Raw genomic sequence first — 104,904 nt, 5'->3', positions numbered from 1 at the left:
GGGAAGTCGGCCCGGCCGACTTCCCACTCCTCCTCCTTGCCCCGGGCAGCGGACGCGGACGGCTCAGGCGGGGCGGTCGCAGACCGCCGCGACGCCCTTCGCGGGCGGGCGGGTGGTGCCCCGGTAGCCGCCCGCGCGGAGGATCCCGTCGATCCCGGCGTTGACCGATTCCGCGCAGCGGCGGGCCGCGGTCAGGTCGCCGAGGGCGTTCTTCAGGCCGTCGAAGTCGTGTGCGGTCAGGGCCTGTGCGCAGCGGCGGCTGCCGTTGTCCGCCCGGGTGGCCACCGCGTGCCAGTCGGCCCGTAGGCGCGGGTCGGCGGGCACGCGGAACCAGATCGTCTCGAACCAGGCGGCGCTCCCCCAGCGGGCGCAGGCCGGCCGGAGGCGTCGGTCCAGCGCGGCCCAGTCGTCCTTGGCGGCCTGGGCCTCCCGGATCGCGGCGTTCAGGCGGCTGTCGTACGAGACCGCGAGGTCGATGAGATCGTCGCCGCTGAGGCGGTACCAGGCCCGGATCTGCCGCAGGCGGGTGGCCTCGGACAACTGTGGGTCCGGGAGCCCCCAGTACTGCACCAGGGAGCGCTGGGACGTGACCTGGTCGAAGGTGAAGCCCAGCCGGTACCTCCACCGGGCGCCGTCCGCCGCGGTGCCCGCGACCGCCACGGCGCACAGCAGGATCACCGCGAGGCGGCGTGCGCGCCGTCCACGGGCCCCCGGTCCGCCGGTCCGGACGTCGGGGCGGACGGACGGGCGTGTGTCAGGCCGCCGTCCACGCCGGACGGCCGTCACGGCGACCGTGCTGAGCGCGGCGACGACGGCGATGAGCCCGGAGAGGACGAGGGCGTTGTTCAGCACGAACGTGAACGGGAACAACGGCCTCGACCAGGCCGGACGCCAGGCACAGCCGTCCGAGAGGACGTCGAGCGGGGTGACGCAACCGTCCACGGAGACGAGGAGCGTCACCGTGGCGAGCCCCAGCAGGGCTGCCGTCTCGGCGGCGATCAGGGCGCCCAGCAGCCGGTAGCGCCGGTCGGCGGTGCTCGCCACGGCGGCGGCCAGGCCCGCGGGCAGGCACAGCGCCGCCAGCAGGAGGCTCGCGTACCGCAGGGCGTAGAGCCCGCCCCGCGCGTCCGGTACCGGCTGCCCGGTGTGGATCCAGGCCTGGACGCCGACGACGGCCAGACCCGCCAGCACCCCACCCGCCAGCCCCGGCAGCAGGACCTTGCGCAGTGGCGCCACGGGGCCGTCCGGCCGGGGCAGGTCCGGCAGCCAACGCGGGGGCCGGCCCGCCGTACCGGACGCCCAGGCGAGCAGCGGCACGGCCCACAGGACGATGACGGCCAGTGAACCCATCGGCGTGTCGGTGATGTTCGCCAACTGCGGGTACGCCGTGGCGAGGCCGGGAATCCTGGTCAGGTCCCCGGTCGGGGCGGCCGAGGGAAGCCACTGCAGGATGGACTGGGCGACGGCCTTCGCGCTCGGATCGTCCCTGTTCAGGGCCATGGCCCCGGCGAGCATCCACCAGGTGAGCCATGACGTCATGGCGAGGCAGCCGGCGGCCAGGCAGAGCGTGAGCGCGGGGCGCGGGGTCCGGCCCCGCGAGGTGCGGGTCCACAGGTGCGCGCACTGGGTGGTCCACCAGCCGAAGGCCGCTCCCACCGCCACCGGTACCAGCAGGACCGCCGGTCGCTGCGGTTGCCAGGCCCAGCCCGCGCCCCAGCCGCTGAGGACCAGGCCGGCCGACATCCCGGCGCCCAGCCACCCTCCGGCCCACGCCCCGGAGGGCACGCGGCGCCCGGTCAGGACGGCGTACACCACGGCCCGCCACAGGGCGACGACGATCACGCCGGTCACCAGGGCACCGGGAACGACGACGAGCACCGTCATCAGGTTGTTGGTGAAGTTCGCGCGGTACAGCGCGATCTGCCGGAGCACCTGCTGCACGGCCAGGACGGGCACGGTGCCGATGAGGAAGAGCGGCAGGACGGCGGTGCGGAACAGCGGCGCGGGATCGGTCAGCGCGCCCTGGCGCAGGCCCCAGCGTGGATGGGTGCGCCACAGTTCGAGGAAGGCGTCGACCGCGCGGCGCACCGCGCTCCCGGGCGGCGCGGCGGTCATGGTCCAGCCGTGCGGGTCCGCGCCCCAGCGCACCGCGGCCAGGTCGGCGTAGATCTCCCGGCTGCGCAGCGCGTCGGAGCGGGCGAGGTACAGCAGCACGACCATCACGACGGCCAGCGCCACGGCCCGGTTCAGCTGCGGCACGCGGCCGTCCGCCACCACGCCGTAGATCACGTAGCCCAGGCAGAGCACGTACGGCAGCAGCACCAGCGCGAGGAAGACCCGCCACAGGGCGACCGTGAGGTACGTCAGGGTGACGTCCCGGTTGGCGATGTGGGCGAGCTCGTGCAGCAGCACCGCCCGGAACCGCTGCGGATCGCGGTGCCGGACGGCGAGCAGGCCGCCGTGCAGGCAGACGACCGGGCGGCGGGTGCGGCCGAAGACCACCGCGCTGACCGAGGCGGCCGCGGGATCGACCACCACCCGGGGTGTCGGCGCCACGCCCGCCGTCGTGCACAGTTCGGTGAGCAGGGCGAGGAGTTCGCCGTCCGGATCGACCGCGGCCAGCGGGAGGACGCGGCTGCGCCGGGTCCTCCAGCGCGGCAGCGCGGCGAAGAGCAGGGCGGCCACCACCAGCAGGAGCAGCGGCCAGGCGGCCACCTGCCACCACGGCGGCGCGGGCGCCCAGAGGGAGAGGCAGAAGCGGGAGGCGGTGGCCTGGCCGGTGATGCTGAGTGACGTGTTCCAGTAGCTGCCGTCGGCGGGGTCCACACCTGCGGCGAGCGTGCACCCGGTCTCGTCCCCGTCGGCCATGACCCTGACCACTTCGAGGATCATGGCGCCGCCGGCGGTGAGCATCAGGAGCAACAGGACGACGAACCGGGGGCCGGTGCCCGCGCCGAGGACCCGCTCGTCGATCCGCGGCCGCCCGGGCGGTGCTCCGGCGGCCTCCACCTAGTCCTGCCCGGTGCCGGAGGGGTCGGTGGGGCCGGCGGGCGGCTCCGGTTCCCGCGGATCGGGGGCTTCCAGTGCGCGGGACAGGGCCAGCCGGGCCACGACCGCGTCGGCGATCTCCTCGGCGCGTTCGGGCACCAGACCGCGCTGCTCACCCGCCGTCAGGACCATGGTCCGCACCTCGACCAGCTGCTCCCGGGTCAGCGGCCGGAGCTCGGCCGCGGGGGCCCGCCGCCGGAACACCCGCCGCACCAGGCCCGTCGCCCCCCGTGAGGCGCGGTCCACCGTCGTGGCCACCATCCGCTGCGCCACCTCGTCGAGCACCAGCCACACGACGGGCGTCACCAGGGCGGCGACCTCCCCGATGCCGAACCCCAGCGGCTCGCGCCGGCCTCCGCCGCGGCTCAACCGCCGCACCACCGTGGCGTCGTCGAAGCGGCGGAGCCCCTCCACCAGGAACAGTTCGTCCGGTGCGAGGGCCTCCACGACCGACCGCACCACGTCACGCACCAGTACGGTCGGCCGGCCGTCGCCGGTCGTGTCCGTTTCGGATCCCACGCGTCCCCCAGAGCTCCGAGAGTCCATCCGGCCCGCACGGGCTCGGCGCGCCGGACCGTCCACTGTGGCACGGAATGTGACGGACCGACAGGACTTTTCCCGAGCCTGTGCCATCCGCTCACGGGGCCTCCCGGGGGCCCGGTCGAGCGGGCGTTCCGGGAGTCACGGGCCCGCGAACCGGGTCCGCGAACCGGGCCCGCAACTCCCGGAGGTCACCGGGGGTGTTCACCGCGCACCAGAAGCCGTCGGCGCGGAAGCCGGCCAGCTGCCCCAGGCGCACCAGCCGGGGCAGGGTGGTGTCCGCGTGGTCCCCGTCCTCCGGCAGCAGGGGGACGACCCCGGGCGCGAAGGCGTACACGCCGCCGTTGACCGTACAGGTGGGCGGGGGCGGCGCGGCGAGCTCGGCGACCCTCCCCGAGGCGTCGCAGACGACCGTGCCCTTCGGCAGCCGGGGCGGGACCAGGGCGACCGTGGCCAGGGCCCCGCACCGCACGTGGTGCGCGCCCAGCGCGGCGAGGGGGAACTCGGCCCAGATGTCGCCGTAGACGGCGAACCACGGCTCCTGCGGCGCCGGAAGCGCGCGGGCCGCGAGTTTCAGCCCGCCGCCCCGCCCCAGCGGCGCGTCCTCCACGACCACGGTGGTGCGGACCGGGGGGCGTGCCGCGCGCAGGTAGTCGGTGATCACCCGCGCGCGGTAGCCCGCCGAGACGACCACCGACTCCACGCCCGCGTCGGCGAACCGGTCGAGCTGGTGGCGCAGCAGCGGTGTGCCGTTCACCTCGACCATCACCTTGGGGTGGAGGTCCGTGTACGGGGCGAGGCGCGTGCCGCGTCCGCCGGCGAGGATCACGGCCTGACGGACCGGGGGAGCGGCCTCCGGTGAGCACATTCCCGACCTCCCGGGAGCGACGGCGACGCGGGTGGCCCGTGACGCACCGTGGACAGCTACCCGACCCGTTCGCCGAGGAACCACCTCCCCGGCACTCCGGCCGGGGAGCGGAGGTTCTGCCGCACGGGAAGTCGGCCCGGCCGACTTCCCGCTCCACGCCTCCGGGGGAACCCTGACGCAAGATCAGGGCGGCCTCCCGAGGGGGTGCCGAGAGCACGCGCTGGCGCCGGAGTCGCCCGTCTCGGCTCCCACTCGCCCTGGTGCGACCGCTACGGCACCTGAGCCCCGGGACCTCTCACCACTCCGCCACCCGGTAGTCCTTGAGGAACACGCCCGACACCGGATCCCCGGCCTCGCCGCGGACGATCGGGTCGTAGACCCGGGCCGCGCCGTCCACGATGTCCAGCGGGGTGCGGAACCCCCGGGCGGCGATCCGGGCCTTCGTGGGGGCCGGGTTCTCGTCGGTGATCCAGCCGGTGTCGACGGCGCACATGTGCACGCCCCGGGTGGCGAGTTCGGCCGCGCTGGTGCGGGTGAGCATGTTGAGCGCGGCCTTCGCCATGTTGGTGTGCGGGTGCCGGGCCGTCTTGTTGCGGGCCGCGAACCGGCCCTCCACCGCGGTGACGTTGACGATGTAGCGGGCGGGGCGCGGCGAGGCCAGCAGCAGGGGCAGCAGCCGGTCGCAGAGCAGGGCCGGGGCCAGCGCGTTGACCAGCTGGGTCTCCAGGACCTCCGCCGGGTCGAGCGAACCGAGCGTGGCGGTCCAGGAGTTGGCGGGGGCGAGGTCGGGCAGCAGCCCGGCCTCGTCGGTGAGGTCCAGCAACGACCCGACGCCGGACGGGAGTCGGGCGGGGCCGCCGGCCGGGCGGAACCCGGGGGCGTGCTCGATCGCCCGGCGGTCGGCCGCGGGCAGGGCGTCCCGCTCGCCCGCGGCCAGCAGCGCGTACGACTCGGGCGGGCGGCGCAGCGTCTGCGCGGCGTTGTTGACCAGGATGTCGAGCGGGCGCCCCTCGGTGCACAGCCGCTCGGTCAGGCCGAGCACCTGGCGCGGGTCGCGGAGGTCGATGCCGACCACCGTCAGCCGGTCCCACCACCGCGCGCTGCCCTCGGCGGCGCGGAAGCGGCGGACGGTGTCCTGCGGGAAGCGGCTGGTGACGATCAGCTCGGCGCCGTCGCGCAGCATCATCAGGGCGAGCTGGAAGCCGATCTTCACCCGCCCGCCGGTGAGCAGCGCCCGGCGCCCCCGCAGGTCGGTCCGCAGGTCGCGGCGGGCGGTGTTGTCGGCCGCGCAGTCCGCGCAGAGCATGTGGTAGAAGCCGTCGACCCGGCGGTAGGCCTGCTTGCAGACGTAGCACTTGCGCGGCACCAGCAGCTCGCCGACCGGTCCGCCCGCGGCGGCCAGCGGCGCGTCCTCGCGGCGGGTCCGGCTGCCGGTCGCGGTGGTGGCGAGCAGGTCGGCGTCGGCCTGCCGCATGGCGTGCCGGGCCTCCTGGCGGCGGCGCTTGCGGCTCTCCATCACGAAGGAGCTGAGCTGCCGCTCGGCGTGCAGCCGGGTGCGGTCGTGGGCGGGCAGGTCCCGCAGCCGGCCGAGGGTGCGGCTGAACGCGGCGAGCTCCTCGGCGCTGACGCCCTCGGCGCTGACCTCGGCCGTGCTGACCTGCGCCGCGCTGACGTCCTCCGTGCTGACGCCCTCCGCGCTGACCTCGGCCGCCCATGCGGCGTCGTCGCAGGTCGCAGTGGTCGTGCTCAGCTGGATGTGGTCGTCCCGGACCGTCATGTCCGCCCCCTCGTGCCGTACAGGTGGGAGGGACTGTAATCGACGGTCCGGGACGATGAGATGCCAATTTCCGCCGGTCCGGGGCTCGGCCCGGAGGCTCCTGCCCGGGCTCAGCCCGCGTACTGTCCGAGGAGCTTCGCGAACTCGTACGGCTGCTGCGGGATGTTGGTGCACTTGGACAGCGAGCCGCCGGTGCAGGCGTTGGCGTCCCGGGTGGCGTCCCAGAAGGAGAGCATCCCGAGGTGGTTCTGCCGGGCGAAGGCCACCAACTGCTGGGCGTCGGCCTGGTTGTAGACCTGGTGGTCGTCGTTCTCGCCGATCATCGGCGTGACGCCGACCATCGCCCACAGCTGGGCGTCGGTCTTCGCCGGGTGGAGCGCCTTGAGCTGGCCGAACAGCGACTGCGCGGCCTGGACGGCGGCGTCGCCGTAGTCGGCCCCGCTCCGGTAGTAGTCCATCGCCATGATGTTGACCAGGTCGACGGTCACCCCGGCGTCCCGGGCGGACTTGACGATGGCGACGCCCTCGGCGGTCAGGCCCTCCGGCAGGACGGGCAGGGTGAAGGACACCTTGAGGCCCGGGTGGGCCTTCTGGAGCTTGGCGAGTGCGGCCGAGCGGCGGTCGTTGGCGGCGGTGTCGGCGATGGCCGCGCCCTCGATGTCGAAGTCGACGTAGCGCAGGTCGTAGGCGCTCACCACGGCGTCGTACTCGGCGAACAGCGAGTCCACCGTGGTGCAGGCGGCGGCGAGTTCGGTGCCGGCGGCGCCGCCGAAGGAGACCTTGACGTCGCCGCCGGCCGCGCGCAGCGCGTCCACCTGGTCCTTGGCCCAGGCGGTGCGCGGGTCGTAGGCGTTGAACCAGCTGGCCTTGCAGCCGACGCCGGTGACGAAGCCCATCGTGTAGCCCTTGAGGCCGCCGGCCTTGGCCAGGTCGGGCATCGAGGGGGTGGGCCAGGCGCCCATGTCGATGTACGGGGCGACCGGGAGCGCGACGTTCGGCGCCGGGGTGGTCGGGCCGCCGGTGGGGCCGCCGGTGGGGGTACCGGTCGGGCTCGGCGGGGTCGAACTCGGCGGCGGGGTGGACGGGTTGCCGCCGCCCGGCCCGGTCAGGGCGATGTCGTCGGCGAGGTAGCCGCCCTGCCCGTACCAGCCGTGCAGGTACACGTTGACGCTGGTGGTGGCCGGTCCGGTGGTGAAACTGGTGGACAGCTGCTGCCAGCCGGGGCCGCCGGCCGTCCAGGTGGCCGGGTCGGTGACGCCGCTGCCGGTCGCGCCGAGGTAGACGTACTGGCCCTGCACCCAGGCGCTGAGGGTGTACTTGGTGTTGGGCTGGACGCTGACGCTCTGGCCGCACTGCGCGGTGTCGCTCGCGCTCACCGCCCCCTTGAGTGCGTACGTCCCGCCGTGCGCACCGGAGTCGACCACGCTCCCGGTGCCGGCGGAGCAGCTCCAGGGGCTGACCGCGCCGCTCTCCAGACCGCCGTTGGCGAGCAGGTTGCCGTCGGCGGCACCGGCGTTCCCGGCGAGGACGGCCAGGCCGCCGGCGGCGAGCGCGGTGGCGGCGGCGAGGCTCAGCAGGGTGGTCCGGCCGGCGGGGCGGCGGTGCGTGGGGGCGTGCAGGGGCGCGCTGGGCATGGGGGTGCCTCTCGGGACGTGGAGGCCGCCCGCGCCGCGAGGGGGGAGGCACGGGGCGGGCGGCGGCCTTGGGGTGGGCCGGTGCGGGGGAGCGCGGTGCTGAGCATCAAACTGGACTAGACCAGCTGTGCACGTCAAGCACTTCCCGGTCCCGGGCGGCCCACCGGCGCAGGTTTTAGGAACGGTTAAGAGAGCTCTGCGACGGGCCCGTGGAGATCTCGGCACGCCCTTGCGGCCGCTGTGACGGGCCGTTACGACCCGTGCGGAAGGCCGAGGGTGGGGCGGATCCCGCCCGGGCAGGACAGTCGGCCGGAGCTCGGGTCGGCGGTGCAGACGGTCGCGGGAGCCCGATGGCGCAGAACAGGATGCCGACGGCAGTTCCGCCCTGGGACATGTCCACCCCCGTGGATCGTTCTGTCGAACGCGTGAGCCATCGTCAGGAGGACGGCGATCACCGCCGTCCGGTTCCCCGGCGAATCCTCCGCGCGGGCCGGACGGAATGCACTTGACCTCGAGTGCGCTCCAAGGTGAATGCTGAAGGCGTTGATCACGCACCACCACGCACGACCACGGATCACGCACCACCACGCGAACCACGAGGGAGCACCGTCATGCGCAACGCCCCGTTCGGTACCAACGGCCCGGAGATCGGCGTCATCGGTCTCGGCTGCATGGGGATGACCTGGGCCTACGGCGTGCAGAACCGGGACGACGAGAATTCCGTCCGGGTGATCCGGCAGGCGCTGGACCTCGGCGTCGGCCTGATCGACACCGCCGACATGTACGGCCCGTACACCAACGAGGAGGTGGTCGGCGCCGCGCTGGCCGGCCCGTACCGGGAGCGCGCCTTCCTGGCCACCAAGGTGGGCATCGTGCCGGGCGGCGCGGGCCAGCAGGAGCGCAACGGCCGGCCCGAGCACGTGCGCCGCTCGATCGACGAGAGCCTGCGCCGGCTGGGCACCGACCACGTCGACCTCTACCAGCTGCACCGGGTCGACCCGGACGTCCCGATCGAGGAGACCTGGGGCGCCTTCGCCGAGGTCGTCGCGGCGGGCAAGGCCCGGAGCATCGGGCTCTCCGAGGCGACGGTCGAGGAGATCAAGCGGGCGCAGTCCGTGCACCCGGTGGCCTCGGTGCAGTCCGAACTGTCGCTGTGGACCCGGGACGTGCTGGCCGACGTGCTGCCGTACACCGAGGAGCAGGGCATCGCCTTCCTGCCGTTCTCCCCGCTCGGCCGGGGCTTCCTCACCGGCGGCATCACGTCCTTCGACGAGCTGCCCGCCGACGACTTCCGCCGCCGGCTGCCGCGCTTCCAGCAGGACGCGCTGAAGGCCAACCTGGAGTTGGTCAAGGCGGTGCGGGCGGTCGCCGAGCGGATCGGCGCCAGCCCCGCGCAGGTGGCGCTGGCCTGGGTGCTGGCGCAGGGCCGGTACGTCTTCCCGATCCCGGGCACCCGGACGCCGCGCTACCTGGTGGACAACGTGGGCGCGGCCGGGATCGAGCTCTCGGCGGCGGACCTGGCCGAGCTGGACGCGCTGCCGGCGGCCACCGGCTCGCGCTACTGAGCGCTGTCGGGGGGCTGCCGAGGGCGCTGCCCGCGCCGGAACGCCGGTCTCAGCGCTCCATCACCCAGACCAGCTGCCGTCCGGTCTCGCCCGGAGCCCGGACGGCGGTCTCGGCGACCCGGTCCAGCCGGTAGCCGAGCTTGCGCGGGACGGCCGCGCTGGCGCCGTTCGCCTGGTCGCAGCGGATCTCCACCCGGGTGATCCCGGGCAGTGCCAGCGCGGCCTCGGTCAGCGCCCCGGCCGCGGCGGTGGCGATGCCGCGGCCGACGTGCCCGGCGGCCACCCAGTAGCCGATCTCCAGCGCGCCCGGGCCGATCCGCCCGTGCAGGCCGAAGGCGCCGATCACGCCGCCGGGTTCGGCGTCCAGGCCGGCCAGGTACATGAAGTCGGTGCCGGCCTCCCAGGCGGCCGCGCCGGCCCTGGTCAGCTCGGCGGTCTGCGCCCGGGAGGGGGCCTCGGCCGCCCACTCCATCCAGGGCCGCAGGTGGTCCAGGTTGGCGCGGACGGCCCGGTTCAGCGCCGCCGCGTGGGTGCTGCGGCGGCGGCGCAGCCAGAGGCCGCCGGGCAGCCGCAGCCGCTCCGGCGGCCGCCCGGCGGTCACCTCCACGACCGGCCGGGCGAGGCCACAGGACCGTGACTGTGCTGGGCTCATGACGGCGATTATGTCCTTGGCCGGGACCTGTCACCATTCGAGTCCCTCCGGTGGCGGGCGTGTCCGGCCGCGCCCCGGCGCGTCAGAGCCGGACCATCACCTCGTCGAGCTCCTTGCGCCGCAGGTCCGGCACGCGCGCCCCCTCGGCCGGGTAGCCGACCGGGATCACGTACGCCGCGCGCTCCTCCGCCGGGCGGTCGCACACCTCGTTGAGGAACCTCATCGGGCTCGGGGTGTGGGTCAGCGTGGCCAGCCCGGCCTGGTGCAGCGTGGCCAGCAGCAGCCCGACCGCGATCCCCACCGACTCCTTGGTGTAGTACGGACGCGGCGAGTCGGGGCCCTTGTGCACCTCGAACACCACGATCACGGCCGGCGCGTCCTCCAGGAACGGCTTGCGCCAGTCGGTGCCGATCGGGGCGAGCGCGGCCAGCCACTCCTCCGACGCCCGGTGGCCGTAGAACTCCCGTTCCTCGGCCTCGGCCGCCTCCCGTAGCCGCCGCTTGCGCTCCGGGTCGGTGATCACCACGAACCGCCAGGGCTGGACGTGCGCGCCGCTGGGCGCGGTGCTCGCCGTCCGGACCGCCCACTCGAGCACCCCGTCCGGGATCGGGCGGGTGGAGTAGTCGCGGACGGTCCGGCGCCGGGCCATCACGTCGTGGAAGGACCTGCTGCGGGCCTCGGCCTCGTGGGCGGGCACCGTCATGGGGGTGAGCGGGACGGTCGGGTGGGACGTTCCCGCCACGGCGCTGTCTGTGCTGTCAACCATGGCGGACAGCACAGCACATGACGGCCCCTCCGGGAAGAGGTACAGACCGGGAGGTAGAGACCAATTGCCGGGTCAGCGCCGATCCGGCAACGACCCGGCAACGACCCGGCGTCGGCTCAGAGCTCGTGCACCCGCCCGTCCCGGACCTCGATCCGGCGGTTCACCGACACCGTGTCCAGCATCCGCCGGTCGTGGGTGACCAGCAGCAGGGTGCCGGTGTACGAGCCGAGCGCGGACTCCAGCTGCTCGATCGCGGGCAGGTCCAGGTGGTTGGTGGGCTCGTCCAGCACCAGCAGGTTGACCCCGCGGGCCTGCAGCAGCGCCAGCGCGGCCCGGGTGCGCTCGCCGGGGGAGAGGGTGCCGGCCGGGCGCAGCACGTGCACCGCCTTGAGGCCGAACTTGGCCAGCAGGGTGCGCACGTCCTCCGGCGAGAGCTCCGGCACGGCGGCGGCGAAGGCCTCCGCCAGCGGCTCCCCGCCCAGGAACAGCCCGCGCGCCTGGTCCACCTCGCCGACCACCACGCCGGAGCCCAACGAGGCGCTGCCGCCGTCGAGTTCGAGCCGGCCGAGCAGGGCGGCCAGCAGCGTGGACTTGCCCGCGCCGTTGGCGCCGGTGATGGCGACCCGGTCGGCCCAGTCGATCTGCAGGTCCACCGGGCCGAAGGCGAAGTCCCCGCGCCGGGCGGTCGCCCCGCGCAGGGTGGCGACCACCGAGCCGGAGCGCGGCGCGGTGGCGATCTCCATCCGCAGCTCCCACTCCTTGCGCGGCTCGTCGACCACCTCCAGCCGCTCGATCATCCGCTGGGTCTGGCGGGCCTTGGAGGCCTGCTTCTCGGTGGACTCGGCGCGGGTGGCGCGGGCCTTCTTGTCGTTGTCGCTGCCCTTGCGGCGGGCGTTGCGGACGCCGTGCTCCATCCAGTTGCGCTGCATCTGCGCCCGGGCCTCCAGCGAGGCCTTGGTGTCGGCGTACTCCTCGTACTCCTCGCGGGCGTGCCGACGGGCCACCGCCCGCTCCTCCAGGTACGCCTCGTAGCCGCCGCCGTACAGGTTGATCTGCTGCTGGTGCAGGTCCAGCTCCAGCACCTTGGTCACGGTGCGGGCCAGGAACTCGCGGTCGTGGCTGATCAGCACGGTGCCCGCGCGCAGGCCCTTGACGAAGGACTCCAGGCGCTCCAGACCGTCCAGGTCGAGGTCGTTGGTGGGCTCGTCGAGCAGGAAGACGTCGTAGCGGGAGAGCAGCAGCGAGGCGAGGCCGGCCCGGGCGGCCTGGCCGCCGGACAGGGCGGTCATCGGCAGGTCCAGCGAGACCTTCAGCCCGAGCGAGTCGGCGACCTCCTCGGCGCGCTCCTCCAGGTCGGCGCCGCCGAGGTCCAGCCAGCGCTCCAGGCTCGCCGCGTACGCGTCGTCGGCCCCCGCCCGGCCCTCGACCAGGCCCTCGGTGGCCTCGTCCAGGGCGGCCTGCGCGGCCGCCACGCCGGTGCGGCGGGCCAGGAAGTCGCGCACCGACTCGCCCTCGCGCCGCTCCGGCTCCTGCGGCAGGTGGCCGACGTTGGCGCTCGCCGGGCTCAGCCGCAGCGAGCCGCCCTCGGGAGTGTCCAGGCCGGCCAGCAGCCGCAGCAGGGTCGACTTGCCGGCACCGTTCACGCCGACCAGGCCGATCACGTCGCCGGGGGCGATGACCAGGTCCAGGCCGGAGAAGAGGGTGCGTTCGCCGTGGCCGGCGGTGAGGTCCTTGACTACGAGTGTCGCGCTCATGATGGGGCCGATTGTAGGAGGAGCGACCCGGGCGGCGGAAAAAGCGGGGGCCGCGGCTGTGGCAGCCGCGGCCCCCGGACCACCGCTCGGCGGATCACTCGGCCTTGATCACCCGGCCTCGGTCACTCGCCCGTGGCCACTGGCCACTGGCCACTGGGCCCGGGGCCCTGGCCGTTCGGCTTCGATCACTCGGCCTTGATCGCTCGGCCTCGGTTACTTGGCCTTCTTCGAGAAGTACTCGAACATGTGCTGGGCCACGTCCTCCAGGTACGGACCGGCCTCGTAGGTGTTCGCGCCGTTGCCGATGGAGGTGTCGCTGACCAGGGCCGGCTTTCCGTCCTTGGTCGCGTACCAGCCGCCGCCGCTGCTGCCGCCGGTCATGTTGCAGCCGATCAGCAGCATCGCCGGGCGGCTCGGGTCGCCGGTCTTCTTGGACGGCTTGCCGCCGTCGCAGTGCTCCAGCTCCACGCCGTCGAAGGGCTTGCCCTCCGGGAAGCCGTAGTTGCTGACGGCGCCGACCTGGTCACGCGGGGCGTTGAACCAGAGCGGGACGGAACCGCCGACGGTCTCCTCCAGCGACTTGCCGCCCGGGTTGGGGTTGGCGACCTTGATGATGCCGAAGTCGTACTGGCTCCACGGGCCGCCCTTCTCCGGGTCGGCCTCGGCGGTCCACTGCGGCGAGACCATGCCGGAGGTGGCGGTCCACTCGCCGTACGGCTCGGCGTCCTCCAGCTTGGCCTGCTTGTTGCCGTTGCTCAGCACGCCGTTGCTGTTGAAGGCCGGGGCGAAGGTGATGTCGGTGTAGTACTTGTTGCCCTTGCCGCCGTGCAGGCAGTGGCTGGCGGTCCACACCAGGTTGCTCTTGCCCGGGTTGGCCGGGTCGGAGACGACGGTGCCGGAGCAGACGTAGTCCTCGTTGCCGTCCTTGAAGAAGATCTTCCCGTTGACGTGCATGTTCTTCGGGAACGGGTGCGCCACGGGCTTGGCCGGGACCACGGCGGGCAGCTGGTCCGAGCCGCCGCCGGGCTGGGCCGCGGTGGGCTGGGCGGTCGGCTGGGCGGTGGACGCGCTGGTGGCCGGCGCGGCACCGGTGGGCTGCGCGGGCGGCTGGGTCGCCTCCGGGGCGGGCTGCGGCAGCGGCTTCGGCTTGGCCTCCAGCAGCTTCTGCAGGGTCCAGTAGCCCTTGACCGCCGGGGTGATCACGTTCGCCTGGGCCCACTTGTCCCAGTCGTCGAGCTTCCAGGTCTTCAGCTCTTCGAGCGTCGGAAGCTTGATCGGAGCCGCGCCCGGAGTGCCGGCGGCGGTGGCCGCGCCACTGGGAGCCGCGGTCACGGCCGGGTCGGCGTTGTCGGGGCCGCACGCGGTGGCGACCACCATGGTCAGCGCGACGACGGAGGCGCCCAGGACGGCACGGCCCGGCCGGGATATCGGTGACATGAGTTCAAATCCCCCTGTTGACTACCGCCATGCGGCCCGTTCCCCGGGTGCGGCCCCACTCGGCCGCAGGCATGGCAGGGGAGGAGTCTGCCATGCGGCCGGGGAACTCCTGACATCCGCCCCGGGCCGGTCCGGGGCCGTCACGGGACCAGGACGAGGTTGTCACCGGTTGGGCACGGGATCGGCACCCGGCCTCCGCCGGGGCCGCGGTCGGGCCCCCGCCGGGGTCCTCCGTCGGGGCCCGCTCCGACCTCGCGGCCGTCCGGCCGCCGGTAAACCGGTTGCGGGCGGCGTGCGGGCTGCCTACCGTGGTCCGGGTCATCAGCCAGACAAGGAGAAGGCCGTTGCTCTACTGAGGTCCCGGGACACCGCCCCCGCCGCGCAGGCACTGCTGCCGTCGCGCGGTGCGCGAGTGTGCGACCTCAGTCACGGCCCGTGGCGCTCCTCTGCGTGACGCCACCCCTTCGTCTCCTCCGGCCGTCCCCGGTTCCGCACCCGCGGTGTCTCCCCGTGTTGCTCACCACCCCTTCGGCAACCACCCCGGGAGGCCTGTATGGCACACCACCCCACCACCACCGCCGTCCTCTGCACCGAGCTCTCGTTCGAGTGGCCCGACGGCAAGCCCGTCCTGGACGGCTTCCAGCTCGCCGTCGGCCCCGGCCGCACCGGCCTGATCGGGCTCAACGGCGCCGGCAAGTCCACCCTGATGCGGCTGATCGCCGGCGAGCTCACGCCCACCGGCGGCACCGTCCGGATCGACGGCGAACTCGGCTACCTGCCCCAGGGATTGACGCTCGACACCACAGTGAGGGTGGACGAGGCGCTCGGCATCCGCGGCGCCCGCGAGGCCCTGCACGCCATCGAGTCCGGCGACACCGACCAGCGCCACTTCGACGCGATCGGCGACGACTGGGACGTCGAGGAGCGCGCCCGCGCCACCCTCGACCGGCTCGGCCTGCACCGCCTCGCCCTCGACCGCACCACCGGCGAACTCTCCGGCGGAGAGGCGGTGCTGCTGCGGCTGGCCGCCCTGCTGATGGCCCGCCCCGACGTCCTGCTGCTCGACGAGCCCACCAACAACCTCGACCGGGCCGCCCGCGAGCGGCTCTACGAGGCGGTGGCGGGCTGGAACGGCGTGATGCTGATCGTCAGCCACGACCGCGAACTGCTCCGGTACGTCGACCAGATCGCCGACCTTCGGGACGGCGAAGTCACCTGGTACGGCGGCAACTTCGAGGAATACGAACGCACCCTCGCGGCCCAGCAGGAGACGGCCGAGCGGCTGCTGCGCAACGCCGAGGCCGACGTCCAGCGCCAGAAGCGGGACTTGGCGGAGGCCCGCGTCCGGCTGGACCGCAGCGCCGCGTACGGCAAGAAGCGCTCGGTCACCCGCAACGACCCGCACATCTTCGCCGGGATGCTCAAGCGCAAGGGCCAGGAGACGGCCGGCCGTCTCCAGGGCATGCACACCGAGCGCCTGGAGGAGGCCAGGGCCCGGCTCGGCGCGGCCGAGGAGGCGGTGCGGGACGACGCCGAGATCCGGATCGACCTGCCGCGCACCGCCGTCCCGGCCGGCCGTACCGTGCTCACCCTGGACAAGGTCCGGCTGCCCTACGGCACCACCGCCGACCTCGACCTGCGCGGGCCCGAGCGGATCGCCCTGGTCGGCCGCAACGGCGCCGGCAAGTCCACCCTGCTGCGCACCATCGCCGGCGAACTCGCCCCGCTGGAAGGGGAGGTCATCACCCCGGTGCCGCTGCGGCACCTCCCGCAGCGGCTCGACCTGCTGGACGACGAGCGCTCGGTCGTGGAGAACGTCAAACTGTTCGCGCCCGCCGCCGGGGACAACGCGGTCCGTGCCCGGCTCGCCCGCTTCCTGTTCCGGGGCGCCCGGGCCGACCAGCCCGCCGCCACGCTCTCGGGCGGCGAGCGGTTCCGCGCCACGCTGGCCGCCCTGCTGCTGGCCGACCCGCCGCCGCAGCTGCTGCTGCTCGACGAGCCGACCAACAACCTGGACCTCGCCAGCGTCCGCCAGCTCACCCAGGCACTGGCCGCCTACCGGGGCGCGCTGATCGTGGCCAGCCACGACCTGCCGTTCCTGCGCGGCCTGGGGCTCACCCGGTGGCTGGAGCTGGACGGCGCACTGCGGGCGGTGGAGCCGATGTAGCGCTCACGGCTGCTGGTCCTGTCACTGCTCCTGGTTGTCCTGGACATCCTCGGCGAGCATCCGGCGGGCCGTACTCAGGGCCGAGTCCCTGAGTGCGGCCAGCTCGTCCGCGGTGAACACCGGGGTGCGGACGTTCGGCGGGATGCCCGGTCCGTCGAAGGTGCCGCCGTCCCGGGTGAGGTACTTCTCGTTCGGCAGGACGACGATGAAGTCCGGCGAGAGCGTCTTGACCAGCACGTCGGAGAAGACGCCCTGGGTGTTCTCGCCGACCCGGAGCACCTTGGGGGAGCGGCCCATCATGGCCTGGGTGAAGGTCTCCGCCGCGCTGGTGGAGATCGAGGAGGTGAGCACCGCCACCGGACCGTTGAAGCGCGCGCCCGCCGAGGGCCGCACGGTGATCGGCTCGGGCCGGGTGAACTTCGTCGGGTCGGCCGGATCGTTGCGCGCGACCTTCCGGTAGGCGACGTACGGGCGATCGGTGAGCCGGGCGGCGATGTGCAGCCCGAGCGCGTCCGAGCCGCCGCCGTTCAGCCGCACGTCGACGACCAGCCCGGCGAGGCGGTCGGGGCCGGCCAGCACGGCGTCCAGCGCCCGGTCCAGCTCGTCGAGCTGGCTCTGGTGGCCGCCGTCGGCGTACCTGCTGAAGCTGCTCACCCGGAGGTAGCCGATGCCGTCGGGAAGCCGGCCCACGCCGAGCCGGCCGTCGGCGAAGAGCCGCTCCGAGCCGGTGAGCTGGGCGGCCGACGCCTGCCGGGCGCGGGCGGCCAGCTCATCGGTCTCGACCGTCGACCCGGGCCGCTGCCCGCTGAAGACGCCCTCGGGCTGCCCGTCGACCACCCGGGCCAGTGCGGTGTGCGCGTCACCGAGCGGGCGGAGCATGTCCACGAAGACGGCCTGCAGCTCGTCGGCGGTCGTCGCCGGGGTGATCGTGCGCCGCTTCTCGTCCCGGACGGCGTGCCAGTCGATGCCCTTGGCGGCGAAGAAGGGGTAGTTCTCCTCGAAGTTCTCCCAGAACCGGTCGAAGACCGCGAGCGGGTCGTTCGGAGCCGGCGTGGTGCACAGCGACGGCAGGGCGTCCAGCCGGGTGAGCGTCTTGCTGCCGACCCCGCCCTCCTCGCGTTCCACGGCCCGGTTCCGGCCCTTGGGGGTGAGGGTCAGGGCGAGGTCGTCCATGGCGTAGCGGGTGGTGCCGTCCGGGCCGGGCGCCGCGGTCCGCGTCCCGGTCACCCAGCCGGGCACGCAACTGTGCGCCGTCACGTCGTAGGTGGTGAGGCGGTCCCCGGAGACCGCCATCAGCAGACCGTAACCCTCCATCCGCCAGGCCCCCTCCAGCGGGTTCGCCCGGCCTCCCTCGGCCGCTGCCGCCCCCGGCGCCGCCAGCCCCACCGCCGTCGCGAGCGCCACCGCCGCGACCGCCGCCCTGCCCGTGCTCCTGCGTGTCATCTCCGGCCTCCGCCGAACCCCGGTCTCCCCCGCGGAACCCCTCCGCCACCGCTCCCGTCCGACGCTACGGCGGGCCCCACCGGCCGCGCGTCATCCGACGAGCCGCGGCCGCTTCCTCCTCCGGGCCCATCCGCTTCCTCCTCCAGGAGCATCCGGAGCCGGGCGGAATGGTCCCCGGCGGTCTCGACAGCCGGTCGGTTCGCCGTCGGGCGGGCTTTCTGGCGACAGGCGGAGCGTCAGTTCTGCGGCGTCAGACGCGTGGTGGCAGGACTTAGGTGTCAGGAGTCCGCGTCAGGAGTGCGGCGTCGGGAGCGCTCGTCAGGCCTGGGGCGCCGGTCGCAGCCGGACCGCGATCCGCGTCCCGAGCCGGTCCAGCCCGACGACGAGGGCGGCCAGCACCACGAACTCGACGGTCAGCAGGGCGATCTGGCCCCAGACGTAGCCGTAGCCCTTGGTGGTCGGGTCGAAGAAGAAGTAGGGGTAGGGCATCGGGTAGTCGTCGAACAGCGCGTTGCGGGTGAGCACGATCGCCGCGTAGCCGAGCGGGAAGCACAGCCAGAGCGGTATGTCCTTCCACGCCGCGGCGTTGCGCGGCTTCAGCACCAGCCAGTCGACGATCACCATCACCGGCGTCACGTAGTGCAGGAAGAACGACGACCAGTGCGCCAGCCTGTCCGGCCCGCTCACCAGCCCGGGCAGCGGGTTGGCGCCGTGTTCGAGCAGGATGTGCGAGACCAGCCCGGTGATCAGGATGTACAGCGTGGCGGCGCCGCGCAGCCGGGGCGCGGGCGCGTCCACGGTGCCGCGCTTGAGCATCCAGTACACCGCGCCGACGAAGTAGCCGAACACGATCACGTTGCTCTGCACGGTGAAGTAGACCAGCGGCGCGGTTCCGAGGATCAGGCCGAGGCCCGCCGAGAGCACGATGCCCATGCGCCACCAGAGCGCGGGTCGGGTTCGGACTGTCATGCGGCCACCAGTTCGTTCCAGGCGATACGGGACGTATCGGAAGTTTGCGGGGGAAAGCCGCACTCTACTCGCTGGTGACGATCGGACGGAATCCGTGTTCGACGCTCCCGGGGCACAGGGGGCCGCGGCAGGACCAGCCGAGGCCCTGGCGGGACCGGCACGTGACTGAACCGGCGTCAGCCCGGCAGCACGAAGCCCGACTCGTACGCCGCGATGACCGCCTGGGTGCGGTCCCGCGCGCCCAGCTTGGCCAGCACGCTGCCGACGTGCGTCTTCACCGTCTCCTGGCTCACCACCAGCTGCCGGGCGATCTCGCCGTTGTTGAGCCCGGTGGCCATCAGCCGCAGCACCTGGCCCTCCCGCTCGGTCAGCCGCCCGATCGGCCCCCGCCCCGCCCGGTCCGCCCGCTCGGCCTCCCGGCGTCGGTCCGCGCCGTGGCGCAGCGCCAGTTCGCGGACGGCCGCCGGGAACAGCAGCGAGTCGCCGCGCGCGACCAGTCGCACCGCCTGCACCATCTCCTCCGCCCGGGCCCGCTTCAGCAGGAACCCGGTGGCGCCCGCGCGCAGCGCGTCGTACACGTGGTCGTCGTGCTCGAAGGTGGTGACCACCAGGATGCGCGGCGGCACGGCCATTCCGTTGACCAGCTGTTCGGTGGCCCGGATGCCGTCGATGCCGGGCATTCGGACGTCCATCAGCACCACGTCCGGGCGCAGTTCGCGCACCAGCGGGACGACCTCGGCGCCGTCGGCGGCCTCGCCGACCACGGTGAGGCCCGGTTCGCTGTCGATCACCACCCGCAGGCCCAGGCGGACCAGTCGCTCGTCGTCCGCGATCACCACCCGGATGTCGTCGGCGCCCCGGCCCATGCCGTCGCCCCCGCCCCCGCCCCCGCCCCCGCCCCCGCCCCCGCCTTCGACCGCGTCCGTGCCCTCGTCGCCTCCGTCGCCTCCGTCGCCTCCGTTGCCTCCGTTGCGTCCGTCGCCTTCATGGCGTTCTTTCCCGTTCACGTCGTCCCTCCCACCGGCAGCCAGACGGCCAGCCGCCACGTCGTTCCGTCCTCGCCCGGCCCCGCGGTGCTGCCGCCGTGCAGGGCCGCCGCCCGTTCCGCGATCCCGCGCAGCCCGCGTCCGCCGCCGGGGCGGCTCGGCCGGCCGGAGCCGAGGGGGTTGGTCAGTTCGATCCCGAGTCGGCCGTCGGCCAGGTCGACCCGCAGCCCGGCCGGGGCGGGCCCGGCGTGCCGCAGCACATTGGTCAGGCCCTCCTGCACGATCCGGTACGCCTCGCGGGAGACCGCCTCGGGCAGCCCGGACAGCCCGGGCGCCAGCTCGGCGTCCACCGCGACCCCGGCACGGCCGAGCTGGCGCAGCAGGTCGTCCAGCCCGGCGAGGGTGGGCCCGGACGGCCCGGCGGCCGCCTGGTCCTCCTCGCGCAACAGCCCGAGCACGGTGTCGAGTTCGGCGACGGCGGCGCGGGCGGTCTCCTCGATCGCCGCGAGCGCCTCGGCGGCGAAGTCCGGGTTGCTGCGCAGCACCCGGGCGGCGGCCGAGGCCTGGATGCCGACGGCGCTGAGCGCGTGCCCGACCGAGTCGTGCAGTTCGCGGGCCAGCCGGTTGCGCTGGGCGAGCACGGTGGCCCGGCGCTCGGCGGCGGCCACCCGCTCCTCCGGCGTCGGGCCCAGTAGGGCGGGCGCCCAGCGGGCCAGCAGCGCGCCGCAGACGGCGTTGGTGCCGACGATCAGCAGCAGCACGCCGAGGCCGAGGGCCGGGCCGGTGACCAGCCAGCCGGGGAAGTGCCGCTCCCACGCCCGGACGAACTCCCTCGTCCCCGCGAAGCCGCAGACCAGCACCACCGCGAAGGGGGTGCCGGCCAGTGTCATCCCGGCGACGACCCCGCCGAACAGGACGTGCAGCACGTACCAGAGCGCGGTGCGCCGGCGGGCGGTCCAGGAGCGGGCAGGTCCGGTGGCGAGTTCCTCCGGCCGGGCCACCGCGCACAGCGCCCGCGCGGCCGCGCCCTCCAGCCCGCGCACCGTCGGCACCAGCGCGGTGACGGCGGCCATCGGCAGCGAGGTGAGCAACGACAGGGCGTACAGCAGCAGTTGGCGGGCGGGCGACTGGTTCGGGTTGAGCGCCCCGAACAGCACCACCGACAGCATCCAGTACGGCATCAGCAGCGCGCCGCCCAGGACCAGGTGCACCCAGCGCAGCCGGGCCCGCCGCCCGAACGCGGCCCCCGCCGTACGCCGCAACCGGCTGTCCACCCCCGTGATCACCCGCGCGACTCTACGGCAGCGGCGCGCCGGCGGGCGCCCCGTTCGGTCAACGCCGTCGCCCCGACCGTCAGGACCAGCACCGCGGCCACCACCTGGGCGGTCTGCACCAGGGGCATCAGCCCGGGGACGGCGCTCCGCAGCTCGGTCACCCGGGTCGTCGTCGCCCCGAAGGCCACCAGCTGCCAGCCGCCCCAGCCGAACAGCGAGCCGGCCGCCGTCCACACCACCAGCAGCGGCCCGAGCAGCCGGCGCCCCGGCCGGATCCGGAAGACGAGGACCAGCAGCGCCACCGCCGCGGCCACCGCCATCACCGCGGCCACCCCGTCCATCACCGCCACGCCCCGGTTCCGCTCCTCCACCATGCTCTGCGGCAGTCCGGCGGTGCCGCCGAGCGCCCAGTAGGCCCGGCCCACCGCGACGCCCGCGGCGAGCAGCGCGGCGACGCAGGCGAGGGCGCGCTGCACGGTCAGGGTGGGGGAGTCGGGCAGGTCGCCGATCCGCTCCCGCAGCAGCCCGGGCCAGCGCCGGCGGGCGTACAGGGCGAAGGCGGTGAGCAGGGAGAGGCCCTGGACGCAGAAGCCGCCGTACACGACGAGGAAGACCCAGTCGCCGACGCCCTTGTCGTCCGGGGCGGCGCGCTCCGGCCCGAGCACCAGGAGGCTCAGCAGGTACAGCGGCAACGCGACCAGGATCGTGCCGAGCAGCCCGGTCGCCGCCCACATCGGGAACGCGACCAGCCCGGCCGGCGCCCGCCGCCCCCACGGCCGGACGAACGCCAGCGCCAGGGCCACGGCGATCGCGTCCATGCCGAAGGTCAGCAGGTTCACCAGCCACAGCCGGTCCATCGCGCCGGGGTTGTCCGCCCCCACCGGATGCCCGGTCAGCCAGAGCAGCTTCAGCGTCAGGTACGGCCCGGTCGCCGCCACCGCCGTCCACGCCGCCCCGGCACGCACCACGTGCTCGTTGATCCTCATGCCCCCACCGTCCCGCCGGGCCCCGCCCCGCGGCCTCCGCCCGGGGCGCGATCCCGCTCCCCCTGGCGGGGGATCTCCGGCTCAGGCCGGTGCGACGGCCGGGGCCATCCGGTGGATCACCCGGTCCTCCTCGTCGGTGCGACCGTCCGGGTCGGCGACCAGCCCGAGCCGCTCGGCGAGCCGACGCGAGGGCAGGTTGTCGGCGTGGATCAGGGCGACCACCGGGATGCCGGGGAAGCGCGGCAGCGCCTCGGCCATCGCCGCCCGGGCCGCCTCCGCCGCGAACCCCAGGCCCCAGGCGGACGGCCGGAACCGGTAGTAGAGGTTGAACACCCGCTTCCCGTCCAGCGTGTGCAGGTACAGCCCGGCGAACCCGATCACCGTCCCCGGGTCCTCCCCGGTGGCGACGGCGCAGTACCCCACGCCGTCCCGCACCCAGTCGGCGACGAACCCGTCCAGCATCTCCCGGCTCTCCGCCCGGTCCCGCTGCGGTCCGTTCGGGTTGTACCGGTTGGTCTCCGGATCCCCGTGGATCGCGAACACCGCCTCCAGGTCCCCCTCCTGCGGCCGGGTCAGCACCAGCCGCTCGGAGACGGCGACGACCGTGCGGGCGGCGGTCGGATCGGTGGTGGTGGTCATGGCGCTCCCCGTGTGTCATGTAATGGCTACATGGCAAGATAGACTATTACCTCGGCCTGCGCCCACCCATTTCCGCCCGCCCGCTGTTCGCTACAGGATCGGCTCGCAGTCGATCGCCTTGCCCCCGGCGGTGAGGAACTGCCGCCATGCCTCGGCGGTGTCGGGGAAGGGCCCCTGGAGGGAGATGTCGGAGTCCATCCGGAGTCCGGTCGGAGGCGAGACGAAGGGGGATCCGCGGGGGATCCGAGCGGGAGTCGCGGGGGCATCGGCGGGGGGATCGGCGACGCGGCGTGCCGGAGGAGGTCTTGTTACCGGCGAGTCGCTTGCCTATCATCCCGAGTGTTACAGCTTTACTGTCAAACCCATCGGGAAGGGTTCAGCAGCCAGTGGGTGACACGAGCAGTGCGCCGGCGGCCGGGGGGCCGCTGGCGGGTGTGCGGGTGGTGGAGCTCGCCGGGATCGGGCCGGGGCCGTTCGCGGCGATGCTGTTGGGGGACCTTGGGGCGGACGTGGTGCGGGTGGACCGCCCGGAGCCCTCACCGCTCGGCACCGACCCGGCCTTCGACCTCAGCAACCGCAACAAGCGCTCCGTGCTGATCGACCTGAAGTCCCCCGAAGGTCCCGGGCAGGTGCTGGACCTGGTCGAGCGGGCGGACCTTCTGATCGAGGGCTACCGGCCGGGCGTCGCGGAGCGCCTCGGGGTCGGGCCCGAGGACTGCCTGGCGCGCAACCCGGCGCTGGTGTACGGCCGGATGACCGGCTGGGGGCAGCGCGGCCCGCGGGCGGCGACCGCCGGGCACGACCTCGGGTACGCGGCGGTCGCCGGGGTGCTCGGCATGGTGGCGGCGCCGGGCGGTGCCGACGAGGCCCCCGGCATCCCGGCGAACCTGCTGGGTGACTACGCGGGCGGCTCGCTCTACCTGGTCGTCGGCCTGCTCGCCGGGCTGCACCACGCCCGGGCCACCGGCGCCGGGCAGGTGGTCGACGCCGCGATCGTGGACGGCGCGGCCCACCTCGGCAGCATGCTGTGGGGCCTGCTCGCGGCCGGCCACTGGCAGGACCGCCGGGGCGTCAACCTGCTGGACGGCGGCGCGCCGTTCTACGCCCTCTATCGGGCGTCCGACGGCGGGCACCTGGCCGTCGGTGCCCTGGAGCCGCGCTTCTACGCCGAGTTCGCCCGGCTGCTGGAGCTGGGCCCCGACGCGCCCGGCCAGTACGACCCGGCCCGCTGGCCCGAGCTGCGGTCCCTGATCGCCGCCCGCTTCGCCACCCGGACCAGGGCCGAGTGGGAGGCCGTCTTCGCGGGCTCCGACGCCTGCGTGGAACCGGTACTGACGATGCGTCAGGCCGCCGCCGACGGCCATCTGTCGACGCGCGGGACGTACGTCGAGGTGGACGGAGTCACCCAGCCCGCCCCCGCCCCGCGCTTCTCCGCGACCCCCGGCGCCCTGCGCCGCCCGCCGGCCCGGCCGGGCGCGGACACCGGCGAGGTGGCCCGCGACTGGGGCGTGCCCTCCCTCGGCCCGGTCGTCCCCTCCGGCGGCCTCGGCGTCCCCTCCCGCGACCCGGGTGGCGCCTCCACCGGCTCCGGCAGTACCTCCACCGGGCCAGGCGTCCCCTCCCCCAACCCCTCGGCAGAGCAAGGAGAGTAGCGTTGCAGCGCGAGATCTTCACCGAGCAGCACGACGACTTCCGGGCCACCGTGCGGGCCTTCCTGGCCAAGGAGGTGCTGCCGCACTACGACCGCTGGGAGAAGGCCGGCATCGTCGACCGCTCCGCCTGGCTCGCGGCCGGCCGCCAGGGCCTGCTCGGCCTCGCCGTCCCCGAGGAGTACGGCGGTGGCGGCACCCCCGACTTCCGCTACGCCGCCGTGCTGGCCGAGGAGTTCGCCCGGGCCGGTGCCTCCGGGCTGGCGATCGGCCTGCACAACGACATCATCGGCCCGTACCTCACCTCGCTCGCCACCGAGGAGCAGAAGCGCCGCTGGCTGCCCGGCTTCTGCTCGGGCGAGCTGATCACCGCGATCGCGATGACCGAGCCCGGCACCGGCTCCGACCTCCAGGGCATCCGCACCCAGGCGGTCGACCGGGGAGACCACTACCTGCTCAACGGCGCCAAGACCTTCATCTCCAACGGCATCCTCGCCGACCTGGTGATCGTGGTCGCCCGCACCACCCCCGAGGGCGGCGCGCACGGGCTGAGCCTGCTGGCCGTCGAGCGCGGAACGCCCGGTTTCGAGCGCGGCCGCAACCTCGACAAGATCGGCCAGAAGGCCCAGGACACCGCCGAGTTGTTCTTCGAGGACGTCCGGGTGCCGAAGGAGAACCTGATCGGCGAGCTCAACGGCGGCTTCGTCCACCTGATGCAGAACCTCGCCCAGGAACGGCTCACCATCGCCGCCGCGGCGATCGCCGGGGCCGAGTACCTGGTCGAGATCACCACCGACTACGTCAAGCAGCGCGAGGCCTTCGGCCGTCCGCTCGCCAAGCTCCAGCACGTCCGCTTCGAGATCGCCGAACTGGCCACCGAGTGCGCCGTCACCCGGGCCTTCGTGGACCGCTGCATCACCGAGCACAACCGCTGGGCGCTCACCCCGGTGGACGCCTCGATGGCCAAGTGGTGGGCCACCGAGCTGCAGAAGCGCACCGCCGACCGCTGCCTCCAACTGCACGGCGGCTACGGCTACATGAGTGAGTTCCCGGTCGCCCGGGCGTTCACCGACGGCCGCATCCAGACCATCTACGGCGGCACCACCGAGATCATGAAGGAGATCGTCGGCCGTTCCATCCTCGGCTGACCGCTCCGCGCTCGGGTCTCCGAACGTTCCCCGCTGACCTCCTGCTCCGCAGACCCCTGCTCCGCAGGCCCCTTGACCCCCAGACCCCTGCCCCGAAAACCCGCTGAAAGGCGTTCCCACCGTGACCACCGAAGCGTACGTCTACGACGCGATCCGCACCCCGCGCGGCCGGGGCAAGGCCTCCGGCTCGCTGCACGGCACCAAGCCGATCGACCTGGTCGTCGGACTGATCCACGAACTGCGCCACCGCTTCCCCGGGTTGGACCCGGCCGCGATCGACGACATCGTGCTCGGCGTGGTCAGCCCGGTCGGCGACCAGGGCTCCGACATCGCCCGGATCGCCGCCGTCGCGGCCGGCCTGCCCGACACCGTCGCGGGCGTCCAGGAGAACCGCTTCTGCGCCTCCGGCCTGGAAGCCGTCAACCTGGCCGCCGCCAAGGTCCGTTCCGGCTGGGAGGACCTGGTCCTGGCCGGCGGCGTGGAGTCGATGTCCCGGGTGAAGATGGCCTCCGACGGCGGCGCCTGGTTCGCCGACCCGATGACCGCGTACGAGACCAACTTCGCCCCGCAGGGCATCGGCGCCGACCTCATCGCCACCATCGAGGGCTTCTCCCGCACCGACGTGGACGCCTTCGCCGCCGAGTCCCAGGCCCGTGCCGCCAAGGCCCAGGCGGACGGCCTGTTCGACCGCTCGGTCGTCCCGGTGCGCGACCGCAACGGCCTGGTCGTGCTGGAGCGCGACGAGTTCATCCGCCCCGGCACCACCGTCGAGACCCTGGCCGGCCTCAAGCCCTCCTTCGCCGCCATCGGCGAGGCCGGCGGCTTCGACGCCGTCGCCCTCCAGAAGTACCACTGGGTCGAGGCCATCGACCACGTCCACCACGCGGGCAACTCCTCCGGCATCGTGGACGGTGCCGCGCTGGTGGCCATCGGCAACCGCGAGGTCGGCGAGCGGTACGGGCTGCGCCCGCGCGCCCGGATCGTCTCCGCCGCCGTCTCCGGCTCCGAGCCGACCATCATGCTCACCGGGCCCGCCCCGGCCACCCACAAGGCGCTCGCCAAGGCGGGGCTCACCGCCGCCGACATCGACCTGGTCGAGATCAACGAGGCCTTCGCCGCGGTCGCGCTCCGCTTCATCCGCGAACTCGGCTTCCGCCACGACCAGGTGAACGTCAACGGCGGCGCGATCGCGCTCGGCCACCCGCTCGGCGCCACCGGCGCGATGCTGCTCGGCACCGTGATCGACGAACTGGAGCGGCGCGACCTGCGCTACGGCCTGATCACCCTCTGCGTGGGCGGCGGCATGGGCATCGCCACCATCGTCGAGCGCATCTGACCTCCCCCAGCAGACCGGTAGATCTGGAGACCGTGAACCCATGAGCGACACCACCACCATCCGCTGGGAGCAGGACCAGGACGGCGTGGTCACCCTCGTCCTCGACGACCCCACCCAGTCCGTCAACACCATGAACGAGGCCTTCTCCGCCGACTTCGAGACCGTCGTCGAGCGCCTGGCGGGCCTGGCCGCCTCGGACGCGCTGCGCGGCGTGGTGATCACCTCCGGCAAGAAGACCTTCTTCGCCGGGGGAGACCTGCGGATGCTCTCCGCCGCCCGCCCCGAGGACGCCGAGTCCGTGTTCGAGAAGTCGATGCGGATCAAGCGCTCGCTGCGCAAGCTGGAGACCCTCGGCAAGCCGGTCGTCGCCGCCGTCAACGGCAGCGCGCTCGGCGGCGGCCTGGAGATCGCCCTCGCCTGCCACCACCGGATCGCGCTGAACAGCCCCGCCAGCCGGCTCGGCCTGCCCGAGGTGACCCTCGGTCTGCTGCCGGGCGGCGGCGGAGTGGTCCGGACGGTCCGGCTGTTCGGCATCACCGACGCCCTGCTGAAGTTCCTGCTCCAGGGCCGCCAGTACCGTCCGGCGCAGGCGCTGGAGCACGGACTGGTGCACGAACTGGTCGACACCCCCGAGGAACTGGCCGCCCGGGCGCGAGCCTGGATCGACGCCAACCCGACCGCCGTCCAGCCCTGGGACGTCAAGGGCCACAAGATCCCCGGCGGCACCCCGGCCACCCCGGCCTTCGCGGCCAACCTCCCCGCCTTCCCGGCCAACCTGCGCAAGCAGCTGAACGGCGCGCCCTACCCGGCTCCGCGCAACATCCTGGCCGCCGCCGTCGAGAGCGCCCAGGTGGACGTCGACACCGCGATGACCATCGAGGCCCGCTACTTCACCGAGCTGGTCTGCGGGCAGACCAGCAAGAACATGATCCAGTCGCTGTTCTTCGACATGCAGGCGGTCAACTCCGGTGCCGGGCGCCCGAAGGACGTCGAGAAGCGGCCGGTCCGCAAGGTCGCGGTGCTCGGCGCCGGGATGATGGGCGCGGGCATCGCCTACACCTGCGCCAAGGCCGGCATCGAGGTGGTGCTCAAGGACGTCAGCGTCGAGGCCGCCGAGCGCGGAAAGGCCTACTCCGAGGGGCTGCTGAACAAGGCCATCGCGCGCGGGCGCTCCACCGAGGCCAAGCGCGACGAGCTGCTGGCCCGGATCACCCCCACCGCCGAGGCCGCCGACCTGGCCGGCTGCGACGCGGTGATCGAGGCCGTGTTCGAGAACACCGAGCTCAAGCACAAGGTGTTCCAGGAGATCGAGGGCGTGGTCGACGCCGACGCGCTGCTCTGCTCCAACACCTCCACCCTGCCGATCGGCGTGCTCGCGGAAGGCGTCGAGCGCCGGAGCGACTTCATCGGGCTGCACTTCTTCTCGCCGGTCGACAAGATGCGGCTGGTCGAGATCATCCGCGGCCCGCAGACCGGGGACGAGGCGCTGGCCCGTGCCTTCGACCTGGTCCGGCAGATCGACCGGACCCCGATCGTGGTCAACGACTCGCGCGGCTTCTTCACCTCGCGGGTGATCGGCCAGTTCATCAACGAGGGCGTCGCCATGGTCGGCGAGGGCGTCCACCCGTCCAGCATCGAGCAGGCCGCCGCCCAGGCCGGCTACCCCGCCAAGGTGCTCTCCCTGATGGACGAGCTCACCCTCACCCTGCCGCGCAAGATCCGCGACGAGTACCGGCGCGCGGCGGAGGCGGCCGGCGGCACCTGGACGCCGCACCCGGCGGACACGGTCGTCGACCGGATGGTCGACGAGTTCGGCCGCCCCGGACGCAGCGGCGGCGCGGGCTTCTACGAGTACGGCGAGGACGGCAAGCGCGGGCGGCTCTGGCCCGGGCTGCTGGAGCACTTCGGCGGCGGTGCCACCGAGGTGCCCTTCGAGGACCTCAAGGAGCGGATGCTGTTCAGCGAGGCGCTGGACTCGGTGCGCTGCCTGGAGGAGGGCGTGCTGACCTCGGTCGCCGACGCCAACGTCGGCTCGATCCTCGGCATCGGCTTCCCGGCCTGGACGGGCGGCGTGTTCCAGTACATCAACGGCTACGAGGGCGGCCCGACCGGCTTCCTGGCCCGCGCCCGCGAACTCGCCGCCGCGTACGGCGAGCGGTTCGCGCCGCCGGCGCTGCTGGAGCGGGTGGCCGCCGAGGGCCGGACCTTCACGGACTGACCCGCCGACCCGTCCGGGCTCCGGTGGGGCCGTGCACCGCACGGCCCCACCGGGCCTCTGCTACCGCTGCTCCTTCTCCTCCCCGCGCTCCTCCTCGTGCTCTTCCTCCTGGCGCAGTTCCTCGCCCAGTTCCTCCCGCAGGTACCGCTGGAAGGCGGTGACCAGCGCCTGCGCCACCATCGGCTGGATGTGGTCCGTCAGCGCCCGCATCCGGGTCAGTTCCTCCGGCCCGGGCTCGCTCTCCCGGTACGGCTTCCACACCGTCTCGCGGAACAGCCGCTGCAACTCCCGCGCCGTCGCCCGGCTGTGCTCCAGCACCACCGCCCGGGCGGCCAGCAACGTCTCCAGCGGGATCGGCACGTCCAGGATCCGCACGCCCAGCGGCAGCAGCCCGGGATCCACCCGGAACACCTCCGGGTCCCCCGTCCGCTCCAGCGCCCCCATCGCGGCGAGCCGCTCGACCTGCTCCTCCGTCAGCCCCCGCCCGGCCCGCCGCTCCAGCTGCGCCCTGGTGGCCGCCTCCGGGGCCTCCGGCGTCCAGGACGCGACCAGCGCACGATGGATCGCCAGGTCCAGCGGCGTGCTGTCCTGCGGCAGCCGCGCAAGGTACCGCTCGATCGCCGCCAGCGTCAGCCCCTGCCGCTGCAACTCCTCGATCAGCTCCAGCCGGTCCAGGTGCGCCGCCCCGTACAACCCCACCCGCCGCGGCCCCAGCTCGGGCGGCGGCAGCAGCCCCTTCGTCCCGTAGAACCGCACCGTCCGCACCGTCACCCCGGCCCGCGCCGCCAGCTCGTCCACGGTCAGCCGCAGTCCGACCCCCACCCCGCCGTGCTCCCCCATCCGCCGCCTCCCACGCTGGCACACTCCTGCTGTGACAGCAGCAGTGTGACAGTGCCCGCCGCCCCGGGTCCATCTTGTCCAGCGGGCCCATGTGGTCCATGCGGTCCGTCCGGGCCTCGGGTTCATCTGGTCCATGCGGTCCGTCCGGACCGGCGGAGGAACAGCCCTGCGCCGATCACCGGCTACGGCGCCGGGCAGATCGGGTCGGCCGGCTCCGTGCCGTGGCGGATCGAGGCTGGGCGTGGGGCTGGGCGTGGGGGCTGGGCGTGGGGGCGGCGGGCGTCGCCGGTCAGGCGAGGGCGGCGTGGTGGCGGCGGGTGACTTCGGGGTGGGCCCTGGTGTAGCCCTTCCACTCGTTGAGGCCGAAGTCGGCGAAGAGCGGGTTGGCCGGGTCCTCGGTGGCGCCGGGGGCGTGGTGGGCGAGCGGGAAGTCGAGCGGCTCGATGTGGGCGTCGAGGCGGGGGTTGTAGAAGAACGGCACCGAGAAGCGCTCGCGGGCGCCGGGCGGGCTGACCACGCGGTGGCTGGTGGCCTTGAGGTAACCGTCCGTGGCCACCTCCAGCAGCTCGCCGAGGTTGACGACGAAGGCGCCGTCGAGCGGCGGGACGTCCAGGAAGGTGCCGTCCGCGCGCTCGACCTGGAGGCCGCCGACGGTGTCCTGCAGCAGCAGGGTGATGAACCCGTAGTCCTTGTGGGTGCCGACTCCCTGGCCGGTGCCGTCCGGGGCGCTGCCGGGGTAGCGGACCAGCTTGAGGCGCAGGTGGGGATGGCCCGCGAAGGCCTCGTCGTAGTAGTCGGGTCGGGCGCCGATGGCGGCGAGGAGCTCGTGCAGCAGGCGGCGGGCGACCGCGCCGAGGTGGTCGACCCAGCCGAGCGCGGCGGTGCGCAGCTCGGGGAGCGCCTCGGGCCACTGGTTGGGCCCCTCCAGCCACCAGTACGGGGGCTCGCCGGTGCCGGGGACGTGCGGGGGCAGCTCGGCGCCGATGTCGAGCTGGTCGCGCCAGTCCTGGCTGCCGCCGGTGCGCTCGTCGCCGATGCGGGTGTAGCCCCGGTAGTGGGGGGAGTTGAGGTTGCTCACGGCGAGCCGGTCGGCCTCGGGGAGGGCGAAGAAGGCCCGCGTGGCCCGGGCGAGCGCGGCGGTCTCATCCGGGGTGACGCCGTGGCCGACGAGCTGGAAGAAACCGACGCCGGTGGCCGCGGCGCGGAGCTCGTCGTGCAGGCGGCGGCGGTCCTCCGGGCTGCCGTCGGCGAGCGAGAGGTCGATCACCGGGAGGGCGTCCGCCGGGGCGGAGCCGGTGCCGGTCCCGGATATGGGCGTGTACTGCTGCGTCATGTGTGACATCCGCTGGGTCTCGTCCCGGCTGGTCCCGGTGGTCGACCGGGGAGGGCCGGAGCAGCGCCTGGTGCGGCGGATGCTCGGGAGCCGGGAGGTGGCGGCGGCCGGGCAGGGGCCGCCGTGAGGGTGGGTGGCGCGAGGGTGGGTGGCGCGAGGTTCAGCCGGAGCGTCGACAGGACATGGTCGTCACGCGGAGCAGGTCCACGTGACGGCGGCGAACAAGGATGAGCACCTCACCAGCGTAATTGACCCGTTCTGCGGCGGGCGAGCCCCGTACGGCGGAGGGCCGCTCACCACTTGTCGGTGATCTATCAAGTTGTGTGCCGGTGGTACCTGAGTGGGGCCGGTGGTACCTGAGTGGGGCCGGTGGCGCCGGGGCGGGGCCGGGGGTGTCGAAGTGCGGGCGACGGCGGCGCCTCTCGGCTTAGCTCAGGAGTTGTTGAGGTAGGCCAGGACGGCCAGGACCCGGCGGTTGTCGTCATCGGAGGGCTGGAGGGCGAGCCGTACGAAGATCGACGCGGTGTGCTTGGCGACCGCCCGCTCGGTGATCACCAGCTGCTGGGCGATCGCCGCGTTGGACCGGCCCTCCGCCATCAGCGCCAGCACCTGGCGCTCGCGCGGCGAGAGGGTGGAGACCGGACCGGCCGAGGAGTTGTGGGTGAGCAGCCGGGTGATCACCTCCGGATCCATCGCGGTGCCGCCCTGGGCGACCCGCCGGACGGCGTCGATGAACTGGGTGCCGTCCATCACCCGGTCCTTGAGCAGGTAGCCGATCCCGCCGGTGCTGCCGGCGAGCAGCTCGCGCGCGTACAGCTGCTCCACGAACTGCGACAGCACCAGGACGGGCAGACCCGGATGGGCCCGGCGAGCCGCCAGCGCGGCCCGCAGACCCTCGTCGGTGAAGCCCGGCGGCAGCCGGACGTCGACCACGGCGATGTCGGGACGGTCCGCGGCGATCGCGGCGAGCAGCTGCTCGCCGTCCTCCACCGCCGCGGTGACCTTCATGCCGTTGGCCTCCAGCAGCCGGGTCAGGCCGTCCCTGAGGAGGAAGAGGTCTTCGGCGATGACAACGCGCACGGGATCTCCAGGTTCACGATGGTCGGCCCGCCGGACGGGCTGCTGATCGCGAGCACCCCGTCGAAGGCGGCCAGTCGGCGTTCGGTTCCGCTGAGGCCGGTTCCCCGGGACGGGGCGGCGCCGCCGCGCCCGTCGTCGGTGACCGATATCCGCAACAGCCCGCCACTGTGCCCTATCTCGATCCACACCTGCGAGGCCCCCGCGTGCTTCACCACGTTGGCCAGCAGCTCCGTCACCGCGAAGTAGGCCGCCGACTCCACCGGGGCCGGAGCCCGGCCGGGCAGGCCGCCGCTGAAGCCGACCGGCAGCGGCATGTCCAGCGCCGTCGCCCGAATCGCGTCGGCCAGGCCGCGGTCGGCGAGCACCGGGGGGTGGATGCCGCGGACCAGGTCCCGCAGCTCGCCCAGCGCCTTCACCGAGGACAGCCGGGCCTCGGCCAGCAGCGGTCCGAGGGCGTCCGGGTCGTCCTTCAGCTGCTCGGCCACGGTCAGCAGCATGCCCAGCGCCACCAGCCGGGCCTGCGCCCCGTCGTGCAGGTCCCGCTCGATCCGGCGCAGCTCGGCCGCGCCGGCATCGATGGTGTCCGCCCTGGTCCGCGCGAGATGGCTGACCTGGCGGGCGAGCTCGGTCCGCCGGGAGGGCCCGAGCAGGGCCCGGGCGGCCTTCTCGTGGATCCGCAGGGCGGGTGGGGCGGCCCACAGGACGGCCAGCGGAGCGACGGTCAGGCCCATCGAGTAGACGACGCCGAGGGCGAAGAACCGGCCGTCCCGGCCGAAGACCTCCAGGGCGACCGGGGTCAGCACGACGATCGCGGCGGTGAGCAGCACGGCGGCGCCGGTGAGCAGCGTCCAGGCGAAGTCCCGCCACGTCGCCGGGTCGGTGAGCCAGCCGCCGACCCGCAGCCGCCGCCAGGGCCCCGCCCCGACCGGCCGGCGGTACGGCACCGGGATCGGCCGCCCGCTCCACTTCCCGACCGTCCGCCTGCTCTCCGTCGCGATCCAACGGGCCCCGAACAGCCCGAGCACCAGCAGCGAGGGCGCCAGCCAGAACGAGCCGGACCGGCCGCCGGGCGCGGCACCGCCGTAGAGGTGCGTCGCCATCAGCGCTATCGCCCCCGGGGCGAACAGCGCGGCGCCGACCGCCCGGCCGCCGCCCCCGGTGGCCCAGCAGAGCGCCCACAGGGCGACCGGCGCCATCGGCACTGCCAGGATCAGCGGCCCGCCTGGGTGGAAGTCCCGGGGCTCGTCCGGGCCGAACAGCGCGGCTGCCAGCAGGACCGGCCCCGCCAGCAGCGCGAGGAGGCCCGTCACGGCCAGTGTCGCCGTGTACCAGGCGCGCACCCCGTCCGCGCACGCCCGGCCGACCCTCAGGGCCAGTCCGTTCAGCACTCCCGCGTTCATGACGCGCCCCCCTTTCCCTTTTCGCGGCCCCCGTCCGGGGACCTCGAAGCCGCAGACCCCCGAGGCCGCGGACCGAGGCCGCGGACCCGATGACGTCGTTCCGAAGCCCCGTGGGCCCCGGTTCCGATCTTTCGATGGGTCAGTCTGCCCGTCCGGGTCGCCCGGCGCTCTAGGCCTGAACACCCAGTTCGGGGTGTATCTGGATACACCCCGTAGAGGCCGTCCAGACGGCTGTCGGCAGCCCGCCTCGGATTCGTAGCGTCATGTCCCGTCAGCCGGCCCGGGGTTCCCGGTGCCGGACCCCGAACCGTGGAGGGCCCGTGAACGCGCCGATCATCCGGATCCGCGGCGTCAGCAAGACGTACGACCGATCCGACGCCGCCCGCCCCGCCCTGGCCGGGCTCGACCTGGAGGTCCGGGCCGGCGAGGCGCTGGCCGTGCTCGGCCGCTCGGGCAGCGGCAAGTCCACCCTGCTGAACCTGATCGCCGGCCTGGACCGCCCGAGCGAGGGCGAGGTGGAGGTGGACGGCGTCGCCGTGCACCGGCTCGGCGAGGCCGCGCTGGCCGAGTACCGGCGGGCCCGGATCGGCATGGTGTTCCAGTTCTTCAACCTGCTGGACGACCTGAACGCGGAGGACAACGTGCTGCTCCCGGCCCAGCTGGCGGGGATGCGGCGGGAGCAGGCCCGGGCCCGGGCCGGGGAGCTGCTGGAGCGGCTGGGGGTGGCCCGGCACGCCAAGGCCTTCCCCGGCCGGCTCTCCGGCGGCGAGCGCCAGCGGGTCGCGGTGGCCCGGGCGCTGATGAACCGTCCGCCGCTGCTGCTGGCCGACGAGCCCACCGGGGCACTGGACACCGCCTCGGCCGCCGACGTCCGCGACCTGCTGCGCGGGCTCAACGCGGAGGGCCAGACGATCCTGCTGGTCACCCATGACACCGCGCTCGCCGAGGCCTGTGCCGAGCGGACGATCGAACTGCTCGACGGCCGGCTGGTCCGGGACACGGCGGCCGCGGCCGCACCGGGCGGTGGCCGATGAGTGCGCTCGGCAAGGTGGTGCGCGCCGGGGTGGGCCGCCGGCGGGTGCAGACGCTGGTGATGGTGCTCACCACGATGGTGTCCGTGACGGCGTGCATCCTCGCGCTCGGCCTGCTGGTCGCCGCCCAGGGCCCCTACCAGCGCTCCTTCGCGGACCAGCGCGGCGCCCACCTCAACGTGCTGTACGACCGGGCGAAGGCGAGCCCCGCCCAGCTCGCCGCGACGGCCCACGCCCCCGGCGTGACGGCCACGGCCGGCCCCTACCAGGCGGTGACCGTCCAGCCGCGCTCCGGTCCCGGCACCCGGATCCCGCCGGCCGGGAGCCCGCTGCCGCCGATGACGCTGGTCGGCCGCGCCCAGGACGGTGCGCTGGACGGCCTGCGGATCACCGACGGCCGCTGGATCGCGGGCCCCGGCGAGGTGGTGTTCCTGGACGGGCACTCCCCGCTGGCGGTCGGCGACAGCATGGAGTTCCCGGATCTGCCGGCCCACCCGACGCTCAAGGTCGTCGGCCTGGCGGCCTCGGTCTCCTGGAGCGCGGACGGCTGGGTCGCCCCGGAGCAGGTGGCCGGGCTGACGGCGCCCGGCACGGCGCCCGCCGTCCAGTACCTCTACCGCTTCGCCCACGCCGACGGCGACGCCGAGGTGGCGGCCGACCGCGCCGCGCTGGCCGCCGCCCTTCCGGGCGAGGCGATCGCCGGGGCCACCTCCTACCGGCCGGCCCGGGAGGAGGCGAACCGAACGGCCTCGACCTTCGTCCCGTTCGTCACGGCCTTCGGGGTGCTCGGGCTGGCCATGTCGGTGCTGATCATCGGCGTCGTGGTCAGCGGTGCCGTCAACGCCGCCACCCGGCGGATCGGCATCCTCAAGTCCCTGGGCTTCACCCCCGCCCAGGTGGCACGCGCCTACGTCGGTCAGGCGCTGATCCCCGCCGGGCTCGGCACGGCGCTCGGCGTGCTCCTCGGAAACCTGCTGTCCGTGCCGGTCCTCGGGCTGGCCCACAAGGCCCTGCGCGGTGGGTTGCTCGGCATCCCGACCTGGGTGGACGCCGTGGTCGCGGTGGCGGCGCTGGCGGCCGTGGCGGGCACCGCTCTGGTACCGGCCCTGCGGGCCGGGCGGCTGCGGACGGTGGAGGCGCTCGCGGTCGGCCGGACGGCTCCGGGTGCCAAGCGGGCGGCCGCCCGCCGCGCGGCCGGCCAGGCGGGGGCGGCGGGCCCGCTGTCCCGGGCGCAGGACCTGATCGGCCGGCTGCCGGTGCCACGTGCCTTCAGCCTCGGGCTGGCCTCCCCGCTCAACCGGCCGGGCCGCTCGGCGACCACCGGCGCCGCCGTGGTGCTCGGTACGGTCGGGGTCACCCTCTGCGTCGGCCTGACGCTCTCGCTGGGCTCCCTCCAGGAGGGCCTGACGGCCGACCGCGCGGGCAAGGTGGTGGTCCAGGCCCCGATCGAGGGCACCGCGCAGCCCGTCGACCACGTGGACGAGGCGGCGGTGGCCAGGGCCATCGAGTCCCGACCGGGCACCCGCGCCTGGTACAGCACCGCCCCGGCCCCGGCCGCCCTGGCCGGGAACACCGGGCGCTCCGAGGTGGTCGCGTTCAGCGGCGACGCCTCCTGGAGCGGCTTCCAACTGATCTCCGGTCGCTGGTTCCACGGCCCCGGCGAGGTCGTGGTGGCCGCGGCCTACCTGCGGGCCAACCAGGCGAAGGTCGGTGACACCGTCACCCTCACCGACCACGGCCGTACCACCCCGGCGAAGATCACCGGCGAGGTCCTGTCCACCAACGACGTGGTGTTCACGGACCGGGCCACGCTGGCACCGCTCGGCGGCGCGATCCACGCCGAGGCGCTCACCTTCCACATCGACCTCACCCCGGGCAGCGACGTGCAGGCCTACACCGACGGGCTCGACCAGGCGGTGAAGCCGCTGGGCCTGAGCGCCGATCCCGGCGGGGAGCACGTCAACATCGTGGTGCTGGCGATGAACACCCTGGCAGGCGTGCTCACGCTGCTGCTCTCCGCGGTGGCGGGGCTCGGGGTGCTCAACACCGTGCTGCTGGACACCAGGGAGCGGGTGCACGACCTCGGGGTGTTCAAGGCACTGGGGATGTCGCCCCGGCAGACGGTCGGCATGGTGCTCACCTCGGTCTGCGGCAGCGGGCTGGCAGCCGGGTTGATCGGGGTCCCGATCGGTGTCCTGGTGCACCACCAGGTGATGCCCGCGATGGCCCGGGCCGCCGGGATCGGGGTGCCGGACGCCGACCTCGCCGTGTTCTCCCCGGCGGTCTCGGGGCCGCTGATACTCGGCGGCCTGGTGCTGGCCCTGCTCGGCGCCGCCCTCCCGGCCACCTGGGCGGCCCGCACCCGGACGGTCACGGCGCTGCGGACGGAGTGACACCGGGGGAGGAGCGGGCGCGGAGCCGCCCGGCGTCCGGCCCGGTCTGGCCCGGAAGCCCTCGCAGGACTTCCAGGCCAGGCCACGTCAGGCCAGACCAAGCCAGGGCAGACCGGACCGGACCAGGTCCTCCGACCGGGGTGGCTCAGGACAGCCGCGCCGCCGCGTACGCCTCCATGGCGGCACGCTGGTACGCGGCCAGGCCGGGGGCGATGGCCTCGTACGCGGCGCTCCACTGTTCGTTCTCGGTGCAGGACCGGGCGATCGCCAGGAACTCGCCGGTCGCGACCGAACGGATGGTGCGGAGCAGCTGGTACTCCTCGTCGATCGTGCTCTGCACGGGCTCGGCGTCGGCCGGGTGGCCGGCCGCCATCAGCTCAGCCAGGTGGATCATGCGGGCGGTCCGCTCGCGCTGTCCGGCCTCGATCTCGGCCGGAGACATCGCGGCGGTCGCACGCCGGGCCGCCTCGGCGTGCTCGGGGAACTCGCGCAGGCTCGCGTCGATGTCGTCGGGCTGGATGCCCTCGAACAGGTTCTCGGGGCGGTTGATGGTCATGGGCGTGCCGTCCTTCCGGGAGTGTTCCAGGTCGGCGATCGTGCGGGAAACGGTGGTGGCCAGGGCGTCGAGCCGGTCGCGCTCGGCGAGCAGCCGTCGGCGGTGGCCCCGCAGGGCCTCCAGCTCGTCCACCTGATCGCCCAGGATCCGGGCGATCTCGGTCAGCCCCACGCCCAGTGCCCGCAGTACCAGGATCTGTTGCAGCTGGAGCAACTGCCGTTCCTCGTAGTAGCGGTGGCCGTTGGAGCCGATCCAGGCCGGGGGCAGCAGCCCGATCTCGTCGTAGTGCCGCAAGGTCCTGGCGGTCACACGGGACATCCGGGCCACTTCGGCGATGGGCCAAGCCATGGCCGCCTCCCTCGTTCTCCACGTCCCCACGTTCGCGTGGACCGGGGCCGGTTCTCCGGCCCTGGTCACGACGGTAGAAGCTGCCGCTGCGGCAGCTTCAAGCCCGAGGCTCCCGCCGCCCGCACGCCCTGCATGCCGCCTACGCCCCGCACGCCGCCTACGCCTCGCCGAACCAGTCCAGGGACTGCCCGTGCGGCCCGGTGAAGGCCACCGGCCGCTCGTCCAGCGCGAGCGCGAACAGCCCGGAGACGGCCGGGGTCTGGCGGGGGAGGCGTCGGGTGACGGTCGGCAGCACGGAAACCGCCTCGTTGGAGATCCAGTGCCCGGGCAACTCGCGCATCGTCGCCGCGAACTCCTCCCGCTCCTCCGGCGGCAGGTACGCGAGCACCGCGCTGTGGAACACCACCGGCGTCGCCCCGGCCGGGGCCCGCGCCACCAACTCCTCCACCGTCGCGTTGAGATCGCCGCGCACCAGCAGCGGCGGTTCGGCCCGGGCGACCCGGACGGCGCCGCGCAGCCGGTCCAGCCGGTGGGTCTGCTCGGGCCAGACCAGCGACTCCAGCCAGCGCACGTCCTCCTCGGCCCGTACGTCCAGCGGATTGAGGTCGACCCCGGCCCGCCACACCACCTCGGGCAGCCGTTCCAACAGGGAGCCGGGGAGCGGCACCGGCCCGCTCACCACGCAGTCCAGCGTCACCGGGCTCGCCTCGGCGCCGAACTCCGCGACCGGGACACCGGCCCCGCTGCCGCTGCCACTGCCGCTGCCGCCGCCGCTACGGCCCCCACTCCCGCGCCCGACCCCGGACAGGTATCGGTACCGATACCTGTCCGGGTACAGGCAGAGCCCGGCCGAGGCGCCGACCTCGATCAGGGCGAGCGGCTGCGGCAGGGTGGCCAACAGTGGCAACAGGGTGGCGCAGCGGCCCGCCTCGTTGGTCTGGGTCCGCCGCTCCAGCATCGTCGCCGAGACCTCGGTCCAGCGCTCCACCGCCCAACCACGGAAGGCCGACCAGCCCTCGGTCACCGGCCCGCCCAGGTGCCGGACCGCGCCGAACAGCAGGTTCGGCTGCCGCTTGGCGGTGGGCAACCCGTCCAGCAGCGCGCACAACCGCCCGTCCTCGGCGACGTGTTCGGCCAGCTCCCGATAGATCGGCGAGTTGCCGTGCGCCTCCCTCTCCGCGAACGCCCGGTAGAGCTCCCCCGTGTCGCTGCGCATCCCTCGCAGGTCCCTTCGACGCCTTCTCGAGTGATCGAATCGGCTCAGCCTACGCCTGGCCCGGAACCCTCCCGCCAGGCCGCAGTTCGCTGACCGACCGACCGACCGACCTACCCCGACCGACCCCGGGCGTTGAGCCCCGGGTGTCGAGTACTGCGCGCCCGCCCCGCTGACCCCAAGACCCAGCCGGGGAACGGTTCCCCAGGACCGGCCGCTCCGAAGCCCCGGCACGGTGGCACGCCCGATGCCCGCGCCGTCCACCGCACCGGCCCGGCCGCCGCTATCACCAGGGCCAGCGTCAGAACCAGAACCAGAGCCAGAACCAGAACCAGCGTCAGAACAAGAATCAGGGCCAGAGCTGCCGTCAGAACCAAGCCGGCCGAAGCGCTCAGCCGAGCAGGCCGCCCATGTGCCCGTCCTCGGCGAGCAGCCGCCAGGAGCAGCCCGGCGAGGCGAAGGCCTCCGGGTCGACGGCCTCCACCAGCCGGTCCACCACCGCGCTCAGCAGTGCCTGCGGATCGAACACCGCCCAGGTGTCCCGGGCCCGGCCGTAGTCCCAGCGGTCCCACTCGGCACGCAGCCGCTCGTAGGTCCAGAGGGCGTAGAGCAGGGCGGACAGGTCGCGGTTCAGGTAGGCCTCGGGGTGGCCGTCGTCGTACCAGTCCGGCAGCTCCAGCCGGCCGGTGGTCCCGTCCAGGGCGATCGTGAGGTCGGTCGGCCAGTCCCCGAGGGCGAGGAAGTCTCGCTGGTACGGCCGCTCCTCCTCGCCGTCGAAGTACTCCGGGTACGCCTCGCCCATGGTGGCCAGCGGCTCCTCGCACACCCCGAACATCGCCCCGCCCAGCGGTAGGCCGATCTCGGTCAGCAGCTGCCGGGTCGGCTCGTGCACCAGGGCGGCGGGCAGTTCCTCGGGCCGGAACCGGTGCACCCGACCCGGGCCGCCGTCCTGGTCCGTCAGCGCCGCCAGCTCCGCCACCAGCTCCGGGGCCAGCTCGTACGCGGGTCCGCCCGGCGCGCCCGGCAGCGCACCCCAACCCAGCGCCCGCACCAGCAGCGCGGTGCCCCAGTGCGGGGGCGGCGCGGACCCGTCGCCGAACAGTCCGGGATCGATCTCCCGCATCCGCCGCTCGGCCCCCGCCAGCACCTCGGCGACCACGGTGGGCCCGCGCAGCCCGTTCAGCGCCTCCGGCCGCCGTGCCTCCTCGGCCACCGCGTCCACCTCGCGCACCAGGCCGGCCAGTGCGGCCACGTCGGAGGCCAGCAGGTCGCGCCGCGGGCCTCCGTTGTCCAGGAACACCTCGCCGGTCAGCCCGTCCAGCAGCACCAGGCTGCCGCCGGTGGCGAACGGGGTGCAGTACTCCGTCTCCCCGAGGACGAACAACCGCTCCGCCTCCGCCGGGAACGCCGTCAGCTCCCCGTCCTCGAGCGCCTCGAAGTCCAGGAACGCCCCGGCCGCCGGCAGTCCCTCCCGCACCAGGAACTCCCGACTCCCCGTGTGCACCACCCCACCCGGCAGCTCCGCCACCCGCGCAAACCCCACGTGTCCAACCCTTTCCCTGCCTGCCCCGTGACCCACAGACCCTAGCGGCCCGGCCCGACAACACCGAGGCAGTTCCGTGCGGGAGGAGGGGTGCGGCGGCTCCGGCAGGAGGCGTCCGGTGCCACGCGGTACAGGGCAGCCTCGCGGTACCGGGCAGCTGCGGTACCGGCCACCCGCGCGGCTCAGAGTGGTGCGGTGCCGTCGACGTTCCGGTGCCGGGGCAGGTTCGTGTCGCAGAAGGCGCAGGCGTAGTGCTCCTCGCGGACGAGGTTGCAGCGGTCGCACCGTGGGCAGCGGCGGAAGACCATCGCGTGGGTGAAGCCGCCGGGGTGCGGCAGCTCGATGCAGGTGACGGCGGCGGTGACGGCGGCGGTGACAGCGGGCCAGGAGGCGGTGTCGGGGCAGTAGTCGGTGGAGTGGTTGCTGACCGTCTCGACCTCCCAACCGTCCCGCGACCGCCGGAACCCGATCTCCCCGGCGCTCATCACCAACTCCCCACCCGCGCACGCCACATGTTCGCTACGGCGCGGAGCGAGCCGCAGCGCGCCGTCCAGGTCGACCACGAAGGTGAACGGTTCCGCGAGCTCCTCCGCCGTCCGGTCGGCCGTCCAGGTGGCGAACTCGCCCGCTGTCCGTACCGGTCGGCCACCCGGGCCGCCGACCCCCGCCCGTAGTTCCGGTGGCCCCACGTACCGGTACGCCCGCCCGAAGCCGGCCGTCACCTCCGCCGCGACCCCGTTCGGCCAGCAGTGCCCGCCGGCGCGCCATCTCGACGAGCGTCCCGCTCAGGCCGAAGTCCCGTAGCCGGTCGAGGAGCTCCCGTGCCTGTCGGATCGGGATCCCCGAGCCCTCGCGGAGCGCCCGGAGCGCGGCCACCGGATCGGTGAGCGGCCCGGCGAGCCGGAGGCGGGCCGGGCCGTGCGTGGTCAGCCGCGCCTCGCGGACCGCCCTCCCCACCTCAGGCGGGGCCGCCGGCCTGCCGGGCCGCCTGCTCCACGCGGTCGTGGTGGGCCCGCCACCAGTCGGCGTCGCCGGGGGCGGTGTTGGCGCCGTCGGAGCGCTGGCCGGTGGCGCCGTCCACGAGTTCGCGGACCAGGTCGGCGTGTCCGACGTGGCGGTGGGTCTCGGCGATCATGTGGACGAGTACGCGGTGCAGGGTCTGTTCGTGGCGGGCGCCGAACGGGACCTTGCCGACGGCGTCCAGCGGCAGGGCCTCGATGGTGGCGTCGGAGTGCGCCCAGACCCGCCGGTAGCGCCCGACGATCTCCTCGGTGCTCTCGTCCGCCCGTGCCCACATGTCGCCGTTCGGCTCGGTCCCGCCGGTGATCCACACGGGGGCCGGTTCGGGGAAGGGGCGGCCGAAGGTGTCGCCGAAGTACAGGGCCTCGGCGCCGGTGACGTGCTTGACCAGACCCAGCAGGTTGGTTCCGGTGGGGGTGAGCGGGCGGCGCAGGTCGTACTCGGAGAGGCCTTCGAGCTTCCAGAGCAGGGCGTCGCGGGCGTCCTGGACGTAGATCCGGAGATCGGTCTTCTCATCTGTCACGGTCATGGGCTCAGTCTGGTGATCGCAGAGTCCCTGTCCATCGACTTCCCCTCCCGCCCACCCTCGATCCGAGGTCAACTCATGCCATGATCGGGCCCGTTCACCCGAGGACGGTTCCCGAAGGAGCAGCCATGGCCGACGACTCCTGGTCCTGGGACGAGACGCTGTTCGCCGGAACGGCCGCCCACTACACCCGCGGCCGGCTCCCGTACGCCCCCGGCCTGGCGCAGGCGCTGGCCGAGGCGCTGGGGCTCGACGGGCGGGGGCGGCTGCTCGACGTGGGGTGCGGGCCGGGCACGCTGGCACTGGCCCTGGCGCACCTGTTCGGCGAGGTCGTCGGGGTGGACCCGGACGCCGGGATGATCGCCGAGGCGCGCCGGGTCGGCGCCGGGGAGCCCAAGGCCGCCTGGGTGCGGGCCCGGGCCGAGGGACTGCCGCCGGGCCTCGGCACCTTCACGCTGGCGACCTTCGGCCAGTCCTTCCACTGGATGGACCGTGACCTGGTGGCGGCGACCGTACGGCGCATGCTGCGGCCCGGCGGCGCCCTGGCGCACATCTCGGACCTGAAGGGCGAGCCCCGGCCCACCGGGGGACTGCCGCACCCGCCGGTCCCGTACGGCGCGATCGGCGAGCTGGTCCGGCACTACCTCGGCCCGGTCCGCCGCGCCGGGCGGGGGCTGTTGCCGCACGGCACGCCGGACGGCGAGGCCGCCGTCCTCGCCCGGGCGGGCTTCACCGGCCCGCAGCGGATCGTCGTCCCGGGCGGGCGACCGCTGGAACGTACGGCCGACGACGTGGTCGCGGGCGTCTTCGCGCTCTCCTCCTCGGCCCCGCCCCTCTTCGCCGAGCGCCGCCCGGCCTTCGAGTCGGACCTGCGCCGCCTCCTCACCCGGACCTCGCCGTCGGGGCTCTTCTCGGAACGGCAACCGAGCAGCGAGGTGTTCATCTGGCGCACGGCGGAGGAGCGTTGACGAAGGGGTGGGGAACCGGGAGGGAGGCCGGGGCGCAGCGGGGAACGGTCAGCGGACCACGTCGAGGACCTGCTTCTGGAGGCCGTTCCCGTACACCTCGTGCTCGACCAGCTTCAGCTTCTGGGTGTCCTTGTCCGTCGTGCTGAACAGGCGCTTGCCGGCGCCGAGCAGCAGCGGGAAGACGAGCAGGTGGTAGCGGTCGATCAGACCGGCGTCCGAGAGGGCGTGGTTCAGGGTGGCGCTGCCGTGGACGATGATCGGGCCGCCCTCGGTCTCCTTCAGCGCGGCGACCTCGTCGAGCGAACGCAGGATGGTGGTCTCGCCCCAGTTCGGCACCAGGTCGTCCTCGGTGAGGGTGGTGGAGACGACGTACTTCGGCAGTGCCTTGTAGTGGGCGAACTCCGGCATGTCCGGCCACACCGGGCTGAACGCCTGGTAGCTGACCCGGCCGAGCAGCATCGCGGTGGCCTCCTCCTGCTCCCGCCCCTTGATCTCGAACGCCTCGGGGAGGAACTCGATGTCCTTGAAGGTCCAGCCGGAGTTGCGGTAGCCGGGTTCGCCGCCGGGGCCCTCGACGACGCCGTCGAGCGAGATGAAAGCGGTGCTGATCAGGGTGCGCATGGGTGGTTCCTTGGTTCTCGTGCGGATCTGGGACTATCAGGTAGGTCAGGTCGGAACGTCGGACGGTTCAGGCAGGCCGGGCCCCCGCCCCGGTCCCGGCCGGTTCCGCCGGCGCCCCGACCTCGGCCGGTTCCGGCCCCGCCGCCCCCGCTCCGGCCCCGGGCTGTGCGGCGGGGATCCGGTGAACTCCGACGACCACCCGGTGGTTGCGGCCCCCGGGAGCGGATTCGTCGTGGTAGCGGCCGACGAGGGCGGCCACGGACTGGGCCAGCTCCTCGGCGAAGGCGGCCCGGTCGGCCGCGGAGGCGAACCGCACCTGTGCGTCGATGCCGAAGGCGGCGGCCCGCTGCCGGGCCCGGGAGGCGCCGGTCAGCAGGGACCCGACCTCCTGCACCAGCCGGGAGCCGAGCGCCAGCAGCCAGCGGGCGGAGAGCTGGTCGGGGGAGTGGGCGGGGTCCGGGCTCACGGCGGCCAGGACGCCGGGGGAGATCACGTAGGTGGCCGCGGTGGCGCGGTACACCCGTTCGGTGACGCTGCCCTTGCGGCGCTCCTCGGCGAGTTCGACGAGGCCGTGCCGCTCCAGTTCCTTCAGGTGATAGTTGACCCTCTGCCGGGGCAGCCCCAGCCGGGTGGCCAGCATGGCGGCCGAGCCGGGCTCGGCCAGGGCGGCGAGGAGACGTGACCGCATGGGGTCCAGCGAGGCCTGGGCCGCGGCGGGTTCTTCGATCACGGCGACTTCCAGCACCGGTTCAGCATCCGGCCGACAAAAAAATTAGTCAAGGAAAAAACGCCTGTCGGTAGCCCGGCCGGACGAACCCCGCCCCACGGGCGACGCCCCTGCCCGGCCCCACGGGCGACGCCCCTGCCCCGCCCCCCGCGCGGGGCAGGGCCGTCGCCCGTGCCGGGAGCGACGGCGCCGGTGCCGTCGCTCCCGGTGCCGTCGCTCCGGAACGGAGTCCCCGGCGCGAAGCCGCCGACCGACCCGCGGTCAGAAGGGGCCCTGTTCACCGCGCTTGTCGTGTCCGGCGACGGTCAGCCTGCACTGGCCGTCCTCGCAGGAGCGCTGGAGGCGGCCCCGCGAGACGGTCTGCATCAGGCCGATCGCCCAGCACATCGGGCAGCCGCGCAGGGCGAACAGACCGATCGGCAGCAGGACCAGACTGACCGGTCCGACCAGCGGGATGAGGGCGACCGATCCGATCAGCGAGCCGAAGCCCACCACGCCGCGCGCGATGTGCTCGGGCAGGGACTTGCTGGCGAAGTCGGGGCCTTCGGGGCCGGCGCCGGCCCCGGCCTCATGCTTCGGTGCGGTCGTCGTTGCGGCCATCGTTCCCTCCGGGGACCGGTTCGAGGGGGGCCCGCAGAGTCCGTTGTACCGCCGAACGGGCCCGGTGCAGGCGGGACTTCATCGCGGCCGTGCTGAGGCCCAGGGCGTCGGCGACCATCCGGCCGCTGTAGCCCTGGACGTCCCGCATGATCAGCACCCGGCGCTGGTCGGACGGCAGGGCGGCGACCGCGGCCGCCACCCGCTCCGCTTCCAGACGTCGCAGGACCGCCTCCTCGGCCGAGTCCACGGAGGCGTCCCGCTGCAACGGCGTAGCGTGGTCCCGCAGTCGGGTCCGCGCGCGCCGGAGGCACTCGTTGCGGACGATGCGGAACATCCAGGAGGCCAGGGCGCCGGAGGCCCGCAGCATCCCGATCTTGCGGTACAGGATGATCAGGGCCTCCTGCGCCGCGTCCTCCGCGTCCTCCGGGGAGGCGCAGAGGGAGCGGGCGAACCGCTGCACATTGGGGTGCGAGCCCGACACCAGCGCGGTGATCGAGTCGACGTCACCGCCCTGCGCGGCGGCGATCAACTGCTCGCCGGGCCAGGTCGATTCAGCCACGCCCGGCTCGCTTGCGCTTCACGACCAGCATGCAGGTGCAGAGCAGCACCAGGGCGACGGCGATGCCGATTCCAATGACCATCACTACCTCCGGATTCCGTGTCCGACGGTTGTCGGAACGTTGATAAGAGGCGTGGGGCGCCACAAAGGATTCGGCTCGGCAGAGGATTCGGCTCGCGGCGCGGAAAAGTCGTCCGGGGTCCAGGCCTGGACGGGCGGTCAGATCCGGTCGGCGCCGAACAGGGGGTCGAGCGGTTCGTCCTCGTACCCGAGGACGAGGCACTCCGTGGCGACCGGCCCCTGGGAGAGCTCTGCGAGTCGAGCGAGGGCCGTGGCCTCGGACGGAAGCGCGGCGGGGTCGAGGCCGAGCGCCCGGGTCGCGCGGTGGCGCCGCTCGTCGAGGTCGGGGACGTCCTCCCGGTAACCGTCGGCGACGGCCCGGAGTTCTTCGGCCGTCCGTCCGGGGGCGTCCCGCCACCACGGCGCCACGAGGCACAGCTCCAGCAGCTCGGGCAGTCCGAGGGCGAGCGGGCCGGCCTCGCCGTCGAGGCTCACGTACACCACCGGGCGTTCCTCGCCGCCCTCGCCGACGAAGCAGAAGGCGTCTCCTGTGCCCGCCCGCGCGAACTGCTCCAGCCGGGCCCCGGAGGCGAGACGGACTCCGTCCTCCAGCTCGTGGTCCGCCGGGCTCGTCGCATCGAGGTCGGCGACCCCGGTGAAGAACGCGACGACGTCCTCGTCGCCGGCCAGGAGGGGCAACAGCGCGCCGGGCCGGGGCGGGCCGCCGGTGTCGGCCCGTCCCGTGCAGTCGATCTGTTCACCCCGCAACCGTAGCCGAGGTCCCGTCGCCGATCGTGACTCCGGACGGCAACCGTGGTTGCGCGGTCCCACCGGGGAAGCCGAGGTCAAACCCCGCTGGGACACGCCGGACTTCGCGCTTCGGTATACGGAGAGTGACGGGTGGGGTGGACGAGGTGGACTTGAATCTTTGCGAACGAATGTTCGATCCTGGGGTTGTGCCCGTTTTCGAATCTGTTTTCGAATCCACCGCCGAGCAGCCTGCACGCCCCGTGCTCCGCCCGGTGGCGTCTCCGGCTGCCGTGCCGGGGGAGCGGGGGGAACGAGAAGGGTGGGCGACGCCGGACGCCGGGCGGACGGCGGAGCCCCGGGGGCTGCTGCCGGTGCCGTCCGCGCTGCGGGAGGTGCTGCCCGACGCCGGGCTGCGCCGGGGGACGGCGGTGTCGGTGGCGGGCGGGGACACCGGGCTGCTGCTGGCGCTCGCCGCCGGGGTGAAGGAGACCGAGGGCGGCTGGGCCGCGGCGGTCGGACTGCCGGACCTGGGGCTGGCCGCCGCCGAGGGGTACGGGCTGGACCTGCGGCGGCTGCTGGTCGCGGACGATCCGGGGCCGCACTGGGCCGAAGTGGTCTCGGTGCTGGCCGGCGCGGTCGAGCTGATCATGCTGCGCCCGGACGGGCCGGTGCCGCCGAAGCTGGCCGCCCGGCTGGCGGCGGTGCTCCGGCGCAGCGGCTGCGTGCTGCTGGTCGCCGGGCCGTGGCCGGGCGCGGCACTGCGGCTGGGGGTGCGCTCCGGGCGCTGGTTCGGGCTGGGCGACGGCCACGGGCAGCTCGTCGGTCGGCAGGTCGAGGTGGTGGCCGAGGGCCGCGGCTCGGCGGTGCGCGGCCGGACGGTCCGGCTCTGGCTGCCCGACGAGTACGGCGCGGTGCGCCCGCTCCGGGAGCAGCCGGCGGCGGACCCGGCGGACCCGGCGGTAGCGGCGGTAGCGGCGCTGTCGGCGGTACCGGCATCACCTGCGGCGGAACCTGCGGTGGAACCGAGGGCACCCCGGGTGGCGGCGGTGGTCTGAGATGGCGGACGACAGAACCCCCAGGGTGCTGGTGGTCTGGTGCCCGGACTGGCCGGTGGTGGCCGTCACCGGCGACGACCCGGTCGCGGTGACCGAGGGCGGGCGGATCCTCGCCTGCTCGGCGGGCGCCCGGGCGGCCGGGGTGCGGCAGGGGCAGCGACTCAAGCTGGCCCAGCGGCTCTGCCCGGAGCTGGAGCTGCGCGACCGCGACCCGGAGGCGGAGACCCGCCGCTTCGAGCCGGTGGTCGCGGCGGTGGAGGCGTTCACGCCCCGGGTGGAGGTGATCCGCCCGGGCCTGTGCGCGATCCCGGTGAAGGGACCGGGCCGTTACTTCGGCGGCGAGGAGGCGCTGGCCGGCAAGGTCGGCAGGGCGGTGGCGGACGCCCTCGGGCAGCCCCTCGTCCCGGATGCCGTCCCGGGCGCGGTGGCCGTCGAGGCCCGCCCGGCGACCGGCTCCCGACCCGAGGCCACCCCTCAGGCCCCAGCCACCTCCCAGGTCCCAGCCCACCCCCAGATCCCAGCCCACCCACAGGTCCCAGCCCACCCACAGGCTCCAGCCACCCCCCAGGCCCAGGTCGGCGTCGCCGACGGCCTGTTCGCCGCCGTGCTCGCCGCCCGGGCCGGGGTGCTGGTCCCGGCCGGCCGGACGGCGGAGTTCCTCGCCCCGTACCCGGTGAGCGCGCTGGGCGACGAGGCGCTGGCCGAACTGCTCGGGCGGCTCGGTCTGCCCACCGTCGGGGCCTTCGCCGCCCTGCCGGCCGAGTCGGTCGCGGACCGCTTCGGCCCGTCCGGGGCTGTCGCGCACCGGCTGGCCCGTGGTCTGCAGCCGCGCCCGCTGGTGCCGCGCGACGAGGAACCGGACCTCGCCGTCGAGCAGCGCTTCGACCCGCCGGAGCCGGTGGCCGAGCCGCTGGTGTTCGTCGCCCGCACACTGGCCGAGCAGCTGCACCAGCGGCTGGCCGGGGCGGGGCTGACCTGCCGCCGGGTGGCCGTCGAGGTGGCCTGCGCGGACGGCCGGACGGCCTCCCGGCTGTGGCGGCACGAGGGCCGGCTGTCCGCGACGGCGCTGGCCGAGCGGGTCCGCTGGCAGCTCCAGGCCTGGCAGGGCGCGGGCACCTTCACCGGCGACGGGGGAGGCGGCGAGGACACGGGCTTCACCCTGCTCCGGCTGGCCCCCGACGGCCTCTCCCCGGACCAGGGCCGCCAGCTCGCGCTGTGGGGCCAGGCCGTCGCGGACGACCGGGTGGAGCGGGCGGTCGCCCGGGTGCAGGCGGTGCTCGGCCACGCGGGGTTGCGCCGGATCGAGCCGGCCGGCGGACGCGGCCCGGGCGAGCAGGCGGTGAAGGTGCCGTGGGGCGAGCCGTACGAGGCGGCGGTGCCGACCGACGCGCCCTGGCCGGGGCGGCTGCCGGAGGTGTGGCCCGCCGTGGTGCTGCGGGAGCCCGCGCCGGTGCGGGTGCTGGACGGAGCCGGGCAGCCGGTCACGGTGGACGGCCGGGCGGGGGTGTCGGCCCGTCCGGCCCTGGTCGTGGTCCGGGGCCGGGAGGAGCGGGTGGACGGCTGGACCGGGCCCTGGCCGGCGGTCGAGTACTGGTGGGACCGGTCGCTGGCCCGGCGCCGGGCGCGGTTCCAGGTCGTGGTGGGCGGCGGCCGGGCGCTGCTGCTCACCGTGGAGGGGGGTGCCTGGTACCTGGAGGCCGGCTACGACTAGCCGATCCGGCACCCGGGGGGAGCGGAACGAGCACGAGAACGACGAAGGCAACCCCCGATGGGCTTCACGAGCCACCCCACCCTCCCCTGGAGCGAACTGCACCGCCGGCTGACCGGCGCGGCGCCGGACCGTACGGTCGTCCCGCTGCGCCGCTCCGCTCCGGCCGAACTCCCACCTCCGGACGCCGAGTTCGGGTCATCCTCCGGGAAGGCCGCCGAGCCCTGGGCCGAACTGCACGTTCACTCCGCCTTCAGTTTCCTGGATGGCGCCAGCGATCCGGAGGACCTGGTCGCCGAGGCGGTCTGGCTGGGCGTGGAGACCCTCGCGATCACCGACCACGACGGCCTGTACGGAGCCGTCCGGCTCGCCGAGGCGGCCCGGGGCACGGGCCTGGCCACCGTGTTCGGCGCCGAGCTGACCATCCGTGACGGAGGGGCGGGCCACAGGCCGGGCGACGGGACGGAGGAACACCTGCTGCTCCTCGCCCGTGGCCCGGCCGGCTACCGCCGCCTGTCCGCCGCGATCGCCGCCGCCCAGCTGGCCGGCGGTGCGAAGGGCAACCCGGTGTACGACCTCGCGGCGCTCGCCGGGGCGCACGACGGCCACTGGGCGGTGCTCACCGGCTGCCGGCTCGGCCGGGTCCCCGCCGCGCTGCCCGACCAGGGCGAGGCCGAGCGCCGGCTCCGTACCCTCGCCGAGGCGTTCGGCCCCGAGAGCGTCCACGTCGAGCTGATCGACCAGTGGCTGCCCGGCGACGACCGGCGCAACGACGCCCTCGCCGCCCTCGCCGCCAAAGTGCGGCTCCCCGTCGTGGCCTCCACCAACGCCCACCACGCCGGCCCCGCCCAGGGCCGCCTCGCGCAGAGCCTCGCCGCGCTGCGCGAACGCCGCACCCTCCAGGACGCGGTCGGCTGGACCCGGGCGGCCGGCACCGCGCACCTGCGCTCGGGCCGCGAGATGGCCGGCCGGCTGGCCCGCTTCCCCGGGGTGCAGCGGGCCACCGCCGAACTCGGCCGGTCCTGCGCCTTCGACTTCGCCCGGCTGGACCCGGAGCTGCCCGGTTTCCCCGTCCCCGAGGGCGAGACCGAGATCAGCCACCTGCGCGCCCTGGTCGCGGCCGGCGGCCCGGCCCGCTTCGGCCCCGGCAACGCCGCCGCCCGCCGCCAGCTCGGCAAGGAGCTGGACGTGATCGAGGACCTCGACCTGGCCGGCTACTTCCTGATCGTGCACGGCATCGTGGACTTCTGCCGGAGCCGGGACATCTGGTGCCAGGGCCGCGGCTCGGCCGCCAACTCGGCGGTCTGCTACGCCCTCGGGATCACCGCCGTCGACCCGATCCACTACAAGCTGCTGTTCGAACGCTTCCTCTCCACCGCCCGCGACGGGCCGCCCGACATCGACCTGGACATCGAGAACCGCCGCCGCGAGGAGGTCATCCAGTACGTCTACGGCCGCTACGGGCGCGAGCACGCCGCCCAGGTCGCCAACGTGATCACCTACCGGCCCCGGCTGGCGATCCGCGACGCCGCCCGGGTGCTCGGCTACCCGCAGGGGCAGGTGGACGCGTTCAGCCGGCAGACCGACTTCCGCTCCGCCCCGGGCGCGGACGCCGTCATCCCAGCCGACGTGCTCTCGCTCGCCGGCCAACTCCACGGCCTGCCCCGCCACTTGGGCATCCACTCGGGCGGCATGGTGCTCACCCGGGAGCCGATCGGCGAGATCTGCCCCACCGAGTGGGCCCGGATGCCCGGGCGTTCCGTGCTCCAGTGGGACAAGGAGTCCACCGCCGGCGCCGGACTGGTGAAGATCGACCTGCTCGGCCTCGGCATGCTCGCCGCCCTGCACGACGCCTGCGACCTGGTCGCGGAACACCACGGCCTGCACTACGACCTGGCCACCATCCCGGACGACGACAAGGGCGTGTACGCGATGCTGCGCCGGGCCGACACCGTCGGCGTGTTCCAGGTCGAGTCCCGGGCCCAGATGGCGACCCTGCCCCGGCTCAAGCCGGACCACTTCTACGACCTGGTGGTCGAGGTCGCGCTGATCCGCCCCGGGCCGATCCAGGGCGGTTCCGTCCACCCGTACCTGCGCCGTCGCGCCGGGGTGGAGCCGGCCGGCTGCCCGCACCCGCTGATGGAGAACGCGCTCGGCAAGACCCTGGGGGTGCCGCTGTTCCAGGAGCAGATGATGCAACTCGCCATCGACTGCGCCGGGTTCACCCCGGCCGAGGCCGACCGGCTGCGGCAGGCGATGGGCGCCAAGCGCTCGCACGAGCGGGTCGCCCGGCTGCGCGACCGGCTGCTCACCGGGATGGCCGAGCGCGGCATCCCGCCCGAGGTGGCCGAGGACGTCTACGGCAAGATCGAGGCCTTCTCCAACTACGGCTTCCCGGAGAGCCACGCGATCAGCTTCGCCTACCTGGTGTACGCCAGCGCCTGGCTGAAGCACCACTTCCCGGCGGCCTTCACCTGCGCCCTGCTGGCCAACCAGCCGATGGGCTTCTACTCGCCGCTCAGCCTGGTCGCGGACGTCCGCCGGCACGGCGTGCGGGTGCGCGGGGTGGACGTCAACGCCAGCGGGGCGCGGCCCACCCTGGAGCCGTACCGGGGGCCGACCCCCGAGCCGCCGCTGACCGCCGGGCGCCCGCAGCCGGCGATCCGGCTCGGTCTGGAGACGGTGCGCGGCATCGGCACCCCGCAGGCCGAGGCGATCGTGGCCGGGCAGCCGTACGCCGACCTGGAGGACTTCGCCCGCCGCACCGGCCTGCCCGGGCCCGTCCTGGAGGCGCTGGCGACGGCCGGGGCCTTCGACCGCTTCGGTCTGACGAGACGTCAGGCACTGTGGGCGGCAGGGGCGTTCGCCGGGATTTCGGCCGATCTGATCCCCGGCAGCACTCCCGGCACCGAGGCTCCGGAACTGCCCGGCATGAGCCCGGTCGAGGAGACCATCGCCGACCTGTGGGCCACCGGCACCTCCGCCACCAGCCACCCGCTCCAGCACCTGCGCGCCCAGCTGGAGCGCGGCGGCGCCCTCCCCGCCGACCGGCTCCCGGACGTACCACCGGGAACGGCGGTGGTGGTCGGCGGCCTGGTCACCCACCGGCAGCGGCCGCCGACGGCCGGCGGGGTGCTCTTCCTCAGCCTGGAGGACGAGACCGGGCTGATCAACGTGATCTGCAACCGCCCGGTCTGGGAGTCCCAGCGCCGCACCGCCCTGGACCGGGCCGGGCTGCTGGTCCACGGCCACATCGAGCGCGACCGGGGTGCCACCAACCTGATCGCCACCCGGCTCACCCCGCTCCGGATCGGCCTCTGAGCGGGACCCCCGCCCCCGGGGGCCCGACTGCCGGCCCCCCGGGCCCGTTCCCTAGGCCCGCGCCCCGGGCTGCCGCCCCTTGCCCGGCGCCCCGGCGAAGGCCTGGGCGATCGGCAGCCAGGCGGTGGCGACCGGCCCGGTGGCGGTGAGGGCGAGGTCGTCCCGGTGGCGGCGCTGGGTCACCAGCAGGCAGAAGTCCAGGGCGGGGCCGGACACCACGTCCTGCGCCCCGGCCGGGCCGATGGACCAGGCCCCGCCGCCGGGCGCGGTCAGGTCGAGCCGGACCGGCTGCTCGGGCGCGGGCAGTCCGTGCAGGGTGAAGGCGAAGCCCAGGGTGCGCAGCCCCAGGTGGGCGATGTGCCGCAGCCGGTCGGTGGGCTCGCGGGTGGCGCCGAGCGCGTCCGCGACGTCCTGGCCGTGCGCCCAGGTCTCCATCAGCCGGGCGGTCGCCATCGAGGCGGGCTTCATCGGCGGGCCGAACCAGGGCAGCCGGACGTCGGCCGGGGCGGCGGCGAGCGCCTCCAGCACCTCCGCCCGCCCGGCCCGCCAGCGGGCGAGCAGCGCCTCGGGCTCGGCGGCCGCACCCGTGCGGGCGCCCTCCTCCACCGGGTCGGCGCCGGCCGTCACCAGCTCGTGGAAGCGCCCGCCGAGCGAGGTGCCGAAGCCCTCCGGGTCGCGGGCGGCCAGGGCCGTCCAGTCGTCGGTCCAGGCCAGGTGGGCGATCTGGTGCGCCACCGTCCATCCCTCGGCGGGCGTCGGGCGGGCCCAGCCCTCGGCGGGCAGCCCGGCGACCAGGTCGTCCAGCACCGCGCTCTCGGCCCGTAGGTCCGCCAGCAGCCCGCCCAGGACATCGCCCGGGGCGTTCGGGTCGGTCATCGGCTTTCCCTCCGGCATCGGATTCCCTTTCGGTCGAGGTGGGCGCCACTCGGCAGCGGCCGCCCGGGCGGTGGTCACCCGGCAGTGACCACCTGATCGTTACTACCCGCCGGTAGCCACGGGCGCACCCTATGCCCGCCCGCTCGCCGGCGTCCGCGACTCCACGAAACACGCCTGTCAGTACTCTCGCCACCGGCCCCACCGCGTGTGACAATTCCGCGATGACCAGGGCTGCGGACCCCCACCTTGCGCAACCCCCCGCCGACGCTGCGCGACCCGACGACCCCGAACTCGCCGCGCGCGCCGCCGAGCTGGTGCGGGACGCCGTGCTCGGTGACCTCGCCCGCCGGGTGGTGGCCGAGTGCGGTGTCGACGTCGGCCTGGTCGGCGTGCCCGAGCCGCTGCCCGGGAGCCGCCCCGGCAGCGAGGGCATGGTGCTGCGGCACTGGGCCGGCACCCGGGCCGACCTGCTGCACGACGTTCCCGTCCCGGCCGGCCTCGGCCTCGGAGGCCGGGCGCTCGCCGAACGCGCGCCCACCTGGGTGCCCGACTACCGTGCGGCGACGACGATTTCGCACCACTACGACGCGGCCGTGGCCGCCGAGGACCTGTACGCGATGCTCACCGTCCCGCTGATGGAAGGCGGCGCCGTGCGCGGCGTGGTGTACGCCTCGCTGCGCAGCGTCGTTCCGTTCGGGGACGTGCGGATCTCCGCGGTCGGTGCGCTGGCGAAGGCGGCGGCCCGGGCGCTGGCCGGGGCCGCCGCCTGGAGCCGTGAACGGCCCCGGAAGGCCGTCCCCGTCCCGCCGTTGACCCCGCGCGAGCACGAGGTGCTGCGCTGGGCGGCGACCGGCCGGACCAACCCGGAGATCGCCGCCCGACTGGGCCTGACCTGCAACACCGTGACGGGCTACCTCAAGTCCGCGATGCACAAGCTCGGCGTCCGCAACCGGACCGAACTCGCCGTCGCGGCAAGGGAGGCGGGGCTCGTCAGTTGACCTGACGGTCCCGCCCGGTCCAGTACGGCTCGCGCAGCCGGAACTTCTGCAGCTTCCCGGTGGCGGTGCGCGGCAGGGCGTCCCGGAACTCCACCGTGGTGGGCGACTTGTATCCGGCCAGCCGCTGCTTGCAGTGCGCGATCAACTCGGCCTCGGTGACAGCCCCGTGGCCCTCCCGGAGTACCACCAGCGCCTTCACCGTCTCGCCCCACTTCTCGTCCGGCACGCCGATCACCGCCGTCTCGGCGACCGCCGGGTGGTCGTACAGGCAGTCCTCCACCTCGATCGAGGAGACGTTCTCCCCGCCGCTGATGATGACGTCCTTCTTGCGGTCGGAGATGGTCAGGTACCCGTCCGTGAGGGTGCCGCCGTCACCGGTGTGGAACCAGCCGTCCGCCAGTGCCTCGGCCGAGGCCTCCGGCTGCTGCCAGTAGCCGTCCAGCACGGTGTTGGAGCGCACCAGCACCTCTCCGGACGGGTCCACCCGCAGCTGGGTGCCGAGCGCCGGGGCGCCCGCCTGCACCAGCTTCTCGGCCCGCTCGGCGGCCGGCAGCGCGTCCCACTCGGACCGCGAGCGGTTCACCGTCACGACCGGGGAGGTCTCGGTCAGGCCGTAGATCTGCATGAACTCCCAGCCCAGCTGCTCCTCGACCTGCTGCACCACCGAGGTCGGCGGCGGGGCGCCGGCCACGATCATCCGCACCCGGTCCCGGCCGGGCACCGGGCCGTCCCAGTCGGCGGCCGCGTCCAGCACCATCTGGACCACGGCGGGTGCGCCGCACAGGAAGGTCACCCCGTGCCGCTCGACCCGGCGCAGGATCTCCGCGCCGTCCACCTTGCGCAGCACGATGTGCTGGGCGCCGAGCCCGCTGAGGGAGAACGGCAGGCCCCAGCCGTTGGCGTGGAACATCGGCAGGGTGTGCAGGTAGACGTCCCGGTCGTTCGCGCCGAAGTGCAGGCCCATCAGCGTCGCGTTCAGCCAGACGTTGCGGTGGGTGAGCTGGACGCCCTTGGGGCGGGCGGTGGTTCCGCTGGTGTAGTTGATGGTGGCGGTGTCGTTCTCGTCCACCGCGTACCGCCGCGGGGTGCCGTCGAAGTCGTACAGCACGGCGTCGCTGTCCGCGCCGAGCACGAACTTGTGCTTGGCCACCACCCCGCTCAGGGCGTCGGCGACCTCGGGGTCGACCAGCAGCACCGAGGCGCCGCTCTGCTCGACGATGTACGAGACCTCCTCGGCCTTCAGCCGGAAGTTCACCGGCACCAGCACCCGGCCGTACCCGCTCACCCCGAAGAAGGAGGTGAGCAGCCGGGCCGAGTTGTGCGAGACGACCGCGACGCGCTCGCCCGGCCCGACACCGAGCCGGTCCAGCCCGGCGGCCTGGGCCCGGGCCAGCTCGGCGACCCTGCGGTAGCTCAGCTCGCCCCAGGATTCGGCCGGCTGCACCGGCTCGTCGACGATGCCGACCCGGTCGCCGTAGACCAGCTCGGCGCGGTCGAGGAAGTCCATCACGGAGAGTGGAATCTGCATGCGCCCACTGTCCTCCCCCGCCCGCGCCCTGCACACCCCCGATCGGGGGTGTCACCCGTCCGCGGGCACCGTATCCGCGTTCGTGGATACCGTGTCCGCGCCCGCGGGTACCGTGTCCGCGCCCGCGGGTACCGTGTCCGCGCCCGCGGGTACCGTGTCCGCGCCCGTGGGCACCGGGGCCGAGTGGGAGGCTCGCGCTCCGCTTGCTGAGCCCGGCGCGAACAGCGGGCCCGGGGAACGCCTTTCGCGCCCCGCGCCTGCTAGGAAGATCGCAACGCACGGTCCAGCCACGGGGAGCACATCCATGAACGACCGACGGCCCGCCACGCCCTACGAGCCCGGCCCGACCCCGGGCTGCGGCTGGGCGGGCCCCAAGTGACCGGCGCCGCGGCCCTGGTGGCCGACGGCCTGCTGCTGCGCCCCTTCGAGGACGCCGACGCGCCCGCCCTGATCGAGGCCTACCGGGACGAGACCCTGCGCCGCTTCACCCGCACCCCGGTGGACGACGCCGAGCAGGCCGCGCACTGGCTGCGCCTCCAGTGCGAGGGCCGGGCGGCCGGTACCAGGTACGCCTTCGCCGTCCTGGCCGCCGGCGAGCTGGTCGGCAACGTCGTGCTCAAGCGCGGCGCCCCGGGCGGGGAGAGGGCCGAGGTGGGGTACTGGACGGCCGGTCCGGCCCGCGGCCGGGGGGTGGCCCCGCGCGCGCTGGAGGCCCTCACCGCCTGGGCCTTCGCCACTTTCGCCGGGGACGGGCTCGTCAGGCTCGACCTGCTGCACGAGGGCGACAACCACGCCTCCTGCCGGGTCGCGGAGAAGAGCGGCTACCCGCTCACGGAGATCGTCCCGGCCTTCCCGCCGTACCCGCTGGACGGCCACCGGCACTCCAGGAAATGGCTGGACGGGCCCGAACCGCGCCGGTCAGAGTAGGCGCATGGCTTCTCTAGTGCGACATGTGACGATCGACTGCGCCGACGCGTACGCCCTGGCCTCCTTCTGGGCGCAGGCGCTGGACGGCACCCTGGGCGAGGGCGACAAGCCGGGCGACGAGGAGGTGCTGGTGGACTCCGCGGGCGCCTCGCTGCTCTTCATCCGGGTGCCCGAGGGCAAGTCGGCGAAGAACCGGACCCACCTCGACCTCCAGCCGCAGGACCGCGGCCGGGACGAGGAGGTGGAGCGTCTGACCGCCCTGGGCGCCACCGTGCTGGCGGACCACCGCCGCCCGGACGGCACGGGCTGGGTCACCCTGGCCGACCCGGAGGGCAACGAGTTCTGCGTCGAGCGCAGCCGGGCCGAGCGCGCCGCCACCGAGAGCGCGTGACCGACCGGCTCGGCCGGGATCACTCCTGATCACTCCCGGACTGGTCCCGGATCAGTCCGGCCACTCGCCCACGGCCGCCCGCCAGGTCCACGAGGTCCTGCGCGGGCGGCCGTTCAGCTCCCCGCGCCCGGTGCACCAGAGCAGGACCTCCGCCGGATGGGCGGTCGGCTCCCGCGGCGCGTCGGGGAAGAGCCGGTCGAGCGCGAGGCGGCACAGCTCCGCGGGCGGCCGCCAGGGCAGGCCGAGGCCGCTGGTGATGTCGTGGGTGTGCAGCAGGGTCTCGGCGACGCCCATGGCGGCGAAGCCGAGCGGCTCGCAGGGCCCGTGGTGGTAGGCGCGCAGCTCGGGCGGGGCGGCGTCCAGGGCGGTGGCGAGGAGCTGCCCGGCGGCGGTGACCACGGTGAGCACCTGGGCCGGGCCGGCCTCGGGCCGGATGGTGAGGTCCAGCGGCAGGTAGCGGTCCCGGGGGCGGGCGGCGAGCTGACCGGCGTAGGCCAGCAGGTCGTGGGCGACGTGGGCGGCGGTGTCGCGACAGCTCCACTCCAGGAGTCCGGCGGGCACGTCCCAGTCGCGGTCCTCGGTGTGCGGGGCGAGGACCGCGAGTGAGGCGTCCAGGGCGGCTCGTACGGCGTCGCCGTTGCGCATGGTCACTCCTTCGACGGAGCGTCACATGATAGTCGCGGCGCCGGTGTTCACCCCAGCTGGATCGAACGCTTGGCCAGGCCCATCCAGAACCCGTCGATGACGCTGCGCTGGCTGTCCAGGTCGGCCTCGCCGGCGCCGAGGGTGACGAACAGCGGGGCGAAGTGCTCGGTGCGCGGGTGGGCGAGGCGCCCGGCCGGGGCCTTGTGCTCGAAGTCGAGCAGCGCGTCCAGGTCGTGGGCCTCCAGGGCGCGCCGGCCCCAGTCGTCGAACTCGGCCATCACCGAGGTGATCCGGCCGTCGCTGCTGAGCGCCCGCAGGTTGTGGGTGAAGAAGCCGCTGCCGACGATCAGCACGCCCTCGTCGCGGAGCGGGGCGAGCTTGCGGCCGATCTCCATCAGCCGCTGCGGGTCGAGGGTGGGCAGCGAGACCTGGAGCACCGGGACGTCGGCGTCCGGGTACATCTCCACCAGCGGGACGTACGCACCGTGGTCGAGTCCGCGGTCGGGGATGTCCTGGACGGGCGTGCCGGGGGCGCGGAGCAGCTTGCGCACGCGCTCGGCGAGCTCCGGTGCGCCGGGGGCGGCGTACTGGACCCGGTAGTAGTGCTCGGGGAAGCCCCAGAAGTCGTACACCAGCGGGACGGTGGTGACGGCGCCGAGCGCGAGCGGGGCCTCCTCCCAGTGGGCGGAGACCATGAGCACGGCCTTGGGCCGGGGCAGGTCGGCCGACCAGGCCGCCAGCTCGCCCGGCCAGATCGGGTCGTCGGCCAGCGGCGGCGCGCCGTGCGACAGGTACAGGGCGGGCATGCGCTCGGGGGCCGCGGTGCTCATGGCGTCCTCCTCGGGACCGTTCTCCGATGGGGTGGTCAGATAGTTCAAATTTGAACCTCTACTGCGACCGACGGTACACCTTCGTTCGAATTTGAACAACAGGAGTAGGCTTCGTCCCATGTCCCCACTGAACGAACCCCGCTGGCTGGACCCGGACGAGGCCGCCGCCTGGCGGGGCTTCGTCGTCGCGAGCAACCTGCTCAACCGGCGGCTGGAACGCCAGCTCAAGGAGGACTCCGGGCTCTCCCACCAGCAGTACGAGATCCTGGTGCACCTGTCCGCGGCCCCCGACGGCTCGCTGCGGATGACCGAACTCGCCGACAAGCTGGTCACCTCCAAGAGCGGCCTCACCTACCAGGTCACCCAGCTGGAGCGGGCGGGCCTGGTCGCCCGCCGCTCCTGCCCCAGCGACGTGCGCGGCGTCATCGCCGAACTCACCGAGCAGGGGCGGGAGGCGCTGCGCCAGGCCGCGCCCGGGCACGTCGCCCTGGTGCGAGAGCTGCTGATCGACGTGCTCACCCGCGAGCAGCTCACGGTGCTCGCCGAGGGCCTCGGCGCGGTCAGCGCCCGGCTGCGCCTGGAGGACGCCTAGCCTGCCCCCTGCCCCCTGCCCCCTGCCCCCTGCCCCCTGCCCCCTGCCCCCTGCCCCCTGCCCCCTGCCCCCTGCCCCCTGCGCCGCTGGTCCCCTGCCCCGCCCCGGTCTAGCCCAGCGCCGCCGCCCGCTCCAGCAGCAGCTCCCGCTCCCGCTGGTTGCGGGTCAGCCCCGCCGCCCGCTCGAACTCCGCCCGGGCCTCCGTCACCCGCCCCAGCCGGGCCAGCAGGTCCCCCCGCACGCTCGGCAGCAGGTGGTACCCGCGCAGCGCCGGCTCCCGCGCCAGCTCGTCGACCAGCTCCAGCGCCGCCGCCGGGCCCTGGGCCATCGAGACCGCCACCGCCCGGTTCAGTGCCACCACCGGGGAGGGCGACAGCACCAGCAGCCGCTCGTACAGCGCGGCGATGGTCGCCCAGTCGGTGTCCGCGTAGCGCCGCGCCTTGGCGTGGCAGGCGGCGATCGCGGCCTGCACCGAGTACGGTCCGATGCCCGCCCGCTGCAGGGCGTCGAAGCCGCGGCGGATCAGCAATCCGTCCCAGTGGGCCCGGTTCTGCTCGGCCAGCAGCAACGGCCGCCCGTCCGGCCCGGTCCGGGCGGCCGTGCGCGAGGCCTGGAACTCCAGCAGCGCGGCCAGTCCGTGCGCCTCCGGTTCGGCCGGCATCAGCGCGGCCAGTACCCGGGCCAGCCGCAGCGCGTCCTCGCACAGCTGGGGGCGGAGCAGGTCGTCCCCCGCGGTCGCCGAGTAGCCCTCGTTGAAGATCAGGTAGATGACCTCCAGCACCGAGGAGAGCCGCTGCGCCCGGTCCTCCCCGTACGGCACCTCGAACGGCACCTCCGCCTTCGCCAGCGTCCGCTTCGCCCGGACGATCCGCTGCGCCACCGTCGACTCGGGCACCAGGAAGGCGCGGGCGATCTCCGGTGTGGTGAGGCCGCCGAGCAGCCGGAGGGTGAGGGAGATCCGGGAGTCCGCCGGCAGCACCGGATGGCAGGCGGTGAAGATCAGCCGCAGCAGGTCGTCGTCGATGCCGTCCGGCTCGGCCGGTTCCGGCGGCGGCACGTCCTGCGCCGACCGTCCCACCTCGGTGAGCTTGCGGGCGTAGACCTCCCGGCGGCGGACCAGGTCGATCGCCCGGTGCCTGGCGGTGACCGCCAGCCAGGCGCCCGGATTGTTCGGAACGCCCTCCCGTGGCCACTGCTCCAGCGCGGCCACCACCGCGTCCTGTGCCAGCTCCTCGGCGATGCCCACGTCCCGGACGATCCGGGCGACCCCGGCGATGATCCGGCCGGACTCGATCCGGAACACCGTCTCCACGGCCACCGCCACGGTTCTTCGGGTAACAGCCCTCTCCGTCACGGCCACCCATCAGAGCAGCCGACGGAGAGGGAGGCAATCACCGCCACGGCGTCACTTCGGCGGCTCGGGCGTCTCGTCGATCTGCCGGACCTCCGCCCCGACCGGCCAGTGCACGGGGTGGGCCTGGAGGAAGCGCCGGGTCCACTCCAGGGCCTCGGCTTGGTCCTTGCACTGGAGGATGGCGTAGCCGCCGACGACCTCCTTGGTCTCGGTGAACGGACCGTCGGTGTAGCCGATCTTCCCGTCGTTCCAGGTCAACCGGGTGCCCTGGGAGGTCGGGGTGAGGCCGGCGGTCTCCAGCATCACGCCGGCCTTGGTGATCTCCTCGAACAGGGCCCCCATCCGCTGCTCGAAGCCCGGGTCCGGCTCCCACCCCTCGCGGGCCTGCTCGTCGATGCGGATCAGCGTGATGAAGCGCGGCATGGTGACTCCTCGGTCGCGGGCGGGGCCTCTCCCCACCTCTCACCCCTGTGTCGAACGGGCCGGCGTGTGATCGACACCCGCTGCGGAGAATTCTTCCGGCTCCGCCCGATCCGTGCCCGCTCCGCGACCGGTCCGGGATCGCCCCGCGACCGGTTCGCGACTGATCCACAACGGGGGCCCGCAACTGCGAGCAGGAATCAGCCGGGCCCATCGCATCTGCGAATGCCGGGACGGCCGCTCGGGTAGTCCTCCTCGCGGGCCGCGGCGCCGCGGCCCGCGAGGAGGGAGCACCCATGACCCCGCCGGAACCCACCGTCCGACTCCACGGCCACTTCGACCGCCCCGCCGAGCTGACGGTCGCGCAACTGCGCGCCCTGCCCTCCCGCCGCGTCGAGGTCAGCTTCGACTGCCGGAGCGCCGGCGAGCGGCGCCACGGCTACGAGGGCCCGGCACTGCTGGACGTGCTGCGCGCCGCCCGTCCCCGGATCGACTTCTCCGGCCGCAAGCAGCGGCTGCGCTTCCTGCTCTCGGTGGCCGGCGCCGACGGCCACCGGGCGGTGGTCTCCTGGGCGGAGATCGACCCGGACTTCGGGGGCCAGGAGATCCTGCTCGCCACCAGCATGGACGGCGCCCCGCTGGACGGGGCCGGCCCGCAGCTCGTCGTCCCCGGCGACCACTGCGGCGCCCGTTGCGTCAGCTCCGTCACCGCCGTCTGGCTCGGCCCCCTCGGGGACCCGGCGCGCCCCACCGTCTGATGCTCGGCCGCCCGCCCCACGGGCCCTGCCGTCCCGGCCCGGCGGCCGCACGCCGGAAGGGCCGGACGGTGGTCCGAAAACACTCGCCGGACCGGGGTTTCCGTGCCAACATGCCCCATATGGGGACGATTCTGCACGGCACCTTGGTCACGCTCCGCCCGGCCACCGGCGAGGACATTCCGGCGCTGGCGGCCATCCGCGGCACGCCCGAGGTGTTCTCCCGCTGGCGGGGCGGCGAGGACCTGGCCGGCGAGGTCGCCAACGACCTGGAATCGCCCGGCACCGAGACCTTCGCGATCGACCTCGGCGGCAAGGTGGTCGGCGCCATCCAGTGGTACGCCAACAACGACGACGAGTACCGGCACGCCGGGATGGACCTCTACCTCGACCCGACGGTGCACGGCCTGGGCCTGGGCACCGACGCCGTGCGCACCATGGCCCGGCACCTGGTGCACGACCACCACTACCACCGGCTGGTGATCGACCCGGCCGCGGACAACCTCGCCGCGATCCGTTGCTACACCAAGGTCGGCTTCCGCACCGTCGGCACCATGCGCCAGTACGAGCGCGGCCCGGACGGCGCCTGGCACGACAACCTGCTGATGGATCTGCTCGCGGACGAACTGCTCGAGGACTGAGGGGCCCGGGCAGGCCCGAGGCCGGGCCTTCGTCCCCCCGGCCCCTCGTTCTCGACCCCTCGTCCCCGGTGTCAGGCCCCCGGTGTCAGGCCCCGGCCCCGGCCGGCGGGCAGCCGCAGGAGCGCCGGACCACCAGCTGGGTGGGGAAGGTGCGGGTGCCCTGGGCGCGGCGCTCCGGCCCGCCGAGGACGAGTTCCAGTGCGGCGCGGGCCATCTCGTCCTGCGCCGTGGTGACGGTGGTCAGCGCGGGCCCGGCGATCACCGCCTCGGCGATGTCGTCGAAGCCGACCACCGCGAGGTCCTCCGGCACCCGGATGCCGAGGTCGTCGGCGGCCCGCAGCAGGCCGATCGCCTGGTCGTCCGTCGCGCAGAACACGGCGGACGGCCGGTCGGGCCGGGCGAGCAGGGTGAGCGCCGCGGCATGCGCCCGGACCCGGTCGAACGGCGCCGGGAGGAGCCGCCCCTCGGTGGGCAGCCCGGCCTCCCTCAGCGCGGCGGCCCAGCCGGCCGTCCGCCCGGTGACCGGGTCGTGCGGGCTGAGCGCGAGGGTGCCGCCGAAGCAGTGCACCTCGGCGTGGCCGTGCCCGAGCAGGTGACGGACCACCTCGCGGGCGCCGCCCTCGTCGTCCGCGACCACGGCGACGCCGTCGGCGCTCTCGGTCCGGTGGTGCAGCAACACGACCGGGGTGCCGTCGGCCACGTCGAAGCCGGTCAGCCCGGGGGTGGCCGGGTCCTGGGTGACCAGGATCAGACCGTCCACCTGCATCCCGAGGAAGGCGCGGATGTAGTGGGCCTCGCGCTCGTCGGCGTAGTCGGAGTTGCCGATCAGCAGCAGCCGGCCGTGCTCGGCTGCGGCCTGCTCGACGGCGTGCGCGAGCCCGGCGAAGAAGGGCTGGCGGGCGTCCGGAACGACCATCCCGAGCAGGTCGGTCCGCCGTCGGGCCATCGCCTGGGCGACCCGGTTCGGCCGGTAGCCGAGCTCCTCGACCGCCGCGAGCACGCGCGCCCGGGTCGCCGCCGCCACCGGCCGCGGCCCGTCGTTGATCACATAACTCACGACCGCCGTGGACGTCCCCGCCACCCGTGCCACATCGTCCCGCGTCACCCTCGCCATGACCGTTGAGCCTACACAGCCCCTCCGACCAGCCTCTTTGCCGAGTCTCCGGGGACTCCGCAGCCGAGTCTCCGGCGGACCCTGCGGCCGGGTTCCCGGCGGCTCCCCGGCCGGGTCCTGCGCCGGGTTCCCGGCCGACGTCCCCGCCGAGGCCCCGGTCAGCCCGATCGGCCCCGTGCGGTTGCGCCCCGGCCGCGGCCGCCCGGAGGGTGGCGGGACAGGCGGCACCCGGAGCCGCCACCGCCGACCGTGGGAGCAGGCCGATGAGCGCGCCGCCGCACCGGCGGGTCGTCCGGAGCACGCGCCCGGCGGCCCGGCCGCGGGTCCGCATCCACGCCCGGGTGCGGGCCACGCGGAGCGCGGCGCCTGTGCCCAGGGTCGCGCCCTGGCGCCCGTACGCGGTGCTGGCGGCGATCCTGCTGTTCTGCGCGGCCGGGTTGCTGCTCTACCTCGACGAGCGCTCCAGCCGCGACCACGCCCAGGTGGTGGGCACCGCGCCCGGGCCGGACTTCCTGGAGGTCGACGTGACGCTGCAGCGGGTGGACGCGGCCGCGCAGACGCTCACGGCGAAGGTCCTGGTCCAGCCGCACGGCGCCCTGGGGCAGGCGGACAGCCCGCTGGTCCCGGCGGGGGACGTCGTGCTGGAGACCACCTCGCTGGAACAGAGCACGCTCAGGTACCCGGCCGGTCAGCAGATCGGCTCCAGCGCGGTGTCCTTCAGCCTCTTCGACGGGCGGGTCTCGGACTACCCGTTCGACCACTACAACGCGTTGGTCGGGTTCCAGGCCACCGTCGGCGGGCGGCCCGCCCCGGTGGTGATCGGCCTGACGGGGGCCGACCCCTTCTTCGTCTTCCGGCAGACCGACGAGGTGAGCGAGGACGGCGGCATCGCGGTGACCGAGCGGATCAGCCGCTCGCGCAGCACCTTCATCCTGGCCTGGTTCATGATGGCCGCGATGTGGGCGCTGGCGCTGTCCGTGCTGGTGGCGGCCTGGCTCATCGTCCGACAGCGGCGCGGGATCGTCTGGCCCGCCCTCGGCTGGATGGCGGCCACGCTGTTCGCCCTGGTCGGCATGCGCAACGCCGCGCCCGGCAACCCGCCGATCGGTTCGCTGCTGGACTACGCGGCGTTCTTCTGGGCGGAACTGCTGGTCGCGGTCGGCCTGACCATGGTCGTGGTGCGCGGCGCCCGGATCGAGGGCGGGCACAAGGGCTAGGTGTTCTGACCGGTGTCCTGGCGGGCGCCGTCCGCGACCGGTGCGGTGGGTCGGTGCGCTAGTACGCGTAGGCCGCGGTGACGTCCGCCGACAGGCTGAGGGCGCGCTCGGCCCGGGGGCCGCGCAGGGCCAGCAGGGTCTGGGCGAGGGCGTCCACGGCGGCCAGGTGGGCGAGCCGGCTGGCGGTGGTCTCCAGGCCGAAGACCAGGTCCTGGCCGCCCGCGACCAGGGTCACGGTGGCCGTGTCGGTCAGCGGGGACCGGGCGTAGCTGGTGAGTGCCAGCACCCCGGCCCCGGCCCCGCGGGCCAGCCGGGCGGCGTCCACCACGCTGCGGGTGGCGCCGGTGTGGCTGACGGCCAGGCAGGCGGTGCCCGGGGCGAGCCCGGCGGCGGCCAGCTGGGCGGTGACCGGGTCGGCGGGGGCGTCCACCAGCAGGCCGAGCGCGCGCAGCCGGTAGGCGAGGTCGAGGACCACCGCGCCGGACAGCCCGGCGCCGAGCAGCACCACCCGGCTCGCGCCGTCCAGCAGTTCGGCGGCGGCCCGCAGGTCGGCCGCGGAGAGGGTGGCGGTGAGGCCGTCCAGGGCGGCCCGGGCGGCGCTCAGGGTCTCGGTGAGCGCCCGGGCCGCCGGGTCGCCCTCGTCGGCGGGCGCGGGCGCGGTGGCGGGGGCCTGCCGAGCGGCGGCGATCTTCAGCTCCTGGTAGCCGCGGAAGCCCAGCCGCTGGCAGGCCCGGACCACCGAGGAGGGGGCGGTGCCGGCCAGCGTCGCGACGTCGCTGACGCTCAGGTGCACCAGGCCGGCGCCCCGATCGAGCACCACCTGGGCGACCCGGGCCTCGGTGCCGCGCAGCTCGCCGAGCCGGGCCCGGATCCGTGCCGCGAGCCGGGATTCCAGGGGCGTGGGAAATTCGGAACGCTCTTCCATGGATCTAGGGTAGCGTGGAATCCGGTTCCAGGTCCGTCGGTTCCGGCGGGCCGCTCGAGGGGAGGTCCGTGGTGTTCGGAGGTGTCCCGGCGGTGCCGGTGGCCGTGCTCACGGCCGCCGTGCTGCACGCCGTCTGGAACGGGCTGGCGCACCGCATCCCGGACAAACTGGTCGGCTTCACGCTGATCAACCTGACCTACACGGCCTGCGCGCTCGTCATGGTGGTGCTCAACCCGCTGCCGGCGGCCGGCGCCTGGCCGTACCTGCTGGCCTCGGTCGCGGTCCAGGTGACGTCCACGGTGCTGCTGCTTCGGGCCTACCAGCTGGGCGACTTCGGCCAGATGTACCCGATCGCCCGGGGCAGCGCGCCGCTGCTGGTGGCGCTGATATCGGCCACGCTGCTCGGCCAGCACCTGGGCGCGGGCGAACTGCTGGGCGTGCTGGTGATCTCCTGCGGGCTGTTCGGCCTGGCCTTCGCCCGGGGGATACCCGGGCGGGCGCAGCTGCCCGCACTCGGGGCCGCGGCCGGGACGGGCGTGATGATCGCCGTGTACACGGTGCTGGACGGCAGCGGCGTGCGGGCGTCCGGGACGGTGGGCGGCTACGTGGCCTGGCTGTTCCTGCTCCAGGGGCCGGTGCTGGCGCTGATCGTCCGGGTCCGGCGCGGTCCCGCCCTGCTCGCCGGGGCGGGCCGGGCGGTGCCGCTGGGCATCGTCGGCGGGGTGCTCTCGCTGACGGCGTACGGGCTGGTGGTGTGGGCGCAGGCCCGGGGGGACTTGGCGACGATCGCTGCGCTGCGCGAGACCAGCATCGTGATCGCCGCGCTGATCGCCGCCGTGGTGTTCCGCGAGCGGCTCGGCCGGCTGCGGCTGACCGCCGCGTTCACCGTGCTGGGCGGGATCGCGGTCCTGGAGCTCGCCCGGCCCTGAACCGCGGGGCGCGGGCGAGGTCCGGCCGCCGCGGTCCACGGCTCCGCGGTCCAACGGCTCCGCGATCCAGGGCGCCGCGGTCTGGGCTCCCGCGGCTCAGGGCGCCGCGGTCAGACCGCCTGGGCCGCGTCGGGCACGACCACCGTCAGCGAGGTCTCCTGGAGCAGGAAGCCCAGCGACTCGTAGACCCGGCGGGCCGGGTTGCCCTCGGACACCACCAGGGTCACGTCGGCGTGCCCGCGCGCCGCGGCGTCCCCGAGGGTGCGGCGCAGCAGGTCGGCGCCGAGACCGCGGTAGCCGCGCTCCGGGTGGCGGAAGACGTCGGCGACCCAGGGCAGGCCGTCCCGGTCGGTGAGGATCAGCCCGGCGACCACGCGGTCCTCGGCGTCCACCGCGAGCAGGCTGGACGGCAGCACCGGGCCGATGACCTTCCCCTCGAGCAGCGGAGTGAGCCGCTCGGTCAGCGACTCGGCATCCGAGACCGGGTAGTGGTCGACGTGGCCGGGGGCGAAGGCGGCCCGCCAGGCCTCGAACACCTCTTCCGGCGCGCGGTCGCAGGGCACCGCCCGCAGGCCTTCGCGCAGCGGCGTGCCGGCCCAGTCGGCGGGCGGGGGATCGGCGCGCAGGTCGCGGCGGAAGGTGTGGGCGTGCCGCAGCACCCGCGCGCCGTGCGCCACCAGCTCCTGTCCGAGCGCGGGAGGGCCGGAGACCACCCACCCGGGCAGCTCGGCCCGGATGTACCCGGCGGCGTCCGCCGACGCGTCCAGGACCTCCAGCAGGTCGGCCCAGGGCCGCCCCTCCCGCTCTCCCGGCACGTAGCGCAGCACCGGCTCGCCGTCGGCACTCCGCTTGACCACCCAGTCCTCGGCCATGGCCCACCCCACAATCTCGCCCACGAATCTCGCTCACGATCTCGCGATCGTTCGTACGGCGGCCCATGCTCACCGAGGCGCCGCGGCCGGGCAACCGGTTATTTCAGGCCACCACCGCGGCCCGGACGCAGAGCACGTCCGGCAGGTGGGAGAGCAGCAGCGACCAGCTCTCGCCCTCGTCCCGGCTGCCGTAGACGTCGCCGGTCCGGTTTCCGAAGTAGATGCCGGCCGGGTCGGCGTCGTCGGTGCGCAGGGCGTCGCGCAGGACGATGCCGTAGTGGTCCTCGCCGGGCAGGCCCTCGGCGAGCTGCTGCCAGCTGGTGCCGCCGTCGGTGGTGCGGAAGACCCGGCAGCGGCGGCCGGGCGGGATGCGGTCGTCCGCGCCGCCGAGCGGGAAGAGGTAGGCGGTGTCGGCCCGGCGCGGGTGGGCGGCCACGGCGAAGCCGAACTCGGCGGGCAGCCCGTCCACGATCGAGCGCCAGCTGCCGCCCCAGTCGTCACTGCGGTAGACGCCGCCGTGGTTCTGGAGGTAGAGCCGGTCCGGGTGGACGGGGTCCTGGGCGACCTTGTGCACGCACTGGCCGAACTCGGGGTACTGGCCCTCCTCCGGGAAGAACTCGGCGCGCAGGCCGGTGTTGGAGGGCTGCCAGCTGTCGCCGCCGTCCTTGCTGCGGTAGACGCCGCCGCTGGAGACGGCGACCAGCAGCCGCTGCGGGTCGCGCGGGTCGGTCAGGATGGTGTGCAGGCCCTGGCCGCCGTAGCCGGCGCCCCACTGCGGCCGCTGCGGGTGGTTCCAGAGCGGCTCGACCAGCGCGAAGCTCTCGCCGCCGTCGGTGGAGCGGAACAGCGCGGCCGGTTCGGTGCCCGCGTAGACGACGCCGGGGGCCTCCGCTCCGGCGGGATGGAGCTGCCAGACCCGGGTGAGCGAGGCGCCGGTGGACTCGGGGAAGCGGATGGCCGGCTGCGGCGGCTCGTACCAGCTGGCGCCGAGGTCGTCGGAGCGCCAGACCGAGGGCCCCCAGTGGCTGCTGTCGGCGCCGACCAGGATTCTGGTCCGGCCGTCGCGGCGGTCGACGGAGACGGAGTAGATCGCGTTCATCGGGAAGTGCGGCCCGCTGAACTCCCACGTCAGCCGGTCGCGGCTACGGCCGAGAAAGAGGCCCTTCTCGGTTCCGACGGCCAACAGCACCTCGGTCATGCCTCACACCACCTGGTCACGTGTACGGCCCCCCGGGACGGCCCCCGCCTGTCAGTGTCCCGCCGTCCACCGGTGGTCACATCTCGCCGCGCCGGTCACCCGGGAGGCCGACGAGAACGTCGGCCGTCCGGACGACCGCGCCGGCGGGCTACCCCCGGCAGTCCTCCAGCAGCCGCAGCCAGACCTCGCTGATCGTCGGGTACGAGGGCACCGCGTGCCAGAGCCGGTCGATCGGCACCTCGCCGACCACCGCGACGGTCGCCGAGTGCAGCAGTTCGGCCACCCCGGGGCCGACCAGGCAGGCGCCGACCAGGACCTTCCGGTCCAGGTCGAAGATCACCCGGGCCCGGCCGCGGTAGTCGTCGCCGTAGAGCGAGGCCCCGGCGACGGAGCCGATCTCGTGGTCGACGGTCTTCACCCGCAGCCCGGCCGCCTCGGCGGCGGCCCGGGTCAGACCGACGGCGGCGACCTCGGGCTGGGTGAACACCACCTGGGGCGCGCCCGCGAGGTCGGCGGACGCGGCGTGCGCGCCCCAGCGCGAGGTGTCCAGCGGGCGCCCCTGGGCGCGGGCGGCGATCGCCGCGCCGGTGATGCGGGCCTGGTACTTGCCCTGGTGGGTGAGCAGCGCCCGGTGGTTGACGTCCCCGGTGGCGTAGAGCCACTCGCCGTCCACGCCGAGCACCGTGCAGCTGTCGTCCACCTCCAGCCAGTCGCCCGGCTTCAGGCCGACTTGTTCCAGCCCGACGTCGGCGGTGCGCGGGGCCCGGCCGGTCGCGTACAGCACCTCGTCGGCGGTCAGCGTCCCGCCGCCGTCGAGCGTGAGGGTCACCGGCCCGGAACCGTCCGCCCGCTCCAGCGCCGTGACCTCGGTGCCGAAGCGGAGGTCCACCCCGGCGGCCCGCAGGCCCTGCGCCACCAGCTCGCCCGCGAACGGCTCCATCCGCGGCAGCAGCCTCTCACCGCGCACCAGCAGCACCACCTCGGAGCCGAGCGCCCGCCAGGCGGCGGCCATCTCCACCCCGACCACCCCGCCGCCGACCACGGCCAGCCGCCCGGGAACGCTCTGCGAGCCGGTGGCCTCCCGGTTGGTCCACGGGTGGGCCTCGGCGAGCCCCGGCACGTGCGCGGGCAGCACCGGGCGGCTGCCGGTGCACACCACGACGGCGTGCCGGGCGGTGAGCACCCGCTCGCCGCCGTCCTCGGCCTCCACCGTCACCGTCCGGACCCCGGCCAGCCGGCCGTGGCCGCGGACCAGCTCGATGCCGGTGTCCCGCAGCCACTTCACCTGGCCGTCGTCCTTCCAGTCGGAGGTGAAGGAGTTCCGCCGGGCCAGCACCGCGGCCGGGTCCAGCCGCCCGTCGCCGACCGCCTCCCGGGAGCCGGCCACCGCGCGGGCCTCGGCCAGTGCGGCCACCGGTCGCAGCAGCGCCTTGCTGGGCATGCACGCCCAGTACGAGCACTCGCCGCCGACCAGCTCGGCCTCCACGATCACGGTGCGCAGCCCGGCGGCGACCGTCCGGTCCGCCACGTTCTCGCCGGTCGGGCCGGCCCCCAGGACGATGACGTCGTACTCCTCGGCGGTGCTGGTCATGCCCTGTCCTCCGTCGTCTCGGTGGCCACCCCGGCCGGCCTGGCGGGGGCGGCCTGCGTGCGGTCGCAGATGTCGAGCGGCCGGGCGCGCCGGTCCCCGTCCCGGCCGCCGGTCGGGGCGGCCCCGCGGGAGAGCGGGCCGCGGCCGCCTTCGGTTCCGTACCCGGGCCCGACCGGGACCGCCCGCAGCGGCCACCGCGCGGGCTCGTCGCGCGTCCGCGGGGCGGCCATGGCGCGGGAGCCGGGCGCGACGCGCGGCGGGGCGGCCGGCGCCGGGCCGCGGCCCGTCCGGAACTCCGGCACGGCGTCCGGTGGTTCGGTCCGGCTGGGCTGGTCGCGCACGGGTGCTCGCTCCTCGCTCGGGTACGGCGTGGGCCCCATCCTGCCGGTCCGGGCGCGGTTGCGCGACGGACGGACACGCGGAGGGCGCCGTCGGGCACACCGGTGGGCACGGACGGGACAGACCGGGGCCCGGGCCCGGCGACGGGTCGGCTCAGAGCGCGGCGAGCTCCGCCAGCAGCGCCGCCGTGTCGGCCGGGCGGGAGAACATCGGCCAGTGCCCGGTGGGCAGTTCGCGCAGCTCCCAGTTCGGCCCGGACATCCCGGCGAAGTACGGGTGCCCGGCGGCGATCAGCTCGCGCACCTGGGAGAGCGGGAAGGAGCAGGACACCAGCGCCTGCGGCAGCGCGGCTCCGGCGCCGGTCAGCCGCAGCCGGTCCCGGAACGCCCCGGCCGGGTGCGGGGTGGCGCGGGAGCGGATGCGCGCGAGGGCGGCCTCGTCCAGCCCCGCCACGCTCGCGCCGTGCTCGGCCAGGTACTCCCAGGACGGCATCGGGAGACGGCCGTCGACCACCGAGGCCTCGGCCGTCCGCCGGTAGTCGGGCTGCCAGATGTCCTGGACCGCGGAGCCGTCGATCAGCGGGCCGCTGTCCAGGTAGACCACCCGGCGGATCCGCTCCGGCATCCGGTCCGCGAGCCCGCCCACCGGGGCGCAGGCGCCACTGTGCCCGACCAGGACGACGTCCGACAGGTCCTCCCCGACCAGCAGCCCGGCGAGGTCGGCGATGTGGTCCTCCAGCCCGAACTCGCCCGTCTCGACCGCGCGTTCGGCCACCCCCGGCAGGCTGACGGCGTACACACGGTGCCCGGCGGCACGCAGCGGCGCGGCCACCTCGTCCCAGGCCCAGGCGCCGATCCAGAATCCGGGGACCAGTACGAACGTGCTCATGGTGGATCACTCCTTCGTCGGTGGGGATGGTGGGGGAGGCCTCGACGGGCCGCGGAGGCGTCGACGGGCCCGTGGAAGGACCGCTCCGCGGTGGGGCCTCCTCCACCGCCGACTCTAGGATCGGATCCGGACGGAAGTCGCCCGGATTTCCTCCGAGTCGTCGTCACGCCTCCGGAAGGGCGCCCGGAAGGGCGCCCGGAACAGCCTCCGGTACGGCCTCCCGAAGGACGACACGGCGGCGACGGCGGCGACACGGAGACCGCACGGACGCCACACGGCGGCGGCGAGGAGACAGGAGGAGCACACGGTGGAGCACCCGGTCAGCCGGATCCTCGCCCTGCTGGAGCTGCTCCAGGACCGCCCCGGCCTGACCGGCGCCGAACTGGCCGCCCGGCTCGACGTGGACGAGCGCACCGTCCGCCGCTACGCCTCCCGGCTGGCCGAACTCGGCATCCCCGTCCAGGCCGACCGCGGCCGCTACGGCGGCTACCGCCTGCGGCCCGGCTACCGACTGCCCCCGCTGATGCTCAACCCGGAGGAGGCCGCCTCCGTCGTGCTCGGCCTGCTGGCCGGCCGCAGCTCCGGCCTGGCGGTGGGGGAGGAGGCCACCGGGACCGCCCTCGCCAAGATCCAGCGAGTGCTGCCCCCGCCGCTGCGCGACCGCGTCCGCGCCGTCGAACAGACCCTGGGCCTCACCGCCGTCCCGGCCACCGGCCCGGGCCCGGCCGCCTCCGCGCTGTTCACCCTGGCCGAGGCGGCCCGCCGCCGGCGCCGGGTGCGGCTCGCCTACCGGGACCGCGAGGACCGGCCCAGCGAGCGCGAGTTCGACCCGTACGGGCTGGTCTTCCACTCCGGGCGCTGGTACACCACCGGGCTCGACCACCGCAGCGGCGAGCCGCGCACCTTCCGGCTGGACCGGATCACCCGGGTGGAGCAGGGCGAGGCCGGCTTCGAGCCGCCCGAGGACTTCGACCCGGTCCAGCGGGTGGTGGAGTCACTGGCCGCCGCGCCCTGGCGGCACCGGGTGGAGGTGGAGCTGGAGCTCGGCCTCGCCGAGGCCCGCCGCAGGCTGCCGCCCGCCGTCGGCACGCTCACCGAACTCGCCGAGGACCGGGTGCTGCTGCGGGCCCGGGCGCAGAACCTCGACGGCGTCGCGGTGCTGCTGGCCGGTCTGGGCCGGCCGTTCACCGTCCGGGAGCCCGCCGCACTGCGCGCCGAGGTGCGGGCGCTCGCGGGCCGGCTCGCCGCCTGGGGCGCCGAACCCACCTGACGGGCCACGGCCGGAGTGCGGCGCGGGCCCGGGTCGGCGGGGTACGCCGAGGGCCCGGCTCGGCGGGGTACGCCGAGGGCCCGGGGAGACGGTGCTCCCCGGGCCCTCGGGCGTCCGGACCGGGCCCGGCCGCGTCCGGATCAGGCCTGGCCGCCGGCCGCCTGCTCCGCGGCGACCTTGCGCTTCACATCGGCCATGTCCAGGCTGCGGGCCTGGTTGATCAGGTCCTCGAACACCGCCTCCGGCAGGGCGCCGGGCTGCGAGAAGACGAGCACGCCCTCGCGGATGATCGCCAGCGTCGGGATCGACTGGACCTCGAACGCGGCAGCCAGCTCCTGCTGCGCCTCGGTGTCCACCTTGGCGAAGACCAGGTCCGGGTGGCGCTCGGCCGCCTTCTCGAACACCGGGGCGAACTGGCGGCAAGGCCCGCACCATCCGGCCCAGAAGTCGATGAAGACGAAGTCCTTGCCCTCCGGGCCCGGGACGATCTCGTCGAAGTTCTCCTTGGTCAGCTCGACCGTGCTGCTCATCTCGCGATTCCTTCCCTTCCGAAGGTGGCGGTTCAGACCGTTGCCCGCCACAACGGTCCCGGTCGACGGGGTATTCCGGAGCCTTCGGCACCCGGGTTGAGCACTCGGCGGCCACCGCCCGTACGGAAGGGTGTCCGGTCCGTCCCGAACCCGTCCCCCTCGCGGGAGGCACCCCATGCCCAGCACACTCCGTACCCGCCGCAGGACCGTGGCGCTGACCGCTTCCGGCATCGCGGCGGCGGCCCTGATCGCCGGCTGCGGTGCGTCCGGCGGCTCGTCGCACCCGTCGAGCAGCCCGAGCGCCCCGGCGAGCGTGACCATGCAGACCGCCCAGGACCCGAAGCTGGGCACGATCGTCACCGACAGCGCCGGCTTCACGCTCTACCGCTTCGACCAGGACCGCAACAGTCCGCCGGAGTCCTCCTGCAACGGCAGCTGCGCCGTCATCTGGCCGCCCGAACACGCCAACGGCGACGTCACGGTCAAGGGCATCGACAGCAAGCTGGTCGGCACCGTCACCCGCGCCGACGGCACCAAGCAGGTCACCCTGAACGGCTGGCCGGCCTACCGCTACTCGCCGGACACCAAGCCCGGCGACACCAAGGGCCAGGGCGTCGGCGGCACCTGGTTCGCGCTGACCCCGAGCGGCGGCAAGGCGGGCGCCACGGGCGGTTCCATGCCGATGCCCGGCACCCCGGCTCCGAGCACCCCGGCGCCCAGCACCCCGGCGCCCAGCAACCCGATGCCCAGCACCCCGGGTTACTGACCGGTCCCGACCGCCCTCGACCAGGAGACCAGGGTGCGCAACGATGAAGTGGTGACCGAGGAGCACCCCGTCGGCCGCCCCGACGGCCAGGGCACGGGGGCGACGCCGGACGAGGACCTGATGCGCGCCCTCTACCGGGAGCACGCCGGTCCGCTGTTCGGGTTCGTGCTCCACCTGGTCGCCGGGGACCGGCAGCGGGCCGAGGACGTCGTGCAGGAGACGCTGGTCCGCGCCTGGCGCAACATCCACCGGCTCGACCCGGAGGCCGGCTCGCTGCGGCCCTGGCTGGTCACGGTCGCCCGGCGGATCGTGATCGACGGCCACCGCAGCGCCCTGGCCCGGCCTCGCGAAGTGGACGCCGCGGTGCTGGAGCAGCTGCCCGCCGAGGACGAGATCGATCGGGCCCTGCGGATGATGACCGTCGCGGACGCGCTCGGAGACCTCTCGCCCGCGCACCGCGAGATCATCGTCGAGACCTACCTGAAGGGCCGCACGGCCGTCGAGGCGGCCGCCGAACTCGGCATCCCGGCCGGGACGGTGCGCTCGCGGGTGTTCTACGCGCTGCGCTCGCTCAGGCTCGCGCTGGAGGAACGGGGAGTGACATCGTGACCGGACACCCCGACCCTGACCCTGACCGCGACCGGACGCCCGGCCCGCCGGACGACGCCTCCGGAGTGCCTCGCGACGCCGCCGGCGGCCCGGAGCACGTGGACGCCGGCGCGTACGTTCTCGGCCTGCTGGAGCCCGCCGAGCGCGCCGCCTTCGAACGGCACCTCGCCGACTGTCCGCAGTGTGCCGAGCAGGTGGCCGAACTCGCCACCGTGGAGCCGTTGTTGGCCGAGTACGCGGCCACCGCGCGGGCCGCCGGAACGGACCCGGCGGGCCCCGTCCCGCAGCCGGACCCGCGGCTGCTGGACCGGCTGGTCGCCGAGGTCGGCACCACCCGGCGGCGGGGCCGGATCCGGCGGCTGGTGCTGGCCCTGGCCGCGACCGCGATGGTGGCGGCCGGCCCCGCCGTCACCGCCGCCGTGCTCACCGCCGAGCAGACGCCCGCCGTGGTCGCGGTGGCCGAGCAGTTCAGCGCCACCGACCCGAGCACCGGCGCCCACGCCACCGTCGGCCTGAACGGCACCGCCTGGGGCACCCAGGTCAGCCTGCGACTCTCCGGCGTCCAGGGCCCGTTGACCTGCCGACTGGTCGCCGTCTCGCACACCGGCGAACAGCAGACCGTCACCAGCTGGTCCGTCCCCGCGAGCGGCTACGGGGGCGGGGGCGGGGGTGGGGACGGGAGCGGCACTGTGCGCACCACCGGCGGTGCGGCCCTCCAGCCCGGGGACATCGACCACTTCGAGGTCCTGGTCCAGGACAGCGGCGCGCTACTGGTCACGGTCCCGGCGCACCACTCCTGACCCCCACAGGACGGTGTACGACTCCAACCGCTCCACCCGGGCCGTCCCCCGCAGGCGCGGCCGCAGCGGGCTCGGCTCGCCCGTGCCGGTCATGTGCTCCCGTCGCCAGATCCGGCTCCAGCCGATCCGCAGGACCGGCTCGAAGCGGTGCCACCGCCCGCAGCCGCACGGCGTCAGCACCCGTGCGCAGGTGCGGCACAGCTCGGCCCGGCCGTCCACGTGCCCGGTCGGCAGCGGGACCGGCGGGCCCTGCTCCCCGCACGCCGGGCACCCGGGCAGCTCGACGCCGTCCAGCAGCGCGTTCTGCCGCCGGACGTAGTCGGGCAGCCGCAACGGCGGGTGCAGGAACGGGTCGTGCTCCCAGGCCGCGTTCGGCGAACCCCACCAGAGCCGGTTCCACCACGCCGTCTCCGGCGGCAGCCGCCGCCCGGCCCGCTTCTGCGCCCGCCGCCGCGCCGCGTACTCCTCGGCCCGGGCCCGCCACAGCTCGCGCGCCTCGTGCAGCTCGTCCACCGCGCGGACCAGCGCCTCCGGGTCGGCCTCCAGGAGGCGCGGCATCCGGGCGCTGACGGTGAGGTGGTGGTACGTCGCCCGCAGGCCGTACGGCGCGAAGCGGGTCAGGCAGGTGCGCAGCGCGGCGTGCCGCCGGTGCGGCGGGAGCGAGGCGTCGTGCACCCGGGCCCGGTGGGTGTGGAAGCTGGTCATGCCGGGGACTCCTGGTCCGGCTCCAGGTCCGGCTCCAGGTCCAGCGCCCGGGTGAGCGCGGCGGTGACGGCGGTGGCGTGGTCGGGCAGCTGCCGCCGGGTCCAGCTCGCGGCCAGGGCGAGGAAGTCCCGCAGGTCCCGCTCGGCACCGGCGAGCAGCCGGCGCAGCTCGTCCACCGGCAGCTCGATCACCGGGGCCTTCCCGTCCTCGCCGTCCTCGCCGTCCGCGGCGTTCTGGGTCAGCCGGACGACCCGGCCGACGCACTCGGCCCGGGCGTCGGGATCGTGTCCGAACCAGGCGGTGCCGGAGCCGTCCGTGACGTTCAGCCACTCGCGCCAGTCCTCCAGGCCGTTGCAGCAGCCCGGCTCGAAGGTGGCGCCGGTGACCGAGTCGGTCACCACCAGCCCGCCGGGCGCGTAGGGGTGCGACTCGCCGAGCAGCCCGTGCAGGAAGGCCCCCACCGGGTCCGCCGGCCGGGGACCGCGCTCCTCGGCCTGCCCGGGGTCGGGCTCGACGTCGTTGCGATCGGCCAGCAACCACACCGCCGTCCCGACCTCGGCCGCCGTCAGCCGCCCGCTCAGCGCGAGGCTCCCGTACGGCCCGTGGCTGCCCGTCGGCCAGAGCGCGAAGCCGTCGGGGGCGGAGATCTCCAGGATCGGTCGCATCGACATCATCCGCCGATCATTCCGAACGACCCACCACCCCGACCAGCGCTTTACGCCCCACGCCCCACGCCCCACGCCCGCCGCTCGGCAGACCGGCGACACGGTCCGGGCCGGTGGACGGCGGTGGTGGCGTGCCGGCCGCCCGCCGTTCAACCGGCCTGTGCCGCGATCCGGGCCAGCACGCGTCCGCAGTGGCGGGCGAAGGCTCGCTGGGCGAGGGGGAGCAGTGGGCCGGCGAGGCGGGCGTACCGGGCGACCGGTCGGCTGAAGGCGGTGACGGAGAAGCGGACCCGGCCGTCCGGGGTCAGCTCGACCAGGAAGGTCTCCTCGCCGCGGGCCAGGTGGCCGGTCCTGGTGCCGTAGGTGAAGCCGTACCGGTCGGGGCCGTCGACCGTGGCCAGCACCCGGTTGGGGGCGCCGGCCCGGAGCGGGCCGAGGCCGATGGCGCACCGCACGGCGACGCCGGGGGCGGCCCGGTCGGACGCCGCGTCGATCCGGACACCCGCGAGCCGGTGCATCCGCCAGTCGAGCAGGGCGGCACCGGCGGCCTCCAGCGCCGGGCGGCCGTGGCCGATGAGTGCGCTGTGCCGCAGGTGGTTGTAGCCGGCGGGCAGCTCGCCGGTGCGGCTGGCGCCCAGCTCGGGGTAGCTGTAGTCGTTCATCGAGCGGTCTCCGAGGGATCGATCAGGGCAACGGCGGTCCGGCTCACGGCGGTTCGGTCCACGGCGGTCCGGTCCACGGCGGTCCGGTCCGCGGCGATCCGGCGCCAGGCGAGCAGGGCGCAGAGCGCGAAGCCGAGCGCGTTGCCGACGCCGTGGGTGGCGGCCATCCAGGTCAGGGTGGGGTGGGGGAGTCCGGCGGCCCGGCCGAACGCCCACCACAGGGCGAGCAGCATGGTGAGCGCGAGGACGGCCGAGGAGACGGCGAGCAGGCGCGCGGTGACGGGATCGCCGCCGCGGGGCCGCAGTTCGCGCCAGGTGACCAGGCCGACCAGCCACATTCCGGTGGTCAGTACGGCGGCTCCGGCGAACTGCCACCAGTCGCCGAGGAAGTACCCGGCCAGCACCAGCAGGGTGCCCGCCGGGACGCTGAGCGCCGCGCAGCGGGCCGCGGTCGAGTCCGGGCGGGCGGCGCGGCAGACCAGTCCGGCGACCAGGGCGGCGGTGAACCCGGCGTAGTGGAAGTGCGGGACGGTGAGGGCGAGGATGTGCGGCTCGAAGCCGAACAGCGGGTAGCCGGAGCGTTCGGCGACGAGGGCGACCCCGGCCACCGAGGGCGCGGCGAGCGCGGTGAGCACCGCGATCTCGGCGGGCGCGAGCGAGCGGGTGCGGGCCAGCCGCAGCGGCGCGTGCAGGGCGACGGCCAGGGTGCCGAGGGCGTAGAGCACGGCGCAGCCGGTGGCCAGGCCGCCGCGCGGCAGCCAGAGCGAGAGCGCACCGGGTACGGCGGCGAGCGGCCAGAGCCGGCGGATCCGGGCGAGCCCGGGCTCGGCGACCAGGGCGAGGCCGAGCGGGACGACGGCGCCCATGCCGAGCAGGATCAGCAGGTCGACCAGCTCCGTGGTGCCTTTTCCCATCGTGGACACACCCCATTGAACGCGTTCAAATGCTTTCTTCGCCGACTCTACGCGGCACAGTTGAACGCGTTCAACTCGCTCCCCGGTGTCGCCCCGATGTCGCTCCGATGTCGCTCCGGTGCCGCTCCGGTGCCGCCCCAAGTGCCGCCCCGCTGCCGCCCCGGCCGGGCTGGCCTGGTGTTCACGGTGGGCGCGGCGCACTCTGGAGGGGTAACCGATGGAGGTGATCCGCCATGCAGACTCTGGTCGGTTGGCACATCGAGATGGAGTTTCGCGAAGAGGGGCCGCGGACCAGCGCCGCCGCGATGCTGCGGCTCGCCGACGGGACGGAAATGCGCGCCCACGGCTACAGCAGCCGCCACCCCTCCGACCCGGAACAGCTGAGGGTCGGCGAGGAGATCGCGGGGGCCCGCGCGCTCAACGAGCTGGCCTCGCAGCTGCTCACCAAGGCCCACGGCGAGATCCAGGAGGTCAGTCCGGTCCCGACCCACCCGCTGTCCTGACCCTCCGCCCCCCGACCCTCCACCCCCCGTCGTGAGCGCGTGAGCGGCTTCGGAAACGCCGAGTGCCGGGGCCGCCCCTTCCGGGGCCCCGGCACTCAGTGGGGATCGACGGTCCGCCGGTCGAAACGGTCCGTCAGTTGACGCAGTAGCTGCCCGGCGGCTGCCACTCCGGGCCGACCAGTCGTTGCTCCAGTTCGTTCGGCGTGATCCGGATGCCGACCGTCCCGGCCAGCCCGACGCGCAGCCGGCTGCGGGCCAGCACGACCAGCGCCGTCAGGCCGTACTTGTTGATCAGCGAGGTGCGGTAGCGGGCGGTGTCGTCGGCGTCGCAGAGCCGTGCCCGCGCCGGGACCTGGCGGCCGGTGGGGCGCCCGTGGGCGTCGCACGGGCCGATCAGCACCCGGGGGTGGCGGCGGATCCGTTCGGCCTCGCCGGAGTGGGCCGGGGTCCAGACCCCGAGGGCGGTGCCGTCCTGGACCACCCAGAGCTGCGATTCCATCCGGCTGCCGTCCTCGCCGAAGGTGGTGAGCAGGAGGTACCTGCTGTCGGCGATCCGGTCGGTTGGGTCGTGCACCTGTCCTCCCTGTGCCGTCGGGGGGTGCGGGTCAGTGCCCGTGGCCCTCGGTGATCTCGCGGAACTCCTCGGCGGTGGGCTTGGGGATCCGGCTGCCCTCGCCGTGGAATCCGCGGGAGAGCCGGGTCCGGGTGCGGGCGAGCGCCCCCGCCGGGCGGGCCACTCCATTCTCGTCCAGCGGGGCGGGCAGTTCGAGGGGGCGGGGCTGTTCGTGCGCCGTGAGCCGGTGCAGTTCCCGCGGCGGGAGCGGGGCGTGCACCTCGGTGAACTCGCCGTGCGGCAGGCGCTTGATGACACCGGTCTCGCGCCCGTGCAGCACCTTGTCGCGGTCCCGGCGCTGGAGGCCCAGGCACCAGCGCTTGGTGACGACGAAGACGACCACCGGGACGACGAAGATGCCGACGCGGGCGGCGTACGTGATGCTGTTGAGCGACAGGTGCAGGTGGGTGGCGATCAGGTCGTTGCCGCCGGCCGTCAGGGCCACCAGGTACACGCTGATCCAGGCCGCGCCGAGTGCGGTGCGGACGGGTGCGTTGCGCGGCCGGTCGAGCAGGTGGTGCTCCCGCTTGTCGTCGGTCACCCAGCCCTCCACGAACGGGTAGACCGCGATGGCGCCCAGGACCAGTGGGAACAGCGCGAACGGGATGAGCACCCCGAGGTTGAGGGTGTGGCCCCACAGTCCGATCTCCCAGCCGGGCATGATCCGGATCAGGCCCTCGGCGAAGCCCATGTACCAGTCGGGCTGGGCGTCGGTGGAGACCTGGTCCGGCCGGTACGGGCCGTACGCCCAGATCGGGTTGACGGTCGCGATCGCCGAGACCAGCGCGATGATGCCGAAGACGAGGAAGAAGAACCCGCCGGCCTTGGCCATGTAGACCGGCATCAGCGGCATGCCGACGACGTTCTTCTCGGTCCGTCCGGGCCCGGCCCACTGGGTGTGCTTGTGGTAGAAGACCAGGATCAGGTGGGCCACCAGCAGGCCGAGCATGATGCCCGGGATCAGCAGCACGTGGATGGTGAAGAACCGCGGCACGATGTCGTGGCCGGGGAACTCCCCGCCGAAGAGGAACATCTGGATGTACGTGCCGACCAGCGGCACGGCGAGGATCGAGCCCTCGATGAACCGGATGCCGGTGCCGGAGAGCAGGTCGTCCGGCAGGGAGTAGCCGAAGAAGCCGTCCAGCATGCCGAGGAAGAGCAGCAGGAAGCCGAAGACCCAGTTGATCTCCCGTGGCTTGCGGAACGCGCCGGTGAAGAACACCCGCATCATGTGGACGAACATGGCGGCGACGAAGACGATCGCCGCCCAGTGGTGGATCTGCCGGATCAGCAGTCCGCCGCGCACCTCGAAGCTGATGTCGACGGTGGAGGCGTAGGCCTCCGACATCGGGACGCCCTTGAGCGGCACGTACGAGCCGGCGTAGACCACCTCGCCCATGCTGGGCTTGAAGAACAGCGTCAGCCAGACACCGGTCAGGATGATGATCAGGAAGGTGTAGAGGCAGATCTCGCCCAGCATGAAGGACCAGTGGTCCGGGAAGACCTTCCGCAGGTTCGCCCGGGCCAGGGAGTAGATCCCCAGCCGGCCGTCCGCCCAGTCGGCGGCCCGCTGCCCCCGCCCAGGGCTCTGATTCCGGGTCATGTGCACGCACCTCGGTCCGAAGGAAACGGGGAGGAGTCCCCGATTCGCACTGGGGGCCACCATAATCGGGGAGCGATCCCCACTTCTACCCGGGGGTGCCCCTGCGGTCCGGGAAAACCGGGGGGTGCCCTGCGGCCCGGGAGACCCGGGGGTTCCCGCGGCCCCGGAAACGGCGAGCGGCCCGTCCGGTGTCGTGGAAGACACCGGACGGGCCGCGTACGCACCCGAGCGAACCCCGGCCGTCAGTGCACCAGCACCGGGACCTCGTTCTCCTTCGCCGCACCCTGGTCCGAGCCCGCCGCGGCATCCGGCCGGCCGGCGTTGATGAAGGTGAAGGCGACCGCGGCGGCCGCCACCAGGATCCCGAAGGACACCCAGATCGCCGTCGAGAAGCCGTGCACCATGCCCTGGAACTGGAGCGCCTTGGCGGCCTCCGGCGAGGTGGCCGCCACGGTGGCGTGCGCGGCCAGCCACCCGGTGGTCGCGCTGGCCGCGATGGTGTTCAGCAGCGCGGTGCCGATGGCGCCGCCGACCTGCTGCGAGGTGTTGACCATCGCCGAGGCCACGCCCGCGTCGCGCGGCTGGACGCCGTGCGTGGCGAGGCTCATGGCCGGCATGAACGCGGTGCCCATGCCGAGGCCCATCAGGACCAGACCGGGCAGGATCAGCGCCGGGTACGAGGTGTCCAGGCCGATGTGGGTCAGCAGGAACATACCGGCCGAGGCGACGAGGAAGCCGGGCGCCATCAGGTAGCGGGCCGGGACCCTGGTCATCAGCCGGGCGCCGATCTGGGTCGAACCGGTGATCATGCCCGCCACCATCGGGAGGAAGGCCACGCCGGTCAGCACCGGGCTGTAGCCGAGCACGATCTGCATGTAGTAGGTCAGGAAGAGGAACAGGCCGAACATGCCGATCACGGCCATGCCCAGCGACAGGTACACCCCGCCGCGGTTGCGGTCGAGCACCACGCGCAGCGGCAGCAGCGGGGCCTTGACCCGGAGCTCCACCAGCACGAAGGCGGCCAGCAGCACGGCGGCCGCGATGAACAGCCCCACGGTGGTGCCGGACGCCCAGCCGTCCGACTCGGCGCGGGTGAAGCCGTAGACCAGCGAGACCAGGCCGGTGGTCACCAGCAGCACGCCCGGGACGTCCAGCCGGTTGCGGTTGCGGCCCTCGGCGGGCTCGCGGATCACCAGCACGGCGCCGGCGGCGGCCACGATGGCGAACGGGATGTTGACGAAGAAGGTCCAGCGCCAGTTCATGTACTCGGTGAGCAGGCCGCCGAGGATCAGACCGATGGCGCCACCGCCACCGGCGATCGCACCGTAGATGCCGAAGGCCTTGGCCCGCTCGCGCGCCTCGGTGAAGGTCACCGCGAGCAGCGAGAGCGCGGCCGGCGCGAGCAGCGCGCCGAACACGCCCTGGAGCGCGCGGGCGCCGAGCAGCATCGCGGTGTTGGCCGCGGCGCCGCCGAGCGCGGAGGCGAGGGCGAAGCCGGTCAGGCCGACGATGAAGGTCCGCTTGCGTCCCCAGAGGTCCGCGATCCGGCCGCCGAACAGCAGCAGGCCGCCGAAGGCCAGGGCGTAGGCGGTGATCACCCACTGGCGGTTGCCGTCGGAGATGCCCAGGTCGTGCTGCGCGGACGGCAGGGCGATGTTCACGATGGTCGCGTCGAGGACGACCATCAGCTGGGCGAGGCCGATGAATATCAGCGCCTTCCAGCGCCGGGGATCGGGCAGCGTCGCCGGGCGGGCGTCGGTTTGAGGCATGGGGGAACTCACTTCACGGTGCGTGTGGTGTGCGTGAACGGTCGAGCGCCGGACGGCAACGGTCAAGTGCCGTACGGGAATGGCGGGTTCACCGCACGGGCAAGGTGCGGCGGAAGGGCGCGCGGTGAATGGGCGTGCCCGGGGCGCGGCGGGGCGCCGGCGGACGGTCGGTGCTGGTCGGTACTGGTGGGTCGGTCAGTTCTGGGGCTGGAAGTCCTCGAAGGTCGCGGCCCGGCCGGGCAGGACCGAAGCGGCCGGCGCGCGCAGGCCGTCCAGGAAGATCTGCAGGTGCCGGTGGACGAACTCGTCGAGCAGTCGGCAGGACGTGTTCGGCAGCGGCCGGGTCAACTGGCTCATCGCGATGAACAGATCACCGGGGTCGACGTCCGACCGCAGCTCGCCCGCGGTCCGGGCGCGCTCCATCAGACCGCCCACGGCGGCCTGCAGGCGTTCCCGGATCTCGGTCAACTCCGGGTCGAACGGGTCGACATGGTTGCTGAACAAGGTGCACAGACCGCCGATCTTCTCCCCGACGGACGCGTGCGCGAACCGCTGGAGGGCGTCGAACGGGCCGTCGCCGTCAGGAGCGTCCGCCTCCGCCGTCGCCGTCTCGGCGAGGGCCAGGATGCGGTTCTTGACGAGCACCGCCACCTCGTGGATCAGCGCCACCCTGTCCGGGAAGTTCCGGTACAGCGTGGCATTGCCGACCCCCGCCCGCTTCGCGATCTCGTCCAGCGGCACGTCCGCACCGTGTTCGACGAACGCGTCCCGGGCCGCCAGCACGATCCGCTCCCGGTTCCGGCTCGCGTCCGCACGCAACTTCGGCGTACGCGCGCCCCCGGCGGGACGGACCGACTCGGCGGTGGTGGTCACGACGACTGCTCCTCATCAAGATACCGGGGAAATTCTCCCCGCTTCTTCCAACGTACTCGGAAACGGGGAATCCGTCCCCGGAATTTCCCCGCGTGATGTGACCTGCGTCACATGTGGACGGATGTCGGATCGGGCCGGCTCGCCAGAGGCCGGACGCCCCTGACCACTCGGTTGCCTCTTCCCGCTCGCGGGATCGGGTCGACAAGCCCCGCGCCCACGCCCACGCCGACACCGAGCCCCTCGGGAACCGGGTGCGCCGATCCCGGGCATGGCTTCCCCGGCGTGCTGCGGGTGGCGGCCTAGGCTGTGGGCGTCCCGGGCGGCCGGTGGGCCGTGGGAGTCGGGAGGGGCCCGGCAGCCGGGTGGGTGGAGGAGGTTCGCGATGGGCAGCGGTGAGACGGCCGCCAGGGTGCGCTGTGTGGCGGCCGTACCGTGCTGGGTGAGCCTGATGGCCCGGGACCTGGACGACGCCAAGGAGTTCTACGGGCCCCTGCTCGGCTGGGAGTTCGAGCGGGGGCCGGACCGCTTCGGCCCGTACGTGCACGCGGTGACCGGCGGGGAGGCGGTGGCCGGGCTGGGCGTCGCCGGCGTCGGGGCGGTCCCGCTCGCCTGGACCAGCTACTTCGGGACGGAGAGCGCCGACGCCGTCGCCGACGCGGTGCGCGAGCGCGGCGCGACGCTGGCGGTCGGCCCGCTCGCCTTCGACGCCGGGCGGGTGGCCTTCGCGGCGGACCCGGCGGGCGCGGTGTTCGGCATCTGGGAGGGCCCGCTGGGCCGGGCCCGGAAGCTGGACCTGCCCGGCGCGCCGGTCTGGATCGAGCTGCGCACCCCGGACCCGTTCGCGGCGGCACTGTTCTACGGCGAGGTGTTCCGCTGGGACGGCCGTGACCCGGAGCGCTTCGACGTCCGCTGGGAGCACGACCGGGTGGTGCTGCGCGCCGAGGGCCACAGCGTCGCGGCTCTGGCCAAGGAGCAGGCGGGCGGTGCGGCGGGGACACCGCCGCACTGGGAGGTCTCGTTCGCCGTCCCGGACACCGACGAGGCGCTGGCCAGGGCCGTGGAGCTGGGCGGCGGGGCGCTCGGGCCGGCCTTCGACTCCCCGTACGGGCGGGTGGCGCGACTGCGGGACCGCGAGGGTGCCCGGTTCGCGGTGATCGGCCCGAAGGACTGATCGGCCCGAAGGACTGGCCGGCCCGAAGGACTGACCGGCCGGAACGACTGACCGCCCGGAGGGCTGACCGGCCGGCCGGGCTGGTCAACCCGGGGCCTCCAGCTCGGCCCGTTCCGCCCGCAGCCGGTCGCCCAGCGCGGTGCGGGCGGCCGCCGGCAGGGCCTTCCGGGCGGCCGGGAAGAGCTGTTCCTCCTCGCCGCGCAGGTGGCGTCTCAGGGTTTCGGCGAGGCCCCGCACCAGGGTGTCGAGGGCCGGGTCGCCGGGATCGAGCCCCTGGAGGTCGGCGAGGTACTGCCCGATCGCCAGGTGGTCGTGGATGCTGCGGAAGACCAGCGCCCCGCCGTCGGGCACGTCGTGCTGCACCACCGGGAAGAGGTGTTCCTCCTCGGCGGCGCAGTGGGTGAACAGCAGGTCGGTCAGCCGGGCGACCAGCTCGCCGCGTCCGGGGTCGTCGGCCGGTGCGGCCTCGATCCGGTCGAGCAGCTCGGTGGCCGCCCGGTGGTCGGCGGTGAACTCGCCGAGGATGTCAGGCCTGCGGCTCATGGCACGCCCGCCTCTCGCACGGAAGACTTCCCCCGTCGCCTTCCAGTATCCGGCGCCGGGCCCGTTCACCCGGGGTGCGCCCGCTCACCCTCCGTTCACCCCTCCGTGCTGCCGTCGCCCGCTCACCCCGCGTCCCGCCGCCCCGTGAGGGCGAGCAGCCGGGTCTGCGGCGGGGCGTCCTCCGTCACCGGCACCGGTGGGTCGAAGAACCCGCTGCCGGAGAGGTCCCCGTACCCGGCGAACTCGCCGAGCGCGAACTCGACGAGTGCGTCCGGGAGCCGGGTGAGCCGTCCGATGCCCTCGGCGAGGTCCCAGGAGTGGATCACCAGGTCGGTGGTGAGCTGGTCCAGGTAGTACTGGCCGGAGGTGTCCCCGAAGGAGAGGTGGACGGTCAGCTCGGTGGCGCCCGGGACGGCCCAGGCCTCCCGGGAGGCCCGGGCGGCGTCGGTCCAGGCGGCGACCGGGTCGTCGCCGAGCACGTCGCCGTCGAGGCGTCCGCCGATCTCGCCGACGGTGGCGCCCATCAGCAGCTCGGGCACCCAGAGCTGCTCGCCGGTGAGGTGGTTGACCAGGTCGCGGACGGACCAGTCGCTGCACGGGGTGGGGGAGTCCCACTGGTCGGGGGTGATCAGCCGGACGCGCTCGCCGAAGGCGTCCAGCGCCTCGGGGAACGGGGTGCCGGTCCGCGCCTCCCGTCGGTGTTGCCTGTGTCGGGCCATGCCTCCACCCTCCCCGGCCCGGACGGGCCCCGCGAGTCGCCGACGGCCCGTCAGTTGTTCAAATTCGAACTTCGAGGTACGGTCGAAGAGGAGGCGGTTCAAATTTGAACAACGGCAGTGGGTGACGACCCCTGCCCGCCGCACCACCCGACCCATGACCGTGTCCGGCCGCGCCGGACGACGACCGAACCCCGATCGATGGAGACGCGCATGCCGAGCAGCAGCCCGAGCACGACCGCCGCCACCACCACCGTCAGCCCGGCCCGGGACACCGCCGGGTCCGCGACGACCTCCCCGCACGCCTATGACGCCGGCCTCCTGCTCCTGCGCCTCGCCCTCGGCCTGACCATGGCCGCGCACGGCAGCCAGAAGCTGTTCGGCTGGTTCGGCGGCGGTGGGATCGACGGCACCGGTCAGTTCTTCACCATGAGCGGCTACCCGGCCGGCGACGCCATGGCCGTGGTGGCTGGCCTGACCGAGACGCTGGGCGGACTCGCCCTGGCCGTCGGCCTGTTGACCCCGCTCGCGGGTGCCGCGATCGTCGGCGTGATGGTCAACGCGCTCGCCGTCACCTGGGGCGGCGGCTTCTTCGCCCCGAAGGGCAGCGAGTACGAGCTGCTGCTGACCGCGGGCGCCGCGGCACTCGCCCTGACCGGCCCCGGCCGCTACGCCGTGGACCGCTTCCTGCCGGTGCTGCGGGCGCACCGTCTGGCGTACGGCGCGGCCGCCGTCGTGGTCGGCCTGCTGACGGCGGGTGTGATCCTGCTGCTCCGCAAGTAGCCGGACGGGAGGGCGACCGGAGAGCATCCGGAATTCCCTGATCCGTCGGGGAAAGGGCATGGTGACGACCGGTCGCCATGCCCTCGCGCCATTTCGGATGAGTAGACCTCGGGTAAAGGCCTTCACAATGTTGTGTGATGTGTGCAATGGTACATGTCACATCCCCACCGTTTCCACGCCGGACCCGCCCCACGCGGTGCCGTCGTCGACGGACCTCGCTCCACCGCAGGCCGCGCCCCAAACCGCGGCTTACGACGGCCCGGAGGACCCCCACGTGAATGGCCAACGCTTGCTGCGAGCCCCGCGGTTGGCAAGACTGTCGACGCTCGTCCTGTCCTTCGCCCTGGCGGGCGGCATGTTCGCCCCGCTCAGCCAGGCCGCCCCCGCCACCCCCGCCGGTGTCGGGACCACCGCCGCCGGTGCGCCCGCCGACCTGGCGCCCGCTTACCTGCTGCCGCCGCCCGCGATCGGCGAGAGCCGTGCCGACGCCGCTCCGGCGCGGCCGGACGGAAGGAAGCGCCTCAGCCCGGAGGACCTGGTACCCCAGTCGCCGACGGCCCCGCTCACCGGACTGCCGACGGCCGGGCAGCCGCAGGCCAAGGCCCTCGGCCTGGGTGCGGAGGCCGCCGCGCAGCCCTGCAACGTCGGTGACTTCACCAGCCGGACGGGCGCCGCCCTGGTCCAGCAGATCAAGTCCGTCGACCTCCAGTGCGTCAACTCGCTGTTCAGGATCGGCGGCGGTGACGCCGCCAACGCGTTCCGCGAGTCGCAGATGATCACCGTGGCGAACGCGGTGCGCGACGCCGCGAGCACCTACCAGGGCGACAACAGCGCGTCGATCTCGCAGCTGATGCTCTACCTGCAGGCCGGCTACTTCGTGCACTTCTACAACCCCGAGGTGGTGGGCCCCTACGGCGACGGCCTGAAGGCCGCCTCCCGCGCCGCGCTGGACACGTTCTTCGCCGGCTCCCGCTCGCGGGACGTCACGGCGGACAACGCCGGCCCGCTGGCCCGGGCGGCCACGCTGATCGACAGCATCAAGGACAGCGCCCGCTACCTGCCGGTCGCCAAGCGCCTCCTGACCGACTACGACAGCGCCACCTGGAACCCGACCGGCATGGTGTACGCGCTGACCCCGGTGCTCACGCAGCTCTTCGCCGGGCACTGGGAGGCCGACTTCCTCCCGGCCGTCAAGGCCGACCCGACCGTGCTGGACGCCCTCTACACCTTCATCTCCCGCAACCAGGGCCTGCACGGCGGCACCTACGGGCGGACGGTCTACGAGGCGACCAACGAGCTGACCCGCTTCATGCAGTACCCGGAGCTGCTGCCCCGGCTGCGCCCCTACGCACGGACGCTGGCCGGGCAGTCCTCGCCGAGCGGCCCCACCATGTACCAGCGCGGCTCGGTGGCGCTCGCGGTGAACTGGTGGGACAAGGCCAACTGTTCCTACTACGGCACCTGTGACGACGCGGCGAAGTTCAAGGCCGCCAACCTGACGGTGAAGCACACCTGCAGCCCGAGCATCAACATCCTGGCCCAGGCGCTGGACGCCACCCAACTGGCCACCGCCTGTTCCAGCCTGAACGGCCAGGACGCGTTCTTCCACAAGGTGGCCAAGGACGGCGGCCCGGTCAAGGACGACAACAACGGCACGATCGAGGTCGTGACCTTCCACTCCTCGCTCGACTACCAGGTGCTCGCCGCGGTCATCTACGACATCAACACCAACAACGGCGGGATGTACCTGGAGGGCGAGCCGGCCAAGGCCGGCAACCAGCCGCGCTTCCTCTGCTACGAGGCCGAGTGGGCCCGTCCGTCCTTCGAGATCTGGAACCTCAACCACGAGTACACCCACTACCTCGACGGCCGGTTCAACGTGTACGGCGACTACGACGCCGGCCAGGTCCAGCCGATCGACTGGTGGGTGGAGGGCTTCGCGGAGTTCGTCTCCTACTCGTACCGGGGGGTCGTCGACGACCGTGCCATCGCGGTGGCTCCGCAGCACACCTACAAGCTGAGCGAGCTCTTCGACACGGTCTACGCCAGGAGCAGCCAGGAGCGGGTCTACCAGTGGGGTTACCTGGCCGTGCGCTACATGCTGGAGCAGCACCGCTCCGACGTGGACGCGGTCCTGGCGAAGTACCGGGCCGGTGACTGGGACGGTGCCCGCGCCATCCTGAAGACCACCATCGGCACCCGCTACGACGCCGACTTCGACAGCTGGCTGACCAGGTGCGCCGCCGGCGCCTGCGCCACCGAGACGCCGGGCGAGCCGCGGCTGCCGGAGTGCGCCGCTGGTGACGTCCGGAAGCTGGACGCCAACTGCGTGCGCAGCAACGTCGCGGCGACCACGGGCAACTACGCGCACTTCTACCTGACCGTGCCGGCCGGCACCAAGCAGGTGAAGATCACCAGCAAGGGCGGCACCGGCAACGGCGACCTCTACTACAACCCGGGCGGCTGGGCGTACACCAACGCCTACGTCACGCGCTCGGCCGGTCCCGACAACTCCGAGACGCTGACCGTCACCAACCCGCCGGCCGGCTACGTCTTCTTCAGCCTCTACGCCCAGCAGGGCTTCGGCGGGGTGAGCGTCACGAGCGAATTCTGAGCCGACACCGGCAAACGCAGACAGGTGACCGCCCCGGGCGGGAGCGCTACGGCGCCCCGTCCGGGGCGGGTCTTTTGACGGGCGGTCACCACGGATCCCGCCTGAATTCCCCGCAAACCGTGCACAGCGCCCCGGGTTCCCAGGGCTATGTGAGGTGTGCCATGGTACATGTCACATCCCCCACCGTGTCCGACGGAACCGCCCCCACGCGGCGCCGTCACCAGCGGTCCTCGCCCACCCCCCATCGGCCGCGCCCCAAACCGCGGTCGACGACGGCCCGGAGGCCCCCACGTGAGTCCTTCACGTCCGCTGCGACTCCCGCAGCTGGCACGATTGCTGACGTTCGTCCTGTCCCTGTTCCTGACGGTCGGCCTGTTCGCCCCGCAGTCCCAGGCCGCTCCCGCCACCCCCACCCCCGGCGGCACGCCCGCGCCCGTCCCCACCGGGCCGGCTCCGCAGCCCGCCACCGGCACTCCCGAACGAGCCGACAGCGGGCAGCAGTTGGCATCGGTCGACCAGCGCGCCCCGCTCCCGGTCGACACCCGGCCGGCCGAGGTCCGATCGACCGCCAAGGCCCTGCGCCTCGGCGCGGCGGCCGAAAAGCCCTGTACCGTCGGCGACTTCACCGGCCGGACCGGCAACGACCTGGTCCAGCACATCAAGGACGCCGACGTCCAGTGCGTCAACAGCCTGTTCCAGCTCACCGGCGGCGACGCCCGCGGCGCGTTCCGCGAGGAGCAGATGAGCACGGTGGCCTACGCGCTGCGCGACGCGGCGGCCAACTACCCCGGTGACAACAGCACTTCGGTCGAGCAGCTGGTGCTCTACCTGCGCGCCGGCTACTTCGTGCAGTGGTACCACAAGGAGGACGTCGGCGAGTACGGTGCCGGCCTCAAGACCGCGATCCAGTCCGGACTGGACGCCTTCTTCAACAGCGCGCACTCCCGGGACGTCGCCGCGGGCAACGGGCCCATCCTGGGCGAGGCCGTCACCCTGATCGACAGCGCCCAGGAGAACGTCCGCTACCTGCCGGTGGTCAAGCGGCTGCTGGGCGACTACAAGGCCGACACCTGGAACCCGGCCGGCATGGCGTGGGCCGTCAACCCGGTCTTCACCGTGCTGTTCCGCGGCCACCAGGTGCCCGGCTTCGACGCCGCCGTCGAGGCCGACCCGAGCGTGCTGGACGCGCTGTCCGACTTCGCGACCCGCAACAACGCCCTGCTCGGCGACACCTACGGCGTGCTGGTCTACAACGCGACCAAGGAACTCACCCGCTTCCTGAAGGACACGGCCCTCCAGGCCAAGGTCCGTCCCCTCGCGAAGGGGCTGGTCGCCGCCTCGGAGCCGAAGGGTCGCACCGTCTACCAGTGGGCCGCGGTCGCCGAGGGCGTCGACTACTACGACGCCGCCAACTGCTCGTACTACGGCACCTGCAACAAGGCCGACCAGCTCAAGGCCGGCGTGCTGACCGTGAAGCACACCTGCAGCCCGAGCATCACGATCATCGCCCAGGCGCTGGACGCCACCCAGCTCGGCACCGCCTGCACCAGCCTGAACGGCCAGGACGCGTTCTTCCACAAGGTGGCCAAGGACGGCGGCCCGGTCAAGGACGACAACAACGGCACGATCGAGGTCGTGGTCTTCCACTCCTCGCTCGACTACCAGGTGCTCGCCGCCGCGATCTACGGCATCGACACCAACAATGGCGGCATGTACCTGGAGGGCGAGCCGGCCAAGGCCGGCAACCAGCCGCGCTTCCTCTGCTACGAGGCCGAGTGGGCCCGTCCGTCCTTCGAGATCTGGAACCTCAACCACGAGTACACCCACTACCTCGACGGCCGGTTCGACATGTACGGCGACTTCAACGCCGGCATGACCACCCCGACCATCTGGTGGGTGGAGGGCTTCGCCGAGTACGTCTCCTACTCGTACCGCAAGGTCACCAACGACGGCGCCATCGCCGCCGCCGGCCGGCACACCTACAAGCTGAGCGACCTCTTCGACACCGGCTACGGCGACCAGGACCGGGTGTACCGCTGGGGCTACCTGGCCGTGCGCTACATGCTGGAGCAGCACCGCTCCGACGTGGACGCGGTCCTGGCCAAGTACCGGGCCGGTGACTGGGACGGTGCCCGCGCCATCCTGAAGACCACCATCGGCACCCGCTACGACGCCGACTTCGACAGCTGGCTGACCAGGTGCGCCGCCGGCGCCTGCGCCACCACCCCGACCGGGCCCCAGGTGCCCGAGTGCACCGCCGCCGACACCCGGCAGCTGGACGCCGACTGCGCCCGCAGCAACGTCGCGGCGACCACGGGCAACTACGCGCACTTCTACCTCCTGGTGCCGGCTGGCACCCAGCAGGTGAAGATCACCACCAGTGGCGGCACCGGCAACGGCGACCTCTACTACAACCCGGCCGGCTGGGCGTACACCGACGCGAACACCGCGCGCTCGACGGGTCCGGACAACTCCGAGACGCTGACCGTCACCAACCCGCCGGCCGGCTACGTCTACTTCAGCCTCTACGCCCAGCAGGGCTTCAGCGGGGTGAGCGTCACGAGCGAAATGTGAGCCGAGTACGGCTACTGGACAGGTGACCGCCCCGGGCGGAGCGCTACGGCGCCCCGCCCGGGGCGGGTCCGCGTTCCACGGTCCGTGTTCCGTGTTCCGCGTTCCGGGGCCACGTTCCACGGGCTGCGTTCCGGGGGCGGCACCGACCGGTGGGAACGGGTGGGAATAACGATCCGCACCCGGGTGCTAGAGTGGTTGAAAGTTGGACTACCTGGGACGGGTGAGCAGCATGCAGTTCGGAATCTTCTCCGTCGGCGACGTGACGACCGACCCCACCACCGGTCGCACCCCCACCGAGCACGAGCGGATCAAGGCGATGGTGGCCATCGCCCGCAAGGCCGAGGAGGTCGGCCTGGACGTCTTCGCGACCGGCGAGCACCACAACCCGCCGTTCGTCCCGTCCTCGCCGACGACCATGCTCGGCTACATCGCCGCGCAGACCGACCGCATCATCCTCTCCACCTCGACCACGCTGATCACCACCAACGACCCGGTGAAGATCGCCGAGGACTTCGCGATGCTCCAGCACCTGGCCGAGGGCAGGGTGGACGTCATGATGGGCCGCGGCAACACCGGCCCGGTCTACCCCTGGTTCGGGAAGGACATCCGCCAGGGCATCCCGCTCGCGATCGAGAACTACGCGCTGCTGCACGAGCTGTGGCGCGAGGAGGTCGTGGACTGGCAGGGCCGCTTCCGCACCCCGCTGCAGGGCTTCACCTCCACCCCGCGTCCGCTGGACGACGTCCCGCCGTTCGTCTGGCACGGCTCGATCCGCAGCCCCGAGATCGCCGAGCAGGCCGCCTACTACGGTGACGGCTTCTTCGCGAACAACATCTTCTGGCCCAAGGAGCACTTCCAGAAGCTGATCAACCTCTACCGCGAGCGCTACGCCCACTACGGCCACGGCACGCCCGAGCAGGCGATCGTCGGCCTCGGTGGGCAGGTGTTCATGCGGAAGAACTCCCAGGACGCGGTGCGCGAGTTCCGTCCGTACTTCGACAACGCGCCGGTGTACGGGCACGGGCCCTCGCTGGAGGAGTTCACCGAGCAGACCCCGCTCACGGTGGGCAGCCCGCAGGAGGTCATCGAGAAGACCCTGACCTTCCGCGAGACCTTCGGCGACTACCAGCGCCAGCTGTTCCTGATGGACCACGCCGGCCTGCCGCTGAAGACGGTGCTGGAGCAGTTGGACCTGCTCGGCGAGGAGGTCGTGCCGGTGCTGCGAGAGGAGTTCGCCAAGGGCCGCCCGGACGCGGTGCCGGACGGGCCGACCCACGCCGCGCTGGTCGCGGCCCGGGACGCGCGGGAGAACGACGACGAGAAGGTGGAGGTGGCCAAGTGACCGCGTTCAAGCTGGTGGTGGTGAGTGCCGGACTGAGCAAGCCGTCCTCGACGCGGCTGCTGGCGGACCGGCTCACCGACTCGACCGTGCGCCGACTCGCCCTGGAGGGGCACGAGGTGGACGTCACCGTGGTCGAACTGCGGGACCTGGCGGTGGAGATAGCCAACAACTTCGTCACCGGCTTCCCCGGCGCCGGGCTGCGCGCGGCGATCGACGCGGTGACGGAGGCGGACGCCCTGATCGCGGTGACACCGATCTTCACCGCCTCGTACAGCGGTCTGTTCAAGTCCTTCTTCGACGTGATCGACAACGACGCGCTCACCGGCAAGCCGGTGCTGATCGCCGCCACCGGCGGCACGCCCCGGCACTCGCTCGCCCTGGAGCACGCCGTCCGCCCGCTGTTCAGCTACCTGCGCGCGGTGGTGCTGCCGACCGCCGTCTACGCGGCCACCGACGACTGGGGCACGGCGGGGGACGGGCTCACCGACGGCCTGCCGCGCCGGATCGACCGGGCGGCCGGGGAGCTGGCGGCCCTGCTGGCCGGGCGCGCCCCGGCGACGCCGGAGCTGCCCGAACAGGTGGTGCCGTTCGCCGAGCAGCTGGCGGCGCTGCGGGTCTGAACCTCCCCGGCCGGGGAGGGGGCGGGTGCGCGAGGACGCGCACCCGCCCCTCGCCGCTGCTCAGGACGCCCCTTCCCGGACCTCCCCCCGGGCGTCGTACGCGGCCCGCGCCGTCGCGATCTCACGCTGGTGCTCCTCGGTCCAGGTGACCAGCGACTGGATGGTGGCGTGCAGCGTCCGCCCGAGCGGGGTCAGCGCGTAGTCCACCCGGGGCGGCACCACCGGGTGCACCGTCCGCTCGACCAGGCCGTCCCGTTCCAGCTGGCGCAGCGTGACGGTGAGCATCCGCTGGCTGACCCCGTCGATCGCCCGGCGCAGCTCGGTGAAGCGCAGCGACTGCCGGTCCAGCAGGGCGATCACCAGCAGTGACCACTTGTCGGCGATCCGGTCCAGGATCTGCCGCACCTCGCAGTCCTCCCGGACGTCCCACTGGAGGACGTCGTAGCCGTCCTCGGTACCCGCGCAGTGCGTCGGTTCCTTCGAAGTGCCTTCTTCCACGATCCCCGATGCTGCCCCAGGTGTCCGTGTCATCAGCTCCCGTGCGGGGGAGCGGCCGGCGGCCCCGTCGGAGGCCGTTCCGACGGGGCCGTCCGGATGCGTGTCAGCCGCGCCGGATTGTCCGCTTTGCGGTGTAATCATTCCCATGATCAGAACAGCGCCGCAAGCCGTGCTCTCTCCGCTGACCAGTGCGGCCGTCTTCCTGGTCCTCACCGTCGAACCCGGCCGCGAGGACGCCGTCCGGGACCTGCTGCCCGACCTCGCCGGACTGCGCCGCGCCGTCGGAACCCGGGCCCCCGCGGGCGCCCTCACCTGCGTCACCGGTATCGGCTCCGAGCTCTGGGACCGCCTCTTCGCGGGCCCCCGCCCGGCCTCCCTGCACCCCTTCCAGGAGGTGGCCGGCCCCCGCCACCGGGCCCCGGCCACCCCCGGCGACCTGCTGCTGCACCTGCGGGCGGAGCGGATGGACCTCTGCTTCGAGCTGGCCGCCAAGCTCACCGAACGGCTCGCCGGGGCCGCCGTCGTCGTCGACTCCGTCCAGGGCTTCAAGTACTTCGAGGACCGGGATCTGCTGGGCTTCGTCGACGGCACCGAGAACCCGGAGGGCCGGGCCGCCGAACGCGCGGCCCTGATCGGCGCCGAGGACCCGGACTTCACCGGCGGCAGCTACGTCGTCGTGCAGCGGTACGTGCACGACATGGACAAGTGGAACGCGCTGAGCGTCGAGCAGCAGGAGGGGGCGGTCGGCCGCACCAAGCTCGACGACATCGAACTCGACGACGACGTCAAGCCCGCCGACTCCCACGTGGCACTCACCGTGATCACCGGACCGGACGGCGAGGAACGGAAGATCGTCCGTTTCAACATGCCGTACGGCACATTCGGCTCCGCCGGCCGCGGCGGCGAGGTCGGCACCTACTTCATCGGCTACGCGGCCGACCCCGGGGTGACCGAGGAGATGCTGCGCAACATGTTCGTCGGCAACCCGCCCGGCACCACCGACCGACTGCTCGACTTCTCCACCGCCGTCACCGGCGGGCTGTTCTTCGTCCCGACCGCCGACTTCCTCGACTCCCCGCCACCGGCACCGGCGCCGTCGGCGGCCTCCGCCGCCGTCTCCGCTCCCGCTCCGGCCTCCGGCGCCGGGGGCGACTCGCTCGGCATCGGCAGCCTCAAGCAGACGACCCGACGGACCACCTGACGGACCACCTGAACAGGACCCCGCACATGAACAACCTCCACCGGGACCTCGCCCCGATCTCCGCCGCAGCGTGGGAGGAGATCGAGGAGGAGGCCCGCCAGACCTTCAAGCTCCACATCGCCGGCCGCCGGGTGGTCGACCTCACCGGCCCCGAGGGCGCCACCCTCGCCGCCGTCGGCACCGGCCACCTGACCGCCATCGACCCCCCGACGGACGGCATCCAGGCCCGCGCCCGCGCCGCCCAGCCGGTGGTCGAACTGCGCGTCCCCTTCACCGTCCGCCGCGACGCCGTGGACGACGTCGAACGCGGATCCAGGGACTCGGACTGGCAGCCCGTCAAGGACGCCGGCCGCAAGCTCGCCCTGGCCGAGGACCGCGCCGTCTTCGAGGGCTACCGCGCCGCCTCCATCGACGGCATCCGCGCCGCCACCACCAACCCGCCGGTCCAACTCCCCGACGACGTCAGGGAGTACCCGGAGGCCGTCAGCCGAGGACTCACCGCCCTCCGCCTCGCCGGCGTCGGCGGCCCCTACTCACTCCTGCTCGGCGCGGACGCCTTCACCGCCGTCAACGAGACCAGCGACCACGGCTACCCCGTCCACAACCACATCGCCCGCCTCCTCGACGGCGACATCATCTGGGCCCCGGCCATCGAAGGCGCCTACCTGCTCTCCGCCCGCGGCGGCGACTTCGAACTGTTCCTCGGCCAGGACGCCTCGGTCGGCTACCTCTCCCACGACGAAGAAACGATTCGCCTGTATCTCCAGGAATCGATGACATTCCGCGTCTACACGGGAGAGGCAGCCGTCGTCCTACGCGCCTAGCACCAGATCGGCATCGAAGCGAGGATCTGGTGAGCGGCTATGCAGATGGACATGAACATCGCAATCGTACTCTCTGTGCTCAATCGACGGTCTGGGCTCCCGGGGTACGCAGATTCAACCAGATGCCAGGCCTGGCGATCAAGCTGGAGTTCTAAGGGCGAACCTCATTTCGATAGTTATTATATGAATAACTTGACTTGAGGTCGGCTAGCGCTGCGCGGACCCGTTCGGCTTCGTCCGCGATGTCGACTTGCTCGGCCAAGGCGACGGCAGCCGTCAGATGCGCGAGAGCGGCGGTCGGGTTGCCGACCGCTGCCTCGTAGAGGCCCAGGCAGCGCATCGCGGCTGCCTGCTCGCGGGCGGCTCCGATGGATCGGGCCAACCTCAGAGCGAGAGCGTGCGAGTGCTGCGCCTCCTGGTGTCGGCCGGCGGCGAGCAAGGCCTGGCCGAGCCCATTGAGACTGTCGGCTTCATGGCGGACGCTGCCGACCTCGCGGAATGTCGTCAAGGCCGACCGGTAGAGCGAGATGGCCGTTTCGAGTTCATCGGGAATCACCAGCGTTTCTGCCAGGTTGGTGCGGACCACAGATAGATCCAACTGGGACATGGCCGCGTCGTCGATTTTCAGAATGAGTTCGAATATGCCTCGCGCTATTTCATTCCTTCCGGCGCTGAGGTGAAGTTCTCCAAGGTTATTGAGTATTCGTAGTTCGAGGACCCGGTCGTTGAACGTTCGGGCCAATGGCAATGCGCTGCTGTAGGCGGTGAGTGCTGATTCCGAGTCGCCTAGCGACCGATGCAGGATGCCCATGTTGGCAAGGCAGCGGGCGACGTTCCATTGGTCGTCCTGTTTCTCTCGAATGGCCAGCACCTCGCGCTGGATCGCCAGGGCCTCGCGGAGTCGGCTCTGGCTCCATCGGAGCCGCCCGAGGAGGTTGAGGGCATTCGCCGCCGCGTCCAGGTCGCCCTCTGCCCGGGCCAGGCCGAGGCCTCGCTCGAGGGCCTCGGCCGCAGGCTCGTAGCGGGAGGCGTTGGCGAGTGTCGCGCCCAGGTCGATCAGTGCCCGCGCCTCCTGCCGGTCGTTCGCCTGCGATCGCCAGTGCGTCACCGCCGCCCGGTGCATGTCCTGGGCCTCGCCCCAGTAGGCCTCGGCGTCCAGGTGGCCGGCGAGGATGTGGGCGAGCCAGGAGCCGTGTTCCGCGAGTCCCGTGTGGTGTGCGTGGGCGATCAAGGCGATCAGTCCAGCGTGTTCAGTCTCAAGCCAACTCCTCGCCGATTCCTGTGAGTTCATCTCAATGTCGCTCAACAGTACGGCTGTGTCGCTGGGTTGGGATTGCTCTGGAAGCGTGGTTCTCGATCTGTGCGGGTAAAGCAGGTGGTCAGCACGGTCGGCGGTGCGCAGGGCGAAGTCGAGCAGCCGCCGAGAAGCGGCCTCTCGCTGCTTCTGTTCGATCCCCAAGGCAACCGCGAACTCCCTCAGAAGATCGTGCAGTTGGTAGCGCTCAGGTGAAATCTCGATGAGTAGGTGGCAGTTCAGCAAAGCCTCAAGGACCTCATCCGTCTCATCGATCGTCCGCCCGAGCAGTGCCGCCGCCGCATGCACGCCGAAATCGGGGCCCGGATACAGGGCGAGCAGTCGGAAGGCCGATCGCTGGCCGGGGGAGAGGTACCGGTAGGACAGCTCGAATACCTGGGCGATGCTGGCCGAGCCGGTACGGATCTCCCCGAGCCGGCCGTTCTTCCTGGACAGGCGCCGGGCGAGGTGCGCGAGGGTCCAGGACGGGCGGGCCTTGAAACGGCTGGCGGCGATCTCGATCGCGAGGGGCAGGTGGCCGCAGCGTTCGACGATCTCGATGATGCTCCCGGTGTCCGTGGAGCGCTCGGAGCCCACCACGGCGGTGAACAGGGCCACGGCGTCGTCCACGGTGAGGACGTCGAGGAACACCGGCCGGGTGCCCGGGAGTTCGGTGAGGCGCTGGCGACTGGTGACGAGGATCAGGGCGGACGGGGCGGGCGGCAGCAGTGGGCGGACCTGAGCGGCGTTCGCGGCGTCGTCCAGCACGACGACGGCGCGGCGGGAGGACAGTGCCTCGGCGCACAGGGCGAACACCTCGTCGGCGTCCAGCGGGATGGTGCTGGCGGGTACGCCCAGGCGTCTGAGCAGCAGGGCGCCCGCCGCCTCCGGGGTGAGCGGCGGCTGGTTGCCGACGTGGGCGCGCAGGTTGAGGTAGACGTAGCCGTCCGGGAAGTGTTCGCGCATCAGGTCGGCGGCGTGCAGGGCGAGGGTGGTCTTGCCGACTCCGGGCATGCCGAGGATGGCCGAGACGGTGACCACCCCGCCCCGGGCGAGCCGGGTTCCGGGGCCGGGCAGGACGCGGCGCAGGTCGTCCTCGCGGCCGATCAGGCGGTGCCGCCCGGGGACGTCCTCGGACGGCACGGCCGCGGGCCGGGTGGCCAGTGCGGTCTCTCCCCGGGCCGGCGCCCCGGGGAGCGGATCGCCGTGCAGGATGAGCTGGTGGAGGCGGCTGAGCTGTTCGCCGGGTTCGGTGGCGAAGTGGGCGTGGAGCAGCCGGGCGACGGCCGGGTAGACCGCCAGTGCGTCGGTCTGCCGGCCGACGGCGTAGAGCGCGGTCATCAGGTGGCCGGCGAGGCGCTCGTCGGTGGGGCGGTCCTCGCGCAGTGCGGTGAGCTCGGGGATCAGTTCGGCGAAGCGGCCGATGCGCAGATCGATCTCGACCCGGCGCAGTGTGGTGGTGAAGTGCCGGTCGGCCATGGTGGTGCGGGTGGTCTGGGCCCAGCTGCCCGGCAGGCCGGCCAGGGGTTCGCCGTGCCACAGGCTCGCGGCGCGGCTCAGCACGGTTCTGGCCTGGTGGTCCTGTCCGTTCTCGGCGAGTAGTCCGGCTTGTTCGGAGAGGTCCAGATACAGGTACCAGTCAATCAGCAGGGGATCCGTCCGCAGAGTGTACGTATGCGATTTGGTGACGATCGTGGGCGCCCCCCGGAGGTCGGTCGTCTCCGAGGCCAGGGCCGCCCGTCTCAGCAATGCGCGCAGGTGGGAAACGTGGCTGTAGAGACTGGTCAGCGCGCTGGGTGGAGGGTCCTCACCCCACAGTGGGTACGCGAGCGAGGTATGGGAGAGCGGCCTTCCGGCGTCCATGGCCAGGGCGGCCAGCAGTTGCCGCCTCTTGTCGGACGGAATCGCCAATTGCTCACCGTTTACCGACAGTTCAACTGAACCCAGGAGATGGAACCTCATCTGACGCCCCCCGCCGGTTGGCTACCAGCTTGCCGTGTCGCGGGTGAGCATGGCATGCACGTGAGGTAATCGGCCATACCACCGCAGGGTTCGGTGCCCGGGCTTTTGGGAATTGTCTCCGCATGACGGTACGTCATGTGATAGCGCCACAGGGGTAATTCGTCCGAGGCCGGGGGAGCCAGTGACAGGATCGACCGTGGTCGGCGGGTGCCGGTGAACGACGTCAACCTGCCGTACGGAGTGGTGCGGAACTCGCTGGCCGGCGCCGCGACGGTCTCCGGCCCGGTGGTGCAGGCCGGCACGATCCAGGGCGGGCTGCACCTGCACGGGGCCGCCTCCGCCCTGCCCACGCCCAGGCAACTCCCGCCCTGTCCACGGCGGTTGGTCGGCCGCGACGCCGACCTGGCGGCGCTGGACCGCTCGCTGGCCCCCGAGGCCGAGGCGGCCGACGTCACCCTCGTGGTGACCGGCCCGGCCGGGGTCGGCAAGACGGCCCTGGCCGTGCAGTGGCTGCGCGGCCAGGCCGGCCGTTTCCCGGACGGCCAGCTCTACGCCGATCTGCGCGGCTACGCGCCCGGCGGTCCCGCCGACCCGGCCGAGGCCCTCGGCGGCTTCCTGCGGGCCTTCGGGATCTCCCCGGTGCCCGGGAGCCTGGAGGAGGGCGCCGCGCTCTGGCGCTCGCTGGTGGCCGAGCGGCGGATCGCGGTGCTGCTGGACAACGCCTCGACGGCCGCCCAGGTGCGGCCGCTGCTGCCCGGTTCGGACCACACGGTGGTCGTGGTGACCAGCCGCCGTCGGCTCACCGGGCTGGGCATCGACGGTGCGGTGTTCCGGCCGCTGGGCCCGCTCGCCCGGGAGGCCTCCGCCGAGATCCTCGCCGCGCGGGTCGGCAGGCACCGGGTGGTCGACGAGCGCGCCGCCGCGGCCGAGGTGGTGGACGCCTGTGCCGGGCTGCCGCTGGCGATCTGCCTGGCGGCGGCCCGCATCGCGGCGCGCCCGGCCCAGTCGCTCGCGGCGACCGCCGAGATGCTCGGGCGCGGCACCGACCGGCTGGCGGTGCTGGACGTGGAGGGGGAGACGGTGCGGGACCTGCTGGACGCGTCCTACGGTGTGCTGGGGGAGGAGGCGGCCCGGCTCTACGGGCTACTCGGGCTGCTGCCCTTCGCCGAGTTCACCCCGGAGAACGCCGCCGTGCTGGCGGACGTGGACGTGTCCGGGGCCGATCGGCTGCTGGACGCCCTGATCGACGTGCACCTGCTGGAGGAGCGCGGGCCGGAGCGGTTCCGGTTCCACGACCTGGTGCGGCTGCACGCCCGGGCGCACGGGGAGCGGCTCCGGGCCGACGGGTCCACCGGGGCCGCGCTCGACCGGCTCGTCGACTGGTACCTCGCCTCGGCCACGGCCGCCGAGGCGGTCGTCTCGCCGACCCACCGCAGCCTCGCCCGTGACTACCGCACCCGCTCCGTCCACCCGGTCCGGGAGTTCGCGGGCGACGTACCGGCCCTGGAGTGGTACGACGCGGAACGCGACCGGCTCGCGGGCGTGCTGCGCTGGTGCGAGGAGCTGGGGCGGCCCGCGGCCGCGTGGCAACTCGCCGACGCCATGTGGCCGTTGTTCCTGCGGCTTCGCCCGGCCCGGCTGTGGGTCGAGGCCACCCGGATCGGCCTGGACGCGGCCCGGGCGGCCGGCTCCCGCAGCGGCGAGCTGCGGATGCTCACCGACGGCGGGAACGGGCTGCGGAACGCGGGGGAGGCGGCGGAGGCCGCGCGCTGGTTCACCGAAGCCCTCGTCCTCGCCCGGGAGTCGGACCGTCCGCTGGTGCAGGCGGACGCGCTGTACGGGCTCAGCCAGACCCACCGGATGGCCGGCCGGCTGGCCGAGGCCGCCGAGTGCCTGCACGAGGTCGTCCGGCTCCGCGAGGCCGAGGACTACCTGCGCGGTTCGGCACTGGCCCGGCTGGCGTACGGCGAGGTGCTGCTGCTGGCCGGCCGGGCGGCCGAGGCGGTGGAGCCGATCGAGCGGGCGGGCCGCGAGCTGGCCTCGATCGAGGACGACTACGAGGCGGCCCGCGCGATGGCGTTCCTGGGCCTGGCGCACGGCCGGCTGGGTGCCTACGAGCGCGCCGAGGCCCACCTGGAGGAGGCGCTCGCGGGTTTCCGGGCCCGGCTGTCCGCGCACTGGGAGGCGCGGGCGCTGGAGTTCGCCGGGCAGGTCGAGGAACTGCGCGGCCGACCGGACGCGGCGCGCGCCCGGTTCGAGCAGTCCAGGGCCCGGTACCTGGACGTCGGCGCCGCGGCCGAGGCGGCCAGACTGGCCGACCGCCTCGCCGCGTACGGTGTGGACTCCCCCGTCACCCCCCGTCCGGACGACCCGGAGGCGTGAGCGTCGACGTGACCGAAGGCGTGGGCGCGGGCGCGAGCCGGCTCCACCCGGAGCCCGGGGCCCGGCACCCGGCGGCACTGACCCGGTCGAGTTCGCCCAGTGCCCGCCCCGCCGCCAGCCAGGCGTGCGCCAGCGAGCCGAGGGCCGGCGGCGGGACCGGCTCGCCGGCCGGACCGGAGGCCCGCAGGACGAGCCGTGCACCGGACCGGGCGAGCACCAGCACCGCCCCCGGACGGTGCTCGGCCGTGGCCACCGCGCACCCGGGGTGCGCGGCCAGCAGTCCCGCGAGCCGTGCGTGGACATCGGCCGCCGGCACCGGACCGAGGTGCAGCACGTCGGCGTGCCGGCGCCAGCGTAGGCCCCCGGGCTCGGTGAGGTCGAGCATGAGGTGCTCGTCCACGAATCCGGGCCCCGGCCGCTCCGCCGCAGCCGACGGGTCCGCGGCCAGCAGCCCGTGGTGGACGCCGGCGGCGGACGTCACCCGGGCCTCGAACAGCGCGGCCGCCGAACCGCCGTCCGCACCGGAGCCGTTCACGTGGGGCCTGTCCGTACCGGAGCCGTTCACGCCGGGCCCGTCCATACCCGAGCCGCCCCTACCCGAGCCGCCCCTACCCGAGCCGTCCGCCCCGGAGCCGTTGACGCCGGAGCCGCCCGCCCCGGAGCCGACCGGAACCAGGCGCACCGTGTGCAGCGCGGCGGTCATCCGGCCCACCGCGGCCCGGCCGCCGCGGTCACGTCCAGCACCCCGGCCGCCGCGGTCGTGCCCAGCGGTTCGGGCAGCGGGAGCGGCAGTGCCCCCGCCGGCGGCCCGGCCGGCGCCCCCGCCAGCGGCTCGGGCAGCGGGAGCGGCTCCGGAGCCGGGGAGTGCGCCGGCTGCCCCAGCCCGAGCACCCGGTACAGCAGCCGGCGGGCGTTCCGGTCGAAGCGGCCCGGCTCGGAGCTGATCCGGTCGGCGATGGCCGCGTAGTCCTCCGGGCGGTACTGCTCGGCGGCGTACGCGAGTTGGTCGGTGAGAGGGTGCCCGGGGGCGAGCGCGGGCGCGGTCCGGGCGAGCTGCGCGGCCGGCGAGCGCGGGTTGACGTGCCGGTGCGGGTACTCGGCGAGCAGGACGGGAGCGCCGGTCATCGCGCCGTACAGCGTGACCGAGCCGTGGTCCCCGATGACGAAGTCGGCGGCGACCAGCAGCGGCCGCCAGTCCGTCTCGGGCGGGATCACCGTGACGGCCCCCCGGGCGGTGGCCCTCGCCCAGGAGCGCACCGCGTAGGCCGAGTGCTGGGCCGCGATGTTGGGGTGGGGCAGCAGAACGGCCCGGTAGCCGTGCCGGGGCAGTTCCGCGGTCAGTCTGGGCAGCACGGCGTCCAGCCGGGTGAAGAGCGAGCCGTCGCCCCAGGTGGAGGAGACCAGCACCAGCTTCTCCTCCGGCCGCAGCCCCAGCGCGCTCCGGTAGGCCTCCCGGTGCGGCAGTGCCGCGCGGATGCGGTCGTAGCACGGGTCGCCGACCACTTCGGCGATCGGCACGGCCTCCGGGCAGCCGCGCCGGAGTTCGAGGAGTTCCTCCTCGTGGGCCAGCGCGAAGGAGGTGGGGACGAGCCGCCCCTCCCAGTAGAGGTAGTCCCGGCCGAGCCCGATGGCCGGCCGCTCGCCGTCCGGGGCGCCGCGCCGGGCCAGCTTGATGTTGCCGGCGCCGTGCGGCAGCCGGACGACCGGGCCGCGCAGCTGCTCGATCCCCTGCGAACCGGCGGCCAGGATGAGGTCGAACTCGCGCCGGACGGCCTGCTCCCACGGCAGTACGGTGCCGCCCAGCGCCCGGAGGATCTCCGCGGCGCCCCCGTTGAACACGTGCGGTGCCACCGTGAACTGCACGTGGACCCGCAGGTCCGGGGCGAGCAGCGAGTAGAAGTCGTGCAGCCGCTTCGCGTACACCATGGTCTGCGCGACCACGAGCACTTCCTTGCGGTCCCTCAGGGTTTCCCACGGCCCGTTGTTGCTCCAGGGCGCCGTCGTCCGGCGCGTTCCGTCCGCCGTCGTGATGTCCTGTTCCCCGTGCATGTCCCGTTCCCCGTGCACCAAGGTCATCCTTCTCCCCCTCCTTGATCCCAGGTTCGGGGCCGTCCGCGGCCCCGGGGTCGATGCTCCCCGGAGTGTCTGGCGGATTCCATGACGCGACCTGGTCGGTGCTTGCGGAAACCTTGTGTCCGCTTCCCGCGCCGTCGTCCGGGCCCTCGGAGCCTGGAAGGGTACTGAGTTCCTTTACCAGGGGTACTGAGTGCCGTATTCTCTCCGTGAAGCCTCTGACGCCAGTCGAAGAGAGCCGACACGGTATGCCGGTCCAGGTGGCACTTGCGGTGCGCGGGTCGCGCCCGGGCCGGACTTGGCACTCAGTACCCTCGGCATGCCTGAGGCCATGGATCCAGTGCATCCGTGCACCCGTGACAGGAGAACCGCTCATGAGCTTGAGGATCGTCGTCTGTGTGAAGTACGTGCCGGACGCGACGGGTGACCGTCGTTTCGCGGACGACCACACCACCGACCGGGAGGGTGTGGACGGCCTCCTGTCGGA

At 73.8% G+C, this 104,904-nt stretch carries 92 protein-coding genes and 1 pseudogene; 36 read left to right on the top strand and 57 right to left on the bottom strand.

Going from position 1 to position 104,904, the window contains the following annotated elements:
* Window positions 1-63: 63 nt before the first annotated feature.
* The 5 genes from ABZ449_RS18690 to ABZ449_RS18670 form a co-directional block, all read right to left on the bottom strand.
* Entirely contained in the window at window positions 64-3,009 is a 2,946-nt protein-coding gene (locus ABZ449_RS18690) for a M48 family metalloprotease (protein ID WP_360346909.1), read from the bottom strand.
* Entirely contained in the window at window positions 3,010-3,567 is a 558-nt protein-coding gene (locus ABZ449_RS18685) for a hypothetical protein (RefSeq protein ID WP_360346907.1), read from the bottom strand.
* A gap of 118 nt (window positions 3,568-3,685) precedes the next feature.
* Window positions 3,686-4,456: a nucleotidyltransferase family protein gene (locus ABZ449_RS18680; protein WP_360346906.1), complete on the bottom strand. Its 771-nt coding sequence runs from the start codon at window positions 4,454-4,456 to the stop codon at window positions 3,686-3,688.
* A 295-nt stretch (window positions 4,457-4,751) separates the two neighbouring features.
* The gene (locus ABZ449_RS18675; protein WP_360346904.1) at window positions 4,752-6,233 is read right to left on the bottom strand and encodes an SDR family NAD(P)-dependent oxidoreductase; all 1,482 of its coding nucleotides are present in this window, start codon (window positions 6,231-6,233) and stop codon (window positions 4,752-4,754) included.
* Window positions 6,234-6,343: 110 nt separating this feature from the next.
* Window positions 6,344-7,867 (bottom strand): carbohydrate binding domain-containing protein, encoded by a 1,524-nt coding sequence (locus ABZ449_RS18670; RefSeq protein ID WP_360346902.1) that lies wholly within the window; start codon window positions 7,865-7,867, stop codon window positions 6,344-6,346.
* 611 nt (window positions 7,868-8,478) lie between these two features.
* On the opposite strand from ABZ449_RS18670, the gene ABZ449_RS18665 reads away from it, so the two are divergent.
* Window positions 8,479-9,432: an aldo/keto reductase gene (locus ABZ449_RS18665; RefSeq protein WP_360346900.1), complete on the top strand. Its 954-nt coding sequence runs from the start codon at window positions 8,479-8,481 to the stop codon at window positions 9,430-9,432.
* 49 nt (window positions 9,433-9,481) lie between these two features.
* Here the strand turns inward: ABZ449_RS18665 and ABZ449_RS18660 are convergent, their stop codons facing one another.
* The 4 genes from ABZ449_RS18660 to ABZ449_RS18645 form a co-directional block, all read right to left on the bottom strand.
* The gene (locus ABZ449_RS18660; RefSeq protein ID WP_360346898.1) at window positions 9,482-10,084 is read right to left on the bottom strand and encodes a GNAT family protein; all 603 of its coding nucleotides are present in this window, start codon (window positions 10,082-10,084) and stop codon (window positions 9,482-9,484) included.
* 82 nt (window positions 10,085-10,166) lie between these two features.
* Window positions 10,167-10,850, bottom strand: a complete 684-nt coding sequence (locus ABZ449_RS18655; protein ID WP_360346896.1) for a nitroreductase family protein — start codon at window positions 10,848-10,850, stop codon at window positions 10,167-10,169.
* A 116-nt stretch (window positions 10,851-10,966) separates the two neighbouring features.
* Window positions 10,967-12,604: an ABC-F family ATP-binding cassette domain-containing protein gene (locus tag ABZ449_RS18650; RefSeq protein ID WP_360346894.1), complete on the bottom strand. Its 1,638-nt coding sequence runs from the start codon at window positions 12,602-12,604 to the stop codon at window positions 10,967-10,969.
* A gap of 213 nt (window positions 12,605-12,817) precedes the next feature.
* The gene (locus ABZ449_RS18645) at window positions 12,818-14,041 is read right to left on the bottom strand and encodes a hypothetical protein (protein WP_360346892.1); all 1,224 of its coding nucleotides are present in this window, start codon (window positions 14,039-14,041) and stop codon (window positions 12,818-12,820) included.
* Between the two features lie 553 nt (window positions 14,042-14,594).
* Here ABZ449_RS18645 and ABZ449_RS18640 point away from each other — a divergent pair.
* Window positions 14,595-16,208 (top strand): ABC-F family ATP-binding cassette domain-containing protein, encoded by a 1,614-nt coding sequence (locus ABZ449_RS18640; RefSeq protein ID WP_360346890.1) that lies wholly within the window; start codon window positions 14,595-14,597, stop codon window positions 16,206-16,208.
* 21 nt (window positions 16,209-16,229) lie between these two features.
* On the opposite strand, the gene ABZ449_RS18635 is transcribed toward ABZ449_RS18640, so the two are convergent.
* The 6 genes from ABZ449_RS18635 to ABZ449_RS18610 all read right to left on the bottom strand — a co-directional run bounded on the left by ABZ449_RS18635 (window position 16,230) and on the right by ABZ449_RS18610 (window position 22,505).
* Complete coding sequence (locus ABZ449_RS18635; protein WP_360346888.1) at window positions 16,230-17,651, bottom strand: S41 family peptidase; 1,422 nt, start codon at window positions 17,649-17,651, stop codon at window positions 16,230-16,232.
* Between the two features lie 318 nt (window positions 17,652-17,969).
* Window positions 17,970-18,620, bottom strand: coding sequence for a Pr6Pr family membrane protein (locus tag ABZ449_RS18630; RefSeq protein ID WP_360346886.1), 651 nt, complete (start codon window positions 18,618-18,620; stop codon window positions 17,970-17,972).
* Window positions 18,621-18,796: 176 nt separating this feature from the next.
* The gene (locus ABZ449_RS18625; RefSeq protein ID WP_360346884.1) at window positions 18,797-19,486 is read right to left on the bottom strand and encodes a response regulator transcription factor; all 690 of its coding nucleotides are present in this window, start codon (window positions 19,484-19,486) and stop codon (window positions 18,797-18,799) included.
* Between the two features lie 137 nt (window positions 19,487-19,623).
* Window positions 19,624-20,892 carry a histidine kinase gene (locus ABZ449_RS18620; protein WP_360346882.1) on the bottom strand — a complete coding sequence of 423 codons (1,269 nt, stop codon included), beginning with the start codon at window positions 20,890-20,892 and terminating at the stop codon, window positions 19,624-19,626.
* Window positions 20,889-21,866: a hypothetical protein gene (locus ABZ449_RS18615; protein ID WP_360346880.1), complete on the bottom strand. Its 978-nt coding sequence runs from the start codon at window positions 21,864-21,866 to the stop codon at window positions 20,889-20,891. The genes ABZ449_RS18620 and ABZ449_RS18615 overlap by 4 nt, the downstream gene beginning before the upstream one ends.
* An 81-nt stretch (window positions 21,867-21,947) precedes the next feature.
* Window positions 21,948-22,505, bottom strand: coding sequence for a GNAT family N-acetyltransferase (locus ABZ449_RS18610; protein WP_360346878.1), 558 nt, complete (start codon window positions 22,503-22,505; stop codon window positions 21,948-21,950).
* Between the two features lie 434 nt (window positions 22,506-22,939).
* On the opposite strand from ABZ449_RS18610, the gene ABZ449_RS18605 reads away from it, so the two are divergent.
* The 4 genes from ABZ449_RS18605 to ABZ449_RS18590 all read left to right on the top strand — a co-directional run bounded on the left by ABZ449_RS18605 (window position 22,940) and on the right by ABZ449_RS18590 (window position 28,856).
* Window positions 22,940-24,157 carry a CaiB/BaiF CoA-transferase family protein gene (locus tag ABZ449_RS18605; protein WP_360346914.1) on the top strand — a complete coding sequence of 406 codons (1,218 nt, stop codon included), beginning with the start codon at window positions 22,940-22,942 and terminating at the stop codon, window positions 24,155-24,157.
* 2 nt (window positions 24,158-24,159) lie between these two features.
* A complete protein-coding gene (locus ABZ449_RS18600) occupies window positions 24,160-25,302 on the top strand; it encodes an acyl-CoA dehydrogenase family protein (RefSeq protein ID WP_360346876.1) in 1,143 nt (380 codons plus the stop codon).
* A gap of 121 nt (window positions 25,303-25,423) precedes the next feature.
* Window positions 25,424-26,638 carry an acetyl-CoA C-acetyltransferase gene (locus ABZ449_RS18595; protein ID WP_360346874.1) on the top strand — a complete coding sequence of 405 codons (1,215 nt, stop codon included), beginning with the start codon at window positions 25,424-25,426 and terminating at the stop codon, window positions 26,636-26,638.
* A 40-nt stretch (window positions 26,639-26,678) separates the two neighbouring features.
* Window positions 26,679-28,856: a 3-hydroxyacyl-CoA dehydrogenase NAD-binding domain-containing protein gene (locus ABZ449_RS18590; protein WP_360346872.1), complete on the top strand. Its 2,178-nt coding sequence runs from the start codon at window positions 26,679-26,681 to the stop codon at window positions 28,854-28,856.
* Between the two features lie 60 nt (window positions 28,857-28,916).
* Here the strand turns inward: ABZ449_RS18590 and ABZ449_RS18585 are convergent, their stop codons facing one another.
* The gene (locus ABZ449_RS18585; protein WP_360346870.1) at window positions 28,917-29,696 is read right to left on the bottom strand and encodes a MerR family transcriptional regulator; all 780 of its coding nucleotides are present in this window, start codon (window positions 29,694-29,696) and stop codon (window positions 28,917-28,919) included.
* A 289-nt stretch (window positions 29,697-29,985) separates the two neighbouring features.
* The gene (locus ABZ449_RS18580; protein WP_360346868.1) at window positions 29,986-31,029 is read right to left on the bottom strand and encodes a 2-oxoglutarate and iron-dependent oxygenase domain-containing protein; all 1,044 of its coding nucleotides are present in this window, start codon (window positions 31,027-31,029) and stop codon (window positions 29,986-29,988) included.
* Here ABZ449_RS18580 and ABZ449_RS18575 point away from each other — a divergent pair.
* The gene (locus ABZ449_RS18575; RefSeq protein WP_360346866.1) at window positions 31,028-31,156 is read left to right on the top strand and encodes a hypothetical protein; all 129 of its coding nucleotides are present in this window, start codon (window positions 31,028-31,030) and stop codon (window positions 31,154-31,156) included. The genes ABZ449_RS18580 and ABZ449_RS18575 overlap by 2 nt on opposite strands.
* A 305-nt stretch (window positions 31,157-31,461) precedes the next feature.
* Here ABZ449_RS18575 and ABZ449_RS18570 read toward each other — a convergent pair whose 3' ends face one another.
* Window positions 31,462-32,109 (bottom strand): response regulator transcription factor, encoded by a 648-nt coding sequence (locus ABZ449_RS18570; RefSeq protein WP_360346864.1) that lies wholly within the window; start codon window positions 32,107-32,109, stop codon window positions 31,462-31,464.
* A complete protein-coding gene (locus ABZ449_RS18565) occupies window positions 32,061-33,509 on the bottom strand; it encodes a histidine kinase (RefSeq protein ID WP_360346862.1) in 1,449 nt (482 codons plus the stop codon). The genes ABZ449_RS18570 and ABZ449_RS18565 overlap by 49 nt, the downstream gene beginning before the upstream one ends.
* Window positions 33,510-33,829: 320 nt before the next feature.
* On the opposite strand from ABZ449_RS18565, the gene ABZ449_RS18560 reads away from it, so the two are divergent.
* Together ABZ449_RS18560 and ABZ449_RS18555 are read left to right on the top strand one after the other, a co-directional pair.
* Entirely contained in the window at window positions 33,830-34,543 is a 714-nt protein-coding gene (locus tag ABZ449_RS18560) for an ABC transporter ATP-binding protein (protein ID WP_360346860.1), read from the top strand.
* On the top strand, window positions 34,540-36,933 hold the full coding sequence (locus ABZ449_RS18555) for an FtsX-like permease family protein (RefSeq protein WP_360346858.1): 2,394 nt from the start codon (window positions 34,540-34,542) through the stop codon (window positions 36,931-36,933). Before ABZ449_RS18560 ends, ABZ449_RS18555 begins: the two co-directional genes overlap by 4 nt.
* 145 nt (window positions 36,934-37,078) lie before the next feature.
* On the opposite strand, the gene ABZ449_RS18550 is transcribed toward ABZ449_RS18555, so the two are convergent.
* The 5 genes from ABZ449_RS18550 to ABZ449_RS18530 all read right to left on the bottom strand — a co-directional run bounded on the left by ABZ449_RS18550 (window position 37,079) and on the right by ABZ449_RS18530 (window position 42,142).
* Window positions 37,079-37,837, bottom strand: coding sequence for a MerR family transcriptional regulator (locus tag ABZ449_RS18550; RefSeq protein WP_360346856.1), 759 nt, complete (start codon window positions 37,835-37,837; stop codon window positions 37,079-37,081).
* 157 nt (window positions 37,838-37,994) lie between these two features.
* On the bottom strand, window positions 37,995-39,053 hold the full coding sequence (locus ABZ449_RS18545) for a DUF2332 domain-containing protein (protein WP_360346854.1): 1,059 nt from the start codon (window positions 39,051-39,053) through the stop codon (window positions 37,995-37,997).
* Between the two features lie 388 nt (window positions 39,054-39,441).
* On the bottom strand, window positions 39,442-40,593 hold the full coding sequence (locus ABZ449_RS18540; protein WP_360346852.1) for an SUKH-4 family immunity protein: 1,152 nt from the start codon (window positions 40,591-40,593) through the stop codon (window positions 39,442-39,444).
* 182 nt (window positions 40,594-40,775) lie between these two features.
* On the bottom strand, window positions 40,776-41,315 hold the full coding sequence (locus tag ABZ449_RS18535) for a hypothetical protein (protein ID WP_360346850.1): 540 nt from the start codon (window positions 41,313-41,315) through the stop codon (window positions 40,776-40,778).
* A 236-nt stretch (window positions 41,316-41,551) separates the two neighbouring features.
* A complete protein-coding gene (locus tag ABZ449_RS18530) occupies window positions 41,552-42,142 on the bottom strand; it encodes a DinB family protein (protein WP_360346848.1) in 591 nt (196 codons plus the stop codon).
* 125 nt (window positions 42,143-42,267) lie between these two features.
* Between ABZ449_RS18530 and ABZ449_RS18525 the strand changes: the two genes are divergently transcribed.
* On the top strand, window positions 42,268-43,107 hold the full coding sequence (locus ABZ449_RS18525; protein WP_360346846.1) for a class I SAM-dependent methyltransferase: 840 nt from the start codon (window positions 42,268-42,270) through the stop codon (window positions 43,105-43,107).
* Between the two features lie 48 nt (window positions 43,108-43,155).
* On the opposite strand, the gene ABZ449_RS18520 is transcribed toward ABZ449_RS18525, so the two are convergent.
* The 5 genes from ABZ449_RS18520 to ABZ449_RS18500 all read right to left on the bottom strand — a co-directional run bounded on the left by ABZ449_RS18520 (window position 43,156) and on the right by ABZ449_RS18500 (window position 46,442).
* Window positions 43,156-43,728: a dihydrofolate reductase family protein gene (locus ABZ449_RS18520; RefSeq protein WP_360346844.1), complete on the bottom strand. Its 573-nt coding sequence runs from the start codon at window positions 43,726-43,728 to the stop codon at window positions 43,156-43,158.
* 67 nt (window positions 43,729-43,795) lie between these two features.
* Entirely contained in the window at window positions 43,796-44,473 is a 678-nt protein-coding gene (locus ABZ449_RS18515; protein WP_360346842.1) for a helix-turn-helix domain-containing protein, read from the bottom strand.
* 243 nt (window positions 44,474-44,716) lie between these two features.
* Window positions 44,717-45,055, bottom strand: coding sequence for a hypothetical protein (locus tag ABZ449_RS18510; RefSeq protein ID WP_360346840.1), 339 nt, complete (start codon window positions 45,053-45,055; stop codon window positions 44,717-44,719).
* Complete coding sequence (locus ABZ449_RS18505; protein ID WP_360346838.1) at window positions 45,024-45,614, bottom strand: RNA polymerase sigma factor; 591 nt, start codon at window positions 45,612-45,614, stop codon at window positions 45,024-45,026. The genes ABZ449_RS18510 and ABZ449_RS18505 overlap by 32 nt, the downstream gene beginning before the upstream one ends.
* A 219-nt stretch (window positions 45,615-45,833) precedes the next feature.
* Complete coding sequence (locus ABZ449_RS18500; protein WP_360346836.1) at window positions 45,834-46,442, bottom strand: hypothetical protein; 609 nt, start codon at window positions 46,440-46,442, stop codon at window positions 45,834-45,836.
* Window positions 46,443-46,696: 254 nt separating this feature from the next.
* Here ABZ449_RS18500 and ABZ449_RS18495 point away from each other — a divergent pair, with 254 nt between their 5' ends.
* The 3 genes from ABZ449_RS18495 to ABZ449_RS18485 are packed head-to-tail and all read left to right on the top strand — an operon-like array spanning window position 46,697 to window position 52,508.
* Complete coding sequence (locus tag ABZ449_RS18495; RefSeq protein ID WP_360346834.1) at window positions 46,697-47,479, top strand: hypothetical protein; 783 nt, start codon at window positions 46,697-46,699, stop codon at window positions 47,477-47,479.
* Window position 47,480: 1 nt separating this feature from the next.
* Window positions 47,481-49,190, top strand: coding sequence for a DNA polymerase Y family protein (locus tag ABZ449_RS18490; RefSeq protein WP_360346832.1), 1,710 nt, complete (start codon window positions 47,481-47,483; stop codon window positions 49,188-49,190).
* A gap of 57 nt (window positions 49,191-49,247) precedes the next feature.
* Entirely contained in the window at window positions 49,248-52,508 is a 3,261-nt protein-coding gene (locus ABZ449_RS18485) for an error-prone DNA polymerase (protein WP_360346830.1), read from the top strand.
* 51 nt (window positions 52,509-52,559) lie between these two features.
* On the opposite strand, the gene ABZ449_RS18480 is transcribed toward ABZ449_RS18485, so the two are convergent.
* Complete coding sequence (locus ABZ449_RS18480; RefSeq protein ID WP_360346828.1) at window positions 52,560-53,384, bottom strand: TIGR03084 family metal-binding protein; 825 nt, start codon at window positions 53,382-53,384, stop codon at window positions 52,560-52,562.
* Window positions 53,385-53,605: 221 nt separating this feature from the next.
* On the opposite strand from ABZ449_RS18480, the gene ABZ449_RS18475 reads away from it, so the two are divergent.
* Window positions 53,606-54,382, top strand: a complete 777-nt coding sequence (locus tag ABZ449_RS18475) for a LuxR C-terminal-related transcriptional regulator (RefSeq protein WP_360346826.1) — start codon at window positions 53,606-53,608, stop codon at window positions 54,380-54,382.
* Here the strand turns inward: ABZ449_RS18475 and ABZ449_RS18470 are convergent.
* Window positions 54,375-55,910, bottom strand: a complete 1,536-nt coding sequence (locus ABZ449_RS18470) for an AMP-binding protein (RefSeq protein ID WP_360346824.1) — start codon at window positions 55,908-55,910, stop codon at window positions 54,375-54,377. The two genes, ABZ449_RS18475 and ABZ449_RS18470, sit on opposite strands and share 8 nt — an antisense overlap.
* 375 nt (window positions 55,911-56,285) lie before the next feature.
* On the opposite strand from ABZ449_RS18470, the gene ABZ449_RS18465 reads away from it, so the two are divergent.
* The gene (locus tag ABZ449_RS18465) at window positions 56,286-56,837 is read left to right on the top strand and encodes a GNAT family N-acetyltransferase (protein ID WP_360346822.1); all 552 of its coding nucleotides are present in this window, start codon (window positions 56,286-56,288) and stop codon (window positions 56,835-56,837) included.
* A 4-nt stretch (window positions 56,838-56,841) separates the two neighbouring features.
* The gene (locus ABZ449_RS18460) at window positions 56,842-57,228 is read left to right on the top strand and encodes a VOC family protein (RefSeq protein ID WP_360346820.1); all 387 of its coding nucleotides are present in this window, start codon (window positions 56,842-56,844) and stop codon (window positions 57,226-57,228) included.
* Window positions 57,229-57,279: 51 nt separating this feature from the next.
* On the opposite strand, the gene ABZ449_RS18455 is transcribed toward ABZ449_RS18460, so the two are convergent.
* Both ABZ449_RS18455 and ABZ449_RS18450 read right to left on the bottom strand, forming a co-directional pair.
* Window positions 57,280-57,873: a maleylpyruvate isomerase N-terminal domain-containing protein gene (locus tag ABZ449_RS18455; RefSeq protein WP_360346818.1), complete on the bottom strand. Its 594-nt coding sequence runs from the start codon at window positions 57,871-57,873 to the stop codon at window positions 57,280-57,282.
* A gap of 47 nt (window positions 57,874-57,920) precedes the next feature.
* Window positions 57,921-58,703, bottom strand: coding sequence for a class III extradiol ring-cleavage dioxygenase (locus ABZ449_RS18450; protein WP_360346816.1), 783 nt, complete (start codon window positions 58,701-58,703; stop codon window positions 57,921-57,923).
* A gap of 127 nt (window positions 58,704-58,830) precedes the next feature.
* Between ABZ449_RS18450 and ABZ449_RS18445 the strand changes: the two genes are divergently transcribed.
* A complete protein-coding gene (locus ABZ449_RS18445; RefSeq protein WP_360346912.1) occupies window positions 58,831-59,295 on the top strand; it encodes a MarR family transcriptional regulator in 465 nt (154 codons plus the stop codon).
* Between the two features lie 109 nt (window positions 59,296-59,404).
* On the opposite strand, the gene ABZ449_RS18440 is transcribed toward ABZ449_RS18445, so the two are convergent.
* Complete coding sequence (locus tag ABZ449_RS18440; RefSeq protein ID WP_360346814.1) at window positions 59,405-60,619, bottom strand: RNA polymerase sigma factor; 1,215 nt, start codon at window positions 60,617-60,619, stop codon at window positions 59,405-59,407.
* 81 nt (window positions 60,620-60,700) lie between these two features.
* Complete coding sequence (locus ABZ449_RS18435; RefSeq protein ID WP_360346812.1) at window positions 60,701-61,072, bottom strand: YciI family protein; 372 nt, start codon at window positions 61,070-61,072, stop codon at window positions 60,701-60,703.
* A 293-nt stretch (window positions 61,073-61,365) separates the two neighbouring features.
* On the opposite strand from ABZ449_RS18435, the gene ABZ449_RS18430 reads away from it, so the two are divergent.
* Window positions 61,366-61,827, top strand: coding sequence for a molybdopterin-dependent oxidoreductase (locus tag ABZ449_RS18430; protein ID WP_360346810.1), 462 nt, complete (start codon window positions 61,366-61,368; stop codon window positions 61,825-61,827).
* 119 nt (window positions 61,828-61,946) lie between these two features.
* Complete coding sequence (locus ABZ449_RS18425; protein WP_360346808.1) at window positions 61,947-62,465, top strand: GNAT family protein; 519 nt, start codon at window positions 61,947-61,949, stop codon at window positions 62,463-62,465.
* 85 nt (window positions 62,466-62,550) lie between these two features.
* Here the strand turns inward: ABZ449_RS18425 and ABZ449_RS18420 are convergent, their stop codons facing one another.
* The gene (locus ABZ449_RS18420; RefSeq protein ID WP_360346806.1) at window positions 62,551-63,579 is read right to left on the bottom strand and encodes a LacI family DNA-binding transcriptional regulator; all 1,029 of its coding nucleotides are present in this window, start codon (window positions 63,577-63,579) and stop codon (window positions 62,551-62,553) included.
* Window positions 63,580-63,947: 368 nt separating this feature from the next.
* On the opposite strand from ABZ449_RS18420, the gene ABZ449_RS18415 reads away from it, so the two are divergent.
* A complete protein-coding gene (locus tag ABZ449_RS18415; RefSeq protein WP_360346804.1) occupies window positions 63,948-64,796 on the top strand; it encodes a DUF4436 family protein in 849 nt (282 codons plus the stop codon).
* A 58-nt stretch (window positions 64,797-64,854) separates the two neighbouring features.
* Here the strand turns inward: ABZ449_RS18415 and ABZ449_RS18410 are convergent, their stop codons facing one another.
* Window positions 64,855-65,721: a MurR/RpiR family transcriptional regulator gene (locus ABZ449_RS18410; RefSeq protein WP_360346802.1), complete on the bottom strand. Its 867-nt coding sequence runs from the start codon at window positions 65,719-65,721 to the stop codon at window positions 64,855-64,857.
* 68 nt (window positions 65,722-65,789) lie between these two features.
* Between ABZ449_RS18410 and ABZ449_RS18405 the strand changes: the two genes are divergently transcribed.
* Window positions 65,790-66,650 (top strand): DMT family transporter, encoded by an 861-nt coding sequence (locus ABZ449_RS18405; RefSeq protein WP_360346800.1) that lies wholly within the window; start codon window positions 65,790-65,792, stop codon window positions 66,648-66,650.
* A gap of 110 nt (window positions 66,651-66,760) precedes the next feature.
* Here the strand turns inward: ABZ449_RS18405 and ABZ449_RS18400 are convergent, their stop codons facing one another.
* The 5 genes from ABZ449_RS18400 to ABZ449_RS18380 all read right to left on the bottom strand — a co-directional run bounded on the left by ABZ449_RS18400 (window position 66,761) and on the right by ABZ449_RS18380 (window position 71,538).
* On the bottom strand, window positions 66,761-67,522 hold the full coding sequence (locus ABZ449_RS18400; RefSeq protein ID WP_360346798.1) for a GNAT family N-acetyltransferase: 762 nt from the start codon (window positions 67,520-67,522) through the stop codon (window positions 66,761-66,763).
* Window positions 67,523-67,625: 103 nt separating this feature from the next.
* Complete coding sequence (locus tag ABZ449_RS18395; protein WP_360346796.1) at window positions 67,626-68,720, bottom strand: exo-alpha-sialidase; 1,095 nt, start codon at window positions 68,718-68,720, stop codon at window positions 67,626-67,628.
* Between the two features lie 148 nt (window positions 68,721-68,868).
* Window positions 68,869-70,311, bottom strand: a complete 1,443-nt coding sequence (locus tag ABZ449_RS18390; RefSeq protein WP_360346794.1) for an NAD(P)/FAD-dependent oxidoreductase — start codon at window positions 70,309-70,311, stop codon at window positions 68,869-68,871.
* Window positions 70,308-70,652: a hypothetical protein gene (locus tag ABZ449_RS18385; protein ID WP_360346792.1), complete on the bottom strand. Its 345-nt coding sequence runs from the start codon at window positions 70,650-70,652 to the stop codon at window positions 70,308-70,310. Before ABZ449_RS18385 ends, ABZ449_RS18390 begins: the two co-directional genes overlap by 4 nt.
* Before the next feature lie 151 nt (window positions 70,653-70,803).
* A complete protein-coding gene (locus ABZ449_RS18380) occupies window positions 70,804-71,538 on the bottom strand; it encodes an alpha/beta fold hydrolase (RefSeq protein ID WP_360346790.1) in 735 nt (244 codons plus the stop codon).
* A 307-nt stretch (window positions 71,539-71,845) separates the two neighbouring features.
* Between ABZ449_RS18380 and ABZ449_RS18375 the strand changes: the two genes are divergently transcribed.
* Complete coding sequence (locus ABZ449_RS18375; protein WP_360346788.1) at window positions 71,846-72,808, top strand: YafY family protein; 963 nt, start codon at window positions 71,846-71,848, stop codon at window positions 72,806-72,808.
* A 140-nt stretch (window positions 72,809-72,948) separates the two neighbouring features.
* Here ABZ449_RS18375 and trxA read toward each other — a convergent pair whose 3' ends face one another.
* The gene (gene trxA / locus ABZ449_RS18370; protein WP_360346786.1) at window positions 72,949-73,338 is read right to left on the bottom strand and encodes a thioredoxin; all 390 of its coding nucleotides are present in this window, start codon (window positions 73,336-73,338) and stop codon (window positions 72,949-72,951) included.
* 175 nt (window positions 73,339-73,513) lie between these two features.
* Between trxA and ABZ449_RS18365 the strand changes: the two genes are divergently transcribed.
* The 3 genes from ABZ449_RS18365 to ABZ449_RS18355 are packed head-to-tail and all read left to right on the top strand — an operon-like array spanning window position 73,514 to window position 75,513.
* The gene (locus ABZ449_RS18365) at window positions 73,514-74,104 is read left to right on the top strand and encodes a hypothetical protein (protein WP_360346784.1); all 591 of its coding nucleotides are present in this window, start codon (window positions 73,514-73,516) and stop codon (window positions 74,102-74,104) included.
* 48 nt (window positions 74,105-74,152) lie between these two features.
* On the top strand, window positions 74,153-74,713 hold the full coding sequence (locus ABZ449_RS18360; RefSeq protein ID WP_360346911.1) for a sigma-70 family RNA polymerase sigma factor: 561 nt from the start codon (window positions 74,153-74,155) through the stop codon (window positions 74,711-74,713).
* On the top strand, window positions 74,710-75,513 hold the full coding sequence (locus ABZ449_RS18355; RefSeq protein ID WP_360346782.1) for a zf-HC2 domain-containing protein: 804 nt from the start codon (window positions 74,710-74,712) through the stop codon (window positions 75,511-75,513). The genes ABZ449_RS18360 and ABZ449_RS18355 overlap by 4 nt, the downstream gene beginning before the upstream one ends.
* Here the strand turns inward: ABZ449_RS18355 and ABZ449_RS18350 are convergent.
* The 4 genes from ABZ449_RS18350 to ABZ449_RS18335 form a co-directional block, all read right to left on the bottom strand.
* Window positions 75,481-76,218, bottom strand: a complete 738-nt coding sequence (locus tag ABZ449_RS18350) for a hypothetical protein (RefSeq protein WP_360346780.1) — start codon at window positions 76,216-76,218, stop codon at window positions 75,481-75,483. The two genes, ABZ449_RS18355 and ABZ449_RS18350, sit on opposite strands and share 33 nt — an antisense overlap.
* On the bottom strand, window positions 76,215-76,892 hold the full coding sequence (locus ABZ449_RS18345) for a hypothetical protein (RefSeq protein ID WP_360346778.1): 678 nt from the start codon (window positions 76,890-76,892) through the stop codon (window positions 76,215-76,217). Before ABZ449_RS18345 ends, ABZ449_RS18350 begins: the two co-directional genes overlap by 4 nt.
* A gap of 140 nt (window positions 76,893-77,032) precedes the next feature.
* A complete protein-coding gene (locus ABZ449_RS18340; protein WP_360346776.1) occupies window positions 77,033-77,545 on the bottom strand; it encodes a DUF1990 domain-containing protein in 513 nt (170 codons plus the stop codon).
* On the bottom strand, window positions 77,542-78,459 hold the full coding sequence (locus tag ABZ449_RS18335) for a YndJ family protein (protein ID WP_360346774.1): 918 nt from the start codon (window positions 78,457-78,459) through the stop codon (window positions 77,542-77,544). The genes ABZ449_RS18340 and ABZ449_RS18335 overlap by 4 nt, the downstream gene beginning before the upstream one ends.
* Before the next feature lie 233 nt (window positions 78,460-78,692).
* Here ABZ449_RS18335 and ABZ449_RS18330 point away from each other — a divergent pair, with 233 nt between their 5' ends.
* Window positions 78,693-78,962, top strand: coding sequence for a DUF1876 domain-containing protein (locus ABZ449_RS18330; RefSeq protein ID WP_360346772.1), 270 nt, complete (start codon window positions 78,693-78,695; stop codon window positions 78,960-78,962).
* 133 nt (window positions 78,963-79,095) lie between these two features.
* Here ABZ449_RS18330 and ABZ449_RS18325 read toward each other — a convergent pair whose 3' ends face one another.
* The 4 genes from ABZ449_RS18325 to ABZ449_RS18310 form a co-directional block, all read right to left on the bottom strand.
* Entirely contained in the window at window positions 79,096-79,536 is a 441-nt protein-coding gene (locus ABZ449_RS18325; protein WP_360346770.1) for a PPOX class F420-dependent oxidoreductase, read from the bottom strand.
* 31 nt (window positions 79,537-79,567) lie between these two features.
* On the bottom strand, window positions 79,568-81,178 hold the full coding sequence (locus ABZ449_RS18320) for a cytochrome bc complex cytochrome b subunit (RefSeq protein ID WP_360346768.1): 1,611 nt from the start codon (window positions 81,176-81,178) through the stop codon (window positions 79,568-79,570).
* 242 nt (window positions 81,179-81,420) lie between these two features.
* Complete coding sequence (locus tag ABZ449_RS18315) at window positions 81,421-82,947, bottom strand: MFS transporter (RefSeq protein ID WP_360346766.1); 1,527 nt, start codon at window positions 82,945-82,947, stop codon at window positions 81,421-81,423.
* 195 nt (window positions 82,948-83,142) lie between these two features.
* The gene (locus tag ABZ449_RS18310) at window positions 83,143-83,820 is read right to left on the bottom strand and encodes a TetR/AcrR family transcriptional regulator (protein ID WP_360346764.1); all 678 of its coding nucleotides are present in this window, start codon (window positions 83,818-83,820) and stop codon (window positions 83,143-83,145) included.
* Window positions 83,821-84,202: 382 nt separating this feature from the next.
* On the opposite strand from ABZ449_RS18310, the gene ABZ449_RS18305 reads away from it, so the two are divergent.
* Complete coding sequence (locus ABZ449_RS18305) at window positions 84,203-84,991, top strand: VOC family protein (protein WP_360346762.1); 789 nt, start codon at window positions 84,203-84,205, stop codon at window positions 84,989-84,991.
* An 84-nt stretch (window positions 84,992-85,075) separates the two neighbouring features.
* Here ABZ449_RS18305 and ABZ449_RS18300 read toward each other — a convergent pair whose 3' ends face one another.
* Window positions 85,076-85,534, bottom strand: a complete 459-nt coding sequence (locus ABZ449_RS18300; RefSeq protein ID WP_360346760.1) for a hemerythrin domain-containing protein — start codon at window positions 85,532-85,534, stop codon at window positions 85,076-85,078.
* Between the two features lie 122 nt (window positions 85,535-85,656).
* A complete protein-coding gene (locus ABZ449_RS18295; RefSeq protein WP_360346758.1) occupies window positions 85,657-86,253 on the bottom strand; it encodes a TIGR03086 family metal-binding protein in 597 nt (198 codons plus the stop codon).
* Between the two features lie 210 nt (window positions 86,254-86,463).
* Here ABZ449_RS18295 and ABZ449_RS18290 point away from each other — a divergent pair, with 210 nt between their 5' ends.
* The 5 genes from ABZ449_RS18290 to ABZ449_RS18270 all read left to right on the top strand — a co-directional run bounded on the left by ABZ449_RS18290 (window position 86,464) and on the right by ABZ449_RS18270 (window position 94,183).
* Window positions 86,464-87,033 (top strand): DoxX family protein, encoded by a 570-nt coding sequence (locus tag ABZ449_RS18290; protein WP_360346756.1) that lies wholly within the window; start codon window positions 86,464-86,466, stop codon window positions 87,031-87,033.
* Between the two features lie 274 nt (window positions 87,034-87,307).
* Complete coding sequence (locus tag ABZ449_RS18285) at window positions 87,308-89,647, top strand: collagenase (RefSeq protein WP_360346754.1); 2,340 nt, start codon at window positions 87,308-87,310, stop codon at window positions 89,645-89,647.
* Window positions 89,648-89,938: 291 nt separating this feature from the next.
* Window positions 89,939-92,221 carry a collagenase gene (locus ABZ449_RS18280; protein WP_360346752.1) on the top strand — a complete coding sequence of 761 codons (2,283 nt, stop codon included), beginning with the start codon at window positions 89,939-89,941 and terminating at the stop codon, window positions 92,219-92,221.
* Window positions 92,222-92,450: 229 nt separating this feature from the next.
* A complete protein-coding gene (locus tag ABZ449_RS18275) occupies window positions 92,451-93,563 on the top strand; it encodes an LLM class flavin-dependent oxidoreductase (RefSeq protein ID WP_360346750.1) in 1,113 nt (370 codons plus the stop codon).
* Window positions 93,560-94,183, top strand: coding sequence for an FMN reductase (locus tag ABZ449_RS18270; protein WP_360346748.1), 624 nt, complete (start codon window positions 93,560-93,562; stop codon window positions 94,181-94,183). The genes ABZ449_RS18275 and ABZ449_RS18270 overlap by 4 nt, the downstream gene beginning before the upstream one ends.
* A 60-nt stretch (window positions 94,184-94,243) precedes the next feature.
* Here the strand turns inward: ABZ449_RS18270 and ABZ449_RS18265 are convergent, their stop codons facing one another.
* Window positions 94,244-94,681, bottom strand: coding sequence for a helix-turn-helix domain-containing protein (locus tag ABZ449_RS18265; RefSeq protein ID WP_360346746.1), 438 nt, complete (start codon window positions 94,679-94,681; stop codon window positions 94,244-94,246).
* Window positions 94,682-94,826: 145 nt separating this feature from the next.
* Here ABZ449_RS18265 and ABZ449_RS18260 point away from each other — a divergent pair, with 145 nt between their 5' ends.
* Together ABZ449_RS18260 and ABZ449_RS18255 are read left to right on the top strand one after the other, a co-directional pair.
* Complete coding sequence (locus ABZ449_RS18260) at window positions 94,827-95,882, top strand: Dyp-type peroxidase (RefSeq protein WP_360346744.1); 1,056 nt, start codon at window positions 94,827-94,829, stop codon at window positions 95,880-95,882.
* Window positions 95,883-95,908: 26 nt separating this feature from the next.
* Window positions 95,909-96,706 (top strand): family 1 encapsulin nanocompartment shell protein, encoded by a 798-nt coding sequence (locus ABZ449_RS18255; protein ID WP_360346742.1) that lies wholly within the window; start codon window positions 95,909-95,911, stop codon window positions 96,704-96,706.
* 151 nt (window positions 96,707-96,857) lie between these two features.
* Here the strand turns inward: ABZ449_RS18255 and ABZ449_RS18250 are convergent, their stop codons facing one another.
* Complete coding sequence (locus ABZ449_RS18250; protein WP_360346740.1) at window positions 96,858-99,962, bottom strand: BTAD domain-containing putative transcriptional regulator; 3,105 nt, start codon at window positions 99,960-99,962, stop codon at window positions 96,858-96,860.
* 213 nt (window positions 99,963-100,175) lie between these two features.
* Between ABZ449_RS18250 and ABZ449_RS18245 the strand changes: the two genes are divergently transcribed.
* Window positions 100,176-102,344 carry a tetratricopeptide repeat protein gene (locus ABZ449_RS18245; RefSeq protein ID WP_360346738.1) on the top strand — a complete coding sequence of 723 codons (2,169 nt, stop codon included), beginning with the start codon at window positions 100,176-100,178 and terminating at the stop codon, window positions 102,342-102,344.
* Here the strand turns inward: ABZ449_RS18245 and ABZ449_RS18240 are convergent.
* Window positions 102,313-103,047, bottom strand: coding sequence for a hypothetical protein (locus ABZ449_RS18240; protein ID WP_360346736.1), 735 nt, complete (start codon window positions 103,045-103,047; stop codon window positions 102,313-102,315). The genes ABZ449_RS18245 and ABZ449_RS18240 overlap by 32 nt on opposite strands.
* Complete coding sequence (locus ABZ449_RS18235) at window positions 103,044-104,420, bottom strand: hypothetical protein (RefSeq protein ID WP_360346734.1); 1,377 nt, start codon at window positions 104,418-104,420, stop codon at window positions 103,044-103,046. The genes ABZ449_RS18240 and ABZ449_RS18235 overlap by 4 nt, the downstream gene beginning before the upstream one ends.
* Before the next feature lie 371 nt (window positions 104,421-104,791).
* Between ABZ449_RS18235 and ABZ449_RS18230 the strand changes: the two are divergent.
* Window positions 104,792-104,904, top strand: a pseudogene (locus tag ABZ449_RS18230) (electron transfer flavoprotein subunit beta); the annotation flags it as partial.

Origin of the sequence: Kitasatospora sp. NPDC005856, assembly GCF_040629945.1 — a bacterium.
Taxonomy (GTDB): Bacteria; Actinomycetota; Actinomycetes; order Streptomycetales; family Streptomycetaceae; genus Kitasatospora.
The sequence above is the reverse complement of the archived record's forward strand: the minus strand, read 5'-3'. Positions and strand labels throughout refer to the sequence as shown.

Excerpts from the sequence above, each read along its gene's own strand:
- ABZ449_RS18680 (WP_360346906.1), bottom strand. The coding sequence starts at position 4,456 with ATGTGCTCACCGGAGGCCGCTCCCCCGGTCCGTCAGGCCGTGATCCTC.
- ABZ449_RS18675 (WP_360346904.1), bottom strand. The coding sequence starts at position 6,233 with ATGACGGTCCGGGACGACCACATCCAGCTGAGCACGACCACTGCGACC.
- ABZ449_RS18670 (WP_360346902.1), bottom strand. The coding sequence starts at position 7,867 with ATGCCCAGCGCGCCCCTGCACGCCCCCACGCACCGCCGCCCCGCCGGC.
- ABZ449_RS18665 (WP_360346900.1), top strand. The coding sequence starts at position 8,479 with ATGCGCAACGCCCCGTTCGGTACCAACGGCCCGGAGATCGGCGTCATC.
- ABZ449_RS18660 (WP_360346898.1), bottom strand. The coding sequence starts at position 10,084 with ATGAGCCCAGCACAGTCACGGTCCTGTGGCCTCGCCCGGCCGGTCGTG.
- ABZ449_RS18655 (WP_360346896.1), bottom strand. The coding sequence starts at position 10,850 with ATGGTTGACAGCACAGACAGCGCCGTGGCGGGAACGTCCCACCCGACC.
- ABZ449_RS18650 (WP_360346894.1), bottom strand. The coding sequence starts at position 12,604 with ATGAGCGCGACACTCGTAGTCAAGGACCTCACCGCCGGCCACGGCGAA.
- ABZ449_RS18645 (WP_360346892.1), bottom strand. The coding sequence starts at position 14,041 with ATGTCACCGATATCCCGGCCGGGCCGTGCCGTCCTGGGCGCCTCCGTC.
- ABZ449_RS18640 (WP_360346890.1), top strand. The coding sequence starts at position 14,595 with ATGGCACACCACCCCACCACCACCGCCGTCCTCTGCACCGAGCTCTCG.
- ABZ449_RS18635 (WP_360346888.1), bottom strand. The coding sequence starts at position 17,651 with ATGACACGCAGGAGCACGGGCAGGGCGGCGGTCGCGGCGGTGGCGCTC.
- ABZ449_RS18630 (WP_360346886.1), bottom strand. The coding sequence starts at position 18,620 with ATGACAGTCCGAACCCGACCCGCGCTCTGGTGGCGCATGGGCATCGTG.
- ABZ449_RS18625 (WP_360346884.1), bottom strand. The coding sequence starts at position 19,486 with ATGGGCCGGGGCGCCGACGACATCCGGGTGGTGATCGCGGACGACGAG.
- ABZ449_RS18615 (WP_360346880.1), bottom strand. The coding sequence starts at position 21,866 with ATGAGGATCAACGAGCACGTGGTGCGTGCCGGGGCGGCGTGGACGGCG.
- ABZ449_RS18610 (WP_360346878.1), bottom strand. The coding sequence starts at position 22,505 with ATGACCACCACCACCGATCCGACCGCCGCCCGCACGGTCGTCGCCGTC.
- ABZ449_RS18590 (WP_360346872.1), top strand. The coding sequence starts at position 26,679 with ATGAGCGACACCACCACCATCCGCTGGGAGCAGGACCAGGACGGCGTG.
- ABZ449_RS18585 (WP_360346870.1), bottom strand. The coding sequence starts at position 29,696 with ATGGGGGAGCACGGCGGGGTGGGGGTCGGACTGCGGCTGACCGTGGAC.
- ABZ449_RS18575 (WP_360346866.1), top strand. The coding sequence starts at position 31,028 with ATGTGTGACATCCGCTGGGTCTCGTCCCGGCTGGTCCCGGTGGTCGAC.
- ABZ449_RS18580 (WP_360346868.1), bottom strand. The coding sequence starts at position 31,029 with ATGACGCAGCAGTACACGCCCATATCCGGGACCGGCACCGGCTCCGCC.
- ABZ449_RS18565 (WP_360346862.1), bottom strand. The coding sequence starts at position 33,509 with ATGAACGCGGGAGTGCTGAACGGACTGGCCCTGAGGGTCGGCCGGGCG.
- ABZ449_RS18555 (WP_360346858.1), top strand. The coding sequence starts at position 34,540 with ATGAGTGCGCTCGGCAAGGTGGTGCGCGCCGGGGTGGGCCGCCGGCGG.
- ABZ449_RS18550 (WP_360346856.1), bottom strand. The coding sequence starts at position 37,837 with ATGGCTTGGCCCATCGCCGAAGTGGCCCGGATGTCCCGTGTGACCGCC.
- ABZ449_RS18545 (WP_360346854.1), bottom strand. The coding sequence starts at position 39,053 with ATGCGCAGCGACACGGGGGAGCTCTACCGGGCGTTCGCGGAGAGGGAG.
- ABZ449_RS18530 (WP_360346848.1), bottom strand. The coding sequence starts at position 42,142 with ATGACCGTGACAGATGAGAAGACCGATCTCCGGATCTACGTCCAGGAC.
- ABZ449_RS18525 (WP_360346846.1), top strand. The coding sequence starts at position 42,268 with ATGGCCGACGACTCCTGGTCCTGGGACGAGACGCTGTTCGCCGGAACG.
- ABZ449_RS18520 (WP_360346844.1), bottom strand. The coding sequence starts at position 43,728 with ATGCGCACCCTGATCAGCACCGCTTTCATCTCGCTCGACGGCGTCGTC.
- ABZ449_RS18510 (WP_360346840.1), bottom strand. The coding sequence starts at position 45,055 with ATGGCCGCAACGACGACCGCACCGAAGCATGAGGCCGGGGCCGGCGCC.
- ABZ449_RS18490 (WP_360346832.1), top strand. The coding sequence starts at position 47,481 with ATGGCGGACGACAGAACCCCCAGGGTGCTGGTGGTCTGGTGCCCGGAC.
- ABZ449_RS18485 (WP_360346830.1), top strand. The coding sequence starts at position 49,248 with ATGGGCTTCACGAGCCACCCCACCCTCCCCTGGAGCGAACTGCACCGC.
- ABZ449_RS18480 (WP_360346828.1), bottom strand. The coding sequence starts at position 53,384 with ATGACCGACCCGAACGCCCCGGGCGATGTCCTGGGCGGGCTGCTGGCG.
- ABZ449_RS18475 (WP_360346826.1), top strand. The coding sequence starts at position 53,606 with ATGACCAGGGCTGCGGACCCCCACCTTGCGCAACCCCCCGCCGACGCT.
- ABZ449_RS18470 (WP_360346824.1), bottom strand. The coding sequence starts at position 55,910 with ATGCAGATTCCACTCTCCGTGATGGACTTCCTCGACCGCGCCGAGCTG.
- ABZ449_RS18460 (WP_360346820.1), top strand. The coding sequence starts at position 56,842 with ATGGCTTCTCTAGTGCGACATGTGACGATCGACTGCGCCGACGCGTAC.
- ABZ449_RS18455 (WP_360346818.1), bottom strand. The coding sequence starts at position 57,873 with ATGCGCAACGGCGACGCCGTACGAGCCGCCCTGGACGCCTCACTCGCG.
- ABZ449_RS18450 (WP_360346816.1), bottom strand. The coding sequence starts at position 58,703 with ATGAGCACCGCGGCCCCCGAGCGCATGCCCGCCCTGTACCTGTCGCAC.
- ABZ449_RS18435 (WP_360346812.1), bottom strand. The coding sequence starts at position 61,072 with ATGCCGCGCTTCATCACGCTGATCCGCATCGACGAGCAGGCCCGCGAG.
- ABZ449_RS18430 (WP_360346810.1), top strand. The coding sequence starts at position 61,366 with ATGACCCCGCCGGAACCCACCGTCCGACTCCACGGCCACTTCGACCGC.
- ABZ449_RS18425 (WP_360346808.1), top strand. The coding sequence starts at position 61,947 with ATGGGGACGATTCTGCACGGCACCTTGGTCACGCTCCGCCCGGCCACC.
- ABZ449_RS18420 (WP_360346806.1), bottom strand. The coding sequence starts at position 63,579 with ATGGCGAGGGTGACGCGGGACGATGTGGCACGGGTGGCGGGGACGTCC.
- ABZ449_RS18410 (WP_360346802.1), bottom strand. The coding sequence starts at position 65,721 with ATGGAAGAGCGTTCCGAATTTCCCACGCCCCTGGAATCCCGGCTCGCG.
- ABZ449_RS18400 (WP_360346798.1), bottom strand. The coding sequence starts at position 67,522 with ATGGCCGAGGACTGGGTGGTCAAGCGGAGTGCCGACGGCGAGCCGGTG.
- ABZ449_RS18395 (WP_360346796.1), bottom strand. The coding sequence starts at position 68,720 with ATGACCGAGGTGCTGTTGGCCGTCGGAACCGAGAAGGGCCTCTTTCTC.
- ABZ449_RS18390 (WP_360346794.1), bottom strand. The coding sequence starts at position 70,311 with ATGACCAGCACCGCCGAGGAGTACGACGTCATCGTCCTGGGGGCCGGC.
- ABZ449_RS18380 (WP_360346790.1), bottom strand. The coding sequence starts at position 71,538 with ATGAGCACGTTCGTACTGGTCCCCGGATTCTGGATCGGCGCCTGGGCC.
- trxA (WP_360346786.1), bottom strand. The coding sequence starts at position 73,338 with ATGAGCAGCACGGTCGAGCTGACCAAGGAGAACTTCGACGAGATCGTC.
- ABZ449_RS18365 (WP_360346784.1), top strand. The coding sequence starts at position 73,514 with ATGCCCAGCACACTCCGTACCCGCCGCAGGACCGTGGCGCTGACCGCT.
- ABZ449_RS18350 (WP_360346780.1), bottom strand. The coding sequence starts at position 76,218 with ATGACCAGCTTCCACACCCACCGGGCCCGGGTGCACGACGCCTCGCTC.
- ABZ449_RS18345 (WP_360346778.1), bottom strand. The coding sequence starts at position 76,892 with ATGATGTCGATGCGACCGATCCTGGAGATCTCCGCCCCCGACGGCTTC.
- ABZ449_RS18340 (WP_360346776.1), bottom strand. The coding sequence starts at position 77,545 with ATGAACGACTACAGCTACCCCGAGCTGGGCGCCAGCCGCACCGGCGAG.
- ABZ449_RS18335 (WP_360346774.1), bottom strand. The coding sequence starts at position 78,459 with ATGGGAAAAGGCACCACGGAGCTGGTCGACCTGCTGATCCTGCTCGGC.
- ABZ449_RS18330 (WP_360346772.1), top strand. The coding sequence starts at position 78,693 with ATGCAGACTCTGGTCGGTTGGCACATCGAGATGGAGTTTCGCGAAGAG.
- ABZ449_RS18320 (WP_360346768.1), bottom strand. The coding sequence starts at position 81,178 with ATGACCCGGAATCAGAGCCCTGGGCGGGGGCAGCGGGCCGCCGACTGG.
- ABZ449_RS18315 (WP_360346766.1), bottom strand. The coding sequence starts at position 82,947 with ATGCCTCAAACCGACGCCCGCCCGGCGACGCTGCCCGATCCCCGGCGC.
- ABZ449_RS18305 (WP_360346762.1), top strand. The coding sequence starts at position 84,203 with ATGGGCAGCGGTGAGACGGCCGCCAGGGTGCGCTGTGTGGCGGCCGTA.
- ABZ449_RS18300 (WP_360346760.1), bottom strand. The coding sequence starts at position 85,534 with ATGAGCCGCAGGCCTGACATCCTCGGCGAGTTCACCGCCGACCACCGG.
- ABZ449_RS18295 (WP_360346758.1), bottom strand. The coding sequence starts at position 86,253 with ATGGCCCGACACAGGCAACACCGACGGGAGGCGCGGACCGGCACCCCG.
- ABZ449_RS18290 (WP_360346756.1), top strand. The coding sequence starts at position 86,464 with ATGCCGAGCAGCAGCCCGAGCACGACCGCCGCCACCACCACCGTCAGC.
- ABZ449_RS18275 (WP_360346750.1), top strand. The coding sequence starts at position 92,451 with ATGCAGTTCGGAATCTTCTCCGTCGGCGACGTGACGACCGACCCCACC.
- ABZ449_RS18260 (WP_360346744.1), top strand. The coding sequence starts at position 94,827 with ATGATCAGAACAGCGCCGCAAGCCGTGCTCTCTCCGCTGACCAGTGCG.
- ABZ449_RS18255 (WP_360346742.1), top strand. The coding sequence starts at position 95,909 with ATGAACAACCTCCACCGGGACCTCGCCCCGATCTCCGCCGCAGCGTGG.
- ABZ449_RS18250 (WP_360346740.1), bottom strand. The coding sequence starts at position 99,962 with ATGAGGTTCCATCTCCTGGGTTCAGTTGAACTGTCGGTAAACGGTGAG.
- ABZ449_RS18240 (WP_360346736.1), bottom strand. The coding sequence starts at position 103,047 with ATGACCGCCGCGCTGCACACGGTGCGCCTGGTTCCGGTCGGCTCCGGG.
- ABZ449_RS18235 (WP_360346734.1), bottom strand. The coding sequence starts at position 104,420 with ATGACCTTGGTGCACGGGGAACGGGACATGCACGGGGAACAGGACATC.